We start from the raw sequence: 115,343 nt of genomic DNA on the forward strand, positions 1-115,343 counted from the left end.
TAAATTTGTTGAAGTCAACGAGGCCTGCTGCGATCTGTGTGAGAAGAGTCGTAATGACTTTATTGGCGAGCTGTTTAAGTTTGACCTTTATCCCGAGAGCTACTCAGAGCAGATTCGCCATATTCTGCAGCAACAAGGTAGCTGGAGTAACGAAGTTGAGTCCGCCAAGGGCGACGGCAGCAGCTTCCTGATGGAGCTAACCGTCGATGCGATTTACGATGAACAAGGTGTACTCTCCCACTATGTAGGGGTGTTCTCTGATATCTCCCGTCGTAAGCAACAGGAAGAAGAGTTACGTAAACTAACCAACAACGATCTACTCACCAGCCTGCCAAACCGCTCTAGCCTCATGGTCACCCTGGGTAACTTGGTGAAGAAAGATACCCATCACACCCTGATGGTTTTGGACTTAGATAACTTTAAGAAGATCAATGACTCACTGGGACACCAAGTAGGTGATGAACTATTGATCAAAGTAGCAAGACGCATCGAATCCACGGTGCCTTACCATACGAGTATCTATCGTTTGGGCGGCGACGAGTTCGCCATACTGGTCGATAACAATCCTGATATCGGCTCCAGCGCCGTCATCGCCAATCATGTAGTCGATGCCTTCTCAAGCCCATTCGAGCTCACCAAAGACAGAGTCGTTGTCGGGGTGAGTATAGGCATAGTGCTCTACCCAGAAGACGATCAGAATGAACAGGCGCTTCTGCGCAAGGCGGACATTGCCATGTATCACGCAAAATCTGCCGGTGGCAATCGTTATCAATTCTATTCGGAATCACTCAATCGCAATGCCATTCGCCAGCTGGAAGTGGAGAACCTTATCCGCGAAGGTTTAAGGGACGATCTCTTCGAAGTCTACTATCAACCTAAGATTGACCTCAGAACCAGCAAGATGGCTGGTATGGAGGCCCTGGTAAGATTAAATCATCCTGAACACGGTCTTATTCCGCCGGGCGACTTTATCCCACTGGCCGAAGAGAATGGACTCATCGTCGAAATTGGCGAGGTGGTTCTACGTAAAGCCTGCTTCGCGGCACAAAATTGGCGTCGTCAAAATTTGTTCGACGGTCGGGTCGCTGTCAATTTATCATCACAACAATTCGCTCTTCCGGACCTACAACAACGGATAGAGTCAATTTTACGTCTAACTCAACTGCCCGCAGCCAACCTTGAGCTTGAAATTACCGAAGGCACCGTCATAAAACAGCCAGAAAAAGCGATAAAGGTGATGATGCAACTCTCTAAGATGGGCGTCAGCCTTGCGTTAGACGACTTTGGCACCGGATATTCGTCACTGTCATATTTAAAGCGCTTCCCAATTGACACCCTAAAAATCGATAAGGCTTTTGTTGACGACATAGATAAATCTGACAGAGATCTAAAGATGGTCGACTCTATTATCACTATTGCCCATAACATGGGCCTATCTGTGGTCGGTGAAGGCGTCGAGGAAGCCTCTCAGCTTAGCATCTTGAAAGCATTGAAATGCGAAGAAATACAAGGATTTATTTACAGCAAGGCAGTAAATGAAACCAGCTTCACCGAGCTACTAAAACAGGAGAGTTTTACCTACACACCTGTCTCACAACACAAGAAAGCCTAGTCATAGAATGGGAAATCACACACTTAAAGAGGAATATGTTTAACTAAAATTAAGCTAAAAATAAAAATTGGCATAACACCTGCAACACATCTCTCAGACGTCAACAAATTGTTGGCACTATAACTTCAATAACCCTGAGAGATAAAGACAATGATTAACGGACTAGTTACTGCCATCGCTTTTACCCTAACATGTTCTGCCATTAATGGCGGTAATAATGAGCTTGCAAGTATTCCGAACATCAAGTTCTCTGAAACTCAACTGGCGAGTATCCCGAACATCAAGTTCTCTGAAACTCAACTGGCGAGTATCCCGAACATCAAGTTCTCTGAAACTCAACTGGCGAGTATCCCGAACATCAAGTTCTCTCAGACTCAACTCGCGAGTATCCCGAACATCAAGTTCTCTGAGACTCAACTCGCGAGTATCCCGAACATCAAGTTCTCTGAGACTCAACTCGCGAGCATCCCGAACATCAAGTTCTCTGAGACTCAACTGGCGAGCATTCCGAACATCAAGTTCTCTGAGACTCAACTGGCGAGCATTCCGAACATCAAGTTCTCTGAGACTCAACTGGCGAGCATCCCGAACATCAAGTTTTCTGGGACTCAGATAGCGAGCATTCCGAACATCAAGTTTTCTGGGACTCTGCTAGCGAGCATTCCGAACATCAAGTTCAGCGAGACTCAAGTAGCTAGTATTCCAAACATCAAATTCATCAACTCAGCCGTTGCTTAAGTCTTAAGGAGAATGATTATGTTAGATTCATTGAAAAAAGCTCTAGGACTTACTCACAAACCAGAGCGCAAAAAAGTACAGCTTCCAGAAGGCCTGAATCACCTAGAGGTGATCCCAGCAAAAGGTTGGTGGAACTAATTGACTTCAAACGTCTTTCGAAAACCAGACACATAAAAAAGGAGCTCTAAAAGGCTCCTTTTTTTATCTGACTTATCTATCTGATTTTTATCTAATTCTTTATCTGAACTGACTATTGTCCGAGATGTAGATATCTAGGTCAGCACCTAGACGACTCTAAACAAGCAGAGAAGATGGCATCAGCTAGCACTTCAAACTTGCTAATAAGTCACTCATATTCACCGCAGCTCTACATCTTGATAGCGCTACACCCTTATGGCTTTTATACCTTAATAGCTCTATACCTTAATAGACATGCTTTGCTTACCCTGCGCCCGCTTCTGCGCGAATCGCTTGTGAGTACTAAATAGCGGATAGGCGACCGGCCCTATGATGAGTCCTAGCATGGCCCAGCGTTTCACCCCTAGCCCAGCGCGAAATGCCATATTGCCCATCGCCACACTACTCACCATCAACACACCAAGAATGTAAATCACCACAGACACTACCTCACAACAACGGCGTCAATAAGGCTAAAAACAGCCAAAACGAGCCCAGCATGATAACCGAATCCACGCCTTGAATGAACAAAAAACAGGCAAAAATAATCCTCAGGCAAAAAAAATGCGGCATTATGTTGCCGCATTGTTAAATGTAAATAGGACTATTCGTAGAACTTACTGCCCGATTCGGCCATCTCGACTAAACGATCACATGGCGCGAAACGATCCCCGAATTGATCTTGATAACGTTTCAAGGTCTCGACCAAGTGCTTGGCACCTAGGGAGTCCATGTAACGGAAAGGTCCACCCAAGAATGGCGGGAAGCCGATGCCAAATATTGCGCCGATATCACCGTCTCGTGGCGAGGCGATAATCCCCTCATCCAGACAACGAACCGCTTCATTGAGCATCTGCACCACACATCGCTCGGCCAATGCTCTTGGCTCGCTGTCGGCGCCAGGTGTTAATCCAAGCACTCCATAGACGCTCTCATCCACCAGCTTCTTCTTCGACTTAGCGCCATATTGATAGAAACCCTTACCATTCTTACGACCTTTACGGTCATCGGCCAAGAGCTTGTCAAAGGCCGCGGGTGCCTTAAAGCGCTCACCCAACTCCTTCTCCAGAATCGGCGAGATCTTGGCGCCCACATCTATGCCGACCTCATCGAGCAGCGTCATAGGACCAACGGGGAAACCAAACTTCACCAGCGCCTTATCCAGATGATCTACGCTCTGACCTTCCAGCAGCAGATTCGCCGCCTCGTTCATGTAGAGCGCTAGAATACGATTAACATAGAAACCGGCACCATCTTTCACCACGATAGGCGTCTTACCCTGTTTGCGAGCAAAGGCAACTGTAGTGGCGATAGTCTGTGGCGAGGTCTTGTCATGGGCGATCACTTCGACCAGCGGCATCTTCTCTACCGGCGAGAAGTAATGCAGGCCAATCACATTCTCAGGACGCTCGGCGGCCTCGGCGATCTGCTTGATGGGCAGGGATGAGGTATTAGAGGCAAAAATCGTATGCTCGCCACATTCACGCTCCACATCCTTCACCATCTGATGCTTGAGGTTTAGATCTTCAAACACGGCTTCCACCACCATGTCTGCATCCTTGATCCCTTTATACTCTGTGGTGGTGGTCATCAGCGCCATCAGATTATCACGCACCGCAGGCGTCATGTGACGACGTTTCACCCCTTTGGCCAGCAGCTTATAGGCATAGGCCAATGCGTTACTTAAACCAGTCTCACTGATATCTTTCACCCGCACCGGGATCTTCGCCTTGGTGGTGGTCACAGAGGCGATACCGCCACCCATCAGGCCACCGCCCAGTACCATCACCTTGTTGACGGCCTTTGGCGATACATCACCGGCACCAGTTTCTTTCTTCATCTCAGTGGTTGCAAAGAAGATGCTACGCAGAGCCTCTGACTCATTGGAGACCACGAGGTCGCCAAAGTGCTGCGCCTCAACCTCGAGACCCTTCACCATGCCTTTGGTCACGCCCTGACGCACACAGTCGATGATCTTCTCTGGCGCAGGATAGTTGCCCTGAGTCTTCTTATTGACCTGCTTAAGCGCCTGTTCGAAGATGATGTTGCGACCAACAGGCGTACCCTCAAGCAGCTTCTCTACCGTCGACAGCTTTGGCTTCTTCGCCGGACGTGCGCCAGCCAGTGCCATCTCTATCGCCGTCTGCAAGAGAATCGATTCAGGCACCACATCGTCAACCAGCCCCATCTTCAACGCCTGCTTGGCGCGCAGCTGCTTGCCGGTGAGCATCATATCCAGCGACTTGGCAATACCCACTAAACGTGGCAGACGTTGAGTCCCGCCGCCACCTGGCAGCAGGCCAAGTTGCACTTCGGGCAATCCCAACATGGTCTTGTTGCTGTCGGTACAGACACGCTGATGACAGGCCAGGGCCAGTTCTAATCCCCCACCGAGGCAGGCGCCATTGATGGCCGCTACCACGGGAATCGAAAGCGACTCCAGCGCAAAAAACACTTCGTGCCCCTGCTTGGACAGCTCCCTGGCATCTTCGGCGGTAGCGCAGGCATCCAGCATGGAAATATCGGCGCCCGCCACGAAGGAATCCTTCTTACCCGAGATGATCACCACACCGCGAATCCCTGTATCGGCCTTGATCTCGGCCAACATCTCACAGATCTCCGGGCCAAACTCGACTCTGAGGGTATTCATGGTCTCGCCAGGCACATCCATGGTGAGCACGGCAATGCCGTTGTCGAGACGATTTAATGTAAAACTCTTTTCCATGAGATCACTCCACTTCTACTATCATAGCTGCACCTAAACCACCCGCCGCACAGGCCGTTGCCAGTCCGGTACCGCCGCCGCGGCGTTTCAGCTCGCGACACACCTGAGTGATCAAACGCGTCCCGGTCGCCGCAAAGGGGTGACCATAGGCCAAGGAGCCGCCCAAGACGTTGAACTTAGTCATGTCGATCTCACCGATAGCGCGATCGCGACCCAGTTTCTCCTTGGCAAACTTCTTCGAGGCAAACATCTGCATATTGGCCAGGGTCTGCGCCGCAAAGGCTTCGTGCATCTCGATCAGGGTAAGATCCTCAAGCTCCATACCGGCGCGTTTCAGTGCCAGTGGCGTCGCATAGGAAGGCCCCATCAACATATCCTGCCACACGTCGATAGCGCTAAAGGCGTAACTCTTAATGTAACCAATAGGCTCATAACCCAGGGCCTTGGCACGGCTCTCACTCATCAGGAGTACCGCCGAGGCGCCATCGGTCAGCGGCGTACTGTTGGCCGCCGTCACAGAGCCGTGTTTACGGTCGAAGGCTGGACGCAGCTTGGCGTAAGAGTCGAGCGAAGAGTTTTCGCGAATGTTGTTATCTCTGTCGATGAAGGATTTGTATGGCGGCACGTGCGCCACCATTACCTCGTCACGCAGATGGCCCGAATCCCAGGTCTCTGTCGCCAGGGTATGTGAGCGATGCGCCAGGGCATCTTGATCGGCGCGGCTAATGTTGTAGGTCTTAGCCATCTGCTCGGCGGTCTGTCCCATGGAAAGGCCGGTTGAGTATTCGGCAACCGCAGGGGGCACAGGGAGCAGATCTTTCAGTCCAAGGCGACGAATAATAGCCAACTTTTGGCCAAAACTGCGCGCCTTATTGAGATCCACCAGGGCATGGGCCAACTTCTTTGACACGCCGATTGGCAGTACGGATGATGAATCGGCGCCGCCGGCAATCCCTATCTCGATATTACCCGTCATGATGGACTCGGCCACATTGACTGTCGACTGGAAACTGGTAGCGCAGGCACGTGTCACGCTATAGGCGTCGGTGGACACATTCATGCCCGTGCCAAGGACTATCTCGCGGGCGATGTTGGGCGCTGCAGGCATCTGTACTACCTGACCATAAACAAGCTGTTCAATCTCTTTCGGGTCGAGTTCCGAGCGAGACAGGAGTTCGTTCACCACCATCTTGCCCATATCCAATGCCGACACCCCATGAAACGCGGTCGCCTGTTTAGCAAAGGGGGTTCTAAGCCCCATCACTATCGCGATGCGATCGCCCTTCGCGTTCCTTACTTGCTGTAATTCACTCATCTTTTGCCCTCGTGACGCGTCTGATAGAAACGCTTCTACTAACGCCGTTATTATTCTTCCCTACCCCGTTGCCGGGTATCTCGCTACACTCTCGCAACAGGTCAGACCATCAAAGTGTGATCTGATTCTAACTTCTTATTTCAAGGTTTTAAACACCTGTTTGGTTTTTAAACGACAAATATCGAAAAAGATGTTGATTAACAATGTTTAATAAAAGCAAAATTAGCCATTAATGCCGGTTTAATTCCCAGTTTAAGCATGCTAACTTATTTTGCTGATTGAAATTTGGCGCCGCCAAGCCCACAAGGTCATCCAACTCACCTAAGGCTGAGGTAAGGCGTTTATCACTGAATTTTTTACCCGATACGCTGTCTACAGCTCACACAATAGATAATACCGAGTAGCATCATGCCCTTAAGTCGATTTCATGCATTACGTGAATACCTGGATAAAGTGATCCTGGGTCAACCCACTCTTACCGAAAACTTATTGATCGCACTGATTGCCGATGGTCACTTACTGGTTGAGGGCCCGCCGGGTCTGGCCAAGACACGTGCGGTCAAGGCGCTGAGCGATGGCGTAGAGGGGGACTTTCACCGTATTCAGTTTACCCCGGACCTACTCCCGGCGGATCTCACCGGCACCGACATCTATCGCGCCCAGACGGCCACCTTCGAGTTTGAGGCAGGCCCTATCTTTCACAACCTTATCCTGGCCGATGAGATCAACCGTGCGCCAGCTAAGGTACAGTCGGCGCTACTGGAAGCCATGGCCGAGGGCCAGGTTACCGTGGGTAAACAGAGCTACAAGCTGCCAAAGCTATTTCTGGTGATGGCGACACAAAACCCGCTGGAAAACGAAGGCACCTATCCCCTGCCCGAGGCGCAGCTTGACCGCTTCCTGATGCACCTGAATCTCGACTACCCCAGCGCCGCCACCGAATTTGAGATCATGCGCTTATCGCGCAGCGAAGCCCTCACCCAGGAGCTGCCAAAGGTTGAGCCGATCGCCCAGGAAGAGGTATTCGCCGCCCGTAAGGCCGCTCTGGATATCTATCTCGCCGAGCCGCTGGAGCAATATATTGTCAACATCGTGATGGCCACCCGCCAGCCACAACAATATAGCGATCAACTGGCCAACTGGCTGGAATATGGCGTTAGCCCACGCGCGACCATCTCCATCGAGCGCTGCGCCCGCGCCCGCGCTTGGCTAATGGAGCGCGATTTTGTCTCGCCGGAAGATATTCAGGCCGTCGTGCCCAACGTACTGCGCCACCGCCTGCTACTCAGCTATCAGGCCCAGGCCGAAGGCGTGAGCAGTGATCAGGTGATCAACCATATTCTGAGTCAGGTAGCGGTGCCTTAATGGGACAGAATGCTTTACCCCTATTTGCCGATGGCGTCTCCCTCAATCAGAAAGAGCTGTTAGCCTGCCAAAATCTCGCCCGGGCCCTGCCCGAGCGCAAGACCAAGGCGCGCGCGGCACTAGCCGGCCACAGAGCCAGCAGCATCAAGGGACGGGGGATGGAGTTTGCCGAGGTTCGCCATTACCAAGCCGGCGATGATGTGCGCACCATAGACTGGCGAGTGACTGCCCGCACCGGCAAGGCCCATACCAAACTGTTTGTCGAGGAGCGTGAGCGCCCGGTATTACTGCTATTGGATCTCAGCCACAGCCTCTATTTCGGCTCGAGTCTAATGCTACAATCGGTACAGGCGGCGCATCTGGCAGCTACCCTAGGCTGGGCCGCCGTCGGTCACGGCGATCGCCTGGGCGCACTTATCGCCAGCGAGGCCGAGCATCTCGAACTTAAACCCCGCAGCCGACAAACAGGCATGCTGGCGCTTATCTCGGCCATAGAGCAAGTGCACCAGCAGCAACTTCATCAGCTGGACCAGCCGGTGAAACAGCCCGAGCATATCTTCAAGGCCTGTCAGCGCCTTAGGCGAATCGCCAAGCCTGGCTCGCTAATCTGGATCATCAGCGATGGCAGCCATTTCAGCCCCCAGTGTCTGGGGCCACTGAGCGAGCTTAAACGCCACTGCGATATCGGCGCCTTTCTGATCACTGACCCCCTTAGGCAAGGCACCCTTAAGCTGCCGCCACAGTTCCAATTCCCGGTCAGAGATGGCGATAAGGAGCTGATGTTAGACAGACGCAGCTACGATGCCTGGCTGGCTCAGCAACAAACACAGCAACAGGGATTTATCACCATGATGAATCAGATCAACGCCCGGCCAAGACGCATCGACGCGGCTCAGCCGTTAAATCAACAAATTGGAGCCCTGAGGTAGATGCAAGCGGCAAGTCAACCTGCGCTCGCCAATCTGCAGGATATCATCACGCCGGCCCCGGTCGGCGTCTGGCCCCTCGCCTATGGTTATTACCTGCTGGCGCTACTAGTGCTTATGCTGATAGCGGCCCTGTTCATCTATGTTAAACGCAGAGGCAAGCAGCTGGCGGCCAAACGCGAGGCGCTTACTCTTCTCTCTCAGGTGATGCCAGAGGACCCTCAGCTGCCACTGGCAGTCAACAGCCTATTAAAACGCAGCGCCATAAGTTATCTGCCCCGGGAGCAGGTCGCCTCACTACAGGGCGATGCCTGGTATGCCTGGCTAGGGTCACAGGTGCCGAGCATGGATCCTATGCTGCCAAGCCTGTTGGAGAAGCGTTTCCAAGCGGATAAGCTCTCACCAAGCGAGGCGACGCAACTCCTCGATGGCGCCAAAGCCTGGCTACAGCAGGCGCTGCCGCTCAAGGCTGGTAAGGAGGCGTCATGTTCACACTAGCTTGGCCTTGGCTCCTCATTATTCTGCCGCTGCCACTGATTTTTTCTCTCGGCAAAGCAAGCGGCAACAAACAAGCCACGCAGACGGGCGGCGGTCATCTACAGATGCCCGGCGTCGCTGAAGCACCAACGACAAGATTCGATCACTCCCCTCGCCGCAGCCGCTGGCCCTATTGGCTCATCTGGACGGCGCTGGTATTCGCCGTTGCCCGCCCGCTATGGGTTGGCGATGCCATAGAGCTCCCCAGCAAGGGGCGCGACCTCATGCTGGCGGTGGATCTGTCGGGTAGTATGCAGATAGAAGATATGGTGCTAAATGATAAAACGGTCGATCGTTTCGCCATGGTACAGCAGGTAATGAGCGAGTTTATCGAGCGCCGCAAGGGCGACAAGCTGGGGCTGATACTCTTTGCCGATCACGCCTATCTGCAGGCCCCGCTCACCCAGGACAGACGCTCGGTAGCCCAGTTTCTGACCGAAGCGCAAATCGGCCTGGTGGGCAAACAGACCGCCATCGGCGAAGCTATCGCGCTGGCGGTCAAACGCTTCGACAAGGCCGAGCAGAGTAACCGCGTGCTTATCCTGCTCACCGATGGCTCAAATAACTCGGGTAGCATCACGCCGGAGCAGGCCGCCGATATCGCCGCCAAACGAGGCGTAACCATCTATACCATAGGGGTGGGCGCCGAAGTGATGGAGCGCCGCACCCTGTTTGGCAAGGAGCGCGTTAATCCGTCGATGGATCTCGACGAGACGCAGCTCACCCTGCTGGCCCAGAAGACCAAGGGGCGTTACTTCAGGGCGCGTAATTCCGATGAACTCGAGCAGATCTACCAGGAAATAGACAAGTTAGAACCTACCGACAGCGACCAACTCAGCTATCGACCACAGGCCGAGCTCTTCTACTATCCCTTGGCCATCGCCCTGATTATTAGTGTGCTCATGATGTTAAGCGGCTTTGCCGCCGTGCAGGCCTTAGTTCAACGTTTACCACGGAGCGCATCATGATCCATTTTCTCCGTCCCGAATGGCTGCTGGCCCTCATCCCCCTGGCGCTATTGCTCTGGCTGCGAAAGCGCCAGCGACATCAGGCCTCTAGCTGGAATCGCTATATCGCGCCGCACCTGGCTAAGGTGTTAGTGAGCGGTCAGGCAAGCAACAAGAAACAACACCTGGGCCTCATCGCCTTTATCTGGCTCGTTAGCGTCCTGGCGCTCTCTGGCCCGGCGCTGACAAAGCAGACGCTGCCGGTATTTGAAGCCAACCTTGGCCGGGTGATAGTGATGGATATGTCGCTCTCCATGTACGCGACCGATCTGGCACCTAACAGGCTGACTCAGGCCAAGTTTAAGGCAACGGATCTGATCAAGAGCCTCAAAGAGGGTGAGACCGGCCTTGTAGCCTACGCTGGAGATGCCTTTACCATCAGCCCAATGACCCGGGACAAATCAACTCTACTGAACCTGCTGCCGACCCTGTCGCCGGAGATAATGCCTGTGCTGGGCTCCAACCTGCCAGCGGCGCTAGAGCAGGCCAAGCAGCTGCTTGTCCAGGGCGGTCACCTTAAGGGCGAGATCATCTTGCTAGCCGATGGCGTCAACCCAGACCAAATCAGCAAGGTCAAATCGATACTGGACGATACTCAGTATCGTCTCTCCATCATCGCCATGGGCACAAACCAGGGCGCCGCCATCCGCTTACCGGATGGACAACTGATGCGTGACCAAAGCGATCAGGTGGTGGTCAGTCAAACGGACCTCGCTCAGCTTAATAGTTTAATTGGCAACAGCGGTGGCAAGTTATTTGCCTACCGCGCCGATGGCAAAGATCTTGAGGCCCTGACCCAGAGCTTAAGTCAGGAGAGCGATGCCAAGACCTCAGATCGCCAAGGGGAAGCCTGGCAAGATCTCGGCCCTTATCTGGCCCTGCTCCTGCTGCTGCCGGCGCTGCTGAGTTTCAGACACGCCTTCGCCGCGCTTGCCTGTTTAGCTATTCTCGCCCCAAGCCCAGAGGCCCAGGCCGCCAGTTGGCAACATCCCTTCTCCACAGACGATCAGCGGGCGATGCAGGCCTATCAGGCGCAAGACTATCAAGGTGCGGCCGAGCAGTTTACCTCGCCCCAGTGGAAGGCCGCATCCCTGTACAAGAATGGTGATTATCAAGAGGCGCTCGAGCTTTTCGAGCAGGATGATTCGGCGAGTGGCCTGTTTAATCAGGGCAACAGCCTGATGCAGCTCAATGACCTCGATAAGGCCATCGAGCGTTATCAGCAGGCGCTCAAGAAAGACCCTCAGCTTACTCAGGCCAAGCAAAATCTTGAGTTGGCCGAGCAGCTAAAGCAGCAACAGCAAGCTAGCCAAGATCAAGGCCAATCGGATCAAAAACAGTCCGAGCAGAATCAATCTGATCAAGACCAGTCGAATCAGGACTCAAATAAGCAAGATAAGTCCCAACAAGACGGCGCCGGGCAAAATCAAGGTCAGCAACAAGGCCAAGGCGATCAGCAATCGGGCCAGGGCTCGAGAGGCCAGCAGTCTCAAGGCCAGAATGGTCAACAAGAAAATGGGCAAGGCACTGACCAACAAAGCACTGGCCAGCAAGGCGCTAGCCAAGAAAGTCCTGAGCAAGAAACTCCCGAGCAACAAGCCTCTGGCGAGCAGGATGGTCAGTCGCAAGACCAGCAGACAGGCACCGCTAATGACGCTCAGATGAGCGCCGATCCGGCCAAGGACGCCAAAAACCAAATGGATGGCAACGCAAACCAATCTGAGGCGAGCCAATCCGACGCTGGCCAGCAGATGGGACAAGGCCAACAGCCGCAAGACGAACAAGAGAGCACTCAAGCCCTGGCCCAGGCCGCGAATATGACCCAGGGCAAACCCGGCGAGGGCGATGAGCAAGGCGAGCCGGTCGCGGCCGCAACCAACGCCATTGCGCCGGAAGATCTGCCCCCCGAGATGCAACGCGCCCTTACCGGGGTGATAGACGACCCTCAGGTCTTGCTGCGCAACAAGATGCAATTGGAATATCAAAAACGCCGCCGTCAGGGGGCGACCATAAAGGACAATCAACAGTGGTAATACGACGCTTTTTGACCTTAGCCTGTTTGGCACTCAGCCTGTCGGCGCCGGCCTATGCCTTAACCAAGGTAGAAACCTCGGTAGACAGAAATCCCGCCATCCAGGGGGAATATCTGGTGCTCAGCATCAAGGCCGATGACGATGTTGACAACGCCAGCCTGGATACCAGCGGTCTGTTAAAGGACTTTATCGTCGGGCGCACCAGTGTCAGTCGCAGCACCCAGATCATGAACTTCGACGCCAGCAAAGAGACCCGCTGGCAGATCCTGCTGGCGCCCAAGAAGATCGGCACTGTGATCATCCCCGCCATGACCATAGACAACATAAGTTCAGATCCCATAGAGCTCAAGGTGGCCGCCCCCGGCAGCCAACCCGAGCAGATGAAGAATCTGTTTATCCGCAGTAGCGTCTCGACCGAGACCGCCTATGTGGGCCAGCTGATCACCTATAAGGTCAAGCTCTACCTGGGCGTCGAGCTGCAACGTGGCGTGCTCAGCGCGCCCAACGTCGAGGGGGCGCAGCTTAAGCAACTGGGGGACGATGTCGATGGCGCAGAGATCATCGATGGCCGTCGCTACCGGGTGATCGAGCGCACCTATAGCCTGATCGCCGACGAGCCCGGCACGCTGTCGCTCTCCGGCGCCAGCTTCTCCGGCGATGTCTTAGTGGAATCTTCCCGTCGCGGCGGCATGTTCTCCTTCAACGAGAGCCGTCCCATGCAGGCCAAGGCCGCCCCGAGTGAGATAGAGGTGTTGCCTATCCCCGCAGGTTATCAGGGCGACTGGCTGGTGAGCGATCTCGTGGTCTTAAAAGAGGACTGGAAAAAAGATGCCCAATATCAGGTAGGCGTGCCCATCACGCGCAACATCAGCCTGCTGGCCTCCAACGCCGACGACACCAGCCTGCCCGGCATCAGCCTGAGCCTGCCCGAATCCTTTAAGGTCTACCCGGAAAAGCCCCAGCGCAAAACCTATGTGCGCGATAAGCAGGTGGTCGCCCAGCTCAACCAGACCACGGCGATAGTCCCGACTCAGCCCGGCAGCTATACCCTGCCCGAGATCCGTATTCCCTGGTGGAACAGCCGCACCCAGAAGCAGGAGTTCGCCACCCTGCCCGCGCGCAACATCAGCGTCGCGCCGGCCAGCGCCAGCCAGGAGAGCCCGCAGCTCACCGCGGTAACACCACAATCCGATTCGAGCGGCCTCTGGCCGGCCATCAGCGCCCTGTTTGCCCTGCTCTGGTTGGCGACTAGCCTGCTCTGGTACCGTCACTACCAAGCTTATCGTTATCGCGCCGCGCCAAGCGGTGCAGACGAAGGGACTGCGAGTCACGCGCCCAAAGCCACGGATGCGTTACGTCAATTTGAAACCGCCTGCCGGGATGATAAGACGGGTGACGCCCTGGTCGCCCTGCAGCGCCACATGAGCCAGCAAGCGGGCAAGCCGATGACCCTGACCGATATCGCCGCCGTAAGCTACGATCTCGAACAGGCGATTCAAGCCATTCAGCGTCAAGGATACAGCCCAGACGGCCAAGGGCTAGAGGTTGAAAAAGTGATCACCGCGGTGAAAAATGCCCCAAAAGCTGCGCCCCACAGCACACAATCTGCTTTAAGGCCCTTAAATCCGCTCTAACAACTTGCCTCAGGCGCGCCAATGGCGTTAACGTAGTCGAAACAATTGACGCGCCTCCCCTCCTTTCTATGCTGCGAGTAAAAAATGTTTAGCGTGATACGAAATAAAAAACCGAAAAAGTCGGTCAATAGAGACATGCTGAATAAACAACGACGATACGATAGCCTTGTCAGGGCACTTCATGGCGACCTGTTCCGCTACGCCTTCTGGCTGTGCGGGGATAAACATATCGCCGAAGATATCACCCAAGAAACCTTCTTACGCGCCTGGCGCTCCTTGGAATCACTCAAAGATGATAAGGCGGCCAAGGCTTGGCTGATCACCATATTACGGCGTGAAAATGCCCGCCGCTTCGAGCGTAAGCAGTTTGACTACTCGGATGTGGAGCAGGCCGATATCGCCGACCACATCTCTTCCTCCAGCGAGGAGAACATGGAGCAGCATATGCTGAGGCGCCAGATAGCCAAGCTCGAAGCCGAATACCGCGAGCCCTTGATCTTGCAGGTGATCGGCGGTTTCAGCGGCGAAGAGATCGCCGATATCTTAGATCTGAATCGTAATACCGTAATGACTCGCTTATTTCGCGCCAGAAATCAGCTAAAAGAGATACTCGATGACACGCAAACCAGGGGGCGCTCTAATGGATGAGCTCAAATTCCGCCGCGAGGCCTATGAAAATCCAAACCGTCAAGACGACGAGTTTCTTGCGTCGATGCACGAGTCGAGTGAGCGCACTGCCTTTGTCAACGATCTCAAGCTATTAGACAAGAAACTCGAGTCCGCCCTCAAGATAGAGGTGCCAGAGGATCTCGAGGCTAAACTGCTGCTCAACCAACAGCTGCATCAGCATCAGGTGGATCGCCGCAAGACAGGCTTTACCTTGGCTCTGGTGGCCTCTATCGCCTTCATCGCCGGCATCAGCTTCACCCTGCTGCGTCTCGCCCCGGTGGATCTGGGACAGCACGCCCTGGCTCATGTCTATCATGAAGAGATGGCGATGAAGAGTGAAGAGAACATCAGTGTCGATGAGGTCAATACTCAGCTGGCCTCGCTGACCAGCCTGAAGCATGCCCACTTTACCGAGCAGCCCGGTCGCGTGCTCTACAGCACCTACTGTGACTTCCAGGGAGTGAAGAGCATCCATCTGGTGATGCAGGGCAAGCAAGGCAAGGTCACCCTGTTTATCGTGCCGCTGGAAGATCGCATGGTGCTCGAGGAGGCCTTTGCCGACAACCGCTATCAGGGAATGGGCTTCAAGTCTGACAACGCCTACGTCCTGCTGGTCGGCGAGCATGCCACAGATCTGGACTTTGTCAGAGACGAAGTGAAAGAGTCTTTCATCTAGGGCTCCTACCGTTAGACCAGAGTCCAAACCATATTCCAACTAATGAAGTAAGCTAATACAGGGAGTCGACCGCAGGTTGGCTCCCTTTAACTTTCACACTGTGATTTAACCCCACGGCCACTAACATATACGAGCCGCAATCCGCCAATATGACCAACAAAGCCACAACATTTCCGCATAACTTGGCAATTAATCGACCGATAAAGCCTAGATCTTGATCACATTTCACGGCAGATTTGGGCTAGCGCTCAAACATCTGCTAGCATACAGGCTCATTTAAAACAGACATGTCATCGCACTTTGACGATGGGCTCAGATCCCGGCTAACAAAAGGCATTGGCATGAGAACAATATGGCGAAAGCATGAATATTGAATTACCGATATTAGTTACTTTTTTCGGCTACCTCATCCTCATGATGGGCATTGGCCTTTGGGCATATAAAGCAACCGACTCTGTCGACGATTATATTTTAGGTGGCCGCTCCATGGGACCGGCCGTCACCGCACTCAGCGTGGGCGCCTCGGACATGTCCGGCTGGCTGCTGCTGGGACTTCCGGGCGCAGTCTACCTCGGTGGCCTGGGAGAAGCCTGGATCGGCATAGGCCTGGTATTTGGCGCCTGGCTAAACTGGCTATTCGTGGCCAAACGCCTGCGGATCTACACCCAATTTACCGACAATGCCCTCACCCTGCCGGACTTCTTCGAGAAACGCTTCGAAGACAAGCAGTCTGTGCTTAAGCTGGTCTCGGCGGTCACCATCCTGGTTTTCTTCACCTTCTATACCTCATCAGGCATGGTGGGCGGCGCCATACTGTTCGAGAAGGTGTTTGGCCTTGACTACAACCTGGCCCTGCTTATCGGCTCTGGCATCATAGTGGCCTACACCTTCGTCGGCGGCTTCTTCGCCGTGAGCTGGACCGATTTCTTCCAGGGCTGTCTGATGCTGATCGCCCTGCTGATCGTGCCGGTTACCATCTTCAGCCAGCCTGAGACCCAGAACGGCATCCATAGCCTGGATCCTGCCATGCTGTCACTGCTGAGCGACAACACTACTATGATAGGCCTGGCATCTCTGCTTGCCTGGGGTCTTGGTTATTTCGGTCAGCCCCATATCCTGTCGCGCTTCATGGCCATCGGCAGCGCCGACGACCTTAAGGTCTCGCGCCGTATCGCCATGAGCTGGATGATAGTGGCGCTGATGGGCGCGCTGGCAACAGGCCTTGCCGGCACTCTCTACTTTGCCGATCAGCCTATCGACAACCCAGAGACCATCTTTATCCACCTGGCCCACGCCGCCTTTAACCCTTGGATCGGCGGCCTCCTGGTGGCGGCGATCCTCTCGGCCATCATGAGCACCATAGACTCACAGCTGCTGGTCTGCTCTAGCGTGATCACCGAGGACTTCTACAAGAAGTGGCTCAGACCCGATGCCAGCAGCAAGGAGCTGATGATGATTGGCCGTATCGGCGTGCTGACCATAGCCGTCATCTCTGGCGTCATCGCCCTGAACCCTGAGAGCAGTGTACTGAGCCTGGTGAGCTATGCCTGGGCAGGCTTCGGCGCGGCATTTGGCCCTGTGGTGATCCTGTCTCTCTTCTGGCGTGGCTATAGCCGCAATGGCGCGGTAGCCACTATCGTCGTTGGCGCCATCACAGTGGTGCTGTGGAAACAGAGCACAGGCGGCATCTTCGACCTGTATGAGATCTTGCCTGGCTTCCTCTTCGCCACCCTGGCCGGTGTCTTAGTCAGCTTGGTCTCGGCGCCAGCAGAAAGCACCCGCGAACAATTTGAGCAATTTAGCCAGAAACTCTGAGGCAAGGCTCCCACTTCGCTGACGTAAAAATGAGCGGAAGATCAAAAAAGCGTACAAGTGTACGCTTTTTTTATACCGCATAAATTTTACTTACAATTTGCCATTTCACAACCCGTTAACCTTTAGCAAAACCTTAATTAAACCCAGAAGCTACGTGGCATAGCGCCATCAAGCACCTCTTCAAACAACAGCTAACTTTCCTGCATAAAACTGGCCATCCATTTAACACAAAATCAACAAAAAGTTGCATCTGGTCGGAGTTGTTGAGGTAACACCTCATCCCTACTATGCACGGGAATTATAAAATGGACCTGGCCGCCATGACTCAGGCACAAGCATGAGCGCAGTATGCAGCCGGGCCGACAATAACGAGAACAAACTATGAAGCGTTTCAACAAGACAATACTCGCAGTAGCCGTCACACTCGCTAGCTCACAGGCGATGGCCGCCGGTTTCCAACTCAACAGCCAGTCAGCCACTGGTGTCGGCCGTGCATTTGCCGGTGATGCCGTCATCGCTGACAACGCCTCAGTGCTGTCTCGCAACCCAGCGGCCATGGCCCTGTTTGACGAGAAGCAACTTTCTATGGGCCTGACCTACGCCGATGTCGAAGTCAGCGTGAAAGATGTTTACATCGACTCGCTAGTGGGCCCGATCCACTATGGTCATGTGGACGATGCCGCAGAAGCCAAGATCATCCCTAACTTCTACTATGTCAGCCCGGTAAACGACAAGTTTGCCTATGGCGTTGCCATGTTCAGCAACTTCGGCACAGGCACAGACACTACCCCTATGTCACAGCAGCTGGTTAACGGCCTGCCTGCCCCGCTGGATCTTTTGGGTAAGACAGAAGTGACCACGCTCAACTTTAACCTGAGCGCCTCTTACCGCTTTAACGACCACTTCAGCGTCGGCGCCGGCGTCGATGTGATCTATGGCCAAGGCACCCTGACCCGCGGCGGTTTGGTACCGACTCAAGCCGGTGCAGTGCAGCAAGATCTTGTGGATGTTGACGCCGACGGCGTAGCATTCGGCGGCATCATAGGCGCAGTGTATGAGATCAATGCCGATCACAGATTCGGTATGAGCTACCGTTTCAGCCCAGATTTCAAGGCAACAGGCGACATCAACATGTATAACCCAGTTGCCGGTGCCAACGTGTCCTTCGATGAGATCAACATCCCTATGCCGGATATCTTCCAGGTGGCGGGTTTCCATCAGCTGACCGAGAAGTTTGCTCTGCACTACACGGCGCAGCTGACCACTTGGGGCGATTTCAAAGAGATCACTGTGACCGACGGCACCATAGGCGGCGTGCCTGTCGCACCTGAGGCTAGCCTCAAAACCTACGCCTGGGATGACTCTTGGCTGTTCAGCGTCGGCGGCACCTACACCCTCAATCAGGACTGGACAGTGCGCGCCGGTTACATGTTTGACCAAGGCGTCGTTGGCGAAGTCAGCTCTATCTCCATCCCTGACTCTGACCGTCAGTGGTTCACCGCTGGTGCCACCTATAACCTGGGCAAACATGCGAGCCTGGACTTCGGTGTCGCCTTCATCCGCGGTGAAGATGTAGACCTTATCGAGCACAGCGCCATCACAGGCGGCCTGCCTATCGGTCCTGATACTGGCATGGTTCACGCGACCACACGCTCGAACGCCACTTACTACTCTATGCAGTACAACTACAAGTTCTAACTTGTACGAGTGTCCCCAAAAAGCCGCAGCCTACTGCGGCTTTTTTGTAGTTATCGGAAAACTTTTCTACAGTTAATACAAAGCTCCCGTGACGACAGATGGACAATGGCAAAAGTAATTGGTTTAGGTGGCATATTTTTCAAGAGTGACGATCCCCAGCGGCTCGCACTGTGGTACAAAACCTACCTGCAGGTGCCGGTAGAAAACTGGGGCGGCGCGGCCTTCTACCTCAACAACCTGATGCCTATGGCGGCCACCGGCTACAGCGTCTGGACCCCAATGGGGAGAGACACAGATTATCTTCACCCCTCAAGCAAAGAGTTTATGTTTAACCTGATCGTCGATGATCTCAACGAGGCCCTGTCTCAGGTGGCCGAAGGCGGCGCCGAGCTTTTGGCCGAAACCGAGGACTCAGAATTTGGCCGATTCGGCTGGTTTATCGACCCCGACGGCAACAAGGTCGAGCTCTGGCAACCCAGCACCCAAACCTAAGCGCTGTTTCCCCTGGAAAACCAAACGAAACAAGCATATGCTGGCTTTACCCCATAGCAACTCGGACGCTTATCCATGCAAAAATCAGTGGCAAGTATTCTCTTAGGCGGCTTCATCTGCGCCGGTCTCTATCTGTTAGGCACTAGCCTTGGCGACAGCATCATCAAGATGCGCGCCATGGAAAGAACCGTCACAGTCAAGGGTCTCGCCGAAGTCGAGGTAAAGGCCGATACCGCCATCTGGCCCATCCGCTTCACCCAGGTCGACAATGATCTCAATACCCTCTATCAGGAGGTGCAGAGTAAGACGGATAAGGTGATCGCCTTCCTGATTAAACAAGGTTTTACGCAAGATGAGATCTCAAGCTCCCTGCCCTCCATCGAAGACAGGCAGGCCCAGGGTTATGTAGACCCTAACGTCAAGTATCGCTACGCGGCCCAGGTCACAGTATCCCTCTACACCAAGCGGGTGGATCTGCTGCTGGGCACCCAGCGCAACCTTATCGAGCTTACTAAGGAAGGGATTGCCATTTCCAACCAGGATTACAACAGCCGCACCGAGTTTCTCTTCACCGGCCTGAATGAGCTCAAGCCGCAGATGGTGCAGACGGCGACGGAAAATGCCCGCCAAACCGCCGAGAAGTTTGCCAAAGACTCCGCCTCCCAACTTGGCAAGATAAAGCAGGCGTCTCAGGGGCAATTTACCATCAGCAACCGTGACAGCAACACGCCGAGTATCAAGAAAGTCAGGGTGGTTTCGACCCTGACCTATTACTTAAACGATTAGTTTTAAAGGGGCAAAGGATTTTCGCCCCTTCAATCGTATTTTTCTAATAAAAGATTGCACAAGCTTAAAAAGTCCATTAGAATTTTCTTATGAAGTTTTAAGAGGTGATCTTCCATGCAAGTACAACACACACTTTCCATCGGCATTTTGCTGTCACTCGTCAGCCTGGTATCTGGCGCCAGCGAACTGCCCACCATGACGGTAGCCAAACACTCTCAGCCCCAGTGGATCACCTTAGATGCACAGCTTGAGGCGGTAAAGTCGGCAACTGTATCGGCGCAAACCTCGGGCCGCATCATCAAGATCAACTATGACGTCAACGATATTGTGCCCCAGGGCGCATCCTTGCTGGAGATCACCAGCAAGGCCCAGGGCGCCGAATTAGCGGCCGCCGAGGCCGATTTTGCCCGCGCCCAGGCCCAAAACGAAGAGGCGCAGAAACAGCGTAAGCGTTATGAGCAGCTGTTCCCACAGGGCGCCATCTCCCAAGGTGACATGGATCAGGCCATCGCCAACGCCCGCGCCTCGGCCCAGGCGGTCAGCGCAGCGAGAGCCCGTATCATTCAGGCCAACGAGTCTCTGCAGTACACCACGGTCAGCGCCCCCTTTGCCGGCGTGGTCACCAAGCGCCATGTGGAAGTGGGCGAAACCGTGTCTCCCGGCCAGGCGCTGCTGAGCGGCTTTGCCACCGAGCATATGCGCGCCGTGACCCATGTGCCCCTGCGTTACATAGATGCGCTGCGTACCAATCCCAAGATGAAGCTAGTGCTGACCAACGGCAAGGAGCTCGAATCGGACGCCCTGACCATCTTCTCTTTCGCCGATGCCAAGAGCCACAGCTATAAGACACGTATCGACCTGCCGCCTCAGGAGCCCAACCTGATGCCGGGCATGTGGGTCAAGGCCAGCTTCAACGCCGGCAATCGCAATACCCTGACCATCCCCGAGTCTGCGGTGATCTACAACAACGAACTGAGCGCGGTCTATCTGATGCAGAACAATCAGTTCATGCTCAACCAGGTACGCCTGGGCAACAAGCAGGGCGATAGCTTCGAGGTGCTTTCGGGCCTGAGTGATGGCGACACCATCGCCATCGACGCCTATCAAGTGCTGCTGAAGCTGAAACAATAGATCTGGTGATCGAATAGGAGCCGTATAGATATGAATCAGCAAGATCGACACCAAGATAACCCGCACAGCCCAAAACGTCTGGGATTTTCCGGGCGCCTGGCGGCCATGTTCCAGCTGAGCGCCATCACCCCCTTGCTGGCCCTGCTCGGCCTGCTGCTGGGTCTGTTCGCCGTCATGGTGACCCCAAAAGAGGAAGAGCCGCAGATAGATGTCACTTTTGCCGACATCTACATCCCCTTCCCCGGCGCCACGCCGAGCGAGGTCGAACATCTGGTGACCCAGCCTATGGAGGAGGTGATCTCGCAGATCAAGGGAATAGACACCCTCTACTCCTTCTCACAGCCAGACGGCGCACTGATCATCGCCATCTTCGAGGTGGGGATCCCGCGCAACGAGGCGATCGTCAAGCTCTACAATCAGGTCTATTCCAACAAGGACAAGGTTGCCAGCCAGGCAGGCGTGGGCGAGCCACAGATCAAGCCCCGCGGCATCGACGATGTACCCATCGTCAGCCTGACCCTATGGTCGAAAGATAAGGCACAATCTGCCGAGCAGCTGACCCATATCGCCAAGGGACTGGAGAGCGAGCTGAAACGCATTCCGGGCACCCGCGAGATCTACAGCGTCGGTAGTCATGAGATCAGCCTCAACGTGAGGATCGATCCCGCCAAGATGAGCTTCTATGGCCTCACCTACGACGATATCAACCGTAGCCTGTCGAGCAATAACCATGTCTCCATGCCGGTATCTCTGGTGCAGGATAATCAGGAGATCAAGGTACAAACTGGGCAATTTTTAAAATCGAAACAAGAGGTTGAGCAGCTGGTCGTCGCCGTGTATCAGGACGAGTCGGGCCAGAGCGCCCCCGTGTACCTGGGCGATATCGCCAAGATTAGCCTCAACAGCGACATCCCGGTCCAGCATGCCTGGCACGGCGATAAGTCGGCCATCTATCCTGCGGTCACCATCGCCATCGGTAAGCAGCCGGGCGAGAACGCCGTGGATATCGCCAATGTGATCCTCGAGCGCCTGGACAAGATAGACAACATACTGGTGCCCGACGATGTCAACATCACAGTCTCGCGCAACTATGGTAAGACGGCGGGCGACAAGGCCAACACCCTGATCCTCAAGCTGGTGTTTGCCACCTCGGCCGTGGTGATCTTGGTCTTCCTCACCATGGGGCTACGCGAATCTGTGGTGGTGGGCATCGCCATCATCATCACCCTGGCGATCACCCTGTTTGCCTCCTGGGCCTGGGGCTTTACCCTTAACCGTATCTCATTGTTCGCCTTGATCTTCTCTATCGGCATACTGGTAGATGACGCCATCGTGGTGGTGGAAAACATCCACAGGCACATGGCGCTGGGCAAACGCTCCTTCGTGGAGCTGATCCCCGTTGCCGTCGACGAGGTGGGCGGCCCCACCATATTAGCGACCTTTACCGTGATCGCCGCGCTGATGCCGATGGCCTTCGTATCGGGTCTCATGGGCCCCTACATGAGCCCGATCCCCATCAACGCCAGCATGGGGATGCTGATCTCCCTGGCCATCGCCTTCATCGTCACCCCTTGGCTGGCCACTAAGCTGCTCAAGGGTCATCAACACCAAGGCGGTGATGGCGAGCATGATGTGGACGATCGCATGCTGAGGCTGTTTACTAGGCTGATCTCCCCCTTCGTCAGAGGCAAACAGGCCGGTAAGGCTAGGATTGGTCTGGGCGCCGCCATCGCCCTGCTGATCATGATCGCCGTCTCGCTGCCCGTGGGTCAGTTGGTGGTGCTCAAGATGCTTCCCTTCGATAACAAGTCGGAGTTTCAGGTGATGCTGGATATGCCAGAAGGCACGCCGGTTGAGCAGACCCAGCGCGTACTCAAGGCCCTGGCCATGGAGCTGGATAAGGTCGAAGAGGTGGACAACTACCAGCTCTACGCCGGCACCGCAGCGCCAATGAACTTCAACGGCCTGGTTCGCCACTACTTCCTCAGACAGAGCCAGGAGCTGGGCGACATTCAGGTCAATCTGGTTGATAAAGGCGATCGCGACAGAGACAGCCACAGCATAGCTTCCGAGGTGCGCCGCGCGCTGCAGGCCACCGCCAAGCAATATAATGCCAACGTCAAGGTGGTCGAAGTGCCCCCAGGCCCACCCGTGTGGTCGCCGATCCTGGCCGAGGTCTATGGCCCTAACGCCGAGATGCGCGAGACCGCAGCCAATGCTCTGCAGCAGCTGTTCCACGATACCCAGAATGTGGTGGATATCGACATCTATCTGCCCGCCGCGCAGCAGAAATGGCAGGTCAATATCGACCGCGCCAAGGCCAGCCTGATGGGCGTGCCCTACAGCAATATCGTCGATCTGGTGGCCACCTCGGTGGGCGGCAAGGCGGTGAGCTACCTGCACAAGCCGAATCAAAAGTCGCCTGTGCCTATCAAGCTTCAGCTGGAGGAAGGCGCCAAGGTGGATCTCGAGCAGGTGCTTAACCTCAGGCTCACCAATGCCTCGGGTAACTCTGTGCCCGTCTCTGAGCTGATCACCATACACAAGCGAGCCATAGACGCGCCTATCATACGCAAGAACATGATCCCTATGATCATGGTGGTCGCCGACATGGCGGGCCCGCTGGACAGCCCACTCTATGGCATGTTCGAGATCGCCGGCAGTATCAATCAAGAGGGTGGTCTGGGCTTCGATCAACACTATGTCAACCAACCCTCAGGGCTGGACAGCATCGCCGTGCTCTGGGACGGCGAGTGGAAGATCACCTATGAGACCTTCAGAGACATGGGTATCGCCTATGGCGTGGGCATGATCGCCATCTACCTCCTGGTAGTGGGTCAGTTCCGCTCCTACAGCGTGCCGCTGATCATCATGGCGCCTATTCCGCTCACCATCATAGGGGTGATGCCGGGCCATGCCCTGCTGGGGGCGCAATTTACCGCCACCTCTATGATAGGCATGATCGCCCTGGCGGGCATTATCGTGCGTAACTCCATCCTCTTGGTGGACTTTATCAATCAGGAAACCGCCGCGGGTGTGCCCTTCGAGCAGGCGGTGATCCATTCTGGCGCCGTCAGGGCCAAGCCCATCATGTTGACGGGACTGGCGGCCATGATAGGTGCCCTGTTCATCTTAGATGATCCGATCTTCAACGGCCTGGCGATCAGCCTGATCTTCGGCATCTTGGTATCAACCCTGTTAACCCTGGTGGTGATCCCCGTGCTCTATTACGCCGTGATGCGTCACCGCCCCGAATATTTTGCCGCGGTTAATCCGCAATCTTAAGGAGATACAGTATGTCTGTCGAACGTAGTATTTTCGCCTTTGCAGGCTTTATGGTCATGTTGTCTTTGCTGCTCACGACCTTTGTCCACCCTAATTTTATCTGGCTAACGGCTTTTGTAGGCGCTAATCTATTTCAAAGCGCCTTTACCGGCTTCTGTCCCGCCGCCATGTTAATGAAGAAGATGGGGATCAAGACGGAAGCGGAATTGGCCCGCATGAAATAACTCACAGATCACAAGGAGCCAACGTGAGACAAGCCAATAAGATGCTATCCAAGTCAATCATCAGCCTGATGGCGCTACTATTTGTCGCCATCATGGGCGTATCGGCGCCAAGCTATGGCGAAGAGAAAAACCCTAAGGTTGCCTGGGAGCATATACAGCAAGGGGCCATGGTCGTTGATGTCAGAACTCCGGAGGAGTTTGCCGAGGGACATCTAGAGAACGCGATTAATATTCCCTTTGAAAACATTGCCGAAGAGTTTACCAAGCGCGGCATCGCCAAAGATCAGTCTGTGGTGCTCTACTGTCGCAGCGGCCGTCGCAGTGGCATAGCTCAGGAGAGCCTGGTAAAACTCGGCTACAGCAACACCTATAATGGCGGCGGCTACCAGAGCCTGGCTAAGCACTAGGACTAAATGAGCTTGACGCTCAGACATCCTTAAACCGACTAAGGCACCCCAGGGTGCCTTTTTCATTAGCTGCCTTTTTCATTGGCTGCCTTTTTATTCCCAATATTATTCACTAATAGCCTTGTTCACTAATAGCCTTGTTCACTAGCAGCCTCGCTCATTAGCAAGCTGGTCCGTTAGCGACCTTCTTAAACAGGCGCCTTTTTACACTTAAAGCATGCCTCCCCCTTTAGAAGGCTAAGGATCTCGCGACATTAGGACACTGCAAAATTGTAACAATTGAAACAACATATAACCATTAGCTATATGTTATTACACTTATGGAATAACGATTATTCTATAATTACAATAAGTTATAAATTATGGTCAATTTTACGTCGCAGGTAATCAGGCAACACACCAAGCAAATAAACAGGCTGAAAATTCGAATAAATACTCAAAAACACACTATCCCATCGGCGAAACAATCGTATTCACTGAATATTTTCTGCATAAAAATTCTCAACACAAATCGCTTCTTTTACCCAAACACTGACTTAACAGCTTGTTTACAAATGTTTCATCAACAGATAAATTCACTGTCGAGTAACGCATATGATGGCAGTCATGCTGCTATGCACTCCAATAATAATTATTAATTCTAACTTTTAAAATGGAAGACAATATGACAGTTAAAAAGACAACTGCGGTCGCTATGTCTTTGTCTGCGCTTGCCCTGGCAATTGCAGCAAACGTCAATGCGGCGCCTGCGAAAGGACTCCACCTTCAGGCAGATAATGCTCGTATCAATCAAGCATCTCCCCTGCCTAAGCGCTATATCGTCAAGTTTAAGAATGCCCAGGCCGCTGCACAGGCCGATGCCAACAGCCTGAACGACTATCAGCCAAGAGCCAACGAAGTCTTCTCTCAGCACAGAGCACTGAACAGCGTTAAGGCTAAGCAGATGAAGCGCATCGGTCGCTCAAATGCTTACTCAGCCCAGCTGGATAACAATGGCGTTAAGGCCCTGAAATTGCGCGCCGACGTTGATTATGTCGAAGAAGATATGCCGCGCCACCTGCTGAGCGAAAACACACCTTGGGGTCAAACCTTTGTGGGCGCCACCAGCCTGAGCGACAGCATGGCCGGCAACCGCACCATCTGTATCATCGACTCGGGTTACGACCGTAGCCACAGCGAGCTGAGCGGTAACAATGTCACAGGTACCAACAACTCAGGTACGGGTAACTGGTATGAGCCAGGCGCTCACAACGCTCACGGTACTCACGTAGCGGGCACTATCGCCGCGATCGCCAACAACGACGGCGTGGTCGGTGTGATGCCAAACCAGAACGCCAACATCCACGTAGTGAAAGTATTTAACTCAGATGGTTGGGGCTACTCATCATCTTTGGTTTCGGCAGTTGACACCTGTGTGGCCAACGGCGCCAACGTAGTGACCATGTCTCTGGGTGGCTCTCAGTCAACCACCACAGAGAAAAACGCCCTAGCCGCTCACGCCAACAATGGCGTGCTGCTGATCGCAGCGGCCGGTAACGACGGTAACAACACCCACAGCTACCCAGCATCATACGATGCGGTTATGTCTGTAGCTGCGGTTGATAACAACAAAGATCACGCGGCCTTCTCTCAGTACACCAACCAGGTGGAGATCTCAGGTCCAGGTGAAGCGATCCTGTCAACCGTTACTCGCGGTGAAGGTCGTCTGGCTAACATCACAGCCGGTGGTCAGTCATACTTCGACAATGGCGTAGTGCCTCACAACCGCTATGTGAAAGACAGCAGCGGCAACTATGTTGGCACGCCTATCACAGGTTCTGTCACTGCCGAGCTGGCCGAGTGTAGCGTATCGGGCGGTGTCTTTAACTGTGGCGACATGACTGGCAAAGTCTGTCTGGTTGAGCGTGTTGGCAACCAAGGCGCCAGCTACCCAGAGTTCGATGCGGTCAAGGCATGTAATAACGCCGGCGCCCAAGCAGCTATCGTGTTCAGTAACACTGCGCTGCCAGGTCTGCAAAACCCCTTCCTGGTTGACACCAACAACGAAGCCCCAATGGTTTCTGTGTCTGTCGATCGCGCCACAGGTCAGGCACTACGTGCTCACCTAGGCACTAACGTTACAGTAGCCAACACTAGTGGTGAAGATTACGAGTACTACAATGGTACCTCTATGGCAACGCCACACGTATCGGGTGTTGCAACCTTGGTATGGAGCTACCACCCAGAGTGTAGCGCCGCTCAGGTGCGCGCTGCGCTAACTGCAACGGCTGAAGATCTCGATGTTGCCGGTCGCGACGACAAGACTGGTTACGGTCTGGTTAACGCGGTTGCCGCCAAAGAGTACCTAGATGCCTCTTGTAACGGCCCAACCGATCCAGGTACAGGCACCGGTGGTAACGTGCTGGAAAATGGCGTGGCTAAGACCAACCTGACTGGCGTGAAAGGCGACGAGCTACACTTCTCTATCGACGTACCAGCCGGTGCCAGCGATCTGAACTTCGCCATGAGCGGTGGTACAGGCGATGCTGACCTTTACGTCCAGTATGGCGCGGCGCCTACGCTGAGCAGCTACGACTGTCGTCCATGGAAAGGCGGCAACAGCGAGTCTTGCCCAGTGAGCACACCACAGGCGGGTACCTACTATGTGATGGTTCAAGGTTATAGCGACTTTAGCGGTGTTAGCCTGACAGCCAGCTACACAGAGCAGAGCACTGGCGGTAACACAGGCGGCCCAGCCACCTATACCAACAACACCAGCTATGCGATCCCTGATAACAACACTGCGGGTATCAGCAGCCCAATCGATGTGACTCGCAGCGGCGACTCAGGCACGGTAACGGTAACGGTTAACATTACCCACACCTACATCGGCGATCTGCAGGTTGAACTGCACAGCCCAAGTGGTCAAGTAGCCGTGCTACATGACAACAGTGGCGGCAGTGCCGACAACATCATCAAGAGCTACACAGTCGACATGTCTGGCGTTGAATCTGCCGGCACCTGGACACTGAAGGCAGTTGATAGCGCCCGTCGCGACACAGGCACTATCGATGCGTGGCAGCTAAGCTTCCAATAATCGCATCATCAAGATAGGGGACCTCAGGGTCCCCTTTTTTATCGAAAACGCCTTGGATAAGCTGATATAATGGGCCAAATTTTTTACTCAGCTATCACCATGACTCAGGCGAATAACCCACTACACGGCATCAAACTCGAAGCCCTACTCACAGACCTCGTCGACCACTACGGCTGGGAAGAGCTTGGCAGACGCATCGACATACGCTGCTTTAACCACGACCCATCCATCAAATCCAGTCTCAAGTTCCTGCGTAAGACCCAGTGGGCCAGGGAAAAGGTGGAGCGCCTCTACCTCAAGATGATTGGCAAGCCTATCCCGGCGCATCTACGCGGCGATGCCGGTCGTCCTATAGATGCGCCCAAGCCTAAACCCACTGCTGGCGATGAGGCAGAAAGCTCAGGCAACAGCGGCGTCAATCAACATATTTGGGGCAAATCTGACGACTAAGCCAGGTGATTTCACCAGAAAATCGAGCTTCATCAGATTAATCACATTAAAATCCGCTTAAGCTTCTGCCCTGCCTGCCGATACTAACGTCAGGCATACTTTTAATTCCATCTAACTAATGAAGTAACAAGGAAGGTTAAGCAGATGAATGTTCAGGGTATAAACGCCTTCGGCGCCCAAAGCCTGGGCCCACAGAGCCTAAGCTCTCTCGATGTGCGCGATCCCAATGCGCCCGAGGCGGCTCAAAACCCAAGCAACCGAAACCAGAGTGAACAAACTCAGTCCAGCAGTGACAGAGTCAGCCTGTCTGAGGCCGGCAAGAAGGCCCTTGCCGATGCAACCGGCAAGGCGCTGCACAACAGCGAAGCTGCCAAGACAGACAAGGCGCGCAAGGCTGAGGAGACAGAGGAAGATGAGAATCTGTCTGATATCGACAAGAAGATCAAAGAATTAAAACAGAAACTCGAAGAGCTACAGCTGGAGCTTCAGGCCCTGCAGGGGGACGATTCTGAGGCGGCGGAGCTGGAGCGCAAGCAGATACAAGATCAGATAGCTATCACCACCAACCAGCTGATGGCTCTGCTAAAAGCCAAAGAGAAGCAGGTTCAGCCAAGAGAATAGTATCTATAGTGGAAGAGTTGCCAGCATATAGGCCGTGGCGACACATTTAGGTCACCACGGTGCTAACTCATATGTAGGAGTTATCCCAAAGCCTATACCGTGAACTTAGCCACGGCACAGGTAAAGTTAGTCTTGATGATCTTCGGTGAAGTGATATTCAGACATCATGTGACCCAGCTCGGTCGACTTGGTCTTCAGATAGGCCTCGTTATAACGATTCTTACCTACCTGCAGTGGCACACGCTCGATAACCGCGATGCCAAGTTCCTTCATCGCCTTCACCTTGCGGGGATTATTGGTCATCAGCTTCACCTGCTGCACACCAATTTTCTCAAGCATGGGCTTGATCATGTCATATTTGCGCATATCGGCGGCAAAGCCCAGACGCTCGTTGGCTTCCACCGTATTGGCGCCTTGATCCTGCAGCTCGTAGGCACGGATCTTATTGAGCAGGCCTATACCACGGCCTTCCTGACGCAGATAGAGAATAAATCCCTGACCCGCCTCGGCGATATTTTGCATCGCGGTTTGTAGCTGAAAACCACAATCGCAGCGCAGACTGAACAGGGCATCGCCGGTCAGACACTCGGAGTGGATTCTGCCCAGAATGGGCTGGCTCGCATCTAACTCGCCAAAGGTGAGCGCCACATGTTCTTTGCCCGTCTCTGTATCTTCGAAACCATGCATGGCAAACACTCCCCAAGGGGTGGGAAGCTTTGAGGTGGCGACATACTTAATCGACATGAAATAACCTTTACAACTCGCTCTGTCTGAGAAGCGAACGAAAAATGAAAACCAGGAGGAGAGACTCTCCCCTTTCTCAGACCGAGCATTCTATGTGTTTTTGCCTAACAGTGAAATACCCGAGTAACGAAATCGGTTATTGCTTCACCGCAACCGCTTTGGCTTATAAGGATACGCCCTGAGTGGCGGCAAGGCTTTGAAGTCGCTCACGCCGCCATCAAAATCCTCTATGGCCTAGAAGGCCTTAGGCGCGTATCCAGTCACCTGAGTCAGTCCCATCTGGCGCCCAAGGGCCGTCATGGGATGCACAACGATCAAGCCCTTCACCGAACGCTTGAGCTTACCCATATCCGCCTGCTCGGCCTTGGTCAGCGCACGACTAAAGGCAAGTTCGCTCACCTCTGTGCCGCGTTTGTTCAACTGACGGCTCTGCTGCTGTTTAACATGGGTAATTTGCTTAGTTACCGCATTGATCTCTTGCTTAAATTGCAAAATCACCGCCTGATCGCCACGCTTCTCTGCCGCATCTAATTTACGACGATACTTGTCGAGACGATCGTTTAACTGCTGTAACTCTTGCTTTAAATTCATTAACTTGCCTTAAAAATCTCGCGAATATACAAATGCCACTCAGATAAAAATAGGCAGCATTTGCCAGTTTGGCGAACATTATACCACTAATGGGGAAGGTACGAACAAGTCATCCGGCACCAGCAGCATCCGAGCCGTAACTCTATCTGCCGCTAAAATCAGCGCTTTTCGGTGAGATAGTGAATAACCTGATTGCTGCTGCCGCGAAACACCAGGCTGGGATCGGCAAGCGACTGCTCAAATTTGCCATCCACCAGCACGTCCACATGGGCGATAACCGCTTGTTGGGCCGGGCTGAGTTCATCGAGTCTATAGCCGGTCCACAGCCAGATATCCTTGCCCCGGCACTCCTGCCTCACCCGTTTAACTAAGGCCAAGATGACATCGAGGTTGCCCGGATGCAGCGGGTCGCCGCCAGAGAGCGACAGGCCGCGGCGCACAATACGGGTATCATTGAGATCCTTAATCACTTGCTCAAGCATAGCCTCGTCGAACAGATGGCCCGAGTCAGGATTCCAGGTCGATTGGTTGTAGCAGCCCCGGCACTGATGCTCGCAGCCCGAGACAAACAGGGTCGCCCTGGTGCCGGGTCCATTGACCACGTCGATGGGAAAATATTGATGATAGTTCATGTGCCCCTCATGCCTAGCTAGCGAGATCACCTCATAAAAAGAGTAGCTAGTGTCCCTCATACAAAGATAGCAAGAGCCTTGAGGCAGCTTGCTATCTCTTCTATTTCACTTTCTTTTTTACTTTCTTTTTTACTTTCTTTTTTACTTTCTTTTTTACTTTCTTTTTTACTTTCTCTTTTACTTTCTACTTCACTGTGCCAGCAGCCGAAACTTAGTGCTGCCTGGCTCTGCTCACTAGAGGTGCTTTACCCGGCGTTTAACTTCTTCCTGCTTACCATAGTTGAAGGGTCTGGCATCCGGGCTGCCCAGGTAGCCACACACTCTGCGGGTTACAGACACCCGGCTCGGCTCATGGTTGCCACACTTAGGACAGGTAAAGCCCTTGCTGGTACAGCTGAACTCGCCGGTGAAGCCACAGTCGTAGCACTCGTCAATCGGCGTGTTGGTACCATAGTAAGGCACCCGGCTGTAACTATAGTCCCACACATCTTCCAGCGCCTCGATATTGTGCTGCATGTTAGGGTATTCACCGTAGCAGATGAAGCCGCCACTGGTGAGCGCCGGATAAGGCTGCTCGAAATCCAACTTATCGTAGGGATTCACCTTCTTCTCCACATCCAGGTGGAAGCTGTTGGTGTAGTAGCCGCGATCCGTTACGCCGTCGATCACCCCAAAGGCCTCGGTATCTAGCTTGCAGAAGCGGCTACACAGGTTCTCGCTCGGTGTGCTGTAGAGGCTGAAGCCATAGCCCGACTCCTCGCGCCAACGCACGGTCGCCGCCTTGAGGTGCTCGATAATGGCAAGCGCCTTGGCGCGCAGGGCCTCGCTGTCATACACATGGGTCTCATTGCCGTAGAGGGCATTGATGGTCTCATGCAGGCCGATATAACCCAGGGAGATAGAAGCGCGGCCATTCTTAAAGATGCCGCTGATCTCATCATCCGCGCGCAGACGCACGCCACAGGCGCCTTCCATATAAAGAATTGGTGCCACCCTCGCCTTCACGCCTTGTAGACGCTCGATGCGCGTGTCCAGGGCGCGGCGGGCCACGGCCAGACGTTCATCAAGCAGCTGATAGAAGCGGGTCTCGTCGCCCTTAGCCTCGATTGCGATTCGCGGCAGGTTCAGGCTGACCACGCCAAGGTTATTACGCCCTTCGTGCACCAGCTCGCCCTCCTCCTCGTAGGTGCCGAGGAAGCTGCGACACCCCATAGGCGTCTTAAAGGAGCCAGTGACCTTTTCCACCTGCTCATAGTTGAGGATATCGGGGTACATGCGCATCGACGCACACTTGAGCGCCATCTGCTTAATATCATAGTTGCAGTCACCCGCCTTGTGGTTGATGCCATCGCGAATGGCGAAGACCAACTTAGGGAAGACCGCCGTCTTACGGTTCTTACCCAGGCCCGTCATGCGCACCTTCATCATGGATGACTGAATGAGGCGCGACTCCCAGGAGGTACCCAGGCCGAAGCCGAAGGTGACGAAAGGCGTCTGGCCGTTGGCGGTATGCAGAGTGTTGACCTCATACTCCAGCGACTGGAAGGCGTCGTGACACTCTTTCTCTGTCTGCGCCGTGGCAAAAGCCTTGGCATCTGTGATCCCCCAGGTCAGCGCGACCTGATAGTGTTTGTCATAGCTCTTGGCGACGAAAGGCGCGAGCACCTCGTCGATACGGTTGATAGTGGTGCCGCCATAGATATGGCTGGCCACCTGAGCGATGATCTGCGCCGTAACCGCAGTCGCAGTCGAGATAGACTTAGGGGTCTCGATCTCGGCGTTGCCCATCTTGAAACCATGGGTCAACATGTCGGCCAGATCGATCAACATACAGTTAAACATGGGGAAGAAAGGCGCATAGTCGAGATCGTGATAATGGATCTCACCCGACTCATGGGCCGCCACCACATCCTTAGGCAGAATATGGCGTGTGGCATAGTGTTTGGCCACAATGCCCGCCAGCAGATCACGCTGGGTCGGGATCACCTTGGAATCTTTGTTGGCGTTCTCGTTCAGCAGCGCCGCGTTACTCTGCTCGACCAAGCCACGGATCTCGCGGTTGAGACGGCTGCTCAACTCTCGATGGATATCCCTGTCGTGGCGATACTCGATATAGACCCTGGCGAGTTGCTTATAGGGGCCTTCCATCAACTGGTTTTCGACCGCATCTTGCAGGTCGTGAATATCCACCTGCTCGAGTTCGGCCACCGACTGGCGTACTTGTAGGGCCACCTCGGTGGCATAGGCAACATCATCAATACCTGCCGAACTTGCTGCAGCAACCACTGCATCTCGAATCCTTGTTTCGTCAAAAGGCGTGCGGTAACCATCCCGCTTAATAACCACTGGCATTGTTCAATATCTCCTCAAGTAACGGCCAAATTAACACCATATATAGTGTTAATATAGACGATGAACACAATATGTAGCGCATTAAGCTACAAGTTAGGCTCAAGTACCTTGATCCAGATCATTAATTTGCGGATGGAATTTTGTGACACAAGATTACTGCCAACTGGGCCACTTATCGTTAAAACTTGCCTTGACCCAGTCGGCAAAGGGAGCTAGATGCGGGATAAAAATGGGACAAGCTGTGAATAAATTACGTAATTCGTTTAGATAGTGCCAGATAACGCTGTATTTGCCCGGAAGCCTGTTGCGAACTTCCCGATGCGGCGGCCAATTGCATGGTGGATTTAAGCCCCTGCCACATCTCCTTGTCTCTGCTCGTCAGACCGTTATCGCCCTGTACAAACACCGACAGCTGGGCCGATACCCGCGCCGCCTTCTGGCTCAGTCCCTGACTGTCGAGGCTGTCCATCTGCTTGAGCACAGACTCGGCGTCATCGAGCATGGCAATCATCACGCTATCAGGTTTACTCTCCTTGAGCTGCTCGCGCTGGCTGGCGATAAAGTCGAGCAGCGACGGCTGCGAGCCATCACCCCTTGGGATCTCAAAGCCCGCCTGGCTCAGGCGATTAAGCTGATTTTCCGACAAGATGCCGTCCTGATACAGACGCTGAATTAACTTGGGAATATCGCCGATGCCAAATTGCCCTTTGGAAAAGAAGTCTTTGGCCATCGCCTCTATCTTCTGCGCCCGCTCCGCCCTTGGCGAGAGAAATACCGCCTCTTGGGGGATATCTGGTCCTGTCGTTTGCACCTTGGATCTTTGATTTGACAGGGTCACCTTGTCACTGGCCGATGAGCCGTCGACATCGCGTGCGCCATTTCCATGTGTATCAGGGCCATGTGCTTCTTGGCCGTGTGTTTCTAGGCCATAACTGTTAGCGATCAGATTGGCTTGTGAACCATTAATGGCCTGGCTGATTGAATTCATTGTCAATTTTTCGACTACTGCAGAGAACTATTCCTGCAAGCAGCAAAAACCAGGCCAAAGCTCCTAGCCACAGCTCCTAAAGAGACAAGCCTTAAGGAATGTTAGCCGTTTATTTAAACAACTCCTGTTTATAAGGACTGACGCCTAAGGGCTAACAACTATGCACTCACGCCTAAAGACTATTACTTAGACTATTACTCAGGCTATCAGTGACGCTCCAGCTCATCGATACGGGCGCGGATGATATGAGCCACCTGCCTCACCGCCTCTTGCCCCGCCTCGATCGCCTCGCCCGCGCGGTGGAACTCCATGGTACCAATCTCCATCACATTAGGGGTGATCAGGATATCCGGCGGATCTCCCATCAGGCGCACCCGCTTGTGGCGCTGCTCCAGGATATCCATCGACTGGGACATCACAGCCAACATGCCTGGCTCACTGCGATTGCCAAGGGAAAACTTATCGGTCAAGCCGCTGACATAATCCCGTCCCCGGGCCAGGAGATCCATGAAGCCGCTCTCCAGCTCCTTCTCGGCTTTCACCTGCTCTGCTTGGCTCGCCTTCATATCGGAAGAGATGGCCACGGGCAGCTGCTGATGGCGTGTCTTCCTGTGAGCGTTAAGATCCACGGCAATCACCAGGTCAACCCCCATGGCACGGCTCACCGATACGGGAACCGGGTTAACCACGGCGCCATCCACCAGCCAGCGCTCGCCGACTCGCGCCGGCGGCAAGATCCCCGGCATAGAACAGGAGGCACGCACCGCATGACGCAGGCTACCCTGCTTAAACCAGATCTCCTGGCCGGTATAAAGATCGGTCGCCACCGCGGCAAAGGGCATCTGCATCTGCTCGATATCCAGGTTGCCGATATGCTGCTGCATCACGTCGAACACCTTCTCACCGCCAATCAGCCCCCCCTTGCGCCAGCTCAGATCCATCAGGCCCAACACATCCCAGCTGGAAAAGCTGGTCACCCAAGCCTCTAGATCGTTAAGGTTATCTTGCGCATAGGCGGCGCCCACCACGGCGCCGATAGAACAGCCGGCCACCTTGTTGGGGAAGACTCCCATGTTCGCCAGCTCGTTTAGCACCCCTATGTGGGCCCATCCCTTCGCCGCACCACTGCCCAGTGCAATGCCGATATTCGCCATCTTCTCTGTTTCTCTCCCCGGGACGCGAGCCGCTTGAGCAGCTGCGTCTTATTGTCTTTAGTTTTCATCATAAGCCAAACCATGACGCCGCACAGCCCATAGCGGTAAAAATTAATCTACGCGCTGAGCCTTAGCATTGACTGGCGACGAGCCAGCGCGCAAGTCATGGCTGAATCGCTCACGGCGATGTATAATGCGCCCCTATCTATATTTCGGAGCACAGCATTGCAATTTTCAGATTTTTCACTCGATAAACGTCTACTGACCAGCCTTGAACACATGGGCATCGACACGCCGACCGAGATCCAAACGCAATCGATACCCGTAGGCTTATCGGGAAGAGATCTTATGGCATCGTCTAAGACGGGCTCGGGCAAGACCCTGGCCTTCCTGTTGCCAGCAATGCAGCGCGTCATCGCCACCAAGGCGCTAAGCAAGCGCGATCCCAGGGTATTGATCCTGCTACCGACCCGAGAGCTGGCCACCCAGGTCTACAGTCAGCTGCGCCTACTGGTCGCCAACACCCAATACAAGGCGATCAAGATCCTCGGCGGGGAGAACTTTAACGATCAGGCCAAGGCCCTGGCCAGAGACCCTCATTTCGTGGTGGCAACCCCGGGCCGTCTGGCAGATCACTTGGCCCAACGTCACCTGTTCCTCAACGGACTAGAGCTGCTTATCCTGGATGAGGCCGACCGCATGCTGGACCTTGGCTTCGCCGAACAGCTCAGGGCCATCAACCAGGCCGCCGATCACAAGCGTCGCCAGACCCTGATGTTCTCGGCAACCTTAGATCACGGCCAGATCAACGAGATTGCCGCCGAGCTACTCAAGGAGCCGGAGCATGTGGCCATAGGCGCCTCCCATGTGGAGAACCAGGATATCGCCCAGAAGATCTACCTGTGCGACAACCTGAGCCACAAGGAGCAGCTGCTCACCCGCCTGCTACAGCTTGAGCCCCACAAGCAGGTGATCATCTTCACCGCCACCCGTGGCGATACCGACCGCTTGGCTGGCGTGCTGGCCGAACAGGGCTTTAGCACCAGCTCCCTCAGCGGCGAGCTGAAACAGGCGGCGCGTAACCAGATCATGGACCAGTTCAGCCGCGGTCAGCAGCAGATATTGGTCACCACAGACGTCGCCTCCCGCGGCTTGGATCTACTTAACGTATCCTTGGTGATCAACTTCGACATGCCAAAGTTTGCCGAAGAGTATATTCACCGTATCGGTCGTACCGGCCGCGCCGGCGCCAAGGGCGATGCTATCTCCCTGGTCGGGCCGAAAGACTGGGTCAACTTCAAGCAGGTACAAAACTTCCTGCGTAAAAGCTTTGAGTTCAGCGAGCTGGAGGAGTTGGCGCCTAAGTTTAAGGGGCTAAAAGACAAGCCGAGCCAGGAGAAGCGCCTGGGTAAGCAGCAGGCGAAACCTAAGACCAAGAAGGCTAAGGCTGCCAGCAGCGACAAGCCGAAGAAGCAGCGGGATAAGCGCTTCATCACAGGCGTAGATGTAGGCGATGCGCCAATGCTTAGAAAGCCCAAGGCGAAACTGCAGGATACCCCTGAAGATTAACGCCTGGCCCCGAGCCTAAAACCTATGATTTGCGGTCACATAGCGGGCACTTAGCGGTCACTTAGTATTCACTGAGGGCCGCTTTTTATTACCCGTTTTATCTGTCGTCTATCTGCTCTCTATCTGTTCTGCAACATCCGATGCCAATCCTGTCGGGCGGTTATCTATGGCACATGCCACCAACTTTAAATCAAGCGGCAGACGATAGCGGCGATTTTCACCTAACAACTAGTGCTCAATTGGGCCAATTAAGGTTACAATAGCCGCCATTGATTTTTTTATATTAGGGTTATCATGAGAGTTTGTGGCGTTGAGTTAAAAGGTGGCGAAGCCATCATCTGTTTGTTGAGCTATGAGGGTGAGACCTTTAACATCCCAGATTGCCGTTCTCGCTCACTGACCATCTCTAATTCGGCCAGCACTGAGTCGATCAAAGAGTTCCACTTCGCCTTCAGCAAGCTGATGCAAGACTACAAGGTCGATCAGGTCGCCATCATAGAGCGCGAGCAGAAAGGCAAACTGGCGGGCAGCGCCACCAGCTTCAAGATGGAAACAGCGATTCAGCTTTGCGGCCTGCCTGTGCAGCTGATCTCACCGGTCAACATCAAGGAGCAGCTCAAGCGCAATCCACCTATGGTGGATTTCGAAGGACTGGATCTCAAGCGTTTCCAAAAGAGCGCCTTCGAGGTCGCCTACTGCTACCAAAACAAGTGCATCTTCGCCAAGAAAGATTAAGCCTGTTGCCGGGCGCATCCCGCCCGGCATTATCTAATCGCTTCACCTCAGCCGTCATCCACTAGGCTTTCGCTTATGTCATCACTGCCCTATCTGCAAGGCTATCGGCCCGAGCTTATCAGCCAGGTCAACGAACTGATCGAGACTAATCGACTGAGAAGTGTCCTCGAACGCCGCTATCCAAATAGTCACACGATCCGCAGCGACAAGGCCCTGTATGACTACACCATGGCGCTGAAGAATCGCTATCTTAAGAAGTCTTCGCCCCTGAGTAAGGTGATATTTGACGATAAGATCACCCTCAAGAAGCAGGCCCTGGGATTGCACAGCTATGTCGCCAAGAATCACGGCGGCAAGACCAAGTCGAAGAATGAGATCCGCATCGCCGCGCGCCTCAAGGAGGTGCCCGAGCCCCTGTTGCGTATGGTGGTGGTACATGAGCTGGCGCATCTTAAAGAGAAGGATCACAACAAGGCCTTCTATCAGCTCTGCTGCCATATGCAGGGCGACTACCATCAGCTGGAGTTTGACCTGCGGCTATGGCTCACCATGCTGGATCTCGAGGCCCAAGAGAAAGCCTAACCATAAAAAACGCCACATCATGTGGCGTTTTTCTCTTCGATAAGCAGTTAAATCAATCGGTATTAATTAGCTTTTTAGCTCTGGCCCATCATCATCTGGCGCACCTTGACCAGCTGAGCAAACTCGCCCATCTGCTTCTTCGACAGCTTGCTCGCCATAGGGATATCCGCCTTCATAGGATCCACGGGGCGGCCATTGATATGAAACTCATAGTGCAGATGTGGCCCTGTGATACGGCCCGTCTTACCCGACAGGGCGATCACCTGGCCTCGAGACACCCTCTGTCCCTTGTGCACCAAGGCCTTAGAGAGATGCAGATAACGGGTACGGTACTTGTTGCCGTGGTCGATCACCACATATTTACCCGCATATCTATGGTCGGTCACCAAAGAGACTATGCCATCGCCAGGGGCTACCACCTTAGTGCCAATCGGCGTGGCGAAATCTGTGCCGTTATGGGGCGCGGTGCGACCCGTAACCGGATGGTGACGATGGCGATTAAAGCGTGAGCTGACACGGTAGTTCTTCTGTAGCGGCACACGCTGGAAGGCCCTTGCCAGGCTGCGGCCCTGATCGTCATAGAAGTTGCCGTCGCTATTTTGGTAGGCGTTGATCGTGCTGCGGCCACGTTCTATGGTGATGGCGAGAATATCGCTATTGCCCGTCACCTCACCATCGATATATTGATCGCTCTTAAGCACAGAGAATCGGTCGCCCGCGCGCAGATCCCGGGCAAAATTCAACTTCTCTTTCAGCAGGGTCTCGATGCGCTGGATCTCGCCGGCATTCAGGCCGATACGCTGAGCCGACAGATAGAAAGAGCCCTGGATCTCACCGCTTAAAGCCCTGTCCTGCCAGATCCCCTCGATATTGATCTCATCGACACTGAATCCCCCCTCCTCGTAACGGCTAAACACCACCTGACGCGCCGCATTGAAGTAGAGTTCGAGTTTCTCCAGCTGACCCGAGTCATCGAGCCAAAAACGTATGATGTTGCCGGGTTTGAGAGTATCGAGGGCCAGGATATTCAGATCCGCCTCCAACACCTTGTACATGGTCTGCTGATCCACATTGGCCTCGACAAACAGGCCACTGAGGGTATCGCCGGATACTATGGTCTTAACAAAATCGGCATGAGACAGGGTTTCGACCGCTTCGTCGCCCAGGTGCAGGTTAGTCACCAGAGACTCAATATCCAGCGCCACCGGAATGCGTTGTGGCAGGGCCTGTTTCTGGCTTGGCCAGAGCAGCGCCGCGCCCACGACCAGCCCGGCCGCCAATAAGATCTTCTTGTGGGGCGAGGGTAACGCCATGATACGGGATTGAGACATGCTCAAAAAAGAAATTTTACCTGCGCGCAACCTGTGCCTCATCTTTCATTATTATGCTTATCATTAGAGCCCAAAACCCCATAAAACATGGGGTCGATGCCAAGTTATATCAAAAATAACGGCATTTACAAACCGATCGACAACACAATTTAATGGAATAAACAGAGGTTTTTGGCGACCAAACAGACAAAAAAACTAAAAAGGTGCTGAAAATCCCACTGATATCAGCACCCTTTTAATCTAGCTTAAGGTAAAACTAATTTAATCTCGCTACCCTCGGCACTCTTAAGGATATCGATGCGGCTAGCGATCTGCTCTTTCATCTCGGTCACGTGGGAGATCACCCCCACCATGCGACCGGCCGATTGCAGATCCATCAAGGTTCTGATGGCAAGCTCGAGAGAGTCCTGATCCAGGCTACCGAAGCCCTCGTCGATAAACAGGGTATCGAGCTTAATGCCGCCAGCATAGGCCTGCACCACATCCGACAGCCCAAGGGCCATAGACAGGGCCGCCATAAAGCTTTCGCCGCCACTCAGGGTCGCCACTGAACGCACCTTGGCGGTGTAAGCATCTTCCACCTCCAGCTCAAGGCCAGAGGCCTTGTTACCCTTGGCCCTCTCCTCCTTGCGCAGCAAGCGATAGCGCCCCTTACTCATCAGCTGCAATCTGTGGCTGGCTTCCAGCAAGACATCGTCCAGCAATACGCTCAGCACGAAACGTTGCAGGCTTATCTTGTTACCCGTGTTGCCATTGGCCACATCGGCCAGGGTGCCGACCACGGCGTATTGCTGCTCGAGAGCGCCGGCCTTAAGATCCAGCGCCTTGAGCTGCTCCTGGGTTTGACTTAGCTGAGCCGCCCTGGCGCTCACCTTTTGCCACTGAGCCAAGGCCTGCTGCATCACCTGCTCGGCGTCCATTTTTTGCTGCTCGAGTGCACTCATATCCGGCGCCTCACAATCGGCTAAGGTCTCTTGGAGCTGAGACAGGTTGGCCTGATGAGTGATAAGCGCCTGCTCGAACGCCTTGATCTGATTGGACAACTCGGCCTGCTCGGCCTCGGTCAGGCAGGCCTGCTCGAAGGCGGCAACACTTTCAAATTCCGAAGTCGCTAGCGCCTGTTGGAAACTCAGGGTCTCCTGCTCCGCAAGAGCATTCACCTCACCAATACGGCGGCTCGCCGCCTCCAGCGAGGCCTTGGCCGCCGCATTATCCTGCTCCGCCTTGGCATGGGCCGCCCTCACCGCCTGCTGGCGCGACTTAAGCTCATCGATAGTCTTGGTAAGATCGGCAATGGCCGTGCTGAGCGTGGCTAGGTCGCTAAAGCCCTGGGGAATAGCCGCTCTTATCTGCTGATACTGCCCCTTGTCGCTGGCCAGCTGCTCGGCCAGTTTACCGTAGTGGGCACGCGCTTCATCCAGCGCGGTTTGTAGCTCTCGTCCCTGGTGCTCGCTTATCTCAAGCTGAGTCTCTAACTGGGCAAGTGATTGCTGCGCCGCCTTGGCCCGCTCTAACCCGTCGCTAAGCGCTGCGAGTCGCGCCTGATGCTCATCAAACGACAAGCCTGCCGCCTCGCCAAGCTCCTCTTGTAGCTGAGATGCGCTTAGCTGCAGGTTCGACAGAGATTGCTGGAGCAGCTTATACTCGCTTCTGGCCTGATGCAGCAGATTGAGCGCGTCGCTCTCTAGCTGCTTGGCCTGGGCCAGCGCCTCGTCGCTCGGCAGGTCAAATTCGCCCATGGCAGGCTCTGGGTGTTCCAGGCTGCCGCAGACGGGGCAAGGCTCGCCCGGTGATAACTCTGCCGCCAGGCGCGCCGCCTGACCGCGATGCCAGCTAAGCTCCAGACGCTTATGGGCATCGATCGCCTGCTTGTGCTTTTCGGCAAGCTCACTGCCTGCTCTCTTAGCCGCCAATAACTTCTGCTCGAGGGCCGCGATCTCCAGCCCCTGCTGCTGCCAGCGCTCAAACACCTTGAGCTGGGCGCGGCCGTCGCTCAGGGATTGTTGCAACGCGAGCTGCGGCTCGGCGTCACGTTTAAGGGTCTCGCGGCGACTCACCATCTCCTGGCGGGCCTGGTTAAGCTCGTCTAACTGTTTGGCGCTCTGCTTACCACTCGTCTCGGCTGCCTGCATCTTGGCCTGACCATCGGCGAGTCGCTCACTCAATTGATTGAGCTGTTCAAGCTGAGGCGCTAGCGCCTCAAGCTGGGTCAGGCGCTGCTGCTGGCTCAGTTGCTCTTGCTCGAGCGCGCCCAGCTGCTCGAAGGCCTGCTGGCTCTGATTCAATGCCTGCTCGGCGCTTGCTTGCATCTGCTGACACTCACCTAAGTGCTGGCTTGCCGAGCGCTGCTCGCCGAGGCGCGACTGCATCGCCCGGTAAAGGGGGCTCAGGCTATTGGCTCGACCGGCCGCCTGCAGTCTCTGTTGCCACAAAATCGCCTCCACCTGGCGGGCCTTAAGCCCCTCGCCCTCGCTTTGCAGCGCCTGCAGGCGATTGAAATCACTCTGCAGCTTGAGGCCCTTGTCCAGATTCTGGTTGGCCGTCAGCAGTGCCTGCTCGGCTTGCTGCTTGTGCGCTTGGGCAAGTTCCAGCTCGGGGGCGATGAGCGCCTGCTCCTCGATAAGTGCCTGATCACTTGCTAACTCGGCGCCCTCCAGAATGCCGCCGCGGCGATTGCGCATCGCCTCGACGTCGCGGCGAATTCCGGCCGCCTGCTGCTTGAGGCGCTCCTCGATACGGCGATAGATATGGGTCTGAAACAGCTGGCTGAAGATCTTCTCCCTGGCCTTAGAGTCGGCCATCAAGAGCTCGCGAAACTTGCCCTGGGGCAGCACCATTACCTGGCGGAACTGATCCACATCCAGGCCGGTCAGCTGCTCTATCTGCGCGGTTGCATCAGACACCTTGGCCGCCACCAGCAATGTCTCGCTGCCATCCGTGTCGACGCGAGACAGCTGGGCCTCGCTCTTTTGCAGCGTCACCCCATCACCACTCTTCTTGGCCCTTGGCTGCTCGGGCACGCGGCGAATAAGATAACGCGTGCTGCCCAGCTCAAACTCGAAGCTGACCTGAGTCAGCCTCTGCTCATCGGCCATGTCGCAGCGCATCTGGGTGCCTTCGCGCTCATCCCCCGTGGTCTTGCCATAGAGGGCGAAACAGATGGCATCGAGAATCGTCGTCTTACCCGCCCCCGTGGGGCCGTTGATTAGAAACAGCGGGTTACTGCCCAGGGCGGCAAAATCTATGATCTGCTCGTCGGCGAAGGGGCCGAAGGCGGTCATGGTCAGTCGCAGTGGTCTCATTGCGCCGCCTCCCCTTTGTGCAGCTCATCCAGTGTCTGGGTGATCAGCTCAAGCTGCGCCTCGTTAAGTGGATCGCCGGAGACCTGAGTGAAGAAATCTTTGAACATCTCGAGCTCACCCTTCTTGATGTGATCCGAGGCGATGGCCAGCTGCTGGTTATTGGCCATCAGGCCGGTGCGCTCAAGATGCAGCACATTGGGATAGACGCTTCTGAGCTTACCCATGGCGTCTAAGATGGCGTGTTTATCCAGTAGTCGCACCATCAGATAATCCTCTCGGCCGGGATCTTTTACCCCTTGCTGCAACAAGTCATCGAGCGCGCCCTCTATGATGCGCACATCGCGAAGCGGGCTGAGCGGCAGCAGTGTCATGACAGCCTGGCTGTCTGCCGTGAGCTCCACCAGGGTTACCGATTTATTCTGATGCTGCTCGCTAAAGGAGTATTTGAGGATGGAGCCAGAGTAGCGCACCTGCTCCGCCCCCTTGTATTGCGGGCCATGGAGATGGCCCAGGGCCGTATAGTCGAAGGGCACGAAATGCTTAGGCGAGATCTTGTCTGCGCCACCGATACTCAGCGGTCGCTCCGAGTCCGATTCGCTGCCGCCGTCAAGGAAACAGTGGCCTATCACCACCTTAGGCAATCCCTGACTGTCATGATCCTGCACCTGCTTGAGCAGCTCGACCATCGCCTCCTCATGGCTGCTGGCCTCGCATTCCAGTTTCTGTCTGACGGTGGCGGGCTCGGCATAGGGCAGCGGATAGAAGATGGCATCACCGCTGCCTGAGCTTAATCTTATGGGGCTCACCTTGGGCGCCAAGGGGCCTATGATGTGCAGGCCGCTGGCTTGCATCTGGCGCGCGGCAAACCCCAGCCGCTCATGGCCGTCATGGTTACCGGCGATCATGATGACGTCGATCCCAAGGGCGATGAATTGGTTGAGCACCTCATCGAGCAGGGCCACAGCGTTGGCTGGCGGTACGGATCTATCATAGATATCACCGGCGACAATCAAGGCATCGACCTCATGGGTCTTAGCCAGGGAGACTATCTGATCGAGCACATGACGCTGATCGTCCAGCAGGCTCTGATTGTGCAGCTGACGGCCGATATGCCAGTCTGAGGTATGGATAAATTTCATCTTTTCTCGTTTAAAAATGAGGAGGATAGGAAGAGAAGCTCTGCAGGCTATAGTAAGAAATGTCACCCCATTAGGCAATGCGCCGCCCAAGGCTTTGTAAAAGCGGCTGAGCAGCTGCTCAGTATTAGGCCAAAACCTGCCCAGCCATAAACTCTTGGCCAGCGTTTTATTTCTTCTAAATAAAAAAGGCCCACCTTACCGGGTGGGCCTTCTCTATTTAACAAGCTTGTACGCGCGAGCTATTTATCCGGCATCAATGCCAGCACGGCGTCGATATCATCAGCGCTGTGACGCTCGGCCAGTTGCTCCCAGGGCTCGCCCCAGGTGCGATTGACTATGCGACCGCGCTTCACCGCGTCCCGCGCGGCGATCTGCTCGGCCCAGCGCTTGAGATGCACATAGCTGTCGACGTCGAGGAACTCAGCGGCGTCATAGGCATGACCCAGCACCAGATTGCCATACCAGGGCCAGATCGCCATGTCGGCGATGGAGTAGTTGTCCCCGGCGATATAAGTGTTCTCTGCGAGCTGCTTGTCCAGCAGATCCAGCTGACGCTTTACCTCCATGGAGAACCGATTGATGGGATACTCAAACTTTTCCGGTGCATAGGCGTAGAAATGGCCGAAGCCGCCGCCGAGGTAGGGCGCCGCACCCTGCAGCCAGAAGAGCCAGTTGAGTACCTGAGTGCGCTCATGACCAGTCGCTGGCAGGAAATGGCCAAACTTCTCAGCTAGGTGAAACAAGATTGCGCCAGACTCGAACACGTTAACTTCAGTATCGCCCGTCTTATCCAGCAAGGCGGGGATCTTAGAGTTGGGGTTGACCGCCACGAAGCCGCTGGAGAACTGCTCGCCCTCCCCTATCTGAATAAGATGCGCGTCATACTCGGCATCCGCGCCGAGGGCGAGTAGCTCCTCAAGCATGATGGTGACCTTCTGGCCATTGGGTGTCGCCAGGGAATAGAGCTGCAAGCCATGCTCGCCCTGGGGCAGTTTGGCCTCATGACGGGCGCCCGCCGTGGGGCGATTGATGCTGGCCCAGGTACCGCCATTTTCGCTGTCCATGGTCCACACTTTCGGGGGAATATAGGTTTCAGACATATTGCTTCCTTTATCTTATTAGTTGGTGTCGCGATCGCGTCGCAATAATTTCGAAATAGTTTTCGCAATAGTCTCGCGATAGCTTCGCGCCATGCCCGCTGGGGACATACTCTGTCCTGGAGTGATCTCGGGGCGTATGCTGACAATTTAAACCCTTGGGGGTCAATTGGATAGAACCTTTGGCTATAGGGCCAACTGAATTGGCATGAAAGAAAATCGCCATTCGCCGCAAGGCCACAACTGACAGGCGTTCGCTCAATAATAGGAATTTCAGACTGACTTAATCCGAATCCGCATCAGCATCCGACTCGCCCACCTGTTTGGCCTGATACCTGTCTAAGATCCCGCTGCGGGCAAGTCCGCGATGCACATTGCGGCACAACTTGGCGAAGCGGCTCACCTCACCGAGTAATGGCGTGTCCCCCTGCAGGATGGCGCTTTCCCAATAGCGCATCTCGCTGTCGACCAGCTCGAGTAACTTCTTGGGGCAACCGATACAGGAACCCTGAGGGCCACAGACGAAGGTCTCGGGCTCATTGAGCGGCATCGCCTGCTTGACCTGATCGATCAGCTGTAACATGGCGGTGGTGCTATCTGGCTTGCGCGTCACGGGCGTTAAAATCTCACATCGAATCTGACGAAAAATAAGACGGCTATATTACCTTTCCCTGAGATAACAAAACAGGACCTAGATCATAGCGCCCGGATCAAAGCCCCTGAGTCATAGTCTTGGTTCATGGCCGCTCGTAATAGGTCTGCTGACCGGAAGCGTTAAAGTAAAACGCCTCGAGCAATTTCCCCTGGCCGTCGAAGCGCTCGCGTTTAATCAGGTTGCCCGATTCATCGAAGGTCTTCACCTCAGTATCTACCATGATCCCCTGGCGATACTCCTTGGCATTCATCAGCTGGCCATTGCAGTGATACGACTCGAATCGCCCCTGCTCGACGCCCATCTCATAGTGGGCGAGCTCCTCGAGCGCGCCGCTAGACTGACAGAAACTGCGCTGCTCACCGTGGCGCTCGATAAGCGGATCGAAGCCATATTGCTGCTGCGATTGAAGGCGACCGTTTGGCCAGTAGGTCTGCTGCGCAGCCAGATTGCTCTGCCTATCATAGGCATAGCGCGTCTTTATCTTACCGCTGGCATAAAAGGTGATCTCGCTGAGCCGCTTAAGATCCTGTTTACGAAACAGGGCGTCGCTGGCCAAGCTGCCGTCTGGGAAATAGTGACGCAGGCGCTCACGCTGCTCGCCGTCCTGAAAAAAGCGGTGCGTCCAGGGGCGTCCCTGCTCATAGGTGATGGACTCGATGGTCTTTTCGCCCTCCAGGCGGCGATAACTTTCTATGATGCCAGCCTCATCGAACAGGGCGACCGCCTGTTCCTCGCCATTCTTGTAGATGGCCTGACGTTTCGGTCGCTGGCTTTGCACATGGTAGTCTAAGTGCTCACCCTCTCTTATCCCTTGGCGATACCAACCCTGGGACAAGATGCGACGGCCCTCGGCTGAGAAGCTAAATCCATGGCGTTTCCCCTCGAGATACTGGGTGGCGCCAAAGTAGTTCGCCGGCTCGCCTCGGGTCGCTATGCCGCTAAAGGGCTTGCCGCGATAGCCAGTGAGGCAGTCGGTCTCGACCCAGATCCCGTAAACCTGCTGCTTGCTGCACTCGATAGGCGCAAGCGACTGCTCATCTATGGGCAACTGAGGCGCCTGATGGCAGCCGGGTAACAGCAAGAAGACCAAGAACGCCGGAGAGATAAGCTTGACGCCAGGCTTCATCTTATCCCGGCTCCAATTTTTTCGAGCAAAGCTCGGATTCTTGTTCCTGCTTTGATCGAATTGAGCTGTTCCAGCGTCCTTTGGATAAATGGCACGTATCTTCTTCTCATCTAGTGATGTTCCGTCTTGATCAGCTTGCCGAATTGATCATAGAAGGCCCAGTCGCCGGCCTGACGATCTGCGATATAACTGCCTTCGCTGCGCAGCTCACCACTTGGCCAGTAGGCGCGCCACAAGCCTTCCTTACGAGAGCGCAGGAAGGCCCCCTGCTCGGCCTGCTTGCCATTAGCGTGAAAATAGCTGGCCTCGCCTTCACGTTGACCATCCAGCCACTGCTCCTTGGCTTGGGGCTTACCCGTTTGGAAATAGCTGAGCTGCTCGCCGCTAAGCTTGTCTTTCTGGTAGTGAGCACGCACCTTTAACTGGCCATTGGGGTAATATTTGGCGTACTCGCCGTTAAGTTTACCCGCAAGATACTCGCCGCTTTCCGACAGCACGCCGTCTTCAAACCAGCTTTGCCAGAGTCCGACCTGCTCCCCCTTAAGCATCTCGCCCTCGCGCTTGAGTTGGCCGTTATTGGCGTAGTACTCGCTGTAGTGGCCGCTGAGTTCACCCGCCTGATATTGCTCGCTGCGATAACGCACCTGCTTGAAGCTGTAATAGGCCCGCTCACCCTCGAGTTTGTCCTGATGGTAATGGCTGACGCGATAGATGTTACCCTCGGGGATAGGGCCGAAGCTAGGATCTTTCTCCTGATAGCGATACTCGGTCCACTCGCCCTCCTTGCGATCCTCAAGGTAATGACCTGTTACCCGGCGACGTCCATTATCGAACTCGCTGTAAGGCCCGTTTAGCTTGCCCGCCTCGAAGGTCATCTCGCGGCTCACTATGCCCTGACGATACTGACGCCAGGTGCCCTGTTTCTCGCCATCCTTGTACTCGCCAGCCTCGTTGAGATCGCCGTTGGCATACCAGCGGGAAAACTCGCCATGAAGCGGATAGCGGCTGCGACCGGCGATTTTCTCATCGCTGTAATGCATAAGCTCTCTAGGTTTACCCGTCTCATAGAAGGATTCATATGTGCCGACCCATTGCCCTTCGATGCGGGTGCCGCGCTCCTTGAGGGTGCCATCATCGAAATAGCGCTCGGCCCTGCCTGTCTGGCGATTGTCCTGATACTGATCCAGGCTGCGCAGCTTGCCATTATCGTAATAGGCGATGAAATCCCCATGACGCGCGCCCTGACGCCACTGCTCCTGACGCTGCAACTTGCCCTGACGATAGGTCTCGAACTTGCCATCTTTCAGCCCCAGATCGTAATGCTCAGTGGCCAGCAGGTTACCCGCCGGATCGAAGCGCTGCTGCAGGCCATGCAAGGGATACTGCCCGTTGTCGGCCGGAATTTGATCCTGGTAGCGAATCACCTTCTTGGGTTTACCATCGTCAAAATAGGTCTTCTGCTCGCCCGCCTGCAGCCCCGCCTTATAGTTCAGCTCACTCACCAGGATGCCGGCACGGTTAAAATAGCGCTGAATGCCTTCATGTTCGCCATCGAGGTAGTTTTCCTCCTCGAGCTTGACCCCGGTGTCGCTGTAATGCACCAGAGTGCCCTGGCGCAGATCCTCACTATACTGACCCTGCAGCGATAACTGGCCATTGGGATAGTAGCTTAGACTCTCGCCATGGAGGCGACCGGCGACGTAATGCTCGTCGCGCTCGGGCGTACCATCATCATAGAACGTCTGCCAGCGGCCCTGGCGCTCGCCGTTGGCATCTAGCATGCCTGTCTCAATCACCTGCCCCTCGCTATTTTGCGCAAGATAAGGGCCGGACAACTGGTTGTTGGCAAACTGCTGTCGCTGAGCCAGCACGCCGTTGGCATGGTAGGTCTCCCACACTCCGTGGCGCAGATTATCGACATAAGTCTCTTTGGCCTTAAGCTTACCGCTGGCGAAATAGCGCAGCACCTGGGTCTTCGCCCCAGCCTCATAGACCGTCTTCTGATACAGATTACCCAAGTCATCATATTCGGCCCACTCGCCGCTTGCCACGCCGTTGAGATAGAACTGCTCCTCGCTGAGCTCGCCGTTTGGGCTAAACAGCTGCCAGCGCCCCGACTGCAGGCCGCTGACATACTCACCGTCCACCAACTTCTGATTATTAGGTAGATAGACCTGCCAACGACCATTGGGCACGCCCTGGGCAAACTCCCCCAGGGTATAGCCTTGATTATCCCGCACCAGGGTCACCTGACCACTCAGCGCCATGCCGGTGGCCAGGTTGTAGTAGGTGGCGATCCCTTCCTGCTGTCGGATCTCCACCATCAGAGTGGAAAGATTCTGACTCGCCGCCACGGGGCTGGCGATAAAGGTAGACACGCCCAGGCCGATCCCAGCCAACAACACAGAATAAGCGCGATTAGAGTGCATATAAGCTTCCTTGTTCCTAACTATTTGTTCCTAACAACATGTTGCTAACTATCTGTTCCGAACGATATGTTCCTAACAATATGTTTCTAAAAGACGTCTAAAAAATAATATTTACTGAATAATGCTGGGTGCAGCCAGGCCCTGCTGCTATCGCCGAAAGATCAGCTCATGCTGAGTGCGATAGGGCCAGCTTTGTTCAGCCTCGGTCGGCTCGCCGTGACGATATTCGCTTCGCTTGCTCAGGGCGCCATCATCATAAAACGCATACTGAGTGCCATGCAGGCGCCCCTGCTCATCAAACCTCGCGATCGCCAGCGCATAGCCCTGGGCGCTGAAACGCTGCCATTTCCCGACCTGCTTACCTGCCCTATATTGGCCTTGCCAATTCTCGCGCCTAGCCACGGGGCGCGGCGAATAATCCCCCTCGCTCGACGACACTATCCAATCGCCGTCACGCTGACCGTTAAGATATTGCCCTAGGGCGTAAATCTCGCCGTCGCTATAGTAGCGCTCAAATTTGCCGGTCAGCTCGCCATCGCGATAATGGATTCGCTCCAACACCTGACCCGCCTCTCCCAGGGATAAATACTCGCCATCGAGCCGACCATGGCGGTTATAGTGGCATTGGGTACGCATCTCGCGGCTTTGCATCACCCAATCACCCACCTGCTTATCGGCGGCATATTCTCCCTGATAGATGAGCTTGCCATCGCCGCTTCGTTTCTCGGCCTTTCCCTGCTTCACGCCGTCGTGATAGTGGCTCTTCTCTATCCAGGCGACTTGATTGTTCCGGCCCTGTTTATTGCTGGCAGCGTCGCTATTGTTAGCTGCGTGACTATTGTTTGCGCCAAGCCTGTTGTTACCGCTAAGCTTAATGCTCCCGCCAAGCTTGGCCTCAATTTTTAATCCGGTGAGCTTACCCGCAATAGTCTCCTCGCGGCCTATCATCTCGCCCTCAAGATATTGGCTGACCAGACGCCACTGCCTCTGCTTGTGCTGCTCTATCTGCTTGACCAAGACCTCTTTTTGATAGAAGCGCCTCACCTCTTGGCGGTCGCCATCGGCAAGGTAGCGATATTCCGCCTCGAGATAGCGCTCGCCATCGTCGCGATACTCGACCACGCTCTCGGTGCGGCCACGCTCATCGAGGAGCTCACGTTTGGCCAGGCGACCATCTTCGAAATAGTTCAGCTGCTCGCCCGTCTTGACCCCATTTTTCCATCTGTGATGCTGCTTGAGCTGACCACTTTGAAAATAAGCAAAGTAGTCGCCCTCCTCCTTGCCATCACGATAGGCCTGGGTCACCTCCACCTTGCCATCCTGCCAGAAGGTTTCGGTGCCATGCTTAAGCCCACCTCGCTTCTGGCTTTCCATGGTCAGCTGCCCCTGTGGGTTGTAGAAGCGGTCACTGCACTGCCCGGTATGACATAGGACTCGTACCGGCGCCCCGGTCTGTGTATAGACCATCTCCTGCTGCACAGGCTTGCCCTGGTGATAGACAGACTCGCGCTTAAGCTCGCCTGTTGGGTAATACTCTTTCTGGGTGCCCTCTCTCTCGCCCCTATCGAACTGGCAGTCGCAGCTGAGTTTTCCCTGCTCATCGTAAATCTTCACCAAGCCTTGGCGCTGCCCTTGGTCATTAAACTCGCCTTGCTCGATCAAGGCGCCATCGCTCGCGAAGAAGCGATAAGGCCCCACGGGATGAGTGCCCTTATCTCCCAGGCGGTCGCTGCTTAGGGCGCCACTAAATTGCTTGATGTTTGTGCCGAGATAATAGGGCTCGAAGCGAAACCGCCCCAAGGATGAGCCGGGCAGAGGCTCGAGCGGTTTCTTGAGATAAAATTTGGCCTCGCTCTTTAGCTCGGTCGGTTGCCAGTCCTTATCGAGCCAGATGCTCGCCTCGGTGGCGCCCGAACTTACACACAAGACAAGCAGAAACAGTAAGATACGCTGCATACTCATCTCCTAGGGCAGTGGCTTGAGCTTAAACTGATAGGGAAAGCTCATAGGCTCATCGCCGATGGCGAGATAGGCGGCGCTGCTCGCCGCGCCATCGACGCTAAGAAATCGCCCCTCAATCAAGGCCTTATCTAGGCCCTCGGCGTCCTTAGGCAGACGCGGCGACAGTGGCCGCCCCTTGGCGTCTGTTATCAGCAACGAGCGATACAAACTGCTCACCTGAGCCTTGCGCTTATCCAGATTGGATAGCCAGGGGGTGAGATCCACCAGCCAGGGACGACGCTTATCGCCCTGCCCAATACTCTGCCACTGGGGGCGCCCCTGACAGACAATGCAGCCTTGGATGCTTTTGTCGTAGAAATAGCGCCGGCTGCCATCTTGGCTAGCCAACACATAGGCGCTTTGCCCCTGACCGTTATCGATAAGGCGCCACTGTACCGGCTTACCGGCCTCGTTAAACCCTTTATCTATCTGCGGCCGACACACCTCGGCAAGGGCGGTCGGCATGGGGATATAGAGATCGTTACCTGTGCGAGAGACGACCGACGGCTCAGCGAACTGCCATCTATCCCTGGACTTAGCAGATGCATCGCCGCTAAAGCTGCCCCTTGAGACTGGCGTTAGAGGTGGATTAGCGAGGTTCGCCTCATAGTCTGCCTGAGTCACAAAGGTGATAGCTTTTGTCCTCACCTTATCTGGTAGCTGCTCACCATGGAGGATTGAGAGTAATTTAGGCACCTCTGCTAACTGCAAGATGTAGACATGACTAGTCTGCTCACGGGAAGCCTGCTCGCCAGAAGCCTGTTCGCGGGAAACCTGCTCACGGAAAAATAGCTCAGCTAGCAGTTGCTGCTCTGTGCTCGTCAGCCACTTAGGCCCCTTATCTACTGGCGCTTCGAAGCCCAGCTTGCCGTTTAGGCCGTTGAAATCAGGCGACAGGCTGTTAACTCCACGATTAGTCACGACCAGGCGATAGCGACCGGGTTTGTTCAGTGCGCTGAGTGTTAGCGTCGCCTCGCCAAAATGGTAAGGCTGCTTCAACAGCGTCTGCCAGGAGACTTGCTCGGTGTATGTACGTACCGGAGTTAAGCTCACCTCAGCGCGGATCTGATAGAGCTCCTCCAACTTGGCCCGGCTCTCACCCCAGCCGAGCGGCAGCAGATTAACCCCAGAGCTGACCACACCCTCCAGGGCGCTGGCGCCCCGGGCACTATGACGCCACAAGGGCAGATCTATCTCTCTGTCCCGCCAGTCGAAAAACTTAATATTTTGGTATTCGACCGAGGTAGCAAAGTCCCCCGCAACTAGGCCATGAATATAGCGCAGCTCGATATCATCACCGCCCCACCCGGCTGACATGATCCCTTGGTCCGGCTCCATCATAGGGAGAGTCGCATCAGGGTCGTCCGCCGTCATGGGTAAGGTTGGGATCTCATACAAGTCGTGCTCAAGGTCATCGATCGAGTCACCCTCATCCTGCCACAGCAAGTCGCTCACATAGAGAGTCGATTTCGGCGCCAGCAGCCAGCGGCGCGTCTGCCTCCTATCGCCTTTCTCTTGCTGCTCCACCAGCAAGATACTATCTAGCCAGCCGCTACGCCTGTCGAACCTCAGCTGGCCATAGCGCCGGTTTTCTATTCCTTGTTGCACACTGCTCTGCTCGAGCGTCGCCGTCACCCATTGCCCCTCGATGGCGGTTATCTGCCAGGACATTGACTCACTCGCTGCGATTAGAAACAGGTTGCCGAGCTTAAGGGTGTCACCCACATTAGGCGCCTTTGCTTGCCACTGAGTCTGGGGAATGAGCGGATTGAACGCAAACAGGGACTTTAGCGGCGCCAGCGCCCTAGTTGCCTCTTTGCCCTGCTTGGCCAGATAGGCATCCCACTCATCCTGAGCCTTGAAACGCGCCTGGCTTTGACTTGTAGCGACCTTGTCATCACCCCTTAATTGCACTCCCTGACGCACTATCTTGGCCAGCGCCGCGCCGCGGCCCGCATCATCGAAACTATTGATATTGAGTCGATAGGCAGGGTCTTGATACTGCAGCATAGTCGGGATAACAGAGAGGCTAACCGACTCGGTGTTACTCAATGCAGAATCTGTTTGATACTTGAGGAGCGCCCGGGCCCGGACGCCGACTTGCTGATTGTCACCATGGGCATAGAGGGTACTCATGGTGACTTGATATTCATGGGGGCGGGCATCCGTTTCCCGGCTATTCGCCTCACAATAATGACTCTGAGACGCGAACAGGCTCAAACAGAGCGTCAATGCCGTACAAACAATCCTGTTTTGGCTAAAGGCCATCCTAACTTCCCTGGCTTTGCATGTTACTGAAATGTAATGAGATTAAACTAAACCTTCAACCATTCTACACAAAACTCAGGTGAATTACACAGCATTCGATTTCCGCTGTCAGATCCCTTAAGTCACTGACTTACCGCGACAACGGCTCTTTTTATCGGAGAAAAAAGTACACTGCGGCCTACAGGTAATGCTCCAGCAGCAACTTGCCGCTCATGGCTATCGACATGGTCACCACCAGCGGGCGGATGATCTTACTGCCCTTGGTCACCACCATGCGCGAACCTAAGGTAGCGCCAATCGCCTGACCCAGCAGCATAACGCCGCCCAGCAGCCAGAACACCTTGCCGCCCAAGGCGAAGAAGATCAGTGAGGCAATGTTGGTGGAGAAATTGAGCACCTTGGCATGGGCGGTCGCCTTCGCCAGCCCGTATCCGGCGAGCGACACGAAGGCCAGCGCGAAGAAGCTGCCGGTGCCCGGGCCGAAGAAACCGTCGTAGAAGCCCACGCCTAAGGCGGCCGTCAGGCCAAAGAGGGTTGGCGACATCACCTGATGCTTATCCTCTTCACTGATGGACTTGGAAAACAGGAAGTAGCAGCCGATCGCCAGGATCAAGAAAGGCAGCAGCAGCTTCAGCACACTGGCATCGATTAGCTGCACCGCGACCGTCCCAAGCGCGGCGCCAAGAAAGGCGCAGCAGATGGCTAATTTCATCTTACTGAGATCCACCATCCCCTTACGCACGAAGTAGAAACTGGCAAAGAAACTGCCGCCACAGGCCTGTAGCTTGTTGGTCGCCAGCGCCGCCGTGGGTGGCAGGCCCGCCCACATGAGCGCGGGAATGGTGATCAGGCCGCCGCCTCCGGCGATGGCGTCGATAAAACCGGCCAGGGCGGCCACCGCAAACAGCAGTGCCATCAGTTCATAACTCAGTTCGAGGGACATAGAAACTCTATAAAGGCTTATTCTCAATTGGCCGCTATTAAACGCGCTTTGCATACATTTAGCAAAGGAGTTATCCTCGCATTAGCGTGAAATAATCTCACAGAGTGAAGATGAACCAACTGACACTCCCGCCCCTCAATGCCCTGCGCGCCTTCGAGTCGGCGGCAAGACACCTAAGCTTTACCCGCGCCGGGAATGAACTCTTTGTCACCCATGGCGCCATCAGTAAGCAGATAAAAACACTAGAGTCTTACCTAGATGTCAGCCTGTTCAGCCGCCAGCATAAACAGCTCAGCCTCACGCCTGAGGGCGAGCGTTACCTGCGCCATATCAGCAGCGCACTGCAAAGTATCAGCCAGGCCACAGAGGAGCTAAGGTCACAACCGGGTATCGCGCAGGCGCTGTCGATCAACGTCCTGCCCAGCCTCACCATCAACTGGTTGATCCCGAGACTCGAGGAGTTTAAGGCCCGCCATCCCCACCTCTATGTGGATCTCTCCATCGGCGACTTTCAGGTGGATTTCAAGCGGGATAAGTATGATGTGGCCATTCGCAGCGCCACGGTGCGCCCGACCCATTGCCATGTACTCAAGTTGATGGATGAAGATCTCTGCCTGGTCTGCGCGCCGCAGCTGGCCAAGCAGATAGACAGCCTTCAAGCTATCAACCGTCAGACGTTACTGAAACACACTACGCGCCCCGAGCTCTGGCCACTGTGGGCCGAGAAAGTGGGACTCAAGCTGACCACAGACAAGATGCTTGGGATGGAGCACTTCTATATGCTGAGTCAGGCGGCGGTCAGCGGCATGGGACTGGCGTTGATCCCCCGCTTCTTCATCGAAAAGGAGCTGGCAGAGGGCAGCCTGGTGATCCCCTTAGCGACCCAATTTACCAGCCCCTACGCCTACTATGTGTTGACGCCGAATCTACCGCCGTCAAAGCAAAGTGAGCGACCACTCAAGGTCCAGGCCTTTATCGACTGGCTGCTGGAGATCTTTGCCCCATACCGCCACCAAAGCGACGATCTAAGCTAGAACTTACTCAAGCAGATCGCTCGCGTCGAAGGCGTCGAGATAGTTAACGCCCTGGCCCACATCGAACTCGAAGTTGAGCACCTTGAGGCAGGTATCGAAGGTCTTCTCGCCAAACCACTCCCGGTCGAAGGCATGCAGCGCCTTGATGATCCCGGCCTGCCCGCCATCCCCCTGGAGTTTGACCGGCGTCAGGGTGGCGATAAAGCTTGCCACTAAGCCGTAGAGGTCCTTCTCCGCCTCCCCTTCGGCGGCCCATAGCTGAGGGTCTGCGTAACGGCGAGCATAATGACTGGTGGCGATATCCAGCCCTATGCCGAAGTTCACCAGTACTGCCTTATCGTCGCTACAGATGATGTTTTTCGGACAGATGGCGCCGTGATAGATATCCATCTGATGCAGATACTGCAGCGCCGACAATAACTGAGTAAACCAGGTCGCCGGTTGCCCCAGTTGAATATCGCTCAGCTCATCCAGCGACACGCCGCGCTCCCAGGCGCGGCTGATGAACAGCTCATCGCTCTGGGGCAGCTGGCCAAAGTTAAGTACCTGCTCCACGTGGGGATGATAGAGTTTCGACAGGCTGCGATAGAGGCTGCTGAGCATCAGCCAGTCGGTCTCCACCTTGGCATAGATGGAGACGCCGCAGGGATAGTTGCCCTGAAGGTGGCGCGCGCGCCAGAACTGGCTATGCTCGGTGGCGGCAATGAACTGCTCCAGCTGATAGTGATGATCGATAATAGCGCCGCTGGCAATTTCGATACGCTCAGGCAGGGTGTCGCAGACGCCGTTGTCGATCAATGCCGCGATATCACAACGGATCATGTCCAGATCTGTAGTACTTCCACTGGCGGCCTGGCGAAACCATTGATAGATCCTCGGCTGACGTGTCTGCTCCGCCAGGGAAAGAAAACTGGCGGCGAAGGCGGTGATATCTTGGCTGGTATTGAGGTTGTCCTTGATATCGATAAACTCGACATCGCCGAGATCCGAGACGAACAGACAGTTGCTCTGCCAGCCGCCAACCGTGACACCACGACGATGGATCTGCTGCAAGCCGGAGACGGCGCGGCGCAGGATCTCCAGTAGCTGATAGGTGGTCAGTTGCTCATGTTCGAGCACATCCAGTGGCACGCCCCGTGGCATCCGAATGGGCAACACCAACTGCTCGCCATCTTGAATGAGAGGCGCGCATTGCGGCACGCCGCTACAGCCCGCCAGGGTCTGCAGGCGTTTAAACTCATCGCGCAGACGCAGCTCATATTGCAGCGACTCATCGCTGTTCTCAAACTGAGTCGGCACTAATACCTTGAGCAGCCAGGGCGCCGTCCAACCGCCGGGGCTGTACTCAGCCTGCCACACCTCGAGGCCGCTCTGGATGAAGAGACACTTGAGCTTAACGAAATCCTGGATCTTGTTGTTGCGCTGCTCCACCAAGGCCACCTGGCCTATGGTCTCCAGCACCATCTGTTTCTGCTTGTCGGTCACCTGATGCTTACGCGGCGCCGTCAGACCCCACTCTTTGGTGAGCGCGGCAACGATCTGACTCGGGGTATAGATGCTCAAAGAGCCCTGCTGTTTCTCAAGCTCAATCTCTTCGCCTTTGCGGCCGGTGACAAACACCATCCCTTGACACCAGGGCGCATAGACCCCCACGGGGATCTTGTGTTTGACATTACCGGCCAATACACGGGCCACATAGTTGGCTTTGGCCAGGCTGTTATCCACCTGACGGCCATCGAGCGACCAGGCATGCAGGCCGGCGTCCAGGCGACCGATATAGCCCTTCACATCGACCACATAGACGCCCCACTCGCCGATCACCAGCGCATCGACCTCCATCGCCTGTCCCGACTTGGTGGGGATCTCCACATTGGTCAGCAGTATGTAGTTGTCGGGCAACTCGTCGGCCAGCATGGCAAATGCCCAGCGCTCGGCGTCGTTGACCGGGGTACCAAAACTGATCTGCTTCGCCATCTGCTCTCCCTAATCCTTGGCTTACTTATCTTATTGCTAACGTTACCGCAAAAAAAAGCCACTATAAATAGTGGCTTATTAAATTAGTGGCATTTTAAATTAGCCGCGATTAATGACGGCAGTCGTCATCGCATTCATGGTCATGGTCGGCAAACTCATCGTCACCTTCCTGATGCTGCATCACGCCCCAGCCATCGGTCGCCCCACCGAACTCGGCGGCAAACTCGTTGAGCTCAACCTCCTGAGCGACGATGGCCTGATATTCCGGCACCATGTTGATGCAGACAATCAATTCCCACTTGCCGAGCTCATCGTTGAGGTGTAGCTCCAACTCACCTTCTAGCTCTGACTGGGAGAGCTCTTCCACCGCAGATTCGGCATCGCGCTGATCGTCGAAGATCAGGAAAAAATCCACATCCAAGGCCTTGGTTAAATCGATACCGGCCTCGGCCATAGCGGCTAACATCTTGCCATTATCATCATCTGGGAACTGCATAGTTTGACTCCTTCTGGATCTGTCGCGACGAATCACTCAGCGACAATTGTCACGCTTTCGCCGTTGTAGCTGACCACCTGTCCGGCAATCACCTTCTTACGTTTACGGGTCTCGACTTCACCATCGACGGTTACCAGGCCTTCGCTGATCACCATCTTGGCTTCGCCGCCACCTGAGGTCATGGATTGCACCTTCAATACTTTATAAAGTTCAATAAACTCTTCACCCGGTAACAGGGTCAAGGTTTGAGATTCTGTGGTCACACTAACTACCTTTATTTAACTGAGTCGGCGGGAGTATATCACTCCGGCCTATTGCGGGCTATCACTGCGCTGCGAGGCAAGCAATCCATAGTAGCGATCGTCCACCCAGGTCTCGTTGAGCCTAAAGTTGTGCCTCAAGGTGCCCTCAAGGACAAAGCCACACTTCTCCAGCACCCGCGCCGATGCAAGGTTATGGTCCGTACACAGGGCGATAAACTTATGCACCTTAAACTGCAGACAGGCCCAATCGATCACCGCCCTTAGGCTCTCGGTGGCATAACCGCGCCCCTGGCCACTATTGCTTAGCATATAGCCCACCTCGACCTGCCCCAGGCCGGTATCGACACCGTAGAAGCCGGTGAAACCGATAAACTCACCATCCTCTATGGTTTCAATCACCAGGGTCAGCCAGGCGCCAGACTCGTAATCCCAGGGCGCGAGACGCTGCTCGAACTTCTCCCGGATTACGCCTTCAGTTTGGGGCGCCCTGACATAGCGGTTTTGCTGCTCATCCTGATGGACCGACAGGAAATGCGGCCAGTCCTCAGGCATGAGCGAGCGGATCTTTAAGTTGTCTGTATATAACTCGACGATCAAGAGATTAACCGCGGCTGGTCACTTCGAGCAGGTGGTAGCCGAACTGGGTCTTAACCGGGCCTTGCACCTCGTTTAGCGGCGCACTGAACACTACCTCGTCGAACTCACGTACCATCATGCCAGGACCGAAAGAACCTAGGTCACCGCCCTGCGCCCCTGATGGACAAGATGAATGCGCCTTGGCCATCTCGCCGAAATCTGCGCCATCCAGGATCTGTTGCTTGATCTGTGCGCATTCTTCTTCGCTGCTAACCAATAGATGACGTGCTGTTGCTTGTACCATGTGGCACTCCTTTGATTTCCCTAAAAATGAATAAAATAAAACCCAGCAAGTATAAAACATTTGCTGGGTTTAAAAAGGTATAACGCTCAGATTATGCCTTAGCGCCCTGAGCTTTTATCCAGCGGTGGATTTTTTGCTCCATTACCGCCATCGGCAGCGAGCCAGAGGTTAAGATCTGATCGTGGAAGCCTTTGAGATCGAACTTGTCACCCAAAGCCTTTTCCGCCTCGGCGCGCAGGGCCAAGATCTTCAGCTGTCCCACCTTGTATGAGAGGGCTTGACCAGGGATTGCCATGTAGCGCTCTACCTCGGCGATGATGTCGGTCTCGGCCATCGGCGAGTTATCCTTCATATACTGAATCGCCTGCTCGCGGCTCCAGCCCTTGGCATGTAGCCCCGTGTCGACCACCAGACGCATGGCGCGCAGCATCTCATCGGATAGCTTACCGAAATACTGGTAAGGATCTTCAAATAGGCCCATCTCGATGCCGAGATACTCGGCGTACAGGGCCCAGCCCTCTTCGAAGGCGGTATAGCCGCTAAAGCGTTGGAACTCAGGCACACCGGTCAGCTCCTGCTTGATGGCGATCTGGAAGTGATGCCCAGGTGCGGCCTCGTGCAGTGACAGTGTCGTCATCCCCCACTTAGGCTGCGCCTTCAGGTTATAAGTGTTGATATAAAACACACCTGGACGCGAACCATCGACCGCAGGCGCCTCATAAGATGCACCGGCCGCAGACTGCTCGCGGAAGCTCTCGACCGGCTTGACCACATAGTCGGCCTTAGGCATGACATTGAAGTAGTTAGGCAATACGGCGTTGATCTTGTCCTTCAGTACCATGTAGCCGTCGATCAGCCCCTGACGCTCGCTAAAGAAGTATTGCGGCTCAGAAGACAGTGAGGCAAAGAAGGCCTTGAGATCGCCCGTGAAGCCCACCTGCTCTCTCACCTTATCCATCTCACTGAGAATACGCGCCACCTCATTAAGGCCAATCTGGTGGATCTCATCAACCGGCATAGTGGTCGTGGTGTGGGCATTGGCTAGATGCTGATACCAGAGTTTACCGTTAGGCAGTCCCCACCATCCATCGCTGGCTCTGGCCACGGGCAGATAGGTCTCTTGGAAATATTGCTTGAGCGAGGCAAGCGCTGGGATCAGCTCTTTGCCGATCAGAGTGTCATATTGCTGGGTCAGCTTCTGCTTCTCCTCTTCACTAAAGCTCTCTGGCAGATTAGTGATAGGCGCATAGAAGAGGCTGTCACTCGGCTTATCAACTAACTGGGCCTCCAGCTGCGGTATGATGCGTTCGACCAAGACTCTTGGTAACACAACCTTGCTGGCAATCCCCTCATCCATACGCTCCTGGGCCAACTTAGTCCAGTTGATGAAGCCCGATAGACGCGATAGCCAGTTTTCATAGTCTTTAACCGTGTTAAATGGCTGAGCGCTCTCACCGCTGCCCAGCTGCACCATGGTAATGACTGTACTGTAGAACTGGTTCATCGGCATGAAATAGGACGGGAAGGTTTCGGACACCAGCGCCATGTTTCTGTCGTAGGTAAACATGTCGTAGCTCAGCTGCAGCGGCTCGGGTAAGGCGCTGCGATCTATCGCCTTTACCGCCTTCAGGTAGCGACTGTTAAGCTCGTGACGCGACTTGAGATACTCCTCGGTCAGATCGCCGCCAAATTGGTCGTTGTAGTCATTGACGCCGACAAATGTTGCGTACATTGGCTCTAGTTTGAGCATGTCGTTGAAATAACGATCCACTAAGGCGAGGTATTCCTGCTCGGCGCTTTGTACCTGAGGCGCCACAGTCTGTTCTGGCGCAGAGGTCTTGGCCTGGCTTGCACTGGTTTCCTTGTCTGAGCAGCCCACCATGGCCACCAAAGCTGATATCGTCAATGCGAGAAGCGTTTTGTTCATTCGAGTTATATCCTTCATATTCTGTGCAAGTGAGTGTTGTTTTCTATAATTACCTTAGGTGTATCTGAGGAGCGAGCTAATGATTTACTCATTTAGTAATTCTGGATTCAGAGATCCCGAAACTGGCGTCTACAACCAAACCTATTTTATGGAGGTGTTTAACCGTGAGTGGCACCGCCACATGCGCGAACGCCAGACGCTGGCCTTATTGTATCTTTGCCCACACATTCATGAAACAGTAAAGCAACCTCATTTACTGGAATTATTCATGAAACAGGTTCAAGAAGCGATACTTAGGACAACGGATATGGTCGCCAGACTGAATCAGGATAACTTTGCCTTGGGGCTGTTTAACATAGATAGAGAAGGAACCGAAATCGTTATCGCCCGCATAGAACAGAAAATAATGGACTTCAATCAAGACTATCAACGCAAACACAGCAACCGCATCGACTATGAGCTGGCCGGGTGTCTCTGCCAACCCGAGAGCGATCTCAACATCGAAAACCTGTTTGAAGATGTCCGCTCATTGACCCACACCCTAGAGGGGCAGAAGGAACACCATACGGCGATGCATTGTCTGAATTAACTTGTTTACTTGTCTACAGGCATAAAAAAAGCCCCTTGCGGGGCTTTTTATTTTAAGGCTTAAAGTGCGACGTTATAGATACGTGCCTTTTCCTTGATATAGGCGAGATAACTTGTCGCTGAACGTTTAGTCTTCTCATCCTTAGCAGCCTTCAAGCAGGCATTGTATGCCGCTTTAATCTGCTTAGTACCTAGATAAGCCAAGGTTAGCTCAAACTCAACTTCACCTTCACTCACACCGCCGGCAGCCAATGCTTTTTTCAGCACAGGGATCGCCTCTTTGTGTTTCTCTTGCAGAGTGAGCAGACGGGCTTGTTTAAGGTAAAGTTTACCATCGTTGTTGATGGCAGCAGCCTTACCATAATAATCCGCCGCTTCCTTTAGCTCTTTAGCATTGTGATAGAAGCCACCTAGGATAGAGAAAGTCTTCTCATCTTCCTTAATCAGGCCACTCTTCATATGCTTTTCATAGATTTTCGCCGCGCGATAGGGTGAACCATTTTGCGCCAGCAGTTGAGACAGACGCGTGATATTACCCGACGTCTCTAAAAATCCATTCTTATAAGCTAAGTCGTAGGTTGCTAAAGACTTATCATAGCTTTCAGTCATCAAATAAAACTGCGCTAACTGAACCCATAGACGGCCATCTTCTTGGAAAAGAGGCACCATAGTCTCTAGGACTTTAATCGCATTTTTATAATCTTTCTTGTTGAAGTAAGCCGTCAGCTTCATCTGGTACAAGCCTTTATCTGGCTTAGTACTGATAGACAGACCCTTATCGACAACGCTGAGCACCTTATCCCACTCTTTGAGTTCTGAATAAGCGATACCTATACGACGATACACTTGTGGATCTTCTTTACAGGTAAACTTCATCCACTCGTAGTAGTAAGGGATAGACTCTTTAAACTTCTTTTCCTGAATCAACAGGTCGGCATATAGACGCAGGGTTGCACCATGGTCTGTACCGCCAAGAACATCAGCGTCAACGGCTTGCTTCAGGTACTTGATCGCCGTACCCATCTGATTCTTTTCGGCGTAAAAGTTACCCAACATACGGGCAATATAGGCCTTATCAAAAGCATCACGAGGGCTGGCTTCAAGCAATACGGCAATCGCTTCGTCGATATTGCCTTCTTGATAAGCTTCGAAAGACTTTTGTACTTTCTTTGCCGAGCTTTGGCCTACGGCCTTAGACTGGCGCTTCTCAATGGGGCATTTTTCGGCAGCGTTTACCGCTGGTGCAACGACCAGGCTTCCACCAATGGCAAGCAATAGCGCGGCTGCAAGTGTATTAACCTTTTGCATCTCTATTTGCCTCCATCAAGTTTAAAGTCTAGTTGTACAGTCATACCAGGTTGCTTGAGGGCTTTACCGTCAACAATCTTTGGCTTGTACTTCCACTTCTTCAGTGCACGCTTAGCTTCTTTGTCGAAGATACGCTTAGGATCGGCGTTGATCACTTGCACATCTTCTACACCACCAAGTTCGTTGATGGTAAAGCTAAGTTGAACCCAACCTTCCTTACCGTCACGCGCTGCGGCAATCGGGTACTGTGGCTCGATACGAACGATAGGTGTTGCATCACCGTCACGAGTCATCATGTTACCCAGCTTAAAGCCGGTAGATGCTGCACCTGCTACTACACCAGTCATGTTGAAAGACATGTTAGTGTCGATGTCTGATGAGCTATCAGGCGGTGGCGTATCTGGTAAAGGTGGCTGCTCAGGCGGTGTAGGTGGCTTAGGTTTAACCCTAGGCTTGTCCTGCACTTTCGTATCCTGTTTATCCATACTGATCTCAATAACCGGAGAATCAGTGGCAGTGTCGGCGCGTTTCGCGCCGCCACCGACCAAGAAGGCCATGAAAACAAACAGGGCGAAAGTAACAGCACCACCAACTAATAATGATACTATTCCTCTCAGCATATTAGTCTTTCCCCGCTGATACCGAAATCTTGTTGATCCCAGCTTTCTTCACATTGTCCATAACCTTAACAACAATGCCGTGTTCAGCTTCTTTATCTGCTTCGATCAATACAGCCGCTTCTGGTGATTCAGCCAGCATACGCTCAACGTTTGCTGTTACACGCTCGATGTCAACCTGACGGTTTTCCATCTTGATCACGCCTGTCTTGCTCACACCGATAAAGATGTTTGCCGACTTCTGAGTTGTCGCTTGAGAAGCCTCTGGCTTGTTGTAGTCAAGACCAGATGGCTTAATGAACGACGTTGTTACGATAAAGAAGATCAACATGATAAACACGATGTCGAGCATCGGTGTCATATCAATTTGCGCTTCTTCTTCTATACTTGAATGCTTTTTACGTGCCATGTTCAATCTCTCTCTAGTGGTGTGGCAGGCTATCTTTTAGCTTTTCCATACTGATTTTCATCTTGGCGTCTAGGCGAGTACTAAAGAATACTCCCGATAACGCTGCGACCATTCCCGCCATTGTCGGCATGGTTGCCATTGAAATACCAGCTGCCATCATACGAGCATTACTCGTCCCATGAACTGCCATCACATCGAATACCTGTATCATACCGGTTACGGTACCTAGTAGACCGATCATTGGACAGATGGCTACTAAGGTTTTGATAATCAGCATACGAGCATTCATATCTTGTTTCGCTTGGGATACCCAAGCTTCACGGATACGGTGTGCATGCCAAGAGGTTGAATCCTCTCGCTTGTCCCATGCGGTGATAATGTTTTTGTGCTCTTTTGGCGCAATCAGATTGAGATACCAATAGCGCTCAAGCATTAACACCCACATGAGGAATAGCACTGCCGCAACCAACCAGAGGACGTCGCCTCCGGAGGCCATGAAGCCCCTGACGGAATCCCAGATGTCCATCAGGTATAGCATCATTAGGCGTTCCTCTTCTCAGCGTGCTCGGCAACGATACCTGCACTTTGCTCTTCAAGTACTTGAACAACTGACTTGCTACGTGCAATCACGATAGCGTGCATTAGCATTAGTGGCAGTGCAGCAACCAGACCTTGTACGGTCGTCATCAGTGCCATAGAGATACCACCAGCCATTAGCTTAGGATCACCAGTACCGAATAGCTGGATGCTTTGGAAGGTTGCAATCATACCTGTTACTGTACCCAGTAGACCCATCATAGGTGCGATAGCCGCTAGAACCTTGATGATAGAGATACGAGTCTCAAGTGCTGGAGTTTCTTTCAGAATCGCTTCGTCAAGTTTCAGCTCTAGGGTTTCAACGTCAACATCTTTGTTATCGTGGTATGCCTTAAGTACGCGACCCAGTGGGTTGTTACCTGGGTTGTCGATGTTCTTACGTTGTGCGTTAACTTTCGCGCCAACAACATACAGAGTCACCAGACGCTCGATAGAGATCAGGGCACCAAGAACAAGCAGACCGATGATGATGTAACCGATAGTACCACCGGCTTCGATACGCTCTTCAATAGTTGCCTTCTGAGTGAACACGTTTAGCAGTACACCACGTGCAGGGTCAACAAACAGCTTGTGAACGCCTGAAGTTTGACCTTCAAAGTCTTTAACGCTGGCAACTTGCTCGCTACCAGGCTGTTGTGAAAGCTGCTGAACCAGACCTAGATCGGCGTTATAAACAACATACTGGCCATCGGCTAGCAGGTTGTAAGCACCAACACGAGTGATCTTGGTGTTGTGAACGTTACCGTCGATACCAGTTACGGCACCTTCAAAAGTAACCACTTTACCAGACTCAGCCATTTCGAATAGCTGCTCTTCCCAGAACTTTTCTAGCTCTTCGATTTTTGGCAGCTCTTTACGTGCACCTAGCTCGGCGATGAAAGCATCACGACCAGGGAACTGAGCGCTAACGTTTGATGAAACAAGCTTACCAGCGAAATCACCGGCTTCACCTTTAACAACACCGAACATCTCCCCCAAGTCACCTTGAGCAATCTTACGGTCTTCTTCTAACTGAGCGATTTTACGCTCGTTATCGGCAAATGCTTGAGAAAGATCTTTACCGCGTTGTTCTTCAGCCGCTAGAGCCGCTTTTTCACGCTTTAGCAGTGCAGCTTTATCGCCACGCTCGGCTTGGAACTCGGCTTCACGCTTCTTGTTTACTTTAGCAGCGTTAGCACGATCGGTTTGAACTTGCTTAAGTAGCTGGTCGATGTTCTTAGGCGCATCAGCAGCGCTCACCATGCCAGCAGTTAAAGACAGACTTGCAGCAACGATTGCTGTAGAGATTAACTTTTTCATTATTGTGCAGCCTCCGCAGCTGGGATTGGTAACGCGAACATATCTGGAGCACCCTGGCCACGAGCCTGGCGAATTGCTTTAGTAATGTTACGTAGATAGCTATCTTCTAGCTTATCCCATGCTTTTGTCTCAGGATTGAACATCCATGCAGACTTTTGATCTAGGCTTTGTGCGTAGTAGGCAACGCGACCGAAGTTGATGAAATCAACCAGGATCTCTTTACCGTCAAGTTGCAGCTTACCGGTTTCAACATTCAACTTAGAACCATATTCACGCTCGATGTTATAAGCATCAAGGATCAGACGGTATTTCTCAGCTAGCGTTACGTTAGCGGTATCTAGAGTTTCACGAAGACGCTTGATACGGGCTTCACGAGTTTCTTTGTTGAATGGCAGATCCAGAGCAACAAACTGCTCTAGTGCATCAACCATCTTGAACATTAGCGGTACAACGCCTTGACGTAGCTTATCAACACCGTTGATGTCTTCTTGGATAAGCTTCATGGTGGCTTCTTGGTCTGCTACCAGGCCAGCTACATAATCGTTGTATGACTTAGTTGACTCACGAGTGTCTGCAACTTGGCCATATTCAAACGCCATGTCTTGCGCTTGATCGTAATACTTATCAACTTTCTTTTGAGATGCGGCTGCATCTGCATGAATTTTCGCATCCGCTTTCTGAACATCAGAAAGTGGATCGGCAACCACTAAGTTACTGCCTGCTAAGGCCAGCGCGCCAATGAGCGCCGTAGCGATTTTAGTTCTATTGCTTACCTTGGACATAGTTCCCAACCAATTTGAAGTGAAAAATAAAAGGTTTAACTTATTGGTAACACGGGGTTTCTGCTTATATTTGCATGAATTCCGCCACCATAAGTGTGCATTTCTCTTGTGATTGTTAGTTATTATCTTCCCTTTTCTACACCAATCAAGGTGTAGACCCGCAGGCATCATTTCACAAAATGTTGACCTGTGTCAACATTTGGAAACGGCTAAAACTAGCAGAAAAAGCTCTTAGGGGCTGAAAATAACACAAGAGGTGTTTTTTCAAACAAGTCAATATTTACAAATCTAGTTCACATGAGCCGACTTAAACAACAATACACATCTAACTACATGATTTTAATAAGATATAACCAATAACAAAAACCAAATATACCGTTAACAAACCATTAACCAAATGACTTTATCGCAAACGTTTGCATCAAATTATGTTGTGCTGGTATTACCACGTGGTCTATCTGAAACATCTTTTATACATATAGCGAATTGAGACCCGCGAATACTAGATAGTTTTATTTATGACAATCTTCCACCCCAAAACCTGACCGTCATTATCTTCAATCTGATTAATGCTGCTTAAGTTCGCTCCCAGTTCAATTAGATTAGCTAACATGGCTGAAAGTGCCAATTCATCTAAAGATGCTTCGACAAGCTCACCGAGGCGATCTCTTAATGTTTCAATCTGCTGCCGTGCAAAAGAGAGATATTGCTGCTTCTTTGCCAAGGGCCAAAATAGGCCTTGTTGAAAAAGGCTCGCCACATAGGTAAGCAACTCACTGTCCTTCAGTCCTTCCTCATCGGACTGAGCCAGTGTTGAGATCTCTTGATTCAATTGGTGGCGCAATCGCTCGCACTCGCTATCTTGCTTGATGCGCTGAACATCTTCTGCGTTGGTAAGTGAGCCCATCTTCAAAATGAGCGCTTCTATGGTCTCGAATACTTTGGTTATCGAATGCTGACTGACGACATTCAATATTCGCCGGTTTCGATTGATGATCATCGAACGGCTATGGTGAGTCACCAAGCTAAGTCTGCCTCCGGGCTTAAGCACACGAATCGCCTCCGGAATAGAAAGAGCTAAATCAGAGTACTCAAGACCATATTGGGAGATAACCAGGTCAAAACTATTATCCTCAAAAGGCAAGCACGAACAATCTATGTGGGAAAGCAGTGATACCCTCACCTGCTCACTTAACGCCAACTCGTCCAACTTGGTATTAATTTGGGCAAGGTCTACACCTATTACTTCACCTTTCTTATTATCGCCTTTGAAATGTTGATTCAACAGCAACGGTAGTGCCCCGTTGCCAGTCGCGAGATCCAGCACGTTAAAGTTGTCTGCTAAGGCATTAAAATCCTGATGCCAATTTGTCTCTAGCACACCAGAGTAATTGCCAGAAAAACTGTCACCAAAAGATGTCAGGTGTCCCTGTTGCCAGTATTCGTCCCAGTGATGGCTCATAATGCTCGCCCTTTTGTCGTTTTTGTTATCGGCTTTTATTAATACCATAAAAAAAGGCCCTAAATAGGGCCTTTTTATCAGATATTTATACTAAAACTATTAGCTTACTCTTAGAACTTCAGAGTGTAGCTTGCGCGGTATTCGCGGCCATAGTTGTTGTACAGGTCAGCGTTTTCGAACTTACCGTCTGAAGATAGAACTGGATCTTCGTCAGTTAGGTTGTTAACACCTAGCATGATGCGACCGAAAGAACCTGCATCATAGGTGTAGCTGATGTTGTGAATCAACCATGAATCTAAGCTACCTTCTGGAACAATAGTGTCACCAACTGACTTGCTTGACTCATAAGTGCTGTCAGTGTAGTTCATGTTCCAAGATACGCGGTGGTCACCCATTGTATAAGTAGTAGTAAATACAGACTTGTACTCAGGCTGTCCTGACCAACCAGCAGTGTCGATTGCACCTGAACCACCTTCAACTTCTTCAACATACTCAAGAACGAAGCTGTTAGTCCATGCGATACCGAAGTCACCAAAGTCAGTTTCAAAGTTACCGTTTAGACCAACGTCGATACCTTTGATCTGTAGCTTATCGCTGTTGCCATAACCAGTACCAACTTCTAATGCCTTACCTAGTTTACCTGCTTCACCTGGAGCACGAACTACGTAGAAGGTATCAGATGGAGCCAGGTTACCACTTGCAATACCACGCATTACGTTAGTGATAGAGCGACGGCTGATAACGTCATCGATCTTCAGGTCGAAGTAGTCAACCTTAATACCAAAGTTATCTACGATATCCCATGCAAGACCTAAGTTGATGTACTCAGAAGTCTCAGGGCCTAGGTCCTTGTTAGCACGGATGTATGTATCGTATTGCTTCTCAGGACAATCAGCAATGCCGTTAGATACACAGTATGGGTAGTCGGTACCGTCATCAGCACTGAAAGTGGTTGCAGCATATAGCTGATCCAGAGCTGGTGCACGGAACGCTTCTGAGTAAGAAGCACGTAGAACCAAGTTATCCAGAGCTTGCCAACGAACAGATGCCTTAGGCGCTACGTTGTTACCGAAATCGCTGTAATCATCGTAACGAGCTGCGATGTTCAGCTCGATGGTGTCAGTTAGAGGCATAGCCGCTTCATAGAATGCAGCCCATACTTGACGGTCACCGCCAGCAGAGTTACCAGCGCTACCACCGATTAGACCCGCTTCAGATTGCGCGTCATAGATAGAAGCGAAATCTTGCTCGAAGTACTCTAAACCGAAGTAGTGAGCAACAGCACCACCTGGCAGTTCAAATGCATCGAAACCGATACCAGCATTGTACTGGTGGAAGGTAGCACGGTCTTGAGTCAGAGTAGTGGCCTTCATGTTGTTTACACCGGCTTCAGAACCTAGATCGATTCCGTTAGCTTCGTTGTAAGCAAGACCAGAGTAGCTCAGGTAGTACTCACCGATAGACTTGTTATCGGCCTTGTTGTAGTGGTAGTAGAATTCCCAAGTCGCATCGTTCCATGCGCTGATAGAACCACGAAGACCAGTCAGGTAATCTTGGTTGTAGTCATCTACGTTACCGTCACGAGTACCGATACCAACCCAACGGAAGTAACCACGAGTTTCTTCGCCGTAAGGGTTATGTGGGTTATCGGCAGACATGTTGTTCCAAGCAGCTGCTGGAGGCGCATAACGACCGAAAGAGTTGTTCTGAGTGAACATGATGCGACCGAACCACTCTACATCTTCAGCGATTTCATAGTTTGCATCTACATAAACAGTGTTACGGTCAACAGAAGCTTTGTTATAAGAAACGTTACCGTATGCATACATACAGTAAGTTGAACCTGGGCCCCAGTCATCGTCAGCTTTAACAGTCTTGAATACGTTGTCGCCGTATTGTGCTGCTAAGTCATCACAAAGTGGTGAAGCTTGAGCTTCTGAGAAGTCTGGAGAAGCAATGGTTGCACCATAGATAGACCAGCCATCAGTTTCGCTGTAAGCCTGGATTTCACCGTCACCGTTCAGGTCACGCATCCAAGGAGCTGAGAAAGCACGGTCGCCGTCAGCGATACCCTTACGGTCTTGATGGTCGAATGCAAAGGTAATGTTACCCTTATCCATTTCATAACCAGCAACCACAGAGAATTCTTTACTTGTCAGGCCGCCGTCACGGTCACGTGAACCACCACCAACGTTGAATTCGATACCTTGGAAGTTCTTCTTCATGATGATGTTAACAACACCAGCAATCGCGTCAGAACCGTAAGTAGAAGAAGCACCGTCGGTTAGAATTTCAATACGCTCAACCGCTGCCATAGGGATGGCGTTAAGGTTAGCAGAAGAACCACCTAGAGTAGGTGAACCTGGGAAACGCTTACCATCGATCAGAACTAGGGTACGGCTTGAACCAGCACCACGTAGGTTGATTGTTGCTTGAGACTGAGCAGAGCTACCAGAGCGCTCAGAGAATGAACCAAAAGAGTTTAAGTTACTGTTACGTAGCGCATCGGCTACTGTAAAGTTACCTTCAACTTTCATATCGTCTGCAGTGATCGTTGTTACAGGTGAAGCACCTTCAAGATCACTACGCTTAATGCGTGAACCAGTAACTTCAATACGTTCAACTTTATCTGCAGCTTGCTCGTCTGCCGCGAATACTGCTGGAGCAGTAAAAGCTGTCATAGCTGCACCGCCAACTAGTGCGAAACGCACTGAATTAGCTAATAAGCTGTTCTTATACATGTTGTTTCTCCCTGGACTTTATTTTTTATTTTTTTGTGAAAGTAAACACAAATAAACATCAATCGTTACACTTGTGCACATTCGCCAACAAATAGAACCACATGTGAAACATTTAATCAACAATCGCATCACTATTTTCACAGATTTAATTGGCGATCGCTCAATTTGTAGACGCCTGTCACAATAAGTCAGATTTTTGCTAGATGTAGCAAGTCGACGATTTAGGGCAAAAATTGCCGCAACAAAGTATTGCGAACAGAGAGGAGTTATGAATAAACCATATAAAACCAATGAGATATAGTATTTTGACATACGGACACTGATTACAGATAAAACTAATTTAGGTGGGCTATTAATTAGCGATTCATCAAACCAATGATCGACAAGATGTTAAATATCAGTAGTTGTAACAAAGAAGCTTAATTGTAAAATCACGCTGTCAATTGGGTAAAATCAGCAACCGTACGTAAAGAATTGATTACAAATTAACCTGCTGTTAGAGATTAAATCGCAATACCTCTCACATAAGGCAAATTCGGCAGCATTAGGGGTAGTTAAGATAAAACAAGGTAAGGACTAAGGTTAGACCCAGATCCTACTAAGACTAGACTAGGCGCAGATAGAGACTAGCCTCGAGCCAGGCAATGAGACCTAGCTTCGACTCTTGATAGACACTCAAATATTAGTGTGAAAAACCAGTCGAGCAGAATAAATAGAGTAGCTTATGGCAGGGTCATCACTCGCCATCAATGGATAAGAATTGGGATTTTAGAAAGGTAATAAAAAAGCGCCAATTAGGCGCTTTTCTTTGAATTGGTCAGACTTTCACTCGTAATGACAAGGCGTATTACAGAGTGTAACGAATACCTATGGCTATACCGTCTTCTTCGAATTTAGCTTGGGCTTCAGCATCGGCACCTTCAAACTTACTGAAGTCTTTACGACCTTCAACATAAAGCACTGTGTTGGCATCCCACACATAGTGCAGACCAACAACCACGAACTGACGCTTGAACGAAGAGTTAGGGTCAACGTTGTTAGGCTGGATCACATAGTCCTTACCGGCATCTAAGATGTTGTAAGAAACAAAGGGACGGAAACCGTTATCAAACTTGTAAGAGAACAGTGTTTCGACACCGTATGAATCCTTGATCAGACGACCCAGGTTATCGGTATCGTGGTTCTCGTTCTTGTTAAAGTTAGCCGCGCCATAGAAACCGTCGGCGTCCCAGTTACCCCAGGTCACACCCATACCGTAGATCACGTCGATTGCGGTGATCTGCTCTGAGGTCTTTCTGAAGGTGACATCAAACTCACCACGGTTGATACCAGCAGAGACAGAAAGCTTGTCGTTAACCTGATAAGTCGCAGACGCGCCATAGGTGTAGTTGTACTTAACTTCTTCTGAATCTAAGACAGGATCTTGGCTGTCCCAACGCTCTTTACAGTCGGTAGACAGGTTAGGATCATATTCACAGGTATAGAACTTATCGTTCTTTAGCTGCGCCTGAACCGCAAAGCTCAAGTCACCTACGCTGTTACGGTACTGAACGATCTTGTCACCACGACCCACACCGTTTACCGCACCATCTGCCTTGTTATAGGTGTAAACACCGGCAGCGTTACCGTCCCATACGAAACCGTAGTTAGTGTTGTAAACCACGTCATACCAAGCACCCCACTGCTTACCTATGGTCAGGCTACCATAGAGATCGTGGGCGATACCGACATAACCGAGACGGTTGTTAAGAAAGTCACCGCTCTTAGATTCGAAGTTACTCTCACTGCTGTAAACGATTTCGCTGTTACCGAATGGGTTCACACCCCACTCCAGCTTAGTGAACGCCTTCCAGCCGTCGCTCATCTCACGGGTGAAACCAAAATTGATCCGTGACGCACCGTTAACCACTTCAGTTGAACCTTGAGTGTTAATAACACGGGCATCAATAAAACCACCAATTTCTACCGCATTTTTATCGTCTTTATAGATTTCGATAGCGGATGCAGCGGGGACAAAAATGACAGCCGCTAACGCTGTTGCTATTACACTCTTCTTCATCTGTTAGTCTAACCTTTTGTTATGTTCAGTTTGCTTTATCTTATTGTGCGACATTCCGTTGTTTTATTTCGTTCCAATTTCAGCTAAAGACTAGCAAAAGATTAGCATTCCCTCAAAGACGAATATCACAATAACGGCGCTATTTTTCACCAAGTTAACTAAAGAATTCCAGAAAACTCAGACTTTACACCAAACGTTAACAACTCATCACTATCTCAACAACCAGAAAACAACTAAATTAACGACATTTGCTTGGCCACAAGATTATTGAAACTAGTGTTTAAAATTGAAAGTATGGGATCAGAAATGGGGGCGATCTGTTTATCCAGATAATACTGATAATCGATCTTTCCGAGTAGATGCTGTACAGGTTCTGCGCCGTTTTGTGTCATCAGATAGCTTATTTTTTCGCCCCGCTTGCCATGACTGTCATCGCCACTTCGTTGACACCAAAGAGTCGCCGCCTTCACATGGGGTGATGACTTGGCGGTATAGTCTTCGATATTGCGCCTGAGGCGTTTAGAAAAAATCAGCTTGTCGTCGAGTTCTCCCCGCTGCAGCGCATCCACAATTTGTTTCAAATAGCCAAGCACATCCTGCTTGGCAAACAGTCGATAATAGAGCTCGGCCTGTACCTCCCGCGCCAAGGGGCTCCAGTCACTCCTCACCTGCTCCATCCCCTTAAACACCAGCTTGAGGCTTTGGTCCTCCTGCAGGTAGGCGCCCACATAACGCTTCTTAGAGCCTTCGGTAGAGCCACGCAGTGTCGGCATGAAGAACTGCTCGAAATGTCGCTCATATTCAAGCTCGAGATAACAATCTAACTGAAACTCCTGCTTGAGCTTGAGTCGCCATTTCTCGTTGATCGATGCGACCAACTCCCTGGCAAAGGCATCGATATCACCGACACGCTCGGGCGAGGAGATATGCACGAAGGTAGAGTCAGTATCGCCATAGATAACGGTCAAGCCCAGCGCCTCAATCCATTGCTTGGTCTGCTTCATGATCTCATGACCCCTAAGGGTAATTGAGCTTGCCAGGCGCGCATCGTGGAATACGCAGCCGCGAGACCCCAGCACGCCGTATAGGGAGTTCATGATGATCTTTATCGCCTGCGACAGGGGGGCATTGGCTTCGCGCTTGGCTTCTTCGCGCTTGGCAGACAGGCTGGCGATAAGGCCGGGCAGAATAGGCGAGTTGCGACTAAACTGGGCGCCCAAAAAGCCAGGCACGGTATCATTGCCTTCTCTTACTCCCTTTACCCCGGCATTAGCCTCTGCTTTTAATCCTTCCACCAACCCCTTTGGGTCAATCAAAAACGTCCTGATGATCGACGGGTAGAGGCTCTTAAAATCGAGCACCAATATATGTTGATAGAGGCCGGGTTTAGAGTCCATCACATAGCCGCCTGGGCTCTCTATGCCATCGCTGACCGGCACGCTGGGGGCGACATAGCCGGCGCGGTGCAGATGGGGCAGATAAAGATTGTTAAACGCCGCCACCGAGGCGCCAACGCGGCCAAGCTCTAAGCCGGTTAGACGCGAACGCTCCATCACAAATGCCAACAGATCGGTTTTGGCAAAGATCTCCCACACCAGGCGACAGTCGGTAATATTGTACTGGGCCAGCGCCGCCTTATCCTCACGAAACAGGGTCGCTATCTCCTCGGCGCGGTGACTGACGTTGTGAATCGCCTTCCCCTCACCGAGTAACTCTCTGGCGACAGATTCCAGACTAAAACTGTCAAACTGATAGAAGGCCGCCTTGAGCCAGTCGATGCCATCGAGCACCACACGCCCAGGCAAGATTAAGGTCTCCGGTCGATATTTGTTATCGACCCGCCAAGAAAGCTGATTGCCTAGCCTGCCAAGCGTCAGCGGAATATTGAGCACCTTGGCCCTGCGATACAAGAGCGCCAGATCGAAGGTCACAACCGCCCAACCTATAATGATGTCGGGATCATTGAGCTTAAACCAGTCAAGCAGCGCCTTAATCAGCGCAGCCTCATTGGGCACAAGCTCGAGATACTCTGGCGGCGAGTCACATGTCTCCCCCACCATGATCACCTGCTGATAGCACTCGCCGTTGGCCGATTGACCGTACAGCCCGACACTAAAAAGCTCACCATCCATGGCACATTCGAAATCCAGCGAGACCACAGCCAGTTTAACTTCTCGATTAATATCTAGCTCACTGCGTCTGGCGCGCTCGGCGATGAGCGTTGGCGTGTCTAGTGCTTGGTTTTGCCAGTGGCCAATAAACTCCACGTCTAAGGCTATGTAACGCTCGATAAGATAACGCTGCTCGGCCCTGAGTTCAGACTCGTAAAGAGAGATCCCCTTATCGGCGGCGATACGACTGAGATGACGATAGCTTTGATTATTAGCGAAATAGAGTGCGCTGACCGGCTCATCGTCGAAGGTGGTCAAGTTAAGCGCTTCGCTGCGTACCCCACTCTCATGGTTGCCGCCGAGCAGGCTCAACTCATCCTGAGTGCGACAAAAACAGATGCGCTCGCCATTGGGCACAATGACCCGAGCTGGCCCTTCGGCCGTACTAAGGTAATAGTGTAATTCGCTGCCTTGATGGTGACGGGTTAAGATCCGCCCTTTTACGCTCACCAGCGGGGTGTTTAAATCATGCAATCCTGGCTATTATCCAATTAATTTCAATACATTAGGTGACACGACAACAAATAAGTCGTGAATTCCTTGCTTCAACTCTTCTTAGGCTATGTAATCACTGTTATTATGTACAGCATTATTTGCCAGCACTAAGCCTTCATGTTATCTGCCGACGTTAAAACCCAGATCCGAACGATTTACAAAGAGATTGCCACCGCCCTGCCTAACTTTAGGTCGCGCCGGGAACAAAATTATATCGTCGCCGAGATCTCCAAGACACTCGCCGGTGAATATGACAAGCATAGACGCATCATAGTGGTCGAGGCAGGCACAGGCATAGGTAAGTCGCTGGCTTATATCTTAGGTTCGATTCCACTGGCGTTGGCGAACAAGAAGAAGGTTTGTATCGCCACCGCCACGGTTGCCCTGCAGGAGCAGCTGCTCAACAAGGACTTACCCTTCTTCTCCAAGCAATCAGGGCTCAACTTCACCTTCGGCCTGGTAAAGGGACGTCAGCGCTATGTCTGTCTCTCTAAGCTTGAGATGCTGATCGGCGGCGATGATGGCACTCAGATGGCCATGTGGCAGACCAAGCCTGACCATAGCCAGGTCGAGCTCTTACAAGGCCTGCTGAAAGACTTTCACGAAGGACGCTGGAACGGCGAGCGAGACACACTGTCTCAGCAACTGCCGGATCACCTTTGGCAGCAGATCGCCTGCGATAAACACAGCTGCCACAGACAACTCGCCAGCCACAGACACTGCCCCTTCCATAAGGCCCGTGAAGATGTAGACACATGGGACGTACTAATTGCCAACCATAGCCTACTGTTTGCCGATCTCGAACTGGGCGGCGGGGTGATTCTGCCAGATCCGGAAGAACTCTATTATGTGATCGACGAGGCCCATCACCTACCGATAGTGGCCAGAGACTTCTCCAGCGCCCAGGCAACGCTCAGGGGCGCCATCGACTGGCTTGAAAAGGTCGGCAAAACCAGCGCCAAGCTGCAGAACCAGCTCAAGAGCAACAACATCATAGCCCCCGCCCAGGCCATGCTAGATCACATCAACGATCTCACCAGCCTGCTCACCAGCGTCGCCCAATATTGCGACGGCCAGGCAGCCAAATTTGATAACCCCGAGCGGCGCATCCGCTTCGAACACGGCAAGCTACCGGCGTCCTTGACCATGCTGGCGGAAAACCTGGCCACGGCATCGAGCAGCGCACTTAAGCAATTCAACAAGATGCTGGTGCTGCTCAACGAGGCGATTAAAGATGGCGAGCTACCTAAGCATCAGTCGGAGCAGCTACTGAGCGAGACAGGCTTCATGTTACAGCGCCTGGAGAATCTGCAGAAGTTGTGGAAGATGATGGCCAAGGAAGACAGCGCCAAGGGCGCCCCCATGGCTCGCTGGGTCGAGCACCTGGTAGGCAAACAGAGCGACTATCTGTTTAACGTCTCGCCGATCGAGGTGGGATATATGCTCGAAACCCTGCTGTGGGAGAAGGCCGCCGGCGTGGTCCTCTGTAGCGCTACCCTGAGGGCACTGAATAACTTCAACCACTTTACCCATCAGGTGGGGCTCTCCATCAACGATGGCAGTCGCTATCTGGCCATGGACAGTCCGTTTGATTTCCAGCAGAACGCGACCCTGTATCTGCCCAAGATGCGCACCGAACCCACGGACGATCGCTATACCGACGAGCTGGCGGAACAGATCCTCACCCTAATCGACGGTGAGATGGCAACCCTAGTGCTGTTTGCCTCCTACTGGCAGATGGAGAAGGTGGCCGATCTGGTCAGAAGCAAGATTAAGTCGCCGCTGCTTATCCAAGGGGAAGCCTCCCGTCAGCAGCTGCTGCAAGATCATAAGCAGCGCTGCGATAACGGCGAGGTCAGCATCATCTTCGGTACCGGCAGTTTCTCAGAGGGTCTCGACCTTCCCGGCGACTACCTGACGAACCTGATCATCACAAAACTGCCCTTTGCCGTGCCTACCTCGCCGGTGGAACAGGCACACGCGGAATACATTAAGGCAAAGGGAGGAAATCCCTTCTTACAGCTGACGATCCCAGATGCTTCGCGTAAACTGATCCAAAGTTGTGGTAGATTACTGCGTAAAGAAGAGGATTATGGCAGAATCACCATATTGGATCGCCGTTTAGTGACCAAACGCTACGGCAAATCCCTACTGGATGCCCTGCCTCCCTTTCGTCAAGTCATTGAATAGAAAGCAATCTAATAGAAAGCAACCGAATAGGATAACCATTGGATCTATTACTCGACCCAGGTAGCTGGGCGATTCTGGCTGCGACCGGCTTTATCGCAGGTTTTATCGATGCCGTCGCCGGTGGCGGTGGCCTGTTGTCGATCCCGGCCCTGCTCACCATAGGCATTCCACCCCATACGGCGCTGGGCACTAACAAGTTGGCGGCCAGCTTCGGCTCCTCCATGGCGGCCTTCACCTACTATCGCAAGCAGTTTTTCACCCCCAGATTTTGGTATCACGCCTCCATTGCCACCTTTATCGGCGCTGTCATAGGCACCTTTGTGGTCTACCTCATCGACAATCAATGGCTCGAGAAGTGGCTACCGCTATTTATCATCGCCGTGGCCCTCTATACGCTACTAAAACCCAATGCCATGGGCTGCCCCACCTATGAGCCGCCGGTAAAGCCGCCCTCTAAATTTAAGCAGTGGCGCCAAGGGCTACCGCTTGGTTTCTACGACGGATTTGCCGGCCCGGCGACCGGCGCCTTCTGGACCATCAGCAGCGTGTCTCAATATAAGCTGCCAGTGCTCAATAGCTGCGGCCTTGCCAGAGCCATGACGCTGATCAGCAACCTCACCTCACTGAGTGTGTTTCTGGCATTAGGCCAGGTGAATCTAATGGTCGGACTGTCGATGGGGCTGTGTATGATGCTAGGATCATTTATCGGCGCCCGCACCGCCATCAAGTTTGGTGTGCCTTTTATTCGCCCCCTGTTTATTACCATAGTGATACTCATCGCCATTAATCTGGCCTGGGGAGCCTGGGCATGAAGACAAATGAACTTATCCACCGCCTGCGAGTCCAACTGAAACAGTTAGAGCAAGAGGTGCTGCAACACGACAGCCTATTGCCTAAGGGCGAGCGTAAGCTGCTGCAAGATACAGAGCGATTTAACGACAATCTGTTTAATCAGGCGGGTGCTCAGCTTGGCCCCTGCATAGATCAGCTCAGTAAGAAGATTGCTCAGCTCGAGAAGTTGCTCCAGGGCAATATTTCGGCGACGACCATCGCCCTGGCCTGCGAAGGCATTCAGGACAGGTTTACCGCCCTGAGGCGCGCGTTGAATACCACGGCGCTTGGGGTAAAGTCGGCCGAGCAGCAGAAGGCGTCTCGCATCGCCCATGCGCGCAAGCGGCGACAGAAGAGCCATGCCCAGAGCGGATTTAGTTGGATCGCGGCCGGCGTGATGAATAACAGCCACCAGCTCTATGAAGAATTGAACAAACATATGAACTGGGTTCACACCTTTGAACAAAAAATTGCGCATTTGCAATCTAAGCTTGAAAACTGTCATAGTGCTGACAAAATTGCACTGCAAAATGAAATACTTTTGGTCCATCGCCGCTTAGGCAAGTGCCGACAAGCTATCAGCTATATAGAAGATCGTATTCAGGCGTTCGAACGCCCATACAAGCATCAGAATCGTTAAGGAGCAACAATGAAATCAATCAAGCCAATCACCGCTTTAATCGCTCTGCTTGGTGCCTCATCGGCAATGGCTGCCAACCTCTCCATCCCCATGGCATTCGAATACCTTGCCCTAGATGGCAAGAAGGTAGAAGGCAGCCTGTTTAATCACAAATCTGATCTTGAGCTAAGCCAAGGCACGCACAAAATCGCTATCCGTTACCATGACATGGTGCAAGACGACTTCAGCGACAGCGAAAGCTTTGTAAAATCATCTCCCTTCATCGTGACCCTGGCGGTTGACGGCGACTATGATTACCGCCTACAGCCGGCCGAAGGCGAGATCATCAAGAAGCCCAAATCATTCGCCAAATCACCAGCGGTAGTGATCAGCCGTATCGATGGCGGCGCGGTCAACTACAAGGTGACTCACACCGAGCTCACTGAAGACAGCTTCGTCAGCAAGCTGTTTAACGGCAACTCGGGTCAGGATATCGAAACAGCAGCCGCAGCCGCGACAGGTACAGCCGTCGCCGCCCATGCTACTGCGCCAGTGCAACCAGTTGGCACTGTCGAAGCCGTTACCTTACCCGCGACGCTACCGGCTAATCCAAGTGCAAGCGATGCCGCTCATGCTCAGCAGATGTTGCAATACTGGTGGCTACATGCCGACGACAAGACACGTAAAGAGTTTATGAGCTGGGCAATCAAACAGCTGTAACTTTTAGATGGTTCCACTTGTCTATCACGCCAGCTATTCTCAGCTGGCGTTACCCCACCACCACAGATTTCCCATCACTAAATACCAGGCGCTCTATCAATACCTATTGGATAGACAGATAGTCGACCCGACCGCATTTCACTCCCCCGAGGCGGTCAGCCTAGAGTGGCTGAAATCTATCCATTGTCCCGACTATGTCATGCAGTTTATCGAGCGGCGTCTGCCCGACAAGGCGGTGCGTCGATTGGGATTTCCCCTTAGCGAGCGGCTGACCGAGCGCACGCTCTATTCTGTCGGCGGCAGCCATCTTGCCTGTGAGCTGGCGGTTAGACATGGCGTTGCCCTGCAACTGAGCGGCGGTTATCACCACGCCCACTATCAATTTGGCAGCGGCTACTGCGTATTTAACGACCTGATCTCCGCCGCCCTGCATGCCCAGAGCCTGGCGGGCATAGAGACAGTACTCATCTTCGACTGTGACGTACATCAGGGCGACGGTACCGCCGCCATGGGCCAGAGCTATGAAAATCTCTACACCTGCTCCATTCACTGCCAGGAAAACTTCCCCGCCCGCAAACAGACCTCAGATCTCGATCTGGAGTTGAGCCGCGGTGTCGGTGATGAGGAATATCTCGAGGCTGTCGCTCAAACCTTAGCGCTCGCTATTCGCCTCTATCGACCGGATCTGATTATTTATGATGCCGGGGTCGATGTGCATCAGGATGACAGGCTAGGCCACCTCAATATCACCACAGAAGGGATCAACCAAAGGGACAAGCAAGTATTATCGATAGCAAAGGCGGCCGGCATTCCCATCGCCTGCGTCGTCGGCGGGGGTTATAGCAAGGAGATAGAGGTGCTCGCAGAGCGCCACGCGCAAGTTTTTATTGCCGCTCATGCCATATGGTAGCAAACTAGATTATGCTTAGTTAAACCATAATGAAGCCTGAGGGAGAGACCTATGCAACTGGAAATTCGCAATTATTACGAAGTACTGTTGATGGAGTTACTGTCTGATGAAGGATTATTTGACGAGCTACCCGAAGACTATCTTGCCGATCTCTGCTGCGTGACCCTAAACCAACTGCCGGTGCGCTATATACGTCATCTGGTGGATACCTATTTCTTCGAAGACTACAACGAACTCAAACAGATGAAGGAAGAGATCCAGACCGCACTGGAAAAATCGCGCGCCTTCTTAAAGTCAAAACTGCCGGAAGAGCAGATTCAGGCGGAGTAGCCCAGGGGAAAGCCAGATAATCCTGGTGCATTGCCGTCATATGTACATGCAGCAGCTTCCAATCTGTCTCTGGTGCGAGTGACTTTCTGATTTCCCTCTTGCCTAAAGTACCTTGCTGAGACTCAGGCACGACAATTCTTGCATACCAAATGTCTGATGTCCTTGCGTGGACGAGATCGAAACAGATAAGGAGGATTTTTAGATAGACTATTTATCATCGAGTGTACCACCAAGTGTATCACCTGGGGTATTTCTGAGTTAACTCGTTGATAATAGTTGGGATTGGAGGTTCCCCTAGAGCCAACACCCCGGCACATGAGTCGCCTGCTGCGGTTGCTCCCTTCCGGGCCTGGCCGAGTTCACAAGTTATCATTGCGGGGGGACCCTAGGGTCACCATAGATTCTTAAGCAATTAAATCCTTAAGACGGCGTGCATTATCTACTATGGCAGCCCGGCAATCAAGTCAATAACCGAGAGTAATCGCCAGAATAGGCCCAACTGCCCATTCTATAAACAAAAGCCCGCGAGTGCGGGCCAAATTCCATCGACGTTCAGGGTGTCTACAGGGCCAATATCGCCTTGTTCTGTTCGATCACCTTAGGGCCGATACCCTTTACCTGAGTTAATTCTTCAATGCTGTTGAATTTACCGTGAGCATCTCGGTACTCGACTATGGCCAACGCCTTAGCTTCACCAATCCCCTTGAGCTGAGTCAGCTCCTGGGCGCTTGCGGTATTGATATTAACCTGGCTTAGGCTCGCCTGGGCCGTGTCGGCAGGTATCGAAACCTGTTCGGCAGCCAGCGCGGGAAAGAGGGAAAATGACGCTACGACGAACGCAGCTAAAAGTAGGTTCTTCATTGGGGCTCTCCTTAAATATCCTTATGCTGTTCATGGCCAACAATCCATTTTCCTCGGCCACCTCGAAAACATAGAACAGCTTCAAAAATTTCGCCAATTCGTGACCGACAAACATACCGCGCCGACCGCTACGAGAGGTGGATCACAAAATAAATTATATTAATTTATTTCAGTCTGTTATTAATTAGCACCCCGTTACCCAGCCGCCGTAAAAAAAATTGATCGTCAGACGTCACCACTGCGTGACCTACACGCCAAACAGCCACAAAAAAGCGATCTGAATCACACTGGAAAAAGTATGAAATGTAGTTTTGCCACAGAAAAAATTTAGTTGCGCCCCGCAATCGCTAGGCTAGTGTAGAGCGCCAAAATAATAATTAAGGAACCCCGATGTCCCTCGACACCACACAAGAGGCGCTCGCCGCGCCGCCAAAGCAGGCAGCCCAAACCAACTTGCCGATTCTGTTTGGCGATATAGTGCTGTTCGCCTTGCTCTATAACTTCCTGCCTTTCGAGCCAGGGGTGAATACCGGCATCGCTATTCTCGTCTTCGCCGCCGTACTCTGGCTGACCGAAGCGATTCACATCAGCGTCACCGCCATACTGATCCCTATCATGGGCGTCTTGCTAGGGGTTTTTGAAACCAAGGCGGCGATGAGCAACTTCGCCAACCCTATCATCTATCTCTTCTTCGGTGGCTTCGTGCTGGCTGCGGCCCTCAACCATCAGGGCATTGATAGACGCATCGCCCAAAAGGTATTGACCGCCTCCAAGGGCAAACTCAGCATCGCCTGCATGTTGCTGTTTGGGATCACAGCGCTACTCTCCATGTGGATCAGCAACACGGCCACGGCGGCCATGATGCTGCCTCTGGCCCTTGGGATCCTCAGGCAACTGGATTTCAAGGAGCACAGAAGCACCTATCTCTTCATGCTGCTGGGCATCGCCTACTCGGCCAACATTGGCGGCATAGGCACCCTGGTGGGCAGCCCGCCGAACGCGATCGCCGCAGCCCAGGTCGGCCTGAGTTTCGCCGACTGGCTAGAGTTTGGTCTGCTTACCGTAGCACTCATGCTGCCTAGCATGTTGATTGCTCTCTATATCTACCTAAAACCCAACCTCAATGTGGTGTGTGAGATCCCCAAGAGCAACGAACATCTCGCCCTGCAGGGTAAACTCACCTTGCTTATCTTCCTTACCACTGTGTGCTGTTGGATCTTCAGCAAGCCTATCTCCACCGCACTGGGGGGAATTAAGCAGTTCGATACCATAGTGGCACTGGGTTCAGTCGTCATGCTAGCCGGGCTTGGCCTGGTCGACTGGAAGAAGATTGAGAAAACCACAGACTGGGGCGTGTTGATCCTCTTCGGTGGCGGCCTCACGCTCAGCGCCATCCTCAAAACCACGGGCACCAGCGTCTTCCTGGCCCACTGGGTCACCGACATCTTCGGCAATACCCATATGGCGCTGTTTACCTTTGCGGTGATCTTCTTTGTGGTGATGCTTACCGAATTTGCCAGTAACACCGCCAGCGCCGCCCTCCTGGTGCCTGTGTTTGCCGCCATCGCCGAGGCGCTAGGCTTGTCACCCGTAATGCTCTCTGTGCTTATAGGTATCGCCGCGTCCTGCGCCTTCATGTTGCCAGTGGCCACACCGCCAAACGCCATCGTTTACGGCTCTGGCTTTATCAAGCAATCTGAGATGATGCGCGCCGGGGTGATCATCAACTTCATCAGTATGTTGGCGCTCTATGTGATCGCCCATCTGTTCTGGACCATCTAAAAACACAAAAGCCTGCAACTGCAGGCTTTTTTATTCGTCCGATTTAACCGCTCACATAAGGCTCAAGACTCTAGGCAATAGCACTCGATCTAAGCCTCGAAGGCTTGGGCCAGATCGGCAATAATATCCTCGCTATCTTCAAGGCCCAGAGAGATCCTCAGTAGGGTATCGCCTATGCCGGCATCCATTCTCGCCTCTGGCGAATAGGGGGAATGCGTCATCGAGGCGGGATGCTGGATCAAAGACTCTGCGTCCCCCAGGCTGACCGCAATCTTAAACAGCTTGAGCCTATTAGCGAACGCCTTGGCAGTGTCGAAGCTGCCTTTAAGTTCGAAGGCTACCACGCCGCCTGCCCGGCGCATCTGTTTACCCAGCAAGGCATGCCCAGAATGTCCCTTGAGGCCAGGATAATAGACTCTGGCCACCTTAGGATGCTGCTCAAGATATGCGGCGACCCGCTCGGCGTTATCGCAATGGCGCGCAAGTCTCACATCTAAGGTCTTAAGCCCTCTTAGGATCAACCAGGCATCGTGGGGCGAGATCACCCCGCCGATATCCTTAAGCACCTCGAGTTTCACCTTAGTGATCATCTCTTCTGTTCCGCAAACGATACCGGCGATCACGTCGCCATGACCGTTGAGATACTTAGTCGCACTGTGGATCACCATGTCGATCCCCATACTCAGCGGGCGCTGCAACAGCGGCGTCATGAAGGTGTTATCGACGATACTCACCAGCTGATGCTCCTTGGCCAGCGCCGCGATAGCCTCAAGATCATAGACATCCAGATGTGGATTAACAGGCGTCTCGCAAAACAGCGCCTTAGTGTTGGGGCGAATGGCCTGAGCTATGTTGGCCACCTCGCAGAAATCCACCAGGGTCACCTCGATGCCGAAGCGCTTAAACTGCTCCGTCATCAGGGCAAAGGTACAGCCATAGACAGCCTTGGAAGCGACCAGGTGGTCGCCTTGACTTAGATTGGTCAGCAGGGCCGCAGATACCGCCGCCATGCCGGATGCGGTCGCGGCTGCGGCTTCGCTGCCTTCCAGCACTGCCATCTTACGTTCTAGCTCTGCCGTGGTGGGATTACCAAGGCGAGTGTAAATATAGCCTTGTTGTTCGCCGGCAAAGCAATCACCGCCCTGCTCGACTGTCTCAAAGGTAAAGGTGGCGCTTTGCACCAAAGGGGATACCAAGGCGCCATGCTGATTGGCCTCATGCCCAGCATGGATCACCTGAGTGGCAAGTTTCCATTTATCTTGCATACACTTTCTCCGTCATACTCGCTGCGTATTATTGTTGGCTTATATTTATTGGTTTAGCGTGGCAGCGATGCATTAACTTGCCCAGTTTCGGGACGCTGAGTAAACCTGTCTCGAGAAATTATCTCCTATTTGGATGTAAAATCTTTGTTACGAACAGTCGTTTTACCTAAGACGCTAATGGAGAAGTCTTTCAACTCGCCAAGCAGGGCCGTGTGTATCTTACTCAACTTAGGTCGGGAGTCTGGGGTAAACACCACGGGGCGGCACAGTCGCATGGTCTGATAGCCCAGACGCGCCGTGAGCAGCCCGCCACCCAGCCCCTGGGCCAGTCTGGCGGAGATCTTGCCTGACATCTCCAGCGAAAACAGCTGAGCTCCGATATCGGTGACAATCTCGCTGGTGCCGGCATAGATGATGTTAGTGATCACCGACCGGATAAGCTTGATGCGGCTCCAGTAACCCAGTTCTATGCCGTAGCAGCGCGCCAGCTCAGCTATCATCTTCTGATTGCGCCAGAGTATGATCGCCATATCCAGCACGGCGATAGGACTGGCCGCCAACAGGAGTGCCGATTCGCTGGCATAGCGATGCACCAGCTTCTTCGCCTTGGCATCGACCTGTGGCAGCACGCTGCTCTCGAACAGTATCAGGCGTTCGGCGTCGTTATGCTCCTCGTGCACCAGGCGATAATAACTATTGGTGTCAATATCTTCTGGTAGGTTTGAGATGAGTCTGTCGATAAACTTGTCCGCCTCGCCCCTCTGCATGCTCTGAGATAAGCGCTCACTCACCGCCTGGGCCTCTTCTACCGCGCGTAGTCTGCGCAGTTGGCGCCACTCCTTCACGCCTAGAGTGATAGCCCAAAGACTCACGATGGCGGTCACGCTACCATAGAGACCAAACAGCCAAGGGCTCTGAGCCCACGCTTCCCTTAGGGTCAACCCGAGCTCCACCAGCAGAATGCTGCCAATCCCGAGCAAGGACGCCTTGGCAAGCCATGACCATGAGCGTCGACGCGCGCCAGATGGCGACCTGCTAACGATGCCGTCAAGCTCAGGTACCAGTGCCTGGAGCGCCGCTTCGCCGAGCTCGCCTCTCTCGGCATCCTCGAACACCACCTGGTCATCGAAGCGCTCTGCCGCCTTGAGCTCGGTGACGCTTAACGCCTGCTTTGGCTCGAACACTTGCTTCTTTTCAATCTGCATATCGGCTTTACTCATAACGCTTTTCGGTGCCCTCTTTGCGATGCATGCTTTCTAACAGCTAGCTTTCTAACTGCTAGCTCTCTACACCCAAGTGCCCGATTTAACTCAGCTTGTCGCCGAGCAAAAACTGCAACAGGTGATCCAGGCGTATATGCTCAAACTGCGCCTGATGGCCAGACTCGGCCAGTTGCGGCGGGGCGAAATCGACAAACTCAAATCCTTGCTTTCGCCAGAAATCGCCACTAGGTAAGTGAGTGGGGACTTCGCCGGGGAACATAGTCACCTCTTGGTTTGAGGCAAGCTCAATCCCCTTCACCACCTCGACCGATTTCCCCTGGCTCTGCACCATGCCGTGCTGAGTCGCCTTGATGGCACTGATCGCCATCACCTCGACTTCACAGCCTTCAAACTGGGCATGTTGCTGACTGCGTTTCACCAGATGAGACAAGAGCGACAACACATTGCCCTGCTGATCCCGGGTGATGTGATCGACCTTGCTGGCGGCAAACAAGAGCTTGTCAATCCGCGGGGCAAACAAGCGTCTCAACAGATTCGATTGCCCGAAATGAAAACTCTCCATGATGGCATCGAGCGCCCCCGTCATATCATCAAACTGCGCCTTGCCGCGATTGAGCGGCGTCAGGCAGTCGACCAGCACCAGCTGGCGGTCGAACTTGGCAAAATAGTCACGATAGAAGGGCTTTACCACCTGGCTAACATAGCTGTGGTAGCGCTGCTTCAATACCTGATAGTAGGAGTGCTTTGGACTCTCTTCGGCGGCGTCCAGCTCGGCCTCGCTCAGATGTAGCAACGGAAAGAAGGCCAGGATGGGGGTATCGGCAAGCTCCCCTGGCAGCAACATGCGCCCTGGCTGAGCATGGTAGAAGCCTTGCTCCTCGACAAGATCCACCAGCAGCGCCTGATAAAGCCCAGCGATCTGCTTTAACATGAGCTCATCGGCACTTTGCTTGAGGTCCAGCTCCCGACAGGCCGCTACGAACGCCTGATAATGGGCGCTCTGAGACAACACGGCATCGCGGCGCGCCTGCACCTGGCACCAGGCCTTGAAACTCAGCTTGAGCATAGGCAGATCCAGCAGCCACTCGCCGGGGTAATCCACTATGTCCAAATAAAGCGTCGCGCTGTCGGTAAATTTCGCCCTGAAGCCTGCCGAAGGCTGATAGCGAATGGCCAGGCGCAGCTCGCTGATGGTGCGGGTCGATTGTGGCCAGGCAGGCTGCTCGCCACACAAGGCGCTCATGGCGCCCTCATAGTCGAAACTCGCGATGGTCAGATCCGGCTGTAGCGCACGTTTCACCCCGTGTAGGCGCTCCTCACGGGAGACCTGCAGCAGCGACAACGCATTGTGGCGCTGACCGACACCGGCATGCAGCAGTTGATTGACCAGTCCGGTAATGAAGGCGGTTTTGCCCGCGCCCGATAAGCCTGTCACCGCCAGACGAACATGATTGTCCGTGGTGCGTTTAACCAGTGACTTGGAGTGATGGCCGAGTTGACGAAGTGAGCGGTTAAATGAATTCATCATTTGATTTTACTATTGGCTAAGGGCTTTATGGCTAAGAGCGTTACGGTTAAGGGCTTCTTATCTTAATACGGCTAAGGGCGGTATACACCGCCCATTGAAAGGATTTAAAGATTGTTGATCTGCTGTTTAAGATCGAAGCTATCTGAGGTGACGTGCCTTTCAAGATGCTGCAACCTGAGTTCTAAATCGCGGAACTGGTTGTTGACGTCTCTTAAGGCGGCCTTAGCTGGCTCTCCTGCCTGCCATACCTTCTTCTTCACCTCGATCTCCTTGTGTTGTTGCTTGTTCTTTGCGCTGCCGGGTTTGATATCCAAGATCATCCAGAGTAGTACGTAGATGATAAGAATTACCCCCGATCCCCCAAGCAAAAATATCGATGCGGCGACCACTCTGACCAACCAGGTTTCGAAGTTGAAGTAATCCGCGATCCCTGCGCATACTCCAGCTATCTTGCCTGACTCGGGGATTCGATATAAGGGTCGTCCCTTAGATTCGCTCATCTCGATTCCTCCACTGCGGGGCCTCGCTATCTAAAATCGCTTCCAATGTCTCTATGCGTTGGGCCATTTTATCAGCTTTGCCGATTAGCTCATTCAGCTGAGCATACTCTTCTTCAGTGAGTCCCTGGCTCACTTGGCGTTTGCTACGATAGTGCAGTATCAGCCAGATGGGCGCCACCACTACCATAAAGATAATAATTGGGGCTATTAATAAATCCAAATCCATAACTCACCTCAGAATTGTTGTTATTTAGTCTGTTTCTTGGCTTTCGCTGCTTTTACCTTAGCCTTCAGGGCTTCTAGCTCTGCACTAACGGCATCTTCAGCTTCCAGCGCGGCGAATTCATCGTTCAGTGTCTTCTGGTTACCCAGATCATAGGCTTCCACCTGAGATTCAAGACCTTCGACACGACGCTCATACTGCTCGAATCGGCTCATGGCATTGTCAATCTTGCTAGAGTCCAACTGACGCTTCACCTCAAGACGCGAAGACGCAGTCTGCTTACGCATAATGATAGTCTTCTGACGTGCCTTGGCATCGGCCAATTTCTCTTGCAGCAGGTTCACTTCCTCTTTCAGGCGTGCGATCTGCTCTTCGACAACCACTAGCTCTTGCTCTAGGGTGCTTGCCAGCTCACTGGCCTTTTGCTTTTCAAGCAGAGCGGCCTTGGCCAGATCTTCACGGTCTTTCGACAGTGCCAGTTCCGCCTTGTCCTGCCAATCCTGAACCTGCTCCTGCACCTTAGCGATACGACGAATGATCTCTTTCTTCTCTGCCAGTACCTTGGCTGAGGTAGAACGAACTTCTACTAACGTATCTTCCATCTCTTGGATGATCAGGCGAACCATTTTTTCTGGATCTTCTGCTTTATCGAGTAATGCGCTGATATTCGAGTTAATAATATCTGCAAAGCGAGAGAAAATTCCCATAATACTGTCCTCAAATTTATGTTGGTTTCGCCTAGATTAATACATTAAGTGTGCCAACTTAACTATACCGATTAAAAACAATCAGTTAAACATATTCATAACTTTTTCTTTATTTTAATTCACAGGGCACATATTATAATTTTCACCAATAATTAGCGTGAAAGACTAAAAAATAAAGTGGCCAATCAATTTCAACAAGACAACCTCATAGGTCAGTCGAACGCTCTACTGGAAGTCCTTGAGCACGTTTCAAAAATTGCACCCTTATCTAAGCCAGTCTTAATTATTGGCGAGCGCGGAACCGGTAAAGAGTTGATCGCCGAGCGCCTACATTATCTCTCCAAGCGCTGGGATCAAAGCTTTATTAAGCTAAATTGTTCATCTCTCAGTGAAAACCTATTAGAGAGCGAGCTATTTGGCCACGATGCAGGCGCCTTCACCGGCGCCAACAAGAAGCATGAAGGACGGTTCGAGCGCGCCGATGGCGGCACTCTGTTTTTAGACGAGCTCGCCAACACCTCTGGGTTGATCCAAGAGAAGTTACTGCGCGTCATCGAATATGGCGAATTTGAACGTGTGGGGGGCAGCAAGACGGTACAGACGGATGTGCGCCTGGTGTGCGCCGCCAACGAAGATCTTCCCTCACTGGCCGAAGCCGGCGAATTTAGGGCCGACCTACTCGACCGCCTGGCGTTTGATGTGATCACCCTGCCGCCTCTGCGTCATCGCCCAGAAGATATCATGCCCCTGGCCGAATATTTCGCCATCGGCATGGCCCGCCAGCTTAAACAGCCACAATTTGACGGCTTTAGCCGAAATGCCATCGACCAATTACTGGATTATCACTGGCCGGGTAATATCCGTGAGTTGAAGAACGTGGTCGAGCGCGCCGTCTATCGCAATACGGATCAGGAAGAGCCGATCGACAGCATCATCATTGACCCTTTCGCCTCACCGTATCGGCCGACCAACCGCGTCAAGACCAAGTCCCGTCAGGTGCAGAGTGAGGCGGTCGTTGAACAGGAGAGCCCAGCGACGCCCGCTACCGAATCAACAAGTAAGGCTAACGGCCTAGATATCAGCTTCCCATTGGACTTTAAAGAGCACTGCGAGCAGCAGGAGATCATGCTGCTTAAGAAGGCGCTGGAATCGGGGCAATACAACCAGAAGAAGACGGCGGAGCTACTTGGACTCAGCTACCATCAACTGAGAGGCATCTTAAAAAAGTACAACTTACTGGATAAATAAGCGCACCTGGGGCAGATGATGTTTGCCCCTAACTCCAGACCACTGTTAAAATAAACCCCTTCATTCAAATAACTATTACATCTGCTGATGAAAGAGCTACTCAAACGTCTCACGTTAGGTTCGGCGTTTTGTTGTATCGTGCCACTGCTGTCGGCCTGTGGACCGACGCGAGTGCCCTCGGGATTGGTCTATTGCTCTGAAGGCAACCCTGAGTCCTTCAACCCCCAATTGGTCACCTCTGGGACCACAGTCGATGCGACCTCACAGCAGCTTTACGACGGTCTGGTGGATTACGACGCCAGAACCGGTGAGATGACCCCGTCTCTCGCCACCTCCTGGCACCTGAGCGATGACGAGAAAGTCTACACCTTCGAGCTACGCCAGGGCGTGCAATTTCATCGCTCCGACATCTTTACCCCGAGTCGCAACTTTAATGCCGACGATGTGCTCTTCTCTTTCAACCGCATCATAGATACCGACAATCCCTATCACTTTGTCTCTAAAAGCGGTTATCCCTTCTTCCAGAGTATCGGCTTTGCCGAGCTTATCGACGACATAGAGAAGATAGATGACTACCATGTCGCCTTTCATCTCAAGCACAAGGATGCCTCTTTCCTCTCTAACCTGGCGACAGGCTTTGCGGTGATCCTCTCTAAAGAATATGCCGACCAACTACAGCGCACGGGCCAGGAAGAGTTGCTGGACAAACTGGCCATAGGGACCGGGCCATTCAGGCTGATCGATTACGTCAAGAACGACTTTATTCGTTACTACCGCAACCCCTACTATTGGCGCCTGACCCCAGAGGTCGACCAGCTGGTGTTTGATATCACGCCAAAGAGCACTACCCGCCTAGCTAAGCTTATCACCGGCGACTGTAACGTCTCGGCCCTGCCTAAGGCCGGTGAACTGCCGGTGGTGATCGAGAAAGAAGATCTCGAGGTGGAGTCGCTCCCCGGATTTAACGTCGCCTTCTGGGCCTTTAATACCGAGCGGATCCCCTTTAACGATGTCAGGGTGCGCCGCGCACTGGCCCACGCCATAGACAAAGAGAACATCCTCAGAGCCGTGTACCAGAAGACGGCCGAAGAGGCGGTGGGCCTGCTGCCACCACTCTCCTGGGCCTATTCGGCCAACGAGAAGATGATCGATTACAACCCAGAGAAAGCCCGCGAGCTACTCGACGAGGCTGGAGTGAAAAACCTCACTATAGATATCTGGGCCATGCCGGTCGCCCGTATCTACAACCCCAACGCCCATAAGACAGCCGAGCTTATCCAGGCGGACCTGGCCAACATTGGCGTTAAGGTCAATATCGTCAACTACGACTGGAGCGTCTTCAATCAGAAGCTGAGCCAGCATGGTTACGACTCGGTGCTCATCGGCTGGAACGCCGACAACAGCGACCCCGACAACTTCTTTACCCCCATTTTAAGCTGCGCCTCGGTGGGCTCAAACAGTAACCGTTCGCGCTGGTGCGACCCCGCCTTCGACCATATCCTCAACGCGGCCAAGTCCACCACAGACAGAGAGAAGCGAGCGCGTCTCTATCAAGAGGCTGAGCAGTATGTAGCCGAACAGGTACCTATGCTGCCCTTCGCCCACGCAACCCGCATGGTAGTGAAACAAAAATCGGTGACCGAGGCTAAGCTGACCCCCTTTGGCGGCATCTCCTTCACCAAGACGTCCGCCCAGCCTCGCCTTGCCAGCGACAACAAGGAGAGTAACTGATGGCCAGATACCTGATCCGTAGGTTAAATCTTTTCTTGGCGACCTCACTGGTGCTTTTCCTGGTGATGTTTATCGCCACCGGAAAGTTTCCCGTCGCTCACACCTTTGCATTAACCGGCCTGCAATCACCAACTGCCCAGGACCTGACGCAAATAGCGCAAGATTATCAACTCGATAGCTCACAGGCACATCAGTTTCTCGCCTACCTGCAGCAGCGCCTGTCGGGCAACCTCGGCATATCGGCCACCTCACAGAATCCGGTGATCGACGAGCTCACCGCCGTGCTGCCCGCCAGTTTCGAGCTGGGGATTGTCGCCGGACTGATCGCCCTGGTATTGGGCCTGCCGCTGGGAGTGCTTGCCTCCTTGAGCAAACATAAGATCACCCAGCACACCATCATGGCGATCACCCTGACAGGTTACTCCATTCCCGTGTTCTGGCTCGGCCTGTCGTTGTCGCTCTGGTTTGGTGTGCAGCTGGGCTGGCTGCCGATTTCGGGGCAGATTAATCTGCTGTATGACATACGCCCGGTCACCGGCTTTCTGCTGATCGATACCCTGCTGTCGGACTCGCAATACGCCACCTCGGCCTTTATCGACGCCCTGCTGCATATCATCTTACCGGCGGTGACCCTGGCGGTACTGCCTTTTACCGTGGTGGTGCGTATCACCCGCGCGGCGATGATATCCATCATGGATCAGACCTATATCAAGGCCGCCGAGGCCCGTGGCCTTCACACCAGCATCATAGTGCTGCGCCACGCATTGCCGAACGCCTTTATTCCCGTGCTGAAAAACCTCGGCCTCATGCTGGGCGCCTTCGCCAGCTATGCTATGGTGGTGGAGGTGATCTTTAGTTGGCCTGGCGTGGGCGCCTGGCTGGTCTCCGGGATTTACCAACGGGATTATACTGTGATACAGGGCGGGATCCTCGCCGTCGCCTTAATCATCATCTTCTTAAGCATTCTTATCGAGGTGATCCATACGGCAATGAACCCCCTCAGCAGGAAAGAGCTCTATGCCGCAAATTAAAATCTATCAGGAAGATCATATCCCCTCGCCCCTGAGCCGGATCTGGTCCGCCTTTACCGACAACCCGTTCGCCTTCGCCGGGCTCTGGGCCGTCTGCTGTCTGCTGCTTTTGGCTCTATTTGGCCCGCTTATCGCCCCCTATAGCCCTGAGCATCAAGATCCCTTGGCGCTGCTGCTCGCGCCCTCCTGGGAGCCCACTGGCACGGTAGAGCACTTCCTAGGCACAGACGACCTGGGCCGCGACATCTTCAGCCGTCTGCTCCATGGCGCCCACCTCACCTTCGGTATGGCGCTGGCAATCGTTATCACCGCCCTGCTGCTGGGTTTCATCATAGGCTCCATCTCGGGCATGATGAAGGGCCTCAAGTCGAGTATCTTGAGCCACCTGCTAGACGCCCTGTTATCTATCCCCTCGCTGCTGATGGCGATTCTAGTGGTGGCGGTCACAGGACCAGGGCTTGGCAACGTCTTCTGGGCCGTGGGCATCGCCCTCACCCCGCAGTTTGTACGCGCCATTCATCAGGCGGTGCACGAAGAGTTACAGAAAGAGTATGTCACCGCCGCCAGACTCGATGGTGCCAACAGCCTACAGATCTTCTGGTATGTGATCCTACCAAACGTCATGGATACCATGATCATTCAGACCACCTTAGGGATCTCGGCCGCTATCTTGGATATCGCCGCACTGGGCTTCCTTAACCTAGGGGCTCAGGCCCCTAGCCCAGAATGGGGCGCCATGGTGTCTCAGGGGTTGGACAACCTGCTCACCGCTCCTTGGACGGTCACCATTCCCGGCGTCGCCATTCTCTGTAGCGTGCTAGCCATTAACCTGGTGGGAGACGGACTGCGTTCGGCCCTCTCGCCGATTCGCTCCTAACGAGACGCTGCTATGCCATTACTGGACATTAGAAACCTCACCATAGAACTGGATACGCCCCACGGCCGCGTAAAAGCCCTGGAGCGTGTGAGCCTTACCCTCAATCCGGGCGAGGTTCACGGCCTAGTGGGCGAGTCGGGCTCCGGCCGCACCCTGCTGGCCAAGGCCATCCTGGGGATCCCGGGACACAATTGGACAATTCAGGCGGATCGCATGATGTGGGATGGCCAGAACCTGATGGACATGTCGCCCAGCGAGCGACGTGTACTCATGGGGAGCGAGATGGCGATGATCTTTCAAGATCCCATCAGTAGCTTAGACCCGGCCATAGCCGTCGGCACCCAGATCATCGAGGCGATGCCGGAAAACAAGGAACTCCCCTGGTGGAAACGCGGCAGCGATAAGCGCAAGAAGGCTCAGCAGTGGCTGCATAAGGTAGGTATCAAAGAGACCCAGAAGATCATGTCCAGCTACGCCTGGGAGCTCTCCGACGGTGAGTGCCAAAAGGTGATGATCGCCATCGCCGTGGCCAACCAGCCCAGGCTGCTGATTGCCGACGAGCCCACCAACTCGATGGAGGTACGCACTCAGGCACAGATCTTCCGTCTACTGAGTAAACTCAATCAGCTACAAAACGTATCTATCCTATTGATTAGTCATGAATTAGAGACGCTTTCACAGTGGTGTGACCGCCTAACCGTGATGTACAGCGGTCAGGTGATGGAATCGGGAGTGGCCAGCGATGTTATCGCCAATCCCTATCACCCTTACACCAAGGCGCTGTTGGATAACATTCCCGATTATTCCAATCCCGAGCACCACAAGACCATGATGCAGACGTTGCCAGGCTCTGCGCCGGCGCTACAGCATCTGCCCATAGGGTGCCGACTCGGCCCCCGCTGCCCCCAAGCACAGAAGCTCTGCGTCAACCAGCCAAGCCTGTGTCACCAGAAAGATCGCTATTTTGCCTGTCATTTCCCTTATCACAATGAGCCATGCCATGAAGAGCCCCTTACTAAAAGTTAATCGACTCAGTAAAACCTTTTTCGCCGGCTATAAGGGCTTTAAGCGCCAGTATAATCATGCCCTCGAGCCCATCTCCTTCGAGCTTAATCGCGGCGAGACCCTGGCGATCGTGGGCGAGACAGGCTCGGGCAAGAGCACCCTGGCGCGTATCTTGGTGGGCGCCGAGCAGCGCACCGATGGCGAGATCTTATTTGAGGGCGAAGCGCTGGAAAGCCGCAACCTGAAGCAGCGTTGCAGGCTCATTCGGATGATTTTCCAGGACCCCAACACCTCGCTCAACCCGCGCTTGACTGTGGGTGAGCTGCTGGATGAGCCCTTAAGGTTCAATACGGATCTGGACAAGCAGGCGCGCTTCGCTCAGGTAGTGGATACCCTGCGCAAGGTTGGCCTGCTGCCCGAGCACGCCGACTTCTACCCTCACATGATCTCAGAGGGGATGAAACAGCGGGTAGCGGTAGCCAGGGCCTTGATGTTAAACCCAAAAATCATCATCGCCGACGAGGCATTAACGGCGCTGGATCTCTCGGTTCGCTCGCAGATTCTGAACCTGCTGCTCAAGCTGCAGCAGGAGATGGGACTCTCCTATATCTTCGTGTCCCACAACATGAATATCATTCGCCATTTCAGCGATAAGATCATGGTATTGCACCAGGGCAAGATGGTGGAAAAAGCCACCACAGAGAAGCTGTTTAACGCCCCCGAGCATGAATACACCCAGCGGCTTATTCAGGAACAGACCATGTTTTCCTACAAGCGTTAAACTGCTCCAACCACTGGAACATTAACGTCTTATTATTAAAAAAGGTGTGCCATTTCAGCGTGGTTTAATTATCCTTATGGCACTTTTTCAAGAGAAGCAGAAACATGATAATCAAACCCAAAACACGTGGCTTTATTTGTACCACCACTCATCCGGTTGGCTGTGAAGCAAATGTACTAGAGCAAATCAACATCACTAAGGCAAAAGGCCCTGTCGCCAACGGCCCTAAGAAAGTATTAGTGATCGGCTCTTCAAGTGGCTATGGTCTATCTTCGCGCATTGCGGCAGCCTTTGGCAGCGGCGCGGCAACCCTCGGCGTCTTTTTTGAAAAACCAGGTACCGAGACTAAGCCTGGTACGGCAGGCTGGTATAACTCAGCGGCCTTCGACAAGTTTGCAAAGCAAGACGGCCTCTATTCTAAGAGCCTTAACTGTGATGCCTTCAGCCATGAAGCCAAGCAGAAAGCTATCGATCTGATCAAGCAAGATCTGGGTCAGGTAGACATGGTCGTCTACTCACTGGCCTCTCCGGTAAGAAAACTGCCTGACAGCGGCGAGCTGATTCGCTCTTCACTGAAGCCGATTGGCGAGACATACAAGTCTACCGCGGTTGATACCAACAAAGATCTGATCATCGAAACCAGCGTAGAGCCGGCCACAGAGCAAGAGATTGAAGATACTGTTACCGTCATGGGCGGTCAGGATTGGGAACTGTGGATCAATGCCCTGGCCGAGGCTGGCGTGCTGACTCCAGATTGTAAGACAGTTGCCTACAGCTACATAGGCACAGAGTTGACCTGGCCTATCTACTGGCACGGTGCCCTGGGCAAGGCCAAGATGGACCTTGACCGCGCCGCGCACGCACTCAACGACAAGCTATCGGCCACAGGTGGCAGCGCCAACGTTGCCGTGCTCAAGAGTGTGGTTACTCAGGCAAGTTCGGCCATCCCGGTAATGCCACTCTACATCGCCATGGTATTTAAGAAGATGCGCGAAGAGGGTCTGCACGAGGGCTGTCAGGAGCAGATCAACCGTATGTTCCACGAGCGCCTCTACCGCGCCGACGGTGCAGCACCGGCAGTCGATGATGCTAACCGCCTGCGTCTGGACGACTGGGAGCTTCGTGACGAAATTCAGCAGCACTGCCGCGACCTATGGCCGACCATCACCACAGATAACCTCAGCGAACTCACCGACTACCGTGAGTACAAGGAAGAGTTCCTCAAGCTGTTCGGCTTCGGTATCGAGTCTGTAGACTATGACGCCGATGTGAACCCTGAGGTGAACTTCGACGTCGAGCAGTTCTAAACCGCTCGCTCATCGATAAAAAGCCACGGCCATTGCCGTGGCTTTTTGTTTTCCGGCTTATTTTCCCTGGAGCGCCTCAGAGGCACTATCAGGGCGCGATTGGTGAAACCTGCCATAAGCCCCAATAAAAGTTGCATTCTCTCAACTCATCTCTTCTAAGCGGCGTTATGAGTAGGCTAAAGACAATCTCCCTACCTATCCCCCATAGAAGACAATCCAGAGTGATAACTGCAAAAGCAGATGCTGACCGCTACTGGCTAGAAGCCTAGACCAAACACTCGATAGAAAGGCGGTTATCGACACCCACCTCCCCTAAGGAAACGGCGGAAATGGCTTCTAAGCAGCAACTTAGGCAGATATCCCCCCTTAGTCGGATTGTCGCTCTGAACGAACTGTCAAACCGAGTTGAATGTCCTATGGCCAAATCTTAGAAACAAAAAAGCCAGTCACTAGGACTGGCTTTTGGCAACCCATCTTATTCTCAAGATAAGTTATTCGGCTGGCGTGTAAACCACTTCCGCCTGAGCCTTCAGCGCGGCGATAAGCGCGCGGTAGTCGTTCTCACTGTACTGAGAGTTCAAACGTTGCTTAAGGGCCGTAACCAGGCTCTCATCTACGCTCTCGGCTTGATTCACCTTATCGAGAATCACCACGGCATAGCCGTTAGCCAGGGCCGCAGTATCAACCACAAACTGCTCGGCTGGCTGGGCCATCTCGAACGCTTTGCTAACGATAGAGGTATCTATGCCTTGCTCGCCACGACTTAGCTGAGTGCGAGTGATCATCTCGGCCGGGATCTCACCGCCCTTGATCGCTGCCATCATCTCTTGTGCCTTGTCGCGCGCCAGCTCGTTAGCCTTATCTTGCTTGAGACGCTCGACAATGGTCGCCTTCACGTCGGCAAACTCCATGGTGCCCGCCGCAGCGTGCTTATTCACACGCACCACGACCACATGGTTATCACCCAGCTCGATCACATCACTGTTCATGCCATCGAGCAGAACCGTGTTAGAGAAGGCGGCCTTAAGCACATCGGCAGAGTTTAGTGGCTCTGGCGCATTGTCACGAGTAAATACAGGGCTGGTCTTAACCGCAACGCCCACTTCTTTAGCCGCTTCGGCTAGGGTATCGGGTACTTCGTAGCTCACGTCAGACAGGCGCTGTTGCAGGGTATAAAACTCGTTAACTGCCTTGTCTTGCTGGATCTGGGCAACGATCTTGTCTTTTACAGCCTCAAATGGCGAGGTCGATGCCGCTTGTAGATCGAGCAGCTTGATGATGTGGTAACCGAAGCTGGTCTTCACTATGTCTGAGTACTGACCTTTTTCCAGTGCGAATAGCGCCTGGTCGAAAGGCGCTTCCATCACGCCCTGTTCGAACCAATCCAGCTTACCGCCCTGCTCACCGCTGAAGCTGTCATCTGAATCACTCTTAGCCAGCGCCTCAAAATCTTCACCCGCCTTGAGCTTAGTCATGATAGCTTCGGCCTTAGCCTTAGCTGCATCTTCATCATCACCCAGGCTCACCAAGATATGGGCGGCCAGACGCTTCTCAGGCTGCAGGTACTGCGCCTTGTTCTCGTCGTAATAGGTCTTAGCTTCTTCATCGCTTACCTGAATCGCCGAGGCCAATTGATTAGCACTTAGCTCGATATAATCCAGCGCAATGGTTTCAGGACGCACAAACAGCGACTGATTTTGCTGATAGTAGGTATTCGCTTCTTCGTCACTCACACTTACTGCGGCCAGCATAGGCTCGGCATCGACCACATGGTAACGAATGTCACGGGTTTGCCCCTGGATCTTGGCCAGATACTCGGCTTCACCAGGCAACACAAATTCAGAACCTACAACGGTCACCACTAGCTGACGACGTGTCATGTCACCACGCATCATGTCGCGGAAGCTGTTGGCTTGATAGCCCAGCTGGCGAATTAGCGCAAGGTAACGGTCGTTGTCAAACTTACCGTCGGTTTGGAAGGCAGGCTCATTCATGATAGCCGTCTTGATCTGTTGATCAGACACTGTAAGCCCTAAGTCGGCAGTGGCTTGATCCACCAACTTGTCGGCGATCAGGCGCTCTAATACATTCTGCTTAACGCTAGCCAGGTAGCTTTCGTTGCTGGCCAAGGTGTCGTACATATCACCCAGTTGCTGCTCTAATCGAGCACGCTCGCTTTGATAGGCTTGCTCCAGTGCAGATTTACTGATCTCTTCACCATTAACCGTAGCCGCGCTCGGCTCCGAAGATGAACCCAAATAGCTACTCACGCCAGTAAATGCAAAGGACAAAATGACAAGAACGAGAATGCCTTTAGCAATCACGCCCTGTGAGCCTTCGCGAATCTTTTCTAACATCAGACTTCTCGCTCGTTGCAATAAAAATAAAAAGGCGCATCACCTATTGGAGGATGCGCCATTTTTGTAATTTGTAGACCTAGTTTACACAGTGCGTAATGTTAGGCCAACGGCTTGATAATGAGGGTTACATTATCAAAACCCCTACTCGTAAAAAGCACTGTCTAAACAGTGCTTATCAAACTACTCGTAAGGTTTACAAAGGCCACCTTAACTAAGTGTGTCTTAGTTTACAGCGTCTTTAAGTGCTTTACCGGCCTTGAATGCTGGAATGTTTGCTGCAGCAATCTTGATCTCTTTACCAGTCTGTGGGTTGCGACCAGTACGCTCTGCGCGTTGACGCACTTCAAAAGTACCAAAACCAACTAGAGAGATTTTATCGCCATCTTTTAAGCCATCAGTCACAGCAGAAATAAAAGAATCTAGAGCACGACCAGCGGCCGCTTTAGAGATATCAGCACCAGAAGCGATTTTCTCGATTAGTTCAGATTTGTTCATGTCATCCCCTTGAATTTAATTTTTGCGCCGCAACCAAATCCTTCTCTAGAGCGGTCTGCGGAGGCTTTTTATAACAAGCTTGAAACTAAAGTTCAAGCCAAATAGGAAAACCTAAGAAATAAAATTGGAATAAGCCTAAAAACCAGCAGCGCCAAGGGCTGCAGCTAAAATGCTATCCACAGACCTAGGCTACCACAGGTTTAGATTTTAAAAAGCCCCTTTTTGCATTTTTTTTAATGCAAATAGGCATTTTCTTGCGTTAGACCAAATTTTTAACAACTTCAAAGCCTTCGATTGGTCGTTCTAGCGCCAGCTTAAGCACCTCATCCACCCAACGTACGGGTCTGATCTCAAGGTCGGCCACGACATTGGCTGGGATTTCCTCGAGGTCACGCTCGTTCTCCTTAGGAATAAGCACCAGCTTAGTTCCGCCGCGATGAGCCGCCAGCAGCTTCTCTTTCAGACCGCCGATTGGCAAGACCTCACCACGCAGGGTGATCTCACCCGTCATGGCCACATCGGCGCGCACAGGGTTACCTGTCAGGCTAGAGACCAAAGCAGTACACATGGCCGCACCGGCAGAAGGACCGTCTTTCGGCGTAGCTCCCTCAGGCACGTGCACGTGAATGTCACGCTTCTCGTAAAAATCTGGGTTGATGCCCAGCTGCTCGGCGCGGGCACGTACCACTGTCATGGCCGCCTGAATCGACTCCTGCATCACGTCACCTAATGAGCCAGTGTAGGTCAGCTTGCCCTTACCCGGCACAGAGGTGGCCTCTATGGTCAACAGATCGCCCCCTACTTCGGTCCAGGCTAGGCCTGTCACCTGGCCAATCTGGTTGTTCGACTCGGCCTTACCGTAGTCGAAGCGCTGCACGCCGAGGAAAGACTTGAGGTTGTCTTGGTTGACATCCACATGCTTCACCGACTTGTCCAGCAGGATCTGTTTAACTACCTTACGGCAGATCTTAGACAGCTCGCGCTCAAGTGCACGCACACCTGCTTCGCGGGTGTAATAGCGAATGATGCCGATAATGGCGCTCTCATCGACGTTGACTTCGCTGGCCTTGAGGCCGTTACGCTCTATCTGTTTAGGCAACAGATGCTGCTTAGCGATGTTGAGCTTCTCATCTTCGGTGTAACCCGACAGACGAATCACTTCCATACGGTCGAGTAGCGGGCCAGGAATGTTCATCGAGTTAGAGGTCGCCACAAACATCACATCAGAGAGGTCGTAATCGACTTCCAGGTAGTGATCGCTAAAGGTCGCATTCTGCTCAGGGTCTAACACCTCAAGCAGCGCCGACGCCGGATCACCACGCATGTCGCTGCTCATCTTATCGATCTCATCGAGCAGGAAGAGCGGGTTCTTAACGCCAACCTTAGACATCTTCTGGATCACCTTACCCGGCATTGAGCCGATATAGGTACGGCGATGACCACGGATCTCCGCTTCATCTCGCACGCCGCCGAGCGCTACGCGCACATACTTACGGCCGGTCGCCTTGGCGATAGATTGCCCCAGAGAGGTCTTACCCACACCCGGTGGCCCCACGAGACACAGGATAGGTCCCTTAAGCTGTTTTACACGGCTCTGCACCGCCAGATACTCGAGGATGCGCTCTTTAACTTTTTCCAGACCATAATGGTCTGTGTCCAGCACATCCTGGGCCTTGGCGAGATCACGCTTGATCTTAGAGCGCTGTTTCCAGGGCACAGAGATCATCCAGTCGACATAGCTGCGCACCACAGTGGCCTCGGCGGACATAGGCGACATCATCTTCAGCTTGTTCAGCTCAGCGGTGGCCTTCTCTTTGGCCTCGCTCGGCATGCCGGCTTCTTCAATCTTGCGGGTCAGGGTCTCAAACTCGTCGTGAGACTCGTCGATATCCCCAAGCTCCTTCTGAATCGCCTTCATCTGCTCGTTGAGGTAATACTCGCGCTGACTCTTCTCCATCTGCTTCTTCACGCGGGAGCGAATACGCTTCTCCACCTGCAGCAGATCGATCTCTGACTCCATCATGGCCATCAGATATTCGAGGCGCTCGGAGACGTTAACCATCTCCAGCACCGCCTGCTTATCTTCAAGCTTAAGTGGCATATGGGCCGCCATGGTATCGGCAAGGCGCGCGGCTTCATCGATCCCCGACAGTGAGGTTAATACCTCTGGCGGGATCTTCTTGTTTAGCTTGATATAACCTTCGAACTGACCGATGGCCGATCGCACCAATACTTCCTCTTCCTTATCGGCAAGTTCTTCCGATTCGAGGTATTGGGCGGTCGCCACAAAAAATTCGGTTTCTTGAGTGTACTTGTCGATACGGGCACGCTGGCCACCTTCGACCAGCACCTTCACTGTGCCGTCAGGCAGTTTGAGCAATTGCAAGATAGAGGCGACGGTTCCGACCTCGAAGATATCATCGCTGGTCGGCTCATCTAATTCAGCATCGCGCTGGGCCACTAATATAATCTGCTTATCTTGCTCCATAGCTGCTTCCAGGCAGCGAATAGATTTTTCCCGACCGACAAACAGGGGAATAACCATATGGGGGTAAACCACCACGTCTCTCAATGGCAGTACCGGGAGTTCGATTCGCGCTTCACGCTCTAAGGTCATAGCTCGATTCCGTTTGGTAACAATATTAATGAGTATATTGGGGTGTTTCAGTGGGTTTCAATGGCAAATATAAAAAAAGGAGCCCAGTGGACTCCTTTATGTTTATTTCGCTTCACGTTAGCCGAATTATTGTTCAGCCACCGCGGCTTGCGTCTCGTTGGCTTCGTAGATGAGGATAGGAGCGGACTCGCCCTTAACCACAGACTCATCGATAACCACCTTGGCCACGTTCTCGGTCGATGGCAGGTCGTACATGATGTCCAGTAGAATGCCTTCGACGATTGAACGCAGACCGCGAGCCCCTGTCTTACGATCCATCGCTTTCAGGGCAATTGCCTTGAGGGCATCTTCTCTGAACTCAAGCTCAACCCCTTCCATCTCGAACAGGGCGGCAAACTGCTTAGTCAGCGCATTCTTTGGCTCAGACAGGATCTGAATCAGCGCCGCTTCATCCAGCTCGGCCAGGGTTGCCAGCACAGGCAGACGACCGATGAACTCAGGGATCAAACCATATTTCACCAGATCTTCAGGTTCAACCTGCAGCAACACGTCTGAGATAGTCGCCTTATCTGCCTCGCCTTTCACCTCGGCGCCGAAACCTATGCCGGTACCGACATGAGAGCGCTGCTCGATCACCTTCTCTAGGCCCGCAAAGGCGCCACCACAGATGAAGAGGATCTTAGAAGTATCGACCTGCAAGAACTCCTGCTGTGGATGCTTACGGCCGCCTTGAGGCGGTACGGCAGCCACTGTGCCTTCGATCAGCTTAAGCAGGGCCTGCTGCACACCTTCACCAGACACGTCACGGGTGATTGATGGGTTATCTGACTTACGGCTGATCTTATCGATCTCATCGATATAGACGATACCACGCTGGGCCTTCTCGACATCGTAGTCACATTTCTGCAGCAGCTTCTGAATGATGTTCTCGACATCCTCACCCACATAACCGGCTTCTGTCAGGGTGGTGGCATCGGCCATGGTAAAAGGCACATTCAAGAACCGAGCTAAGGTCTCGGCAAGCAGCGTCTTACCACTACCCGTTGGGCCAATAAGCAAGATGTTACTCTTACCTAGCTCGACACCATCTTTAGGGGTGGCATTCTTTAAACGTTTATAGTGGTTATATACAGCAACAGATAAGACTTTCTTCGCCTTCTCTTGACCTATGACATAGTCGTCAAGATGCGCTCTGAGCTCATGTGGCGTAGGTAATCTATCTTGATCTTGCTTTGGCGATATCTCACGTATCTCTTCACGGATAATATCGTTGCAAAGCTCTACACACTCGTCACATACATACACAGAAGGGCCGGCGATGAGCTTACGAACCTCATGCTGACTCTTTCCACAAAAAGAGCAGTACAGCAGTTTCCCGCTATCACCGTTACTTTTGTTGTCGCCCATTAGTTTACCTCTTTTGCAGTTTCACTCACTGCACAATTCTTCTCTTACGCCTTTTACTGATCATAGCTCAGCAAGCGACAAATATCAGCCTCGTTTATCGAGCACAGAGTCAACCAATCCGTACTCTGCGGCCTCGGTTGCACTCATGAAATTGTCACGATCCGTATCGCGCTCGATCACTTCCAGCGGCTGGCCTGTATGATCGGCAAGCATCTGGTTCAGCTTGTTCTTAATGCCCAAGATCTCTTGTGCATGAATCGCGATATCAGAGGCCTGGCCCTGGAAGCCACCCAATGGCTGATGGATCATTACACGTGAGTTTGGCAGACAGTGACGCTTACCCTTGGCACCACCGGCAAGCAGGAAGGCGCCCATACTGGCGGCCTGACCGATGCAGACTGTGCTGACATTTGGCTTAATAAACTGCATGGTATCATAAATCGCCATCCCCGCAGTGACCGAGCCACCAGGAGAGTTAATATAAAGATAGATATCTTTATCTGGGCTCTCAGACTCGAGGAACAGTAGCTGAGCCACAATCAGGTTAGCCATATGCTCTTCAACCTGACCAACGAGAAAGATCACCCTCTCTTTGAGCAGACGAGAATAAATATCATATGAACGTTCCCCTTTGGCAGTTTGTTCAACGACCATAGGCACAAGTGCATTCAGTACTGATTCTGGCGCATTTTGCATTATTAACTTCCCTAAATAAAAACGGCCCGCATGAGGAGCCTCATACGAGCCATTATAAATGGCTAACAGCCATTTAAGTCAAGCATAGGTTACGCGCGACCGGTAGCCTTGTTCATAAATTCTTCGAATTGAACTGCTTTCTCGGTAACCTTGGCAGTTTTCAGCAGTGCTTCAACAGCTTGCTCTTCTAGCGCAACGTTACGCATGTTCTGCATCATCTCTTGGTTGTTATTGTAGTATTCAATAACTTCCTGTGGATCTTCATAGGCAGAAGCCATAGAAGCGATCAGCGCTTGAACACGTTCGTCGTCAGCTTTCAGCTCGTTAGTCTTGATCACTTCGCCAAGTAGCAGACCCACTTTTACGCGGCGCTCGGCTTGCTCGGTGAACAGGTCAGCTGGTAGCTCAGGCATGTTAGCGGCTTGGTTGCCGAAACGCTGCATAGCTTGTTGACGCAGAACGTTGACTTCGCCATCGATTAGTGCCTTAGGCAGGTCGATTTCGTTTTGCTCAAGCAGACCGTTTAGCACTTGATCTTTGACGTTAGCTTTAAGCGCTTGCTCAAGCTCACGGCTCATGTTCTTACGGATCTCAACTTTCAGCGCTTCTAGGCCGCCATCGGCAACGCCGAACAGCTTAGCGAACTCGTCGTTCACTTCTGGTAGGTTAGCCGCTTGTACTTCTTTCAGAGTAATAGCGAACTTAGCTACTTTACCCTTCAGGTTTTCTGCGTGGTAGTCTTCTGGGAAAGTCACGTCGATATCGAATGTTTCACCGGCTTTGTGACCTTCAACACCAGACTCGAAACCTGGGATCATACGGCCGCTGCCTAGTTGAAGTTCGAAATCTTCAGCCTTGCCGCCTTCGAACTCTTCACCGTCGATAGAACCAACGAAGTCGATCTTCGCCTTGTCGCCTTCGGCAGCTTCACGCTCAACCGCTTCGAACGTAGCGTGTTGCTTGCGCAGCGTTTCGATCATTGCATCAACGTCTGCATCGGTAACTTCGGCAGTTGGTTGCTCAACTTCAATCGCATCTAGGCCTTTTAGTTCTACTTCTGGGTAGATTTCGAAGGTAGCAACAAACTGGAAGTTTTCAGCGTCGGTTTCACCAGGAACGAAAGTTGGTGCACCGGCTGGGTTCAACTTTTCTGCGATGATGGCTTCGATAAAGTTACGTTGCATTACTTCGCCAGTGATCTCTTGACGAATCGCTTTACCATAACGCTTGTTGATCACGCTTACAGGTACCTTGCCTGGACGGAAACCAGGAATACGTGCACGCTTAGCTTCATTTTTCAAACTATCAGAAACGGCTTTTTCAATCTGCTCAGCAGGAACAGAGATAGTTAGGCGGCGCTCTAAACCTTGTGTTGTTTCTACAGAAACTTGCATTGTTTTACCTCGAAATATGTCAAACGTCTTTTGTAATAGCCGAATCATCAACTATTAAGGTATTCGTTTCTTGATCTAAAAAAACGACTAAAATGCCTTGGTAACTGGGTTTGGCAGTCGTCGCACATAGTTGAAATTTATCAAGACGCGACATTATAGCCACGGTTTTCGGCATAGTCGAGCCTCAAAGCTCTAATTACGGACGTAAAAAAAGCGACCAGAGGTCGCTTTTTTATTTTCTTCGAAAGAAGTGGGGTGACTGATGGGACTTGAACCCACGACAACCGGAATCACAATCCGGGGCTCTACCAACTGAGCTACAATCACCACTGATTTGGTACGCCCGGCAGGATTCGAACCTGCGGCCATCCGCTTAGAAGGCGGATGCTCTATCCAACTGAGCTACGGGCGCGTCGTTATGAACTTGGTTCATATCCTAACAGGGCAAATAACGTCTCCACGTTATTTTAAAATTTGGTCGGTGATAGAGGATTCGAACCTCTGACCCTCTGGTCCCAAACCAGATGCGCTACCGGACTGCGCTAATCACCGAGAATCTTGCTTCCTGACGATACTCTGGGTGTCGTCGAGAACGGAGCGCATATTATCCCCTCATATGGTTAGCGTCAACGATTTTTTTGCAATGCCGACGCGCCTGACTATTTAAGCAGCTATCCGCAACTTTATTAAGCAATTCGCGCAAATATCTACGGGATTAATCAGTTTCATCCCCCTAAATATCCTTTTAAGCGTAGTGAGACATATCCCAACCCCATCCTATATTATCCATATATTAGAACTGACTGTTATCGAGCTAAGTCAATGACAGTTTCCGCCCCCCCTGTTAAAATGTCGCCGATTTTTTATTATCGCGCCATATTAAGGAAATCCACCCCCCATGACAGCACAAATAATCGATGGCAAAGCGATTGCTCAATCCATTCGAAAGCAACTGAGTGCCAAAGTAACCGCCCGCAAAGAGGCTGGAAAACGTGTACCGGGATTAGCCGTTATCTTAGTGGGAGCCGATCCCGCCTCTCAGGTCTATGTCGGCAGTAAGCGCCGCGCCTGTGAAGAGGTTGGCTTCCTATCACAATCTTTTGACCTGCCGACCGAAACCTCGGAAGCCGATCTGCTGGCCCTGATCGACAAGTGCAACGAAGACCCGAGCATCGACGGTATCTTGGTCCAGCTGCCGCTGCCGGATCATATCGAAGAGTCGAAGGTGATCGAGCGTATTCGCCCGGACAAAGATGTCGACGGTTTCCATCCTTATAATGTGGGTCGTCTGGCTCAGCGCATTCCAGTACTGCGTTCTTGCACGCCAATGGGGATCATGACACTTATCAAGTCCACCGGCGTAGATACCTATGGTCTGGACGCAGTGGTCGTTGGCGCCTCTAATATCGTTGGCCGCCCGATGACGCTAGAGCTGTTATTAGCCGGCTGCACTACCACTACCTGTCACCGCTTCACTCGCGACCTTGAAGACAAGGTGCGCCGCGCCGACCTGCTGATCGTCGCCGTGGGTAAGCCGAACTTTATTCCAGGCGAGTGGATTAAACCGGGCGCCATCGTTATCGACGTGGGCATCAACCGCTTAGAGAGCGGTCAACTCGTGGGCGACGTGCAATATGATGTGGCCGCCGAGCAAGCCAGCCATATCACGCCAGTACCGGGCGGTGTAGGTCCTATGACCATCGCCAGCCTGCTGGAAAACACTCTGTACGCCGCGGAAAACTATCACGACTAGCTTTCTCGACTAAGCTTTCTCGACTAACGTCGACGGCTAAATGTCGACAAGTATTAGCCGTCTGACTTGATTCACTAAGCGACAGATACAAAAAAGCCTGCATATTGCAGGCTTTTTTACGCTTGTCACTTTTTAAGTGACGGCAAACGTCATAACGATTTACTTCTTACGCCAGGTCGTTCCTTCCGGGCCATCTTCAAGGATCACCCCAAGGGCATTGAGGCCATCACGCGCCACATCGGCCGCGGCCCAATCCTTCTCTGCGCGGGCACGGTTACGTTCGGCGATCAAGGCTTCGATCTGGGCCACCTCATCATCGCTGCCCTCTCCTTTAAAGAAACCATCGACATCCTGCTCTAGGATCCCCAGCACGTCACCCAACTGCTTCATGCTAACACCCAGGGCAGAAGCCGCCGCTAGGTCATCAACTTTTAGACGGTTGATCTCACGGGCCATGTCAAACAGCACTGAGTAGGCCTCAGGCGTATTGAAGTCATCGTCCATAGCCTCTTTAAACTTAGCCACATACTCGCTTGCTGGCGCTGCCTCGACGCTCAGGTCCAGTCCCTTCAGCGCGGTGTAGAGACGCTCTAGCGCAGCCTTAGCCTGCTTTAGGTTATCTTCCGAGTAGTTCAGCTGGCTGCGGTAGTGACCAGACAGCAGGAAGTAACGCACGGTCGAAGCGTCATAATGCGCGAGGACGTCGCGAATGGTGAAAAAGTTATTGAGCGACTTGGACATCTTCTCCTTGTCCACCATCACCATGCCGGTATGCATCCAGTAGTTCACATACGGGGTGTCGTGGGCGCAGCATGACTGAGCGATCTCATTTTCATGGTGAGGGAACTGCAGATCAGAACCGCCGCCATGAATGTCGAAATGCTCACCCAGATGCTTGCTGTTCATCGCCGAACATTCAATATGCCAGCCTGGACGACCAGGGCCCCATGGCGAATCCCAAGTTGGCTCGCCCGGCTTAGACATCTTCCACAGCACGAAATCCATAGGATCGCGCTTGTTCTCGTCCACTTCTACACGGGCCCCAGCCTGCAGTTGATCCAGGTTCTGACCAGAGAGACGACCATATTCAGGGAAGGACGCAACGCTGAAGAGCACATCGCCATTGTCGGCAATATAGGCATGATCACGCTCCAATAGACGCTCGACCATCTCGATGATCTCAGGCATATGCTGAGTCGCACGAGGCTCAAAATCGGGGCGCTTCATGTTCAGCGCGTCGAAGTCGTGATACATCTCTTGGGTCAGACGCTCGGTAAGGGCGTCGCAGCTCTCGCCATTCTCGGTGGCGCGCTTGATGATCTTATCGTCGACATCTGTGATGTTACGGTGGAAATTCACATCATAGCCGATATATCTCAGGTATCTGACGATCATGTCAAAAGCAACAAACGTACGTCCGTGACCAATATGACACAAATCATAAATGGTAACCCCGCAGACATACATGCCGACTTTACCTGGCTGTATTGGCTTAAATTCCTCTTTTTGGCGGGTAAGACTGTTGTATAGCTTCAACATTGATATTCTCTACAGATAATTGACAACAAATAGGCCGCTCAGTCTACCACCTGAAAACGGCCGCTTCCAGCGTGATTGCGTGAATCTAAAGCGTTTTTTGTGCCCCCGCACATTCTCTGGGCCAGACAGGGCAAAATGCGAGAGTTTATCGCACGGCTAAGCATGTTCCAAGGGAGAAAAGTCACGCCATCCCTTTATGCGCCTTGGTTAATAGGCTAGAATCTGGCGCTATCTGAATAAGTAACCATGATGAGATACAGTCATATGATCACAATGCAAACCAACCACGGTGTTATTAAACTCGAACTCGATGCCGAAAAAGCCCCTGCAACCGTCGCTAACTTCATCAAGTATACGAAAGACGGCTTTTATGATGGCACCATCTTTCACCGCGTTATCGATGGTTTCATGATCCAGGGTGGTGGATTCACCGAAGATATGTCGCAAAAGCGTTGCAACGAAGCGATCGAAAACGAAGCCAATAATGGTCTGTCTAACCTGGTCGGCACCATAGCTATGGCCCGCACCTCAGATCCACACTCGGCCACCGCGCAGTTCTTCATCAACATCAACGACAACACCTTCCTCGACTTCAAATCTGAGTCGGTACAAGGCTGGGGTTATTGTGTATTTGGTAAAGTCACCGAAGGCATGGATGTGGTTAACCAGATCAAGGCCGTTGCCACCGGCAACCGCGGCATGCATCAAGACGTACCGCTAGAAGCCGTGATCATCGAAAGCGTAACTGTCGAAGCTTAATCACAGGGCCGACACTCGTTGAACTACACCCTGTTTGTGGGCGATCTGCACCTCAGTGCCGATCGCCCCGATATCCTAAACGCCTTCCATCAATTTCTTGACCAAGATGCCAGCCATTGCGACGCCCTCTATATCCTGGGTGATCTGTTTGAAGTCTGGGTGGGCGATGATATTGCCGAGCCTTTTGCCCTGGAGCTTGCCGAGCGCTTAAAGCGATTCTCGACCCATACGCCCATCTATTTTATCCATGGCAACCGGGACTTCCTGCTGGGTAAAGAGTACGCCAAGCGCGCAGGCATGACGCTGCTGCCTGAGGTTTATAGCATCGACCTCTATGGTGAGCCCAGCGTGTTGCTCCACGGCGATAGCCTGTGCACCCTGGATAAGGCTTATCAGAGATTCCGCCGCTTTAGAAATATGGCCTGGGCCAAGTTTATCTACAATCACCTGCCTAAGTCGAAACGCATCGCCATCGCCGACAAGCTGCGTAGCAAGAGTAAGCAGAGCAATCAGCTTAAAAGCTATAGCATCATGGATGTGGAGCAGAGCGCGGTCGAGCAGCTGATGGCTGAGACTGGAGCTAAGCGCATGATCCATGGTCATACCCACAGACCAGACATTCATCGGCTCGCCAACGACACTCAGCGTATCGTGGTGGGCGACTGGTATGAGCAAGGCAGCGTATTGAAAATCAGCCCCAAGGAAGTGAACCTGCAGAGCCTGCCCTTTGGTGAAACAGATGCATAGGCCAGCCGAAACAGCCTGATCCCCCGTTAGTTTACAGTACGCACTAACTAAGGTCTGTCAGACTTTTCCCGTATCAACAGGTCTCAGGCCTTCCCGAGTGAAACTTAAACTCACTGTCTGGCGCGCTTATAAGTTCCGCCTCCAGCTTGGCAAAGTGAGCCACACGTTCATCTATATTCTCAGGCGATATCGCCTGGGCCAGCACCAGATAATCTTGATAGTGACGCGCCTCTGAGCGCAGCAGCGACACGTAGAACTTACTCAGGCCCTCATCAAGATAAGGCGCTAGCTTGGCGAAACGCTCACAGGAGCGAGCCTCGATAAAGGCGCCTACGATCAGCTTATCCACCAGGGTAGCCGGCTCATGGGTGCGCACCGCGCGCATCATCCCCTTGGCGTAGCGGCCTGCAGTGAGATTCTGATAGGGTATGCCCCGTGCCTGCATGATCTCCAGCACCTGCTCAAAATGGTGAAACTCCTCTTTTATCAGGCGTACCATCTTGGCGATAAGATCCTGACCGTAATCGACCCCATCCTTCGCGGTCAACTCACCCACCAGCTCATTCTTTTTCACATCCCGCGCCAGAAAGGCATCGATATCCCGCGACTTGTTATAGACGAACTCCTCATAGGGCTTGGCCCACTGGAGTAGCTGATCGCCACTCGCCTTATCCACCGCATACTTACGGATCAAAAACATCGCCGTCTGCGCCGCCTTCAGCTCACAGTTACAGTGATCGATAAGCAGCGCAGCAAGCTGCTCGCTCTGGCTGGCGAGCGCTATCCACTCATCAGGGGTTTCACATTGTAAAAATTGCTTTATCGGGGCTAAAAGGGCTTGCATCACACACTCGAGGGTTAAACGGACAGACGCCGACTATTCTACCCTTAAAAGATGGCCTTAGGCAGGTCCATCTGCCTAACAGATGAAAGTTAGCTTGACTAGTCTAAGTTTATGTTCAATAAATAAACTATGTCAGTCCTCACAGGGCTGTTTGGGAGCCTGAGGTCTATTGGGTAGCAGACCAACAGGCAATGCGGGTTCGTCTGAAGTTTGGCGAGCACAATATGAAAGCTGAACAAGGATAATTATAATGATATTGAATCACTTAATGGGGTTATACACTCATCCGAAAGAAGAGTGGCACACAATTGAGAAAAACCACGAAGCGCTGAGAAGCAGTCTTAGCCATGTCATGCTAATCGCCCTCATACCGGCCGTCTGTACCTATCTTGCCTCCACCATGTTCGGCTGGAACCTAGGGGTATCCGATCCCCTCTTCCTCACCAAGCAAAGCGCCATGATGATGTCCATCAGCATGTATTTCGGCCTGATTGCCGGCGTCTTCGCCCTGGCCTATCTGGCCTATTGGATGGCAAAGACCTTCGATGCTCAGCCTAGCTACACACAGGCGATCGAGCTGGCAGCCTATACCGCAACGCCTCTCTTCATGGTCGGCCTGGCGGCGCTGTATCCTGCGCTCTGGTTCATGATGGTCGTTGGACTCGTAGGACTCACCTACTCTGTGTACCTGCTCTACACTGGGGTACCTATCATCATGAATATCCCGGAAGAGAAAGGCTTCATCTATGCCAGTTCGGTAGTCACCGCAGGCTTGGTGCTATTGGTCGCTCTGATGGCTTCGAGCGTCATCCTTTGGAGCTTCGGCCTAGGCCCCATGTACCAATAGACGAGTTAGCTGACGCAAGATACAAAAAAGGCTTTAGGGTTCACCTAAAGCCTTTTTTAATACCAAGCATTTACTTAGTTAGAAGAGTCTCGCAGAGCAACCGTCAGGTTAAACACCAGATGCTCAGGCGATGAGTCTTTGCTATCGGCGCAGAAGTAACCTTCGCGCTCGAACTGATAGGCCTTCTCGGCCTGTGCATTAACCAGACCCGGCTCGACCAAGCCATGCTTAACCACCAATGACTCAGGGTTTAGCACCTCATCAACCGTCTCGGCGGCCGCCGGGTTTGGCTGATTGAAGAGTCTGTCATATAGACGGAACTCGGCTGGCACTGCGCTTGTTGCCTCAACCCAGTGGATCACCCCTTTCACCTTACGGCCATCTGCTGGGTTCTTACCCAGGGTCTGATCGTCATAGGTACAATAGATGGTGGTTACATTGCCCGCCTCATCTTTATCGCAGCGCTCGGCCTTGATCACATAGGCATTACGCAGACGCACCTCTTTGCCCTGGATAAGACGCTTGTACTTCTTGTTGGCCTCTTCACGGAAATCGTCGGCATCGATATAGAGTTCGCGACCGAATACCAGCTCGCGCTCGCCCATAGACTCGATAGTCGGGTGCGCCGGTGCAGATAGCTTCTCTACCTGACTTTCTGGGTAGTTTTCGATGATAACCTTAACCGGGTTGATCACCGCCATGGCGCGAGGCGCGTGCTCGTTCAGCTCTTCACGAATACAGGCGTCAAGCATGCTCACTTCGACCATGTTCTCTTGCTTGGTCACACCGATACGACGGCAGAATTCACGAATCGCCGCAGGCGTGTAGCCACGACGACGCAGACCGGCGATGGTTGGCATACGTGGGTCGTCCCATCCTGATACCAGACCGCGCACCACAAGATCGTTAAGCTTACGCTTAGACATCAGGGTGTATTCCAGATTCAGGCGAGAGAACTCATATTGACGGGTACGGTTTGGCGCCTGGAAATCGTCCAGGTTATCCAGCACCCAGTCATACAGACGGCGGTTATCCTGGAATTCCAGCGTACAGAGCGAATGAGTGATATCTTCCAGCGCATCAGAGATACAGTGGGTGAAATCATACATAGGGTAGATGCACCACTTGTCGCCTGTCTGATGGTGATGGGCGAAACGGATACGATAGATCACAGGATCGCGCATACACATGAAGGGTGACGCCATATCGATCTTGGCCCTGAGTGCACATTCGCCCTCTTTGAATTCGCCCTTGCGCATCTTCTCGAACAGCTCAAGGTTTTCTTCGACAGAGGTATCGCGATATGGACTGTTCTTACCCGGCTCCTTCAGGGTGCCACGGTATTCACGGGTCTGCTCACCATTGAGGAAACAGACATAAGCCAGTCCCTTCTTGATGAGTTCTACCGCGTATTGGTGCAGCTGATCGAAATAGTTCGACGAATAACGGATCTCACCATCCCATTGGAAACCTAACCAATGTACGTCGGCCTGAATAGAGTTAACGTAATCGATATCCTCTTTCTCAGGGTTGGTATCATCAAAACGTAAGTTACATAGCCCCTTGTAGTCCTGCGCCAAACCGAAGTTCAAACAGATCGATTTTGCGTGACCGATATGAAGATAGCCGTTTGGCTCGGGCGGAAAACGAGTGTGCACGCGGGTGTGCTTACCGCTCACTAAATCTTCATCTATGATGTTACGAATGAAGTTACTTGGACGTACTTCGGTGTCCACATGACTCATGGAAATCCTCTTTGCGAACTCTATTTCATCGGGCGCACAGGTGCCGCTCGAGACTAATGGGAGAAAACCTGCATATTCCTACAGATTTCGCTTCGTTACAACGGCCAAATCGCAAAAACTGCCATGATTTAGCGCAAAAACAGAAAAGCAGCGACTTATCGCTGCTTTTCTCGGTTTAACAAGCTGTTTTACATCAGGCTTAAATCTACTCGGTCACCACATTGATCACAGGAATAATGGTCTGAGCACGCTGTCCCTTGCGCTTTAACCAGAGGTAGAAGACCACCAGCGCGACCAGGAAGAAGGCTATCCACAGACCAGACTGCAGCGGG

96 protein-coding genes, 3 tRNA genes and 1 other RNA gene (2 of these 100 only partly in view) are annotated in these 115,343 nt (G+C 52.9%); 44 read left to right on the forward strand and 56 right to left on the reverse strand.

The window, feature by feature from the left end; translation table 11 throughout:
* Both K0I31_RS12635 and K0I31_RS12640 read left to right on the forward strand, forming a co-directional pair.
* Positions 1-1,612 carry the 3' portion of an EAL domain-containing protein gene (locus K0I31_RS12635; protein WP_220078614.1) on the forward strand. Its footprint begins 2,648 nt before the window's first position, so only the last 1,612 of its 4,260 coding nucleotides appear in the window; the start codon falls outside the window, past its left edge; its stop codon occupies positions 1,610-1,612.
* Positions 1,613-1,762: 150 nt separating this feature from the next.
* Entirely contained in the window at positions 1,763-2,350 is a 588-nt protein-coding gene (locus K0I31_RS12640; protein ID WP_220078615.1) for a hypothetical protein, read from the forward strand.
* Positions 2,351-2,766: 416 nt separating this feature from the next.
* Here K0I31_RS12640 and K0I31_RS12645 read toward each other — a convergent pair whose 3' ends face one another.
* From K0I31_RS12645 to fadI, 3 genes are all read right to left on the reverse strand, one after another.
* Entirely contained in the window at positions 2,767-2,967 is a 201-nt protein-coding gene (locus tag K0I31_RS12645) for a hypothetical protein (RefSeq protein WP_041406657.1), read from the reverse strand.
* Between the two features lie 164 nt (positions 2,968-3,131).
* Positions 3,132-5,252, reverse strand: a complete 2,121-nt coding sequence (gene fadJ, locus K0I31_RS12650) for a fatty acid oxidation complex subunit alpha FadJ (RefSeq protein ID WP_220078616.1) — start codon at positions 5,250-5,252, stop codon at positions 3,132-3,134.
* Positions 5,253-5,256: 4 nt separating this feature from the next.
* A complete protein-coding gene (gene fadI, locus K0I31_RS12655) occupies positions 5,257-6,567 on the reverse strand; it encodes an acetyl-CoA C-acyltransferase FadI (RefSeq protein ID WP_220071778.1) in 1,311 nt (436 codons plus the stop codon).
* A gap of 408 nt (positions 6,568-6,975) precedes the next feature.
* Between fadI and K0I31_RS12660 the strand changes: the two genes are divergently transcribed.
* The 19 genes from K0I31_RS12660 (at position 6,976) to K0I31_RS12750 (ending at position 29,399) form a co-directional block, all read left to right on the forward strand.
* The gene (locus tag K0I31_RS12660) at positions 6,976-7,932 is read left to right on the forward strand and encodes an AAA family ATPase (RefSeq protein WP_011866224.1); all 957 of its coding nucleotides are present in this window, start codon (positions 6,976-6,978) and stop codon (positions 7,930-7,932) included.
* Positions 7,932-8,861 carry a DUF58 domain-containing protein gene (locus tag K0I31_RS12665; protein ID WP_220078617.1) on the forward strand — a complete coding sequence of 310 codons (930 nt, stop codon included), beginning with the start codon at positions 7,932-7,934 and terminating at the stop codon, positions 8,859-8,861. Before K0I31_RS12660 ends, K0I31_RS12665 begins: the two co-directional genes overlap by 1 nt.
* Positions 8,862-9,356, forward strand: a complete 495-nt coding sequence (locus K0I31_RS12670) for a DUF4381 domain-containing protein (protein ID WP_220078618.1) — start codon at positions 8,862-8,864, stop codon at positions 9,354-9,356.
* Entirely contained in the window at positions 9,344-10,363 is a 1,020-nt protein-coding gene (locus K0I31_RS12675) for a vWA domain-containing protein (RefSeq protein WP_220078619.1), read from the forward strand. The genes K0I31_RS12670 and K0I31_RS12675 overlap by 13 nt, the downstream gene beginning before the upstream one ends.
* A complete protein-coding gene (locus K0I31_RS12680) occupies positions 10,360-12,435 on the forward strand; it encodes a vWA domain-containing protein (protein ID WP_220078620.1) in 2,076 nt (691 codons plus the stop codon). The genes K0I31_RS12675 and K0I31_RS12680 overlap by 4 nt, the downstream gene beginning before the upstream one ends.
* Positions 12,429-14,069 carry a BatD family protein gene (locus tag K0I31_RS12685; RefSeq protein ID WP_220078621.1) on the forward strand — a complete coding sequence of 547 codons (1,641 nt, stop codon included), beginning with the start codon at positions 12,429-12,431 and terminating at the stop codon, positions 14,067-14,069. The genes K0I31_RS12680 and K0I31_RS12685 overlap by 7 nt, the downstream gene beginning before the upstream one ends.
* 84 nt (positions 14,070-14,153) lie before the next feature.
* Positions 14,154-14,717: a sigma-70 family RNA polymerase sigma factor gene (locus K0I31_RS12690; protein WP_144200587.1), complete on the forward strand. Its 564-nt coding sequence runs from the start codon at positions 14,154-14,156 to the stop codon at positions 14,715-14,717.
* Positions 14,710-15,414, forward strand: coding sequence for a DUF3379 domain-containing protein (locus K0I31_RS12695; RefSeq protein ID WP_220071784.1), 705 nt, complete (start codon positions 14,710-14,712; stop codon positions 15,412-15,414). The genes K0I31_RS12690 and K0I31_RS12695 overlap by 8 nt, the downstream gene beginning before the upstream one ends.
* 363 nt (positions 15,415-15,777) lie before the next feature.
* Positions 15,778-17,229, forward strand: coding sequence for a sodium/proline symporter PutP (putP, locus tag K0I31_RS12700; RefSeq protein ID WP_220078622.1), 1,452 nt, complete (start codon positions 15,778-15,780; stop codon positions 17,227-17,229).
* Positions 17,230-17,610: 381 nt separating this feature from the next.
* Positions 17,611-18,927, forward strand: a complete 1,317-nt coding sequence (locus tag K0I31_RS12705; RefSeq protein ID WP_220078623.1) for an OmpP1/FadL family transporter — start codon at positions 17,611-17,613, stop codon at positions 18,925-18,927.
* A gap of 105 nt (positions 18,928-19,032) precedes the next feature.
* A complete protein-coding gene (locus K0I31_RS12710; RefSeq protein WP_220071787.1) occupies positions 19,033-19,419 on the forward strand; it encodes a VOC family protein in 387 nt (128 codons plus the stop codon).
* 75 nt (positions 19,420-19,494) lie between these two features.
* Positions 19,495-20,205, forward strand: coding sequence for an SIMPL domain-containing protein (locus K0I31_RS12715; protein ID WP_220078624.1), 711 nt, complete (start codon positions 19,495-19,497; stop codon positions 20,203-20,205).
* 114 nt (positions 20,206-20,319) lie between these two features.
* A complete protein-coding gene (locus tag K0I31_RS12720) occupies positions 20,320-21,336 on the forward strand; it encodes an efflux RND transporter periplasmic adaptor subunit (RefSeq protein ID WP_220078625.1) in 1,017 nt (338 codons plus the stop codon).
* 30 nt (positions 21,337-21,366) lie between these two features.
* Complete coding sequence (locus K0I31_RS12725) at positions 21,367-24,621, forward strand: efflux RND transporter permease subunit (protein ID WP_220078626.1); 3,255 nt, start codon at positions 21,367-21,369, stop codon at positions 24,619-24,621.
* An 11-nt stretch (positions 24,622-24,632) separates the two neighbouring features.
* Positions 24,633-24,845, forward strand: a complete 213-nt coding sequence (locus K0I31_RS12730; protein ID WP_011866238.1) for a YgaP family membrane protein — start codon at positions 24,633-24,635, stop codon at positions 24,843-24,845.
* A gap of 92 nt (positions 24,846-24,937) precedes the next feature.
* Positions 24,938-25,252, forward strand: a complete 315-nt coding sequence (locus K0I31_RS12735) for a rhodanese-like domain-containing protein (RefSeq protein ID WP_398351624.1) — start codon at positions 24,938-24,940, stop codon at positions 25,250-25,252.
* A 664-nt stretch (positions 25,253-25,916) separates the two neighbouring features.
* The gene (locus K0I31_RS12740; protein ID WP_220078627.1) at positions 25,917-28,328 is read left to right on the forward strand and encodes a S8 family serine peptidase; all 2,412 of its coding nucleotides are present in this window, start codon (positions 25,917-25,919) and stop codon (positions 28,326-28,328) included.
* Positions 28,329-28,427: 99 nt separating this feature from the next.
* The gene (locus K0I31_RS12745) at positions 28,428-28,778 is read left to right on the forward strand and encodes a VF530 family protein (RefSeq protein ID WP_220080844.1); all 351 of its coding nucleotides are present in this window, start codon (positions 28,428-28,430) and stop codon (positions 28,776-28,778) included.
* Between the two features lie 144 nt (positions 28,779-28,922).
* Positions 28,923-29,399, forward strand: a complete 477-nt coding sequence (locus K0I31_RS12750) for a hypothetical protein (RefSeq protein ID WP_220078628.1) — start codon at positions 28,923-28,925, stop codon at positions 29,397-29,399.
* Positions 29,400-29,525: 126 nt separating this feature from the next.
* On the opposite strand, the gene ribA is transcribed toward K0I31_RS12750, so the two are convergent.
* The 6 genes from ribA to rssA all read right to left on the reverse strand — a co-directional run bounded on the left by ribA (position 29,526) and on the right by rssA (position 35,860).
* Positions 29,526-30,143 carry a GTP cyclohydrolase II gene (gene ribA / locus K0I31_RS12755; protein WP_220078629.1) on the reverse strand — a complete coding sequence of 206 codons (618 nt, stop codon included), beginning with the start codon at positions 30,141-30,143 and terminating at the stop codon, positions 29,526-29,528.
* 234 nt (positions 30,144-30,377) lie between these two features.
* Positions 30,378-30,734, reverse strand: coding sequence for a YibL family ribosome-associated protein (locus tag K0I31_RS12760; protein WP_011866244.1), 357 nt, complete (start codon positions 30,732-30,734; stop codon positions 30,378-30,380).
* Between the two features lie 158 nt (positions 30,735-30,892).
* Positions 30,893-31,366, reverse strand: coding sequence for an anaerobic ribonucleoside-triphosphate reductase-activating protein (nrdG, locus tag K0I31_RS12765; RefSeq protein ID WP_220078630.1), 474 nt, complete (start codon positions 31,364-31,366; stop codon positions 30,893-30,895).
* 234 nt (positions 31,367-31,600) lie between these two features.
* Positions 31,601-33,718: an anaerobic ribonucleoside-triphosphate reductase gene (gene nrdD, locus K0I31_RS12770; RefSeq protein WP_220078631.1), complete on the reverse strand. Its 2,118-nt coding sequence runs from the start codon at positions 33,716-33,718 to the stop codon at positions 31,601-31,603.
* Positions 33,719-33,968: 250 nt separating this feature from the next.
* Positions 33,969-34,706, reverse strand: a complete 738-nt coding sequence (locus K0I31_RS12775) for a hypothetical protein (RefSeq protein WP_258406493.1) — start codon at positions 34,704-34,706, stop codon at positions 33,969-33,971.
* A gap of 206 nt (positions 34,707-34,912) precedes the next feature.
* Complete coding sequence (rssA, locus tag K0I31_RS12780; RefSeq protein WP_220078633.1) at positions 34,913-35,860, reverse strand: patatin-like phospholipase RssA; 948 nt, start codon at positions 35,858-35,860, stop codon at positions 34,913-34,915.
* Positions 35,861-36,085: 225 nt separating this feature from the next.
* Here rssA and K0I31_RS12785 point away from each other — a divergent pair, with 225 nt between their 5' ends.
* The 3 genes from K0I31_RS12785 (at position 36,086) to K0I31_RS12795 (ending at position 38,746) form a co-directional block, all read left to right on the forward strand.
* Positions 36,086-37,429, forward strand: a complete 1,344-nt coding sequence (locus K0I31_RS12785) for a DEAD/DEAH box helicase (RefSeq protein ID WP_220078634.1) — start codon at positions 36,086-36,088, stop codon at positions 37,427-37,429.
* A 294-nt stretch (positions 37,430-37,723) separates the two neighbouring features.
* Positions 37,724-38,164: a DUF3010 family protein gene (locus K0I31_RS12790; protein WP_220078635.1), complete on the forward strand. Its 441-nt coding sequence runs from the start codon at positions 37,724-37,726 to the stop codon at positions 38,162-38,164.
* Between the two features lie 75 nt (positions 38,165-38,239).
* A complete protein-coding gene (locus K0I31_RS12795; RefSeq protein WP_220078636.1) occupies positions 38,240-38,746 on the forward strand; it encodes a M48 metallopeptidase family protein in 507 nt (168 codons plus the stop codon).
* A gap of 74 nt (positions 38,747-38,820) precedes the next feature.
* Here the strand turns inward: K0I31_RS12795 and K0I31_RS12800 are convergent, their stop codons facing one another.
* From K0I31_RS12800 to K0I31_RS12845, 10 genes are all read right to left on the reverse strand, one after another.
* The gene (locus tag K0I31_RS12800; RefSeq protein WP_258406650.1) at positions 38,821-40,077 is read right to left on the reverse strand and encodes a peptidoglycan DD-metalloendopeptidase family protein; all 1,257 of its coding nucleotides are present in this window, start codon (positions 40,075-40,077) and stop codon (positions 38,821-38,823) included.
* Between the two features lie 245 nt (positions 40,078-40,322).
* Positions 40,323-43,379, reverse strand: a complete 3,057-nt coding sequence (locus K0I31_RS12805) for an AAA family ATPase (RefSeq protein ID WP_220078638.1) — start codon at positions 43,377-43,379, stop codon at positions 40,323-40,325.
* On the reverse strand, positions 43,376-44,518 hold the full coding sequence (locus tag K0I31_RS12810) for an exonuclease SbcCD subunit D (protein WP_220078639.1): 1,143 nt from the start codon (positions 44,516-44,518) through the stop codon (positions 43,376-43,378). The genes K0I31_RS12805 and K0I31_RS12810 overlap by 4 nt, the downstream gene beginning before the upstream one ends.
* A gap of 239 nt (positions 44,519-44,757) precedes the next feature.
* Positions 44,758-45,618 (reverse strand): glutathione-dependent disulfide-bond oxidoreductase, encoded by an 861-nt coding sequence (gene yghU, locus K0I31_RS12815; protein ID WP_220078640.1) that lies wholly within the window; start codon positions 45,616-45,618, stop codon positions 44,758-44,760.
* A gap of 280 nt (positions 45,619-45,898) precedes the next feature.
* On the reverse strand, positions 45,899-46,228 hold the full coding sequence (locus K0I31_RS12820) for a hypothetical protein (RefSeq protein WP_220078641.1): 330 nt from the start codon (positions 46,226-46,228) through the stop codon (positions 45,899-45,901).
* A 124-nt stretch (positions 46,229-46,352) separates the two neighbouring features.
* The gene (locus tag K0I31_RS12825) at positions 46,353-47,396 is read right to left on the reverse strand and encodes a toxin-antitoxin system YwqK family antitoxin (RefSeq protein WP_220078642.1); all 1,044 of its coding nucleotides are present in this window, start codon (positions 47,394-47,396) and stop codon (positions 46,353-46,355) included.
* 110 nt (positions 47,397-47,506) lie between these two features.
* The gene (locus K0I31_RS12830) at positions 47,507-49,825 is read right to left on the reverse strand and encodes a toxin-antitoxin system YwqK family antitoxin (protein WP_220078643.1); all 2,319 of its coding nucleotides are present in this window, start codon (positions 49,823-49,825) and stop codon (positions 47,507-47,509) included.
* Between the two features lie 147 nt (positions 49,826-49,972).
* Complete coding sequence (locus tag K0I31_RS12835; RefSeq protein WP_220078644.1) at positions 49,973-51,781, reverse strand: toxin-antitoxin system YwqK family antitoxin; 1,809 nt, start codon at positions 51,779-51,781, stop codon at positions 49,973-49,975.
* A 9-nt stretch (positions 51,782-51,790) separates the two neighbouring features.
* Positions 51,791-54,094: a hypothetical protein gene (locus K0I31_RS12840; RefSeq protein WP_220078645.1), complete on the reverse strand. Its 2,304-nt coding sequence runs from the start codon at positions 54,092-54,094 to the stop codon at positions 51,791-51,793.
* A gap of 178 nt (positions 54,095-54,272) precedes the next feature.
* Positions 54,273-55,037: a TSUP family transporter gene (locus K0I31_RS12845; RefSeq protein WP_011866261.1), complete on the reverse strand. Its 765-nt coding sequence runs from the start codon at positions 55,035-55,037 to the stop codon at positions 54,273-54,275.
* A gap of 110 nt (positions 55,038-55,147) precedes the next feature.
* On the opposite strand from K0I31_RS12845, the gene gcvA reads away from it, so the two are divergent.
* Positions 55,148-56,071, forward strand: coding sequence for a transcriptional regulator GcvA (gcvA, locus tag K0I31_RS12850; protein ID WP_220078646.1), 924 nt, complete (start codon positions 55,148-55,150; stop codon positions 56,069-56,071).
* A 3-nt stretch (positions 56,072-56,074) separates the two neighbouring features.
* On the opposite strand, the gene K0I31_RS12855 is transcribed toward gcvA, so the two are convergent.
* The 6 genes from K0I31_RS12855 to K0I31_RS12880 all read right to left on the reverse strand — a co-directional run bounded on the left by K0I31_RS12855 (position 56,075) and on the right by K0I31_RS12880 (position 61,611).
* Complete coding sequence (locus tag K0I31_RS12855) at positions 56,075-58,045, reverse strand: NERD domain-containing protein kinase family protein (protein WP_220078647.1); 1,971 nt, start codon at positions 58,043-58,045, stop codon at positions 56,075-56,077.
* 109 nt (positions 58,046-58,154) lie between these two features.
* Positions 58,155-58,541, reverse strand: coding sequence for a ribonuclease E inhibitor RraB (locus K0I31_RS12860; protein WP_220078648.1), 387 nt, complete (start codon positions 58,539-58,541; stop codon positions 58,155-58,157).
* 32 nt (positions 58,542-58,573) lie between these two features.
* Positions 58,574-58,804 (reverse strand): RNA-binding S4 domain-containing protein, encoded by a 231-nt coding sequence (locus K0I31_RS12865; protein ID WP_011866265.1) that lies wholly within the window; start codon positions 58,802-58,804, stop codon positions 58,574-58,576.
* 48 nt (positions 58,805-58,852) lie between these two features.
* A complete protein-coding gene (locus K0I31_RS12870; RefSeq protein ID WP_220080845.1) occupies positions 58,853-59,398 on the reverse strand; it encodes a GNAT family N-acetyltransferase in 546 nt (181 codons plus the stop codon).
* A 7-nt stretch (positions 59,399-59,405) separates the two neighbouring features.
* The gene (locus tag K0I31_RS12875; protein WP_011866267.1) at positions 59,406-59,684 is read right to left on the reverse strand and encodes a peptidylprolyl isomerase; all 279 of its coding nucleotides are present in this window, start codon (positions 59,682-59,684) and stop codon (positions 59,406-59,408) included.
* Positions 59,685-59,775: 91 nt separating this feature from the next.
* The gene (locus K0I31_RS12880) at positions 59,776-61,611 is read right to left on the reverse strand and encodes a DUF885 domain-containing protein (protein WP_220078649.1); all 1,836 of its coding nucleotides are present in this window, start codon (positions 61,609-61,611) and stop codon (positions 59,776-59,778) included.
* A gap of 79 nt (positions 61,612-61,690) precedes the next feature.
* Between K0I31_RS12880 and K0I31_RS12885 the strand changes: the two genes are divergently transcribed.
* Positions 61,691-62,200 (forward strand): GGDEF domain-containing protein, encoded by a 510-nt coding sequence (locus tag K0I31_RS12885; RefSeq protein ID WP_011866269.1) that lies wholly within the window; start codon positions 61,691-61,693, stop codon positions 62,198-62,200.
* A gap of 59 nt (positions 62,201-62,259) precedes the next feature.
* Here the strand turns inward: K0I31_RS12885 and K0I31_RS12890 are convergent, their stop codons facing one another.
* The 10 genes from K0I31_RS12890 to K0I31_RS12935 form a co-directional block, all read right to left on the reverse strand.
* Positions 62,260-63,507: a tetratricopeptide repeat protein gene (locus K0I31_RS12890; protein ID WP_220078650.1), complete on the reverse strand. Its 1,248-nt coding sequence runs from the start codon at positions 63,505-63,507 to the stop codon at positions 62,260-62,262.
* A gap of 2 nt (positions 63,508-63,509) precedes the next feature.
* Complete coding sequence (locus K0I31_RS12895; protein WP_011866271.1) at positions 63,510-64,127, reverse strand: energy transducer TonB; 618 nt, start codon at positions 64,125-64,127, stop codon at positions 63,510-63,512.
* A 1-nt stretch (position 64,128) separates the two neighbouring features.
* Positions 64,129-64,533, reverse strand: coding sequence for an ExbD/TolR family protein (locus K0I31_RS12900; RefSeq protein ID WP_011866272.1), 405 nt, complete (start codon positions 64,531-64,533; stop codon positions 64,129-64,131).
* Positions 64,534-64,546: 13 nt separating this feature from the next.
* Positions 64,547-65,074 carry a MotA/TolQ/ExbB proton channel family protein gene (locus K0I31_RS12905; RefSeq protein ID WP_011866273.1) on the reverse strand — a complete coding sequence of 176 codons (528 nt, stop codon included), beginning with the start codon at positions 65,072-65,074 and terminating at the stop codon, positions 64,547-64,549.
* Positions 65,074-66,429 (reverse strand): MotA/TolQ/ExbB proton channel family protein, encoded by a 1,356-nt coding sequence (locus K0I31_RS12910; RefSeq protein ID WP_011866274.1) that lies wholly within the window; start codon positions 66,427-66,429, stop codon positions 65,074-65,076. Before K0I31_RS12910 ends, K0I31_RS12905 begins: the two co-directional genes overlap by 1 nt.
* On the reverse strand, positions 66,429-67,211 hold the full coding sequence (locus K0I31_RS12915; protein ID WP_011866275.1) for a DUF3450 domain-containing protein: 783 nt from the start codon (positions 67,209-67,211) through the stop codon (positions 66,429-66,431). The genes K0I31_RS12910 and K0I31_RS12915 overlap by 1 nt, the downstream gene beginning before the upstream one ends.
* 502 nt (positions 67,212-67,713) lie before the next feature.
* Positions 67,714-68,673, reverse strand: coding sequence for a class I SAM-dependent methyltransferase (locus K0I31_RS12920; protein ID WP_258406494.1), 960 nt, complete (start codon positions 68,671-68,673; stop codon positions 67,714-67,716).
* A 110-nt stretch (positions 68,674-68,783) separates the two neighbouring features.
* Positions 68,784-71,414, reverse strand: coding sequence for a TonB-dependent receptor (locus K0I31_RS12925; RefSeq protein ID WP_220071810.1), 2,631 nt, complete (start codon positions 71,412-71,414; stop codon positions 68,784-68,786).
* 847 nt (positions 71,415-72,261) lie between these two features.
* On the reverse strand, positions 72,262-73,473 hold the full coding sequence (locus K0I31_RS12930; protein ID WP_011866278.1) for a porin: 1,212 nt from the start codon (positions 73,471-73,473) through the stop codon (positions 72,262-72,264).
* Between the two features lie 233 nt (positions 73,474-73,706).
* Positions 73,707-76,094 carry a DNA polymerase II gene (locus K0I31_RS12935; protein ID WP_220080846.1) on the reverse strand — a complete coding sequence of 796 codons (2,388 nt, stop codon included), beginning with the start codon at positions 76,092-76,094 and terminating at the stop codon, positions 73,707-73,709.
* 162 nt (positions 76,095-76,256) lie between these two features.
* Between K0I31_RS12935 and dinG the strand changes: the two genes are divergently transcribed.
* Genes dinG through K0I31_RS12965 form a run of 6 tightly spaced genes read left to right on the forward strand, consistent with a single transcriptional unit; the run spans position 76,257 to position 81,739 of the window.
* Positions 76,257-78,329: an ATP-dependent DNA helicase DinG gene (gene dinG / locus K0I31_RS12940; protein WP_220078652.1), complete on the forward strand. Its 2,073-nt coding sequence runs from the start codon at positions 76,257-76,259 to the stop codon at positions 78,327-78,329.
* A gap of 38 nt (positions 78,330-78,367) precedes the next feature.
* Positions 78,368-79,141 (forward strand): sulfite exporter TauE/SafE family protein, encoded by a 774-nt coding sequence (locus K0I31_RS12945; RefSeq protein WP_220078653.1) that lies wholly within the window; start codon positions 78,368-78,370, stop codon positions 79,139-79,141.
* A complete protein-coding gene (locus K0I31_RS12950; protein ID WP_220071812.1) occupies positions 79,138-79,800 on the forward strand; it encodes a primosomal replication protein in 663 nt (220 codons plus the stop codon). Before K0I31_RS12945 ends, K0I31_RS12950 begins: the two co-directional genes overlap by 4 nt.
* Before the next feature lie 9 nt (positions 79,801-79,809).
* Positions 79,810-80,499: a DUF2057 domain-containing protein gene (locus tag K0I31_RS12955; RefSeq protein ID WP_220078654.1), complete on the forward strand. Its 690-nt coding sequence runs from the start codon at positions 79,810-79,812 to the stop codon at positions 80,497-80,499.
* A 7-nt stretch (positions 80,500-80,506) separates the two neighbouring features.
* The gene (locus K0I31_RS12960; RefSeq protein WP_220078655.1) at positions 80,507-81,409 is read left to right on the forward strand and encodes a histone deacetylase family protein; all 903 of its coding nucleotides are present in this window, start codon (positions 80,507-80,509) and stop codon (positions 81,407-81,409) included.
* Positions 81,410-81,460: 51 nt separating this feature from the next.
* Entirely contained in the window at positions 81,461-81,739 is a 279-nt protein-coding gene (locus K0I31_RS12965) for a late competence development ComFB family protein (RefSeq protein ID WP_144200513.1), read from the forward strand.
* Positions 81,740-82,030: 291 nt separating this feature from the next.
* Here K0I31_RS12965 and ffs read toward each other — a convergent pair.
* Both ffs and K0I31_RS12975 read right to left on the reverse strand, forming a co-directional pair.
* Positions 82,031-82,128: signal recognition particle sRNA small type (gene ffs / locus K0I31_RS12970), an RNA gene on the reverse strand.
* Between the two features lie 172 nt (positions 82,129-82,300).
* Positions 82,301-82,600 (reverse strand): ComEA family DNA-binding protein, encoded by a 300-nt coding sequence (locus K0I31_RS12975; RefSeq protein WP_220042842.1) that lies wholly within the window; start codon positions 82,598-82,600, stop codon positions 82,301-82,303.
* A gap of 390 nt (positions 82,601-82,990) precedes the next feature.
* On the opposite strand from K0I31_RS12975, the gene K0I31_RS12980 reads away from it, so the two are divergent.
* The gene (locus K0I31_RS12980) at positions 82,991-84,382 is read left to right on the forward strand and encodes a DASS family sodium-coupled anion symporter (protein WP_144200510.1); all 1,392 of its coding nucleotides are present in this window, start codon (positions 82,991-82,993) and stop codon (positions 84,380-84,382) included.
* 89 nt (positions 84,383-84,471) lie between these two features.
* Here K0I31_RS12980 and megL read toward each other — a convergent pair whose 3' ends face one another.
* The 6 genes from megL to pspA form a co-directional block, all read right to left on the reverse strand.
* Positions 84,472-85,647: a methionine gamma-lyase gene (gene megL / locus K0I31_RS12985; RefSeq protein WP_220078656.1), complete on the reverse strand. Its 1,176-nt coding sequence runs from the start codon at positions 85,645-85,647 to the stop codon at positions 84,472-84,474.
* 125 nt (positions 85,648-85,772) lie between these two features.
* Positions 85,773-86,867 (reverse strand): TIGR01620 family protein, encoded by a 1,095-nt coding sequence (locus K0I31_RS12990; RefSeq protein ID WP_220078657.1) that lies wholly within the window; start codon positions 86,865-86,867, stop codon positions 85,773-85,775.
* 85 nt (positions 86,868-86,952) lie between these two features.
* On the reverse strand, positions 86,953-88,395 hold the full coding sequence (locus tag K0I31_RS12995; protein WP_220080847.1) for a YcjX family GTP-binding protein: 1,443 nt from the start codon (positions 88,393-88,395) through the stop codon (positions 86,953-86,955).
* A gap of 107 nt (positions 88,396-88,502) precedes the next feature.
* Complete coding sequence (gene pspC, locus K0I31_RS13000) at positions 88,503-88,898, reverse strand: envelope stress response membrane protein PspC (RefSeq protein ID WP_144200503.1); 396 nt, start codon at positions 88,896-88,898, stop codon at positions 88,503-88,505.
* The gene (gene pspB / locus K0I31_RS13005; protein WP_011866292.1) at positions 88,885-89,124 is read right to left on the reverse strand and encodes an envelope stress response membrane protein PspB; all 240 of its coding nucleotides are present in this window, start codon (positions 89,122-89,124) and stop codon (positions 88,885-88,887) included. The genes pspC and pspB overlap by 14 nt, the downstream gene beginning before the upstream one ends.
* A 20-nt stretch (positions 89,125-89,144) precedes the next feature.
* Positions 89,145-89,828, reverse strand: a complete 684-nt coding sequence (pspA, locus tag K0I31_RS13010; RefSeq protein WP_011866293.1) for a phage shock protein PspA — start codon at positions 89,826-89,828, stop codon at positions 89,145-89,147.
* A gap of 177 nt (positions 89,829-90,005) precedes the next feature.
* Between pspA and pspF the strand changes: the two genes are divergently transcribed.
* From pspF to fabV, 7 genes are all read left to right on the forward strand, one after another.
* Positions 90,006-91,076, forward strand: coding sequence for a phage shock protein operon transcriptional activator (gene pspF / locus K0I31_RS13015; RefSeq protein ID WP_220078658.1), 1,071 nt, complete (start codon positions 90,006-90,008; stop codon positions 91,074-91,076).
* Positions 91,077-91,163: 87 nt separating this feature from the next.
* Positions 91,164-92,807, forward strand: a complete 1,644-nt coding sequence (locus K0I31_RS13020) for an ABC transporter substrate-binding protein (protein WP_220078659.1) — start codon at positions 91,164-91,166, stop codon at positions 92,805-92,807.
* Entirely contained in the window at positions 92,807-93,838 is a 1,032-nt protein-coding gene (locus K0I31_RS13025) for an ABC transporter permease subunit (protein ID WP_220078660.1), read from the forward strand. Before K0I31_RS13020 ends, K0I31_RS13025 begins: the two co-directional genes overlap by 1 nt.
* A complete protein-coding gene (locus K0I31_RS13030; RefSeq protein WP_220071820.1) occupies positions 93,825-94,715 on the forward strand; it encodes an ABC transporter permease subunit in 891 nt (296 codons plus the stop codon). The genes K0I31_RS13025 and K0I31_RS13030 overlap by 14 nt, the downstream gene beginning before the upstream one ends.
* 12 nt (positions 94,716-94,727) lie before the next feature.
* Positions 94,728-95,741: a peptide ABC transporter ATP-binding protein gene (locus K0I31_RS13035; protein ID WP_220078661.1), complete on the forward strand. Its 1,014-nt coding sequence runs from the start codon at positions 94,728-94,730 to the stop codon at positions 95,739-95,741.
* Positions 95,716-96,501 (forward strand): peptide ABC transporter ATP-binding protein, encoded by a 786-nt coding sequence (locus tag K0I31_RS13040; RefSeq protein WP_011866299.1) that lies wholly within the window; start codon positions 95,716-95,718, stop codon positions 96,499-96,501. The genes K0I31_RS13035 and K0I31_RS13040 overlap by 26 nt, the downstream gene beginning before the upstream one ends.
* Positions 96,502-96,605: 104 nt before the next feature.
* Complete coding sequence (fabV, locus tag K0I31_RS13045; RefSeq protein WP_220078662.1) at positions 96,606-97,808, forward strand: enoyl-ACP reductase FabV; 1,203 nt, start codon at positions 96,606-96,608, stop codon at positions 97,806-97,808.
* 491 nt (positions 97,809-98,299) lie between these two features.
* Here fabV and K0I31_RS13050 read toward each other — a convergent pair whose 3' ends face one another.
* The 9 genes from K0I31_RS13050 to K0I31_RS13090 all read right to left on the reverse strand — a co-directional run bounded on the left by K0I31_RS13050 (position 98,300) and on the right by K0I31_RS13090 (position 107,329).
* Positions 98,300-100,165, reverse strand: a complete 1,866-nt coding sequence (locus tag K0I31_RS13050) for a SurA N-terminal domain-containing protein (protein ID WP_220078663.1) — start codon at positions 100,163-100,165, stop codon at positions 98,300-98,302.
* Positions 100,166-100,390: 225 nt separating this feature from the next.
* Positions 100,391-100,663 (reverse strand): HU family DNA-binding protein, encoded by a 273-nt coding sequence (locus K0I31_RS13055; protein WP_011866302.1) that lies wholly within the window; start codon positions 100,661-100,663, stop codon positions 100,391-100,393.
* Between the two features lie 259 nt (positions 100,664-100,922).
* Positions 100,923-103,280 carry an endopeptidase La gene (lon, locus tag K0I31_RS13060; protein ID WP_011866303.1) on the reverse strand — a complete coding sequence of 786 codons (2,358 nt, stop codon included), beginning with the start codon at positions 103,278-103,280 and terminating at the stop codon, positions 100,923-100,925.
* Between the two features lie 126 nt (positions 103,281-103,406).
* Positions 103,407-104,687, reverse strand: a complete 1,281-nt coding sequence (clpX, locus tag K0I31_RS13065; protein WP_011866304.1) for an ATP-dependent protease ATP-binding subunit ClpX — start codon at positions 104,685-104,687, stop codon at positions 103,407-103,409.
* Between the two features lie 84 nt (positions 104,688-104,771).
* Positions 104,772-105,383 (reverse strand): ATP-dependent Clp endopeptidase proteolytic subunit ClpP, encoded by a 612-nt coding sequence (gene clpP, locus K0I31_RS13070; RefSeq protein WP_011866305.1) that lies wholly within the window; start codon positions 105,381-105,383, stop codon positions 104,772-104,774.
* A gap of 89 nt (positions 105,384-105,472) precedes the next feature.
* The gene (tig, locus tag K0I31_RS13075; RefSeq protein ID WP_220078664.1) at positions 105,473-106,777 is read right to left on the reverse strand and encodes a trigger factor; all 1,305 of its coding nucleotides are present in this window, start codon (positions 106,775-106,777) and stop codon (positions 105,473-105,475) included.
* A gap of 251 nt (positions 106,778-107,028) precedes the next feature.
* A tRNA-His gene (locus K0I31_RS13080) sits at positions 107,029-107,104 on the reverse strand.
* Positions 107,105-107,112: 8 nt separating this feature from the next.
* Positions 107,113-107,189: transfer RNA gene (locus tag K0I31_RS13085), tRNA-Arg, on the reverse strand.
* A gap of 63 nt (positions 107,190-107,252) precedes the next feature.
* Positions 107,253-107,329 (reverse strand) — tRNA-Pro (locus tag K0I31_RS13090).
* A 346-nt stretch (positions 107,330-107,675) separates the two neighbouring features.
* Between K0I31_RS13090 and folD the strand changes: the two genes are divergently transcribed.
* On the forward strand, positions 107,676-108,530 hold the full coding sequence (folD, locus tag K0I31_RS13095; RefSeq protein WP_220078665.1) for a bifunctional methylenetetrahydrofolate dehydrogenase/methenyltetrahydrofolate cyclohydrolase FolD: 855 nt from the start codon (positions 107,676-107,678) through the stop codon (positions 108,528-108,530).
* Between the two features lie 159 nt (positions 108,531-108,689).
* Here folD and cysS read toward each other — a convergent pair whose 3' ends face one another.
* Positions 108,690-110,069, reverse strand: coding sequence for a cysteine--tRNA ligase (cysS, locus tag K0I31_RS13100; RefSeq protein ID WP_220078666.1), 1,380 nt, complete (start codon positions 110,067-110,069; stop codon positions 108,690-108,692).
* 264 nt (positions 110,070-110,333) lie between these two features.
* Here cysS and K0I31_RS13105 point away from each other — a divergent pair, with 264 nt between their 5' ends.
* Both K0I31_RS13105 and K0I31_RS13110 read left to right on the forward strand, forming a co-directional pair.
* Entirely contained in the window at positions 110,334-110,828 is a 495-nt protein-coding gene (locus K0I31_RS13105) for a peptidylprolyl isomerase (RefSeq protein ID WP_220078667.1), read from the forward strand.
* A gap of 18 nt (positions 110,829-110,846) precedes the next feature.
* Positions 110,847-111,575: a UDP-2,3-diacylglucosamine diphosphatase gene (locus tag K0I31_RS13110; protein WP_220078668.1), complete on the forward strand. Its 729-nt coding sequence runs from the start codon at positions 110,847-110,849 to the stop codon at positions 111,573-111,575.
* Positions 111,576-111,648: 73 nt separating this feature from the next.
* Here K0I31_RS13110 and miaE read toward each other — a convergent pair whose 3' ends face one another.
* The gene (gene miaE, locus K0I31_RS13115; RefSeq protein ID WP_220042857.1) at positions 111,649-112,419 is read right to left on the reverse strand and encodes a tRNA isopentenyl-2-thiomethyl-A-37 hydroxylase MiaE; all 771 of its coding nucleotides are present in this window, start codon (positions 112,417-112,419) and stop codon (positions 111,649-111,651) included.
* 250 nt (positions 112,420-112,669) lie between these two features.
* Between miaE and K0I31_RS13120 the strand changes: the two genes are divergently transcribed.
* Complete coding sequence (locus K0I31_RS13120; protein WP_011866312.1) at positions 112,670-113,266, forward strand: Yip1 family protein; 597 nt, start codon at positions 112,670-112,672, stop codon at positions 113,264-113,266.
* A gap of 74 nt (positions 113,267-113,340) precedes the next feature.
* Here the strand turns inward: K0I31_RS13120 and glnS are convergent, their stop codons facing one another.
* A complete protein-coding gene (glnS, locus tag K0I31_RS13125) occupies positions 113,341-115,011 on the reverse strand; it encodes a glutamine--tRNA ligase (RefSeq protein ID WP_220078669.1) in 1,671 nt (556 codons plus the stop codon).
* A gap of 205 nt (positions 115,012-115,216) precedes the next feature.
* On the reverse strand, positions 115,217-115,343 hold the end of the coding sequence (gene feoB / locus K0I31_RS13130; protein WP_220078670.1) for a Fe(2+) transporter permease subunit FeoB. It continues 2,168 nt past the right edge of the window; 127 of the gene's 2,295 nt are visible here — the last part of the coding sequence; its start codon lies beyond the right edge, outside the window; it ends in the stop codon at positions 115,217-115,219.

Origin of the sequence: Shewanella spartinae (genome assembly GCF_019457555.1) — a bacterium.
GTDB lineage: Bacteria > Pseudomonadota > Gammaproteobacteria > Enterobacterales > Shewanellaceae > Shewanella > Shewanella loihica.

Bases quoted from the DNA above. Each gene is read 5' to 3' on its own strand.
- K0I31_RS12640 (WP_220078615.1), top strand. From the start codon at position 1,763: ATGATTAACGGACTAGTTACTGCCATCGCTTTTACCCTAACATGTTCT.
- fadJ (WP_220078616.1), bottom strand. From the start codon at position 5,252: ATGGAAAAGAGTTTTACATTAAATCGTCTCGACAACGGCATTGCCGTG.
- fadI (WP_220071778.1), bottom strand. From the start codon at position 6,567: ATGAGTGAATTACAGCAAGTAAGGAACGCGAAGGGCGATCGCATCGCG.
- K0I31_RS12660 (WP_011866224.1), top strand. From the start codon at position 6,976: ATGCCCTTAAGTCGATTTCATGCATTACGTGAATACCTGGATAAAGTG.
- K0I31_RS12665 (WP_220078617.1), top strand. From the start codon at position 7,932: ATGGGACAGAATGCTTTACCCCTATTTGCCGATGGCGTCTCCCTCAAT.
- K0I31_RS12670 (WP_220078618.1), top strand. From the start codon at position 8,862: ATGCAAGCGGCAAGTCAACCTGCGCTCGCCAATCTGCAGGATATCATC.
- K0I31_RS12675 (WP_220078619.1), top strand. From the start codon at position 9,344: ATGTTCACACTAGCTTGGCCTTGGCTCCTCATTATTCTGCCGCTGCCA.
- K0I31_RS12680 (WP_220078620.1), top strand. From the start codon at position 10,360: ATGATCCATTTTCTCCGTCCCGAATGGCTGCTGGCCCTCATCCCCCTG.
- K0I31_RS12690 (WP_144200587.1), top strand. From the start codon at position 14,154: ATGTTTAGCGTGATACGAAATAAAAAACCGAAAAAGTCGGTCAATAGA.
- K0I31_RS12695 (WP_220071784.1), top strand. From the start codon at position 14,710: ATGGATGAGCTCAAATTCCGCCGCGAGGCCTATGAAAATCCAAACCGT.
- putP (WP_220078622.1), top strand. From the start codon at position 15,778: ATGAATATTGAATTACCGATATTAGTTACTTTTTTCGGCTACCTCATC.
- K0I31_RS12705 (WP_220078623.1), top strand. From the start codon at position 17,611: ATGAAGCGTTTCAACAAGACAATACTCGCAGTAGCCGTCACACTCGCT.
- K0I31_RS12710 (WP_220071787.1), top strand. From the start codon at position 19,033: ATGGCAAAAGTAATTGGTTTAGGTGGCATATTTTTCAAGAGTGACGAT.
- K0I31_RS12715 (WP_220078624.1), top strand. From the start codon at position 19,495: ATGCAAAAATCAGTGGCAAGTATTCTCTTAGGCGGCTTCATCTGCGCC.
- K0I31_RS12720 (WP_220078625.1), top strand. From the start codon at position 20,320: ATGCAAGTACAACACACACTTTCCATCGGCATTTTGCTGTCACTCGTC.
- K0I31_RS12725 (WP_220078626.1), top strand. From the start codon at position 21,367: ATGAATCAGCAAGATCGACACCAAGATAACCCGCACAGCCCAAAACGT.
- K0I31_RS12730 (WP_011866238.1), top strand. From the start codon at position 24,633: ATGTCTGTCGAACGTAGTATTTTCGCCTTTGCAGGCTTTATGGTCATG.
- K0I31_RS12735 (WP_398351624.1), top strand. From the start codon at position 24,938: ATGGGCGTATCGGCGCCAAGCTATGGCGAAGAGAAAAACCCTAAGGTT.
- K0I31_RS12740 (WP_220078627.1), top strand. From the start codon at position 25,917: ATGACAGTTAAAAAGACAACTGCGGTCGCTATGTCTTTGTCTGCGCTT.
- K0I31_RS12745 (WP_220080844.1), top strand. From the start codon at position 28,428: ATGACTCAGGCGAATAACCCACTACACGGCATCAAACTCGAAGCCCTA.
- K0I31_RS12750 (WP_220078628.1), top strand. From the start codon at position 28,923: ATGAATGTTCAGGGTATAAACGCCTTCGGCGCCCAAAGCCTGGGCCCA.
- ribA (WP_220078629.1), bottom strand. From the start codon at position 30,143: ATGTCGATTAAGTATGTCGCCACCTCAAAGCTTCCCACCCCTTGGGGA.
- K0I31_RS12760 (WP_011866244.1), bottom strand. From the start codon at position 30,734: ATGAATTTAAAGCAAGAGTTACAGCAGTTAAACGATCGTCTCGACAAG.
- nrdG (WP_220078630.1), bottom strand. From the start codon at position 31,366: ATGAACTATCATCAATATTTTCCCATCGACGTGGTCAATGGACCCGGC.
- nrdD (WP_220078631.1), bottom strand. From the start codon at position 33,718: ATGCCAGTGGTTATTAAGCGGGATGGTTACCGCACGCCTTTTGACGAA.
- K0I31_RS12775 (WP_258406493.1), bottom strand. From the start codon at position 34,706: ATGAATTCAATCAGCCAGGCCATTAATGGTTCACAAGCCAATCTGATC.
- rssA (WP_220078633.1), bottom strand. From the start codon at position 35,860: ATGGCGAATATCGGCATTGCACTGGGCAGTGGTGCGGCGAAGGGATGG.
- K0I31_RS12790 (WP_220078635.1), top strand. From the start codon at position 37,724: ATGAGAGTTTGTGGCGTTGAGTTAAAAGGTGGCGAAGCCATCATCTGT.
- K0I31_RS12795 (WP_220078636.1), top strand. From the start codon at position 38,240: ATGTCATCACTGCCCTATCTGCAAGGCTATCGGCCCGAGCTTATCAGC.
- K0I31_RS12800 (WP_258406650.1), bottom strand. From the start codon at position 40,077: ATGTCTCAATCCCGTATCATGGCGTTACCCTCGCCCCACAAGAAGATC.
- K0I31_RS12805 (WP_220078638.1), bottom strand. From the start codon at position 43,379: ATGAGACCACTGCGACTGACCATGACCGCCTTCGGCCCCTTCGCCGAC.
- K0I31_RS12810 (WP_220078639.1), bottom strand. From the start codon at position 44,518: ATGAAATTTATCCATACCTCAGACTGGCATATCGGCCGTCAGCTGCAC.
- yghU (WP_220078640.1), bottom strand. From the start codon at position 45,618: ATGTCTGAAACCTATATTCCCCCGAAAGTGTGGACCATGGACAGCGAA.
- K0I31_RS12825 (WP_220078642.1), bottom strand. From the start codon at position 47,396: ATGAAGCCTGGCGTCAAGCTTATCTCTCCGGCGTTCTTGGTCTTCTTG.
- K0I31_RS12830 (WP_220078643.1), bottom strand. From the start codon at position 49,825: ATGCACTCTAATCGCGCTTATTCTGTGTTGTTGGCTGGGATCGGCCTG.
- K0I31_RS12835 (WP_220078644.1), bottom strand. From the start codon at position 51,781: ATGCAGCGTATCTTACTGTTTCTGCTTGTCTTGTGTGTAAGTTCGGGC.
- K0I31_RS12840 (WP_220078645.1), bottom strand. From the start codon at position 54,094: ATGGCCTTTAGCCAAAACAGGATTGTTTGTACGGCATTGACGCTCTGT.
- K0I31_RS12845 (WP_011866261.1), bottom strand. From the start codon at position 55,037: ATGTCCCTCGAACTGAGTTATGAACTGATGGCACTGCTGTTTGCGGTG.
- gcvA (WP_220078646.1), top strand. From the start codon at position 55,148: ATGAACCAACTGACACTCCCGCCCCTCAATGCCCTGCGCGCCTTCGAG.
- K0I31_RS12855 (WP_220078647.1), bottom strand. From the start codon at position 58,045: ATGGCGAAGCAGATCAGTTTTGGTACCCCGGTCAACGACGCCGAGCGC.
- K0I31_RS12860 (WP_220078648.1), bottom strand. From the start codon at position 58,541: ATGCAGTTCCCAGATGATGATAATGGCAAGATGTTAGCCGCTATGGCC.
- K0I31_RS12875 (WP_011866267.1), bottom strand. From the start codon at position 59,684: ATGGTACAAGCAACAGCACGTCATCTATTGGTTAGCAGCGAAGAAGAA.
- K0I31_RS12880 (WP_220078649.1), bottom strand. From the start codon at position 61,611: ATGAACAAAACGCTTCTCGCATTGACGATATCAGCTTTGGTGGCCATG.
- K0I31_RS12885 (WP_011866269.1), top strand. From the start codon at position 61,691: ATGATTTACTCATTTAGTAATTCTGGATTCAGAGATCCCGAAACTGGC.
- K0I31_RS12890 (WP_220078650.1), bottom strand. From the start codon at position 63,507: ATGCAAAAGGTTAATACACTTGCAGCCGCGCTATTGCTTGCCATTGGT.
- K0I31_RS12895 (WP_011866271.1), bottom strand. From the start codon at position 64,127: ATGCTGAGAGGAATAGTATCATTATTAGTTGGTGGTGCTGTTACTTTC.
- K0I31_RS12900 (WP_011866272.1), bottom strand. From the start codon at position 64,533: ATGGCACGTAAAAAGCATTCAAGTATAGAAGAAGAAGCGCAAATTGAT.
- K0I31_RS12905 (WP_011866273.1), bottom strand. From the start codon at position 65,074: ATGATGCTATACCTGATGGACATCTGGGATTCCGTCAGGGGCTTCATG.
- K0I31_RS12910 (WP_011866274.1), bottom strand. From the start codon at position 66,429: ATGAAAAAGTTAATCTCTACAGCAATCGTTGCTGCAAGTCTGTCTTTA.
- K0I31_RS12915 (WP_011866275.1), bottom strand. From the start codon at position 67,211: ATGTCCAAGGTAAGCAATAGAACTAAAATCGCTACGGCGCTCATTGGC.
- K0I31_RS12920 (WP_258406494.1), bottom strand. From the start codon at position 68,673: ATGAGCCATCACTGGGACGAATACTGGCAACAGGGACACCTGACATCT.
- K0I31_RS12925 (WP_220071810.1), bottom strand. From the start codon at position 71,414: ATGTATAAGAACAGCTTATTAGCTAATTCAGTGCGTTTCGCACTAGTT.
- K0I31_RS12930 (WP_011866278.1), bottom strand. From the start codon at position 73,473: ATGAAGAAGAGTGTAATAGCAACAGCGTTAGCGGCTGTCATTTTTGTC.
- dinG (WP_220078652.1), top strand. From the start codon at position 76,257: ATGTTATCTGCCGACGTTAAAACCCAGATCCGAACGATTTACAAAGAG.
- K0I31_RS12950 (WP_220071812.1), top strand. From the start codon at position 79,138: ATGAAGACAAATGAACTTATCCACCGCCTGCGAGTCCAACTGAAACAG.
- K0I31_RS12955 (WP_220078654.1), top strand. From the start codon at position 79,810: ATGAAATCAATCAAGCCAATCACCGCTTTAATCGCTCTGCTTGGTGCC.
- K0I31_RS12960 (WP_220078655.1), top strand. From the start codon at position 80,507: ATGGTTCCACTTGTCTATCACGCCAGCTATTCTCAGCTGGCGTTACCC.
- K0I31_RS12965 (WP_144200513.1), top strand. From the start codon at position 81,461: ATGCAACTGGAAATTCGCAATTATTACGAAGTACTGTTGATGGAGTTA.
- K0I31_RS12975 (WP_220042842.1), bottom strand. From the start codon at position 82,600: ATGAAGAACCTACTTTTAGCTGCGTTCGTCGTAGCGTCATTTTCCCTC.
- K0I31_RS12980 (WP_144200510.1), top strand. From the start codon at position 82,991: ATGTCCCTCGACACCACACAAGAGGCGCTCGCCGCGCCGCCAAAGCAG.
- megL (WP_220078656.1), bottom strand. From the start codon at position 85,647: ATGCAAGATAAATGGAAACTTGCCACTCAGGTGATCCATGCTGGGCAT.
- K0I31_RS12990 (WP_220078657.1), bottom strand. From the start codon at position 86,867: ATGAGTAAAGCCGATATGCAGATTGAAAAGAAGCAAGTGTTCGAGCCA.
- K0I31_RS12995 (WP_220080847.1), bottom strand. From the start codon at position 88,395: ATGAATTCATTTAACCGCTCACTTCGTCAACTCGGCCATCACTCCAAG.
- pspC (WP_144200503.1), bottom strand. From the start codon at position 88,898: ATGAGCGAATCTAAGGGACGACCCTTATATCGAATCCCCGAGTCAGGC.
- pspB (WP_011866292.1), bottom strand. From the start codon at position 89,124: ATGGATTTGGATTTATTAATAGCCCCAATTATTATCTTTATGGTAGTG.
- pspA (WP_011866293.1), bottom strand. From the start codon at position 89,828: ATGGGAATTTTCTCTCGCTTTGCAGATATTATTAACTCGAATATCAGC.
- K0I31_RS13020 (WP_220078659.1), top strand. From the start codon at position 91,164: ATGAAAGAGCTACTCAAACGTCTCACGTTAGGTTCGGCGTTTTGTTGT.
- K0I31_RS13025 (WP_220078660.1), top strand. From the start codon at position 92,807: ATGGCCAGATACCTGATCCGTAGGTTAAATCTTTTCTTGGCGACCTCA.
- K0I31_RS13030 (WP_220071820.1), top strand. From the start codon at position 93,825: ATGCCGCAAATTAAAATCTATCAGGAAGATCATATCCCCTCGCCCCTG.
- K0I31_RS13035 (WP_220078661.1), top strand. From the start codon at position 94,728: ATGCCATTACTGGACATTAGAAACCTCACCATAGAACTGGATACGCCC.
- K0I31_RS13040 (WP_011866299.1), top strand. From the start codon at position 95,716: ATGAAGAGCCCCTTACTAAAAGTTAATCGACTCAGTAAAACCTTTTTC.
- fabV (WP_220078662.1), top strand. From the start codon at position 96,606: ATGATAATCAAACCCAAAACACGTGGCTTTATTTGTACCACCACTCAT.
- K0I31_RS13050 (WP_220078663.1), bottom strand. From the start codon at position 100,165: ATGTTAGAAAAGATTCGCGAAGGCTCACAGGGCGTGATTGCTAAAGGC.
- K0I31_RS13055 (WP_011866302.1), bottom strand. From the start codon at position 100,663: ATGAACAAATCTGAACTAATCGAGAAAATCGCTTCTGGTGCTGATATC.
- lon (WP_011866303.1), bottom strand. From the start codon at position 103,280: ATGACCTTAGAGCGTGAAGCGCGAATCGAACTCCCGGTACTGCCATTG.
- clpX (WP_011866304.1), bottom strand. From the start codon at position 104,687: ATGGGCGACAACAAAAGTAACGGTGATAGCGGGAAACTGCTGTACTGC.
- clpP (WP_011866305.1), bottom strand. From the start codon at position 105,383: ATGCAAAATGCGCCAGAATCAGTACTGAATGCACTTGTGCCTATGGTC.
- tig (WP_220078664.1), bottom strand. From the start codon at position 106,777: ATGCAAGTTTCTGTAGAAACAACACAAGGTTTAGAGCGCCGCCTAACT.
- folD (WP_220078665.1), top strand. From the start codon at position 107,676: ATGACAGCACAAATAATCGATGGCAAAGCGATTGCTCAATCCATTCGA.
- cysS (WP_220078666.1), bottom strand. From the start codon at position 110,069: ATGTTGAAGCTATACAACAGTCTTACCCGCCAAAAAGAGGAATTTAAG.
- K0I31_RS13105 (WP_220078667.1), top strand. From the start codon at position 110,334: ATGATCACAATGCAAACCAACCACGGTGTTATTAAACTCGAACTCGAT.
- miaE (WP_220042857.1), bottom strand. From the start codon at position 112,419: ATGCAAGCCCTTTTAGCCCCGATAAAGCAATTTTTACAATGTGAAACC.
- K0I31_RS13120 (WP_011866312.1), top strand. From the start codon at position 112,670: ATGATATTGAATCACTTAATGGGGTTATACACTCATCCGAAAGAAGAG.
- glnS (WP_220078669.1), bottom strand. From the start codon at position 115,011: ATGAGTCATGTGGACACCGAAGTACGTCCAAGTAACTTCATTCGTAAC.